108 protein-coding genes, 5 tRNA genes and 2 pseudogenes (2 of these 115 running past the window's edge) are annotated in these 111981 nt (G+C 72.1%); 42 read left to right on the top strand and 73 right to left on the bottom strand.

The features are described 5' to 3' along the window. Positions 1–1107 carry the 3' end of a glycoside hydrolase family 97 catalytic domain-containing protein gene (locus VA596_RS36870; RefSeq protein WP_323333460.1) on the top strand. 1512 nt of this gene lie to the left of the window's left edge, so only the last 1107 of its 2619 coding nucleotides appear in the window; its start codon lies beyond the left edge, outside the window; its stop codon occupies positions 1105–1107. Between the two features lie 230 nt (positions 1108–1337). Here VA596_RS36870 and VA596_RS36875 read toward each other — a convergent pair whose 3' ends face one another. Then, complete coding sequence (locus VA596_RS36875; protein WP_323333462.1) at positions 1338–2117, bottom strand: enoyl-CoA hydratase/isomerase family protein; 780 nt, start codon at positions 2115–2117, stop codon at positions 1338–1340. Positions 2118–2191: 74 nt separating this feature from the next. Here VA596_RS36875 and VA596_RS36880 point away from each other — a divergent pair, with 74 nt between their 5' ends. Next, positions 2192–2977, top strand: a complete 786-nt coding sequence (locus VA596_RS36880; RefSeq protein WP_323333464.1) for an alpha/beta fold hydrolase — start codon at positions 2192–2194, stop codon at positions 2975–2977. Here VA596_RS36880 and VA596_RS36885 read toward each other — a convergent pair. Further along, positions 2974–3993, bottom strand: a complete 1020-nt coding sequence (locus VA596_RS36885) for a helix-turn-helix transcriptional regulator (protein ID WP_323333466.1) — start codon at positions 3991–3993, stop codon at positions 2974–2976. The genes VA596_RS36880 and VA596_RS36885 overlap by 4 nt on opposite strands. 88 nt (positions 3994–4081) lie before the next feature. Between VA596_RS36885 and VA596_RS36890 the strand changes: the two genes are divergently transcribed. Genes VA596_RS36890 through VA596_RS36900 form a run of 3 tightly spaced genes read left to right on the top strand, consistent with a single transcriptional unit; the run spans position 4082 to position 5021 of the window. After that, positions 4082–4501, top strand: a complete 420-nt coding sequence (locus VA596_RS36890) for a cupin domain-containing protein (protein WP_323333468.1) — start codon at positions 4082–4084, stop codon at positions 4499–4501. Next, positions 4498–4623, top strand: coding sequence for a hypothetical protein (locus VA596_RS36895; protein ID WP_323333470.1), 126 nt, complete (start codon positions 4498–4500; stop codon positions 4621–4623). Before VA596_RS36890 ends, VA596_RS36895 begins: the two co-directional genes overlap by 4 nt. Continuing rightward, positions 4620–5021: a DUF1304 domain-containing protein gene (locus VA596_RS36900; protein WP_323333471.1), complete on the top strand. Its 402-nt coding sequence runs from the start codon at positions 4620–4622 to the stop codon at positions 5019–5021. The genes VA596_RS36895 and VA596_RS36900 overlap by 4 nt, the downstream gene beginning before the upstream one ends. Here VA596_RS36900 and VA596_RS36905 read toward each other — a convergent pair. The 8 genes from VA596_RS36905 to ruvC form a co-directional block, all read right to left on the bottom strand. After that, entirely contained in the window at positions 5018–7372 is a 2355-nt protein-coding gene (locus tag VA596_RS36905; RefSeq protein ID WP_323333473.1) for a RelA/SpoT family protein, read from the bottom strand. The two genes, VA596_RS36900 and VA596_RS36905, sit on opposite strands and share 4 nt — an antisense overlap. Before the next feature lie 138 nt (positions 7373–7510). After that, positions 7511–8029 (bottom strand): adenine phosphoribosyltransferase, encoded by a 519-nt coding sequence (locus VA596_RS36910; RefSeq protein ID WP_323333474.1) that lies wholly within the window; start codon positions 8027–8029, stop codon positions 7511–7513. A gap of 1 nt (position 8030) precedes the next feature. After that, positions 8031–9257, bottom strand: a complete 1227-nt coding sequence (secF, locus tag VA596_RS36915) for a protein translocase subunit SecF (RefSeq protein WP_323333476.1) — start codon at positions 9255–9257, stop codon at positions 8031–8033. Position 9258: 1 nt separating this feature from the next. After that, positions 9259–11064, bottom strand: a complete 1806-nt coding sequence (secD, locus tag VA596_RS36920) for a protein translocase subunit SecD (protein ID WP_323333478.1) — start codon at positions 11062–11064, stop codon at positions 9259–9261. Between the two features lie 218 nt (positions 11065–11282). Next, on the bottom strand, positions 11283–11711 hold the full coding sequence (gene yajC, locus VA596_RS36925; protein ID WP_323333479.1) for a preprotein translocase subunit YajC: 429 nt from the start codon (positions 11709–11711) through the stop codon (positions 11283–11285). Between the two features lie 120 nt (positions 11712–11831). Next, positions 11832–12905: a Holliday junction branch migration DNA helicase RuvB gene (gene ruvB / locus VA596_RS36930; protein ID WP_323333480.1), complete on the bottom strand. Its 1074-nt coding sequence runs from the start codon at positions 12903–12905 to the stop codon at positions 11832–11834. 9 nt (positions 12906–12914) lie between these two features. After that, positions 12915–13508 (bottom strand): Holliday junction branch migration protein RuvA, encoded by a 594-nt coding sequence (ruvA, locus tag VA596_RS36935; RefSeq protein ID WP_323333482.1) that lies wholly within the window; start codon positions 13506–13508, stop codon positions 12915–12917. Then, complete coding sequence (gene ruvC, locus VA596_RS36940; RefSeq protein ID WP_323333484.1) at positions 13505–14170, bottom strand: crossover junction endodeoxyribonuclease RuvC; 666 nt, start codon at positions 14168–14170, stop codon at positions 13505–13507. Before ruvC ends, ruvA begins: the two co-directional genes overlap by 4 nt. A gap of 73 nt (positions 14171–14243) precedes the next feature. On the opposite strand from ruvC, the gene VA596_RS36945 reads away from it, so the two are divergent. Further along, entirely contained in the window at positions 14244–14684 is a 441-nt protein-coding gene (locus tag VA596_RS36945) for a cupin domain-containing protein (protein ID WP_323333486.1), read from the top strand. 1 nt (position 14685) lies between these two features. On the opposite strand, the gene VA596_RS36950 is transcribed toward VA596_RS36945, so the two are convergent. From VA596_RS36950 to VA596_RS36970, 5 genes are all read right to left on the bottom strand, one after another. Further along, a complete protein-coding gene (locus VA596_RS36950) occupies positions 14686–15237 on the bottom strand; it encodes a DUF4262 domain-containing protein (RefSeq protein WP_323333488.1) in 552 nt (183 codons plus the stop codon). 274 nt (positions 15238–15511) lie between these two features. Further along, positions 15512–16267, bottom strand: coding sequence for a YebC/PmpR family DNA-binding transcriptional regulator (locus VA596_RS36955; protein WP_323333490.1), 756 nt, complete (start codon positions 16265–16267; stop codon positions 15512–15514). Between the two features lie 41 nt (positions 16268–16308). Then, the gene (pdxT, locus tag VA596_RS36960) at positions 16309–16929 is read right to left on the bottom strand and encodes a pyridoxal 5'-phosphate synthase glutaminase subunit PdxT (RefSeq protein ID WP_323333491.1); all 621 of its coding nucleotides are present in this window, start codon (positions 16927–16929) and stop codon (positions 16309–16311) included. A 174-nt stretch (positions 16930–17103) separates the two neighbouring features. Continuing rightward, positions 17104–17424: an AzlD domain-containing protein gene (locus VA596_RS36965; RefSeq protein ID WP_323333493.1), complete on the bottom strand. Its 321-nt coding sequence runs from the start codon at positions 17422–17424 to the stop codon at positions 17104–17106. After that, complete coding sequence (locus tag VA596_RS36970; protein ID WP_323333495.1) at positions 17424–18122, bottom strand: AzlC family ABC transporter permease; 699 nt, start codon at positions 18120–18122, stop codon at positions 17424–17426. Before VA596_RS36970 ends, VA596_RS36965 begins: the two co-directional genes overlap by 1 nt. A gap of 68 nt (positions 18123–18190) precedes the next feature. On the opposite strand from VA596_RS36970, the gene VA596_RS36975 reads away from it, so the two are divergent. Next, the gene (locus tag VA596_RS36975; protein ID WP_323333497.1) at positions 18191–18754 is read left to right on the top strand and encodes a helix-turn-helix domain-containing protein; all 564 of its coding nucleotides are present in this window, start codon (positions 18191–18193) and stop codon (positions 18752–18754) included. A gap of 4 nt (positions 18755–18758) precedes the next feature. Here the strand turns inward: VA596_RS36975 and pdxS are convergent, their stop codons facing one another. The 3 genes from pdxS to VA596_RS36990 form a co-directional block, all read right to left on the bottom strand. Further along, on the bottom strand, positions 18759–19679 hold the full coding sequence (gene pdxS / locus VA596_RS36980; RefSeq protein ID WP_323333499.1) for a pyridoxal 5'-phosphate synthase lyase subunit PdxS: 921 nt from the start codon (positions 19677–19679) through the stop codon (positions 18759–18761). A gap of 90 nt (positions 19680–19769) precedes the next feature. Continuing rightward, positions 19770–20753 carry an ArsR/SmtB family transcription factor gene (locus tag VA596_RS36985; protein WP_323333501.1) on the bottom strand — a complete coding sequence of 328 codons (984 nt, stop codon included), beginning with the start codon at positions 20751–20753 and terminating at the stop codon, positions 19770–19772. A gap of 29 nt (positions 20754–20782) precedes the next feature. After that, the gene (locus VA596_RS36990; protein ID WP_323333707.1) at positions 20783–22225 is read right to left on the bottom strand and encodes an FAD-binding oxidoreductase; all 1443 of its coding nucleotides are present in this window, start codon (positions 22223–22225) and stop codon (positions 20783–20785) included. A gap of 135 nt (positions 22226–22360) precedes the next feature. Here VA596_RS36990 and VA596_RS36995 point away from each other — a divergent pair, with 135 nt between their 5' ends. After that, positions 22361–24469: an elongation factor G-like protein EF-G2 gene (locus VA596_RS36995; RefSeq protein WP_323333503.1), complete on the top strand. Its 2109-nt coding sequence runs from the start codon at positions 22361–22363 to the stop codon at positions 24467–24469. Positions 24470–24546: 77 nt separating this feature from the next. Here the strand turns inward: VA596_RS36995 and VA596_RS37000 are convergent, their stop codons facing one another. The 13 genes from VA596_RS37000 to VA596_RS37060 all read right to left on the bottom strand — a co-directional run bounded on the left by VA596_RS37000 (position 24547) and on the right by VA596_RS37060 (position 35525). Further along, positions 24547–25059, bottom strand: coding sequence for an XdhC family protein (locus VA596_RS37000; protein ID WP_323333504.1), 513 nt, complete (start codon positions 25057–25059; stop codon positions 24547–24549). 20 nt (positions 25060–25079) lie between these two features. Continuing rightward, entirely contained in the window at positions 25080–25346 is a 267-nt protein-coding gene (locus tag VA596_RS37005; RefSeq protein ID WP_323333505.1) for a hypothetical protein, read from the bottom strand. A gap of 33 nt (positions 25347–25379) precedes the next feature. After that, positions 25380–25637, bottom strand: a complete 258-nt coding sequence (locus VA596_RS37010; RefSeq protein ID WP_323333507.1) for a hypothetical protein — start codon at positions 25635–25637, stop codon at positions 25380–25382. Between the two features lie 4 nt (positions 25638–25641). After that, positions 25642–26124, bottom strand: a complete 483-nt coding sequence (locus VA596_RS37015) for an NUDIX hydrolase (RefSeq protein WP_323333509.1) — start codon at positions 26122–26124, stop codon at positions 25642–25644. Continuing rightward, positions 26121–27266 carry a glycosyltransferase family 4 protein gene (locus VA596_RS37020; protein WP_323333709.1) on the bottom strand — a complete coding sequence of 382 codons (1146 nt, stop codon included), beginning with the start codon at positions 27264–27266 and terminating at the stop codon, positions 26121–26123. The genes VA596_RS37015 and VA596_RS37020 overlap by 4 nt, the downstream gene beginning before the upstream one ends. Before the next feature lie 18 nt (positions 27267–27284). Continuing rightward, positions 27285–28202, bottom strand: a complete 918-nt coding sequence (locus VA596_RS37025; RefSeq protein ID WP_323333511.1) for a phosphatidylinositol mannoside acyltransferase — start codon at positions 28200–28202, stop codon at positions 27285–27287. Next, positions 28199–28825 (bottom strand): phosphatidylinositol phosphate synthase, encoded by a 627-nt coding sequence (gene pgsA / locus VA596_RS37030; RefSeq protein WP_323333514.1) that lies wholly within the window; start codon positions 28823–28825, stop codon positions 28199–28201. The genes VA596_RS37025 and pgsA overlap by 4 nt, the downstream gene beginning before the upstream one ends. Positions 28826–28914: 89 nt before the next feature. Further along, the gene (locus tag VA596_RS37035) at positions 28915–29445 is read right to left on the bottom strand and encodes a MarR family winged helix-turn-helix transcriptional regulator (RefSeq protein ID WP_323333515.1); all 531 of its coding nucleotides are present in this window, start codon (positions 29443–29445) and stop codon (positions 28915–28917) included. Positions 29446–29498: 53 nt separating this feature from the next. Further along, positions 29499–30053 (bottom strand): HIT family protein, encoded by a 555-nt coding sequence (locus VA596_RS37040; RefSeq protein ID WP_323333517.1) that lies wholly within the window; start codon positions 30051–30053, stop codon positions 29499–29501. Beyond that, positions 30050–32077: a threonine--tRNA ligase gene (gene thrS / locus VA596_RS37045; protein WP_323333519.1), complete on the bottom strand. Its 2028-nt coding sequence runs from the start codon at positions 32075–32077 to the stop codon at positions 30050–30052. Before thrS ends, VA596_RS37040 begins: the two co-directional genes overlap by 4 nt. 151 nt (positions 32078–32228) lie before the next feature. After that, positions 32229–32843 carry a malonic semialdehyde reductase gene (locus tag VA596_RS37050; RefSeq protein WP_323333520.1) on the bottom strand — a complete coding sequence of 205 codons (615 nt, stop codon included), beginning with the start codon at positions 32841–32843 and terminating at the stop codon, positions 32229–32231. Between the two features lie 185 nt (positions 32844–33028). Further along, positions 33029–34558 (bottom strand): sugar transferase, encoded by a 1530-nt coding sequence (locus VA596_RS37055; RefSeq protein ID WP_323333521.1) that lies wholly within the window; start codon positions 34556–34558, stop codon positions 33029–33031. A gap of 895 nt (positions 34559–35453) precedes the next feature. After that, positions 35454–35525, bottom strand: a tRNA-Val gene (locus VA596_RS37060). Between the two features lie 394 nt (positions 35526–35919). On the opposite strand from VA596_RS37060, the gene VA596_RS37065 reads away from it, so the two are divergent. From VA596_RS37065 to VA596_RS37080, 4 genes are all read left to right on the top strand, one after another. Further along, positions 35920–36345 (top strand): SsgA family sporulation/cell division regulator, encoded by a 426-nt coding sequence (locus VA596_RS37065; RefSeq protein ID WP_033293569.1) that lies wholly within the window; start codon positions 35920–35922, stop codon positions 36343–36345. A gap of 124 nt (positions 36346–36469) precedes the next feature. Next, positions 36470–36542 (top strand) — tRNA-Gly (locus VA596_RS37070). A gap of 24 nt (positions 36543–36566) precedes the next feature. Beyond that, positions 36567–36637 (top strand) — tRNA-Cys (locus tag VA596_RS37075). Between the two features lies 1 nt (position 36638). Continuing rightward, a tRNA-Val gene (locus VA596_RS37080) sits at positions 36639–36713 on the top strand. A gap of 49 nt (positions 36714–36762) precedes the next feature. Here VA596_RS37080 and VA596_RS37085 read toward each other — a convergent pair. From VA596_RS37085 to VA596_RS37095, 3 genes are all read right to left on the bottom strand, one after another. Further along, positions 36763–37683, bottom strand: coding sequence for an integrase (locus VA596_RS37085; protein ID WP_323333525.1), 921 nt, complete (start codon positions 37681–37683; stop codon positions 36763–36765). Continuing rightward, a complete protein-coding gene (locus VA596_RS37090) occupies positions 37650–37850 on the bottom strand; it encodes a tyrosine-type recombinase/integrase (RefSeq protein ID WP_323333527.1) in 201 nt (66 codons plus the stop codon). Before VA596_RS37090 ends, VA596_RS37085 begins: the two co-directional genes overlap by 34 nt. Positions 37851–37916: 66 nt before the next feature. Continuing rightward, positions 37917–38168 (bottom strand): helix-turn-helix domain-containing protein, encoded by a 252-nt coding sequence (locus VA596_RS37095; protein ID WP_323333529.1) that lies wholly within the window; start codon positions 38166–38168, stop codon positions 37917–37919. Between the two features lie 925 nt (positions 38169–39093). Between VA596_RS37095 and VA596_RS37100 the strand changes: the two genes are divergently transcribed. After that, positions 39094–41883 (top strand): ATP-binding protein, encoded by a 2790-nt coding sequence (locus tag VA596_RS37100; protein ID WP_323333530.1) that lies wholly within the window; start codon positions 39094–39096, stop codon positions 41881–41883. A gap of 21 nt (positions 41884–41904) precedes the next feature. On the opposite strand, the gene VA596_RS37105 is transcribed toward VA596_RS37100, so the two are convergent. Next, positions 41905–42957 (bottom strand): hypothetical protein, encoded by a 1053-nt coding sequence (locus VA596_RS37105; protein WP_323333532.1) that lies wholly within the window; start codon positions 42955–42957, stop codon positions 41905–41907. 344 nt (positions 42958–43301) lie between these two features. On the opposite strand from VA596_RS37105, the gene VA596_RS37110 reads away from it, so the two are divergent. The 4 genes from VA596_RS37110 (at position 43302) to VA596_RS37125 (ending at position 45935) form a co-directional block, all read left to right on the top strand. Beyond that, positions 43302–43784, top strand: coding sequence for a MarR family winged helix-turn-helix transcriptional regulator (locus VA596_RS37110; RefSeq protein ID WP_323333533.1), 483 nt, complete (start codon positions 43302–43304; stop codon positions 43782–43784). Beyond that, on the top strand, positions 43785–44231 hold the full coding sequence (locus VA596_RS37115; protein ID WP_323333535.1) for a hypothetical protein: 447 nt from the start codon (positions 43785–43787) through the stop codon (positions 44229–44231). A 587-nt stretch (positions 44232–44818) separates the two neighbouring features. Beyond that, positions 44819–45121: a hypothetical protein gene (locus tag VA596_RS37120; protein WP_323333711.1), complete on the top strand. Its 303-nt coding sequence runs from the start codon at positions 44819–44821 to the stop codon at positions 45119–45121. A gap of 400 nt (positions 45122–45521) precedes the next feature. After that, a complete protein-coding gene (locus VA596_RS37125) occupies positions 45522–45935 on the top strand; it encodes a nitroreductase/quinone reductase family protein (RefSeq protein ID WP_323333536.1) in 414 nt (137 codons plus the stop codon). Positions 45936–46049: 114 nt separating this feature from the next. Here the strand turns inward: VA596_RS37125 and VA596_RS37130 are convergent, their stop codons facing one another. The 13 genes from VA596_RS37130 to VA596_RS37190 form a co-directional block, all read right to left on the bottom strand. Then, positions 46050–46271, bottom strand: a complete 222-nt coding sequence (locus VA596_RS37130; protein ID WP_323333538.1) for a hypothetical protein — start codon at positions 46269–46271, stop codon at positions 46050–46052. Positions 46272–46388: 117 nt separating this feature from the next. Further along, positions 46389–46655, bottom strand: a complete 267-nt coding sequence (locus VA596_RS37135) for a hypothetical protein (RefSeq protein ID WP_323333539.1) — start codon at positions 46653–46655, stop codon at positions 46389–46391. A gap of 514 nt (positions 46656–47169) precedes the next feature. Further along, positions 47170–47331, bottom strand: a complete 162-nt coding sequence (locus VA596_RS37140; RefSeq protein WP_323333540.1) for a hypothetical protein — start codon at positions 47329–47331, stop codon at positions 47170–47172. Between the two features lie 198 nt (positions 47332–47529). Next, positions 47530–48783 (bottom strand): COG1470 family protein, encoded by a 1254-nt coding sequence (locus VA596_RS37145; RefSeq protein WP_323333541.1) that lies wholly within the window; start codon positions 48781–48783, stop codon positions 47530–47532. A gap of 33 nt (positions 48784–48816) precedes the next feature. Further along, positions 48817–49821: a discoidin domain-containing protein gene (locus VA596_RS37150; protein ID WP_323333544.1), complete on the bottom strand. Its 1005-nt coding sequence runs from the start codon at positions 49819–49821 to the stop codon at positions 48817–48819. Positions 49822–50855: 1034 nt separating this feature from the next. Continuing rightward, positions 50856–51395 (bottom strand): phage tail protein, encoded by a 540-nt coding sequence (locus tag VA596_RS37155; protein ID WP_323333546.1) that lies wholly within the window; start codon positions 51393–51395, stop codon positions 50856–50858. Next, positions 51395–53347 (bottom strand): putative baseplate assembly protein, encoded by a 1953-nt coding sequence (locus VA596_RS37160; RefSeq protein ID WP_323333548.1) that lies wholly within the window; start codon positions 53345–53347, stop codon positions 51395–51397. Before VA596_RS37160 ends, VA596_RS37155 begins: the two co-directional genes overlap by 1 nt. A 2-nt stretch (positions 53348–53349) precedes the next feature. Continuing rightward, positions 53350–53754: a GPW/gp25 family protein gene (locus VA596_RS37165; protein ID WP_323333550.1), complete on the bottom strand. Its 405-nt coding sequence runs from the start codon at positions 53752–53754 to the stop codon at positions 53350–53352. Continuing rightward, on the bottom strand, positions 53754–56063 hold the full coding sequence (locus VA596_RS37170) for a phage baseplate assembly protein V (RefSeq protein ID WP_323333552.1): 2310 nt from the start codon (positions 56061–56063) through the stop codon (positions 53754–53756). The genes VA596_RS37165 and VA596_RS37170 overlap by 1 nt, the downstream gene beginning before the upstream one ends. Beyond that, a complete protein-coding gene (locus VA596_RS37175) occupies positions 56060–56890 on the bottom strand; it encodes a hypothetical protein (protein ID WP_323333554.1) in 831 nt (276 codons plus the stop codon). Before VA596_RS37175 ends, VA596_RS37170 begins: the two co-directional genes overlap by 4 nt. 1 nt (position 56891) lies before the next feature. Continuing rightward, the gene (locus VA596_RS37180; RefSeq protein WP_323333556.1) at positions 56892–57425 is read right to left on the bottom strand and encodes a phage tail protein; all 534 of its coding nucleotides are present in this window, start codon (positions 57423–57425) and stop codon (positions 56892–56894) included. Positions 57426–57456: 31 nt separating this feature from the next. Then, entirely contained in the window at positions 57457–57954 is a 498-nt protein-coding gene (locus tag VA596_RS37185) for a phage tail protein (RefSeq protein ID WP_323333558.1), read from the bottom strand. Positions 57955–57964: 10 nt separating this feature from the next. Further along, entirely contained in the window at positions 57965–59557 is a 1593-nt protein-coding gene (locus VA596_RS37190) for an eCIS core domain-containing protein (protein WP_323333560.1), read from the bottom strand. A 2251-nt stretch (positions 59558–61808) separates the two neighbouring features. Between VA596_RS37190 and VA596_RS37195 the strand changes: the two genes are divergently transcribed. Then, positions 61809–62150 (top strand): hypothetical protein, encoded by a 342-nt coding sequence (locus VA596_RS37195; RefSeq protein ID WP_323333562.1) that lies wholly within the window; start codon positions 61809–61811, stop codon positions 62148–62150. On the opposite strand, the gene VA596_RS37200 is transcribed toward VA596_RS37195, so the two are convergent. The 4 genes from VA596_RS37200 to VA596_RS37215 are packed head-to-tail and all read right to left on the bottom strand — an operon-like array spanning position 62101 to position 64738. Next, a complete protein-coding gene (locus VA596_RS37200; protein WP_323333563.1) occupies positions 62101–62292 on the bottom strand; it encodes a DUF6760 family protein in 192 nt (63 codons plus the stop codon). The two genes, VA596_RS37195 and VA596_RS37200, sit on opposite strands and share 50 nt — an antisense overlap. Then, positions 62289–62690: a phage tail assembly protein gene (locus VA596_RS37205; protein WP_323333565.1), complete on the bottom strand. Its 402-nt coding sequence runs from the start codon at positions 62688–62690 to the stop codon at positions 62289–62291. Before VA596_RS37205 ends, VA596_RS37200 begins: the two co-directional genes overlap by 4 nt. Next, the gene (locus tag VA596_RS37210; protein WP_323333567.1) at positions 62687–63175 is read right to left on the bottom strand and encodes a phage tail protein; all 489 of its coding nucleotides are present in this window, start codon (positions 63173–63175) and stop codon (positions 62687–62689) included. Before VA596_RS37210 ends, VA596_RS37205 begins: the two co-directional genes overlap by 4 nt. 27 nt (positions 63176–63202) lie before the next feature. Further along, a complete protein-coding gene (locus VA596_RS37215; protein WP_323333569.1) occupies positions 63203–64738 on the bottom strand; it encodes a phage tail sheath family protein in 1536 nt (511 codons plus the stop codon). Positions 64739–64923: 185 nt separating this feature from the next. Here VA596_RS37215 and VA596_RS37220 point away from each other — a divergent pair, with 185 nt between their 5' ends. Genes VA596_RS37220 through VA596_RS37235 form a run of 4 tightly spaced genes read left to right on the top strand, consistent with a single transcriptional unit; the run spans position 64924 to position 72755 of the window. Continuing rightward, complete coding sequence (locus tag VA596_RS37220; protein ID WP_323333571.1) at positions 64924–65553, top strand: Pvc16 family protein; 630 nt, start codon at positions 64924–64926, stop codon at positions 65551–65553. Continuing rightward, on the top strand, positions 65550–68237 hold the full coding sequence (locus VA596_RS37225; RefSeq protein ID WP_323333572.1) for a hypothetical protein: 2688 nt from the start codon (positions 65550–65552) through the stop codon (positions 68235–68237). The genes VA596_RS37220 and VA596_RS37225 overlap by 4 nt, the downstream gene beginning before the upstream one ends. 24 nt (positions 68238–68261) lie before the next feature. Further along, a complete protein-coding gene (locus tag VA596_RS37230; RefSeq protein WP_323333574.1) occupies positions 68262–69656 on the top strand; it encodes a hypothetical protein in 1395 nt (464 codons plus the stop codon). A 24-nt stretch (positions 69657–69680) separates the two neighbouring features. Then, positions 69681–72755 carry a DUF7507 domain-containing protein gene (locus tag VA596_RS37235; protein WP_323333576.1) on the top strand — a complete coding sequence of 1025 codons (3075 nt, stop codon included), beginning with the start codon at positions 69681–69683 and terminating at the stop codon, positions 72753–72755. 69 nt (positions 72756–72824) lie between these two features. On the opposite strand, the gene VA596_RS37240 is transcribed toward VA596_RS37235, so the two are convergent. From VA596_RS37240 to VA596_RS37250, 3 genes are all read right to left on the bottom strand, one after another. Further along, positions 72825–75332, bottom strand: coding sequence for an ATP-binding protein (locus VA596_RS37240; RefSeq protein WP_323333578.1), 2508 nt, complete (start codon positions 75330–75332; stop codon positions 72825–72827). 112 nt (positions 75333–75444) lie between these two features. After that, positions 75445–76596, bottom strand: coding sequence for a lytic transglycosylase domain-containing protein (locus VA596_RS37245; RefSeq protein ID WP_323333580.1), 1152 nt, complete (start codon positions 76594–76596; stop codon positions 75445–75447). 137 nt (positions 76597–76733) lie between these two features. After that, a complete protein-coding gene (locus tag VA596_RS37250; RefSeq protein WP_323333582.1) occupies positions 76734–77360 on the bottom strand; it encodes a response regulator transcription factor in 627 nt (208 codons plus the stop codon). A gap of 457 nt (positions 77361–77817) precedes the next feature. On the opposite strand from VA596_RS37250, the gene VA596_RS37255 reads away from it, so the two are divergent. Next, on the top strand, positions 77818–78276 hold the full coding sequence (locus VA596_RS37255) for an ATP-binding protein (protein ID WP_323333584.1): 459 nt from the start codon (positions 77818–77820) through the stop codon (positions 78274–78276). A 62-nt stretch (positions 78277–78338) separates the two neighbouring features. Here the strand turns inward: VA596_RS37255 and VA596_RS37260 are convergent. After that, positions 78339–78660 (bottom strand): annotated as a pseudogene (locus VA596_RS37260) (FAD-dependent monooxygenase); the annotation flags it as partial. Positions 78661–78741: 81 nt separating this feature from the next. Here VA596_RS37260 and VA596_RS37265 point away from each other — a divergent pair. The 7 genes from VA596_RS37265 (at position 78742) to VA596_RS37295 (ending at position 84619) form a co-directional block, all read left to right on the top strand. Then, positions 78742–79431: a response regulator transcription factor gene (locus VA596_RS37265; protein WP_323333586.1), complete on the top strand. Its 690-nt coding sequence runs from the start codon at positions 78742–78744 to the stop codon at positions 79429–79431. Next, a complete protein-coding gene (locus tag VA596_RS37270) occupies positions 79428–80807 on the top strand; it encodes a HAMP domain-containing sensor histidine kinase (protein ID WP_323333588.1) in 1380 nt (459 codons plus the stop codon). The genes VA596_RS37265 and VA596_RS37270 overlap by 4 nt, the downstream gene beginning before the upstream one ends. Positions 80808–80858: 51 nt before the next feature. Next, positions 80859–82250 carry a ferredoxin reductase family protein gene (locus VA596_RS37275; RefSeq protein WP_323333590.1) on the top strand — a complete coding sequence of 464 codons (1392 nt, stop codon included), beginning with the start codon at positions 80859–80861 and terminating at the stop codon, positions 82248–82250. A gap of 13 nt (positions 82251–82263) precedes the next feature. Further along, positions 82264–82701, top strand: a complete 438-nt coding sequence (locus VA596_RS37280) for an FMN-binding protein (protein ID WP_323333592.1) — start codon at positions 82264–82266, stop codon at positions 82699–82701. Between the two features lie 41 nt (positions 82702–82742). After that, positions 82743–83432, top strand: a complete 690-nt coding sequence (locus tag VA596_RS37285; protein ID WP_323333593.1) for an FAD:protein FMN transferase — start codon at positions 82743–82745, stop codon at positions 83430–83432. Between the two features lie 47 nt (positions 83433–83479). Next, the gene (locus VA596_RS37290) at positions 83480–84025 is read left to right on the top strand and encodes a hypothetical protein (protein WP_323333595.1); all 546 of its coding nucleotides are present in this window, start codon (positions 83480–83482) and stop codon (positions 84023–84025) included. Positions 84026–84220: 195 nt separating this feature from the next. Next, positions 84221–84619, top strand: coding sequence for a TOBE domain-containing protein (locus tag VA596_RS37295; protein WP_323333596.1), 399 nt, complete (start codon positions 84221–84223; stop codon positions 84617–84619). A gap of 26 nt (positions 84620–84645) precedes the next feature. Here the strand turns inward: VA596_RS37295 and VA596_RS37300 are convergent, their stop codons facing one another. The 3 genes from VA596_RS37300 to VA596_RS37310 form a co-directional block, all read right to left on the bottom strand. Continuing rightward, a complete protein-coding gene (locus VA596_RS37300) occupies positions 84646–85056 on the bottom strand; it encodes an arsenate reductase ArsC (protein ID WP_323333597.1) in 411 nt (136 codons plus the stop codon). Positions 85057–85120: 64 nt separating this feature from the next. Continuing rightward, on the bottom strand, positions 85121–86188 hold the full coding sequence (arsB, locus tag VA596_RS37305; protein WP_323333599.1) for an ACR3 family arsenite efflux transporter: 1068 nt from the start codon (positions 86186–86188) through the stop codon (positions 85121–85123). After that, entirely contained in the window at positions 86185–86547 is a 363-nt protein-coding gene (locus VA596_RS37310) for a metalloregulator ArsR/SmtB family transcription factor (RefSeq protein ID WP_323333601.1), read from the bottom strand. Before VA596_RS37310 ends, arsB begins: the two co-directional genes overlap by 4 nt. A gap of 95 nt (positions 86548–86642) precedes the next feature. Between VA596_RS37310 and VA596_RS37315 the strand changes: the two are divergent. Continuing rightward, positions 86643–86926 (top strand): annotated as a pseudogene (locus VA596_RS37315) (glyoxalase/bleomycin resistance/dioxygenase family protein); the annotation flags it as partial. A 384-nt stretch (positions 86927–87310) separates the two neighbouring features. On the opposite strand, the gene VA596_RS37320 reads toward VA596_RS37315, so the two are convergent. The 4 genes from VA596_RS37320 to VA596_RS37335 form a co-directional block, all read right to left on the bottom strand. Further along, entirely contained in the window at positions 87311–87475 is a 165-nt protein-coding gene (locus tag VA596_RS37320) for a hypothetical protein (RefSeq protein ID WP_323333602.1), read from the bottom strand. 297 nt (positions 87476–87772) lie between these two features. Beyond that, on the bottom strand, positions 87773–88048 hold the full coding sequence (locus tag VA596_RS37325) for a DUF3040 domain-containing protein (protein ID WP_323333604.1): 276 nt from the start codon (positions 88046–88048) through the stop codon (positions 87773–87775). Positions 88049–88067: 19 nt separating this feature from the next. Then, positions 88068–88826, bottom strand: coding sequence for an aldehyde dehydrogenase family protein (locus VA596_RS37330; RefSeq protein ID WP_323333605.1), 759 nt, complete (start codon positions 88824–88826; stop codon positions 88068–88070). 633 nt (positions 88827–89459) lie between these two features. Next, positions 89460–90071 carry an HSP18 transcriptional regulator gene (locus VA596_RS37335; protein WP_323333606.1) on the bottom strand — a complete coding sequence of 204 codons (612 nt, stop codon included), beginning with the start codon at positions 90069–90071 and terminating at the stop codon, positions 89460–89462. A 101-nt stretch (positions 90072–90172) separates the two neighbouring features. On the opposite strand from VA596_RS37335, the gene VA596_RS37340 reads away from it, so the two are divergent. Then, positions 90173–90613: an Hsp20/alpha crystallin family protein gene (locus VA596_RS37340; protein WP_323333607.1), complete on the top strand. Its 441-nt coding sequence runs from the start codon at positions 90173–90175 to the stop codon at positions 90611–90613. 78 nt (positions 90614–90691) lie between these two features. Further along, complete coding sequence (locus VA596_RS37345) at positions 90692–91009, top strand: DUF6292 family protein (protein ID WP_323333608.1); 318 nt, start codon at positions 90692–90694, stop codon at positions 91007–91009. A gap of 743 nt (positions 91010–91752) precedes the next feature. Here VA596_RS37345 and VA596_RS37350 read toward each other — a convergent pair. Beyond that, positions 91753–92559, bottom strand: a complete 807-nt coding sequence (locus tag VA596_RS37350; RefSeq protein ID WP_323333610.1) for an MBL fold metallo-hydrolase — start codon at positions 92557–92559, stop codon at positions 91753–91755. A 246-nt stretch (positions 92560–92805) separates the two neighbouring features. Here VA596_RS37350 and VA596_RS37355 point away from each other — a divergent pair, with 246 nt between their 5' ends. The 4 genes from VA596_RS37355 to nrfD all read left to right on the top strand — a co-directional run bounded on the left by VA596_RS37355 (position 92806) and on the right by nrfD (position 98786). Beyond that, positions 92806–93282, top strand: coding sequence for a DUF4383 domain-containing protein (locus VA596_RS37355; RefSeq protein WP_323333611.1), 477 nt, complete (start codon positions 92806–92808; stop codon positions 93280–93282). A 160-nt stretch (positions 93283–93442) separates the two neighbouring features. Continuing rightward, positions 93443–96727 carry a formate dehydrogenase gene (fdh, locus tag VA596_RS37360; protein ID WP_323333613.1) on the top strand — a complete coding sequence of 1095 codons (3285 nt, stop codon included), beginning with the start codon at positions 93443–93445 and terminating at the stop codon, positions 96725–96727. Further along, positions 96724–97758, top strand: a complete 1035-nt coding sequence (locus VA596_RS37365) for a 4Fe-4S dicluster domain-containing protein (RefSeq protein WP_323333615.1) — start codon at positions 96724–96726, stop codon at positions 97756–97758. The genes fdh and VA596_RS37365 overlap by 4 nt, the downstream gene beginning before the upstream one ends. Beyond that, positions 97755–98786, top strand: a complete 1032-nt coding sequence (gene nrfD, locus VA596_RS37370) for an NrfD/PsrC family molybdoenzyme membrane anchor subunit (protein WP_323333617.1) — start codon at positions 97755–97757, stop codon at positions 98784–98786. The genes VA596_RS37365 and nrfD overlap by 4 nt, the downstream gene beginning before the upstream one ends. A gap of 22 nt (positions 98787–98808) precedes the next feature. On the opposite strand, the gene VA596_RS37375 is transcribed toward nrfD, so the two are convergent. From VA596_RS37375 to VA596_RS37395, 5 genes are all read right to left on the bottom strand, one after another. Beyond that, on the bottom strand, positions 98809–99294 hold the full coding sequence (locus tag VA596_RS37375) for a hypothetical protein (protein ID WP_323333619.1): 486 nt from the start codon (positions 99292–99294) through the stop codon (positions 98809–98811). After that, positions 99291–99878: a DUF2231 domain-containing protein gene (locus tag VA596_RS37380; protein WP_323333621.1), complete on the bottom strand. Its 588-nt coding sequence runs from the start codon at positions 99876–99878 to the stop codon at positions 99291–99293. Before VA596_RS37380 ends, VA596_RS37375 begins: the two co-directional genes overlap by 4 nt. A gap of 55 nt (positions 99879–99933) precedes the next feature. Further along, complete coding sequence (gene selB / locus VA596_RS37385) at positions 99934–101655, bottom strand: selenocysteine-specific translation elongation factor (RefSeq protein ID WP_323333623.1); 1722 nt, start codon at positions 101653–101655, stop codon at positions 99934–99936. Then, positions 101646–102929, bottom strand: a complete 1284-nt coding sequence (gene selA, locus VA596_RS37390; protein WP_323333625.1) for an L-seryl-tRNA(Sec) selenium transferase — start codon at positions 102927–102929, stop codon at positions 101646–101648. Before selA ends, selB begins: the two co-directional genes overlap by 10 nt. Beyond that, a tRNA-Sec gene (locus VA596_RS37395) sits at positions 102929–103023 on the bottom strand. The genes selA and VA596_RS37395 overlap by 1 nt, the downstream gene beginning before the upstream one ends. A gap of 53 nt (positions 103024–103076) precedes the next feature. Here VA596_RS37395 and selD point away from each other — a divergent pair. Together selD and VA596_RS37405 are read left to right on the top strand one after the other, a co-directional pair. After that, positions 103077–104069, top strand: coding sequence for a selenide, water dikinase SelD (gene selD, locus VA596_RS37400; RefSeq protein WP_323333626.1), 993 nt, complete (start codon positions 103077–103079; stop codon positions 104067–104069). Between the two features lie 83 nt (positions 104070–104152). Next, complete coding sequence (locus tag VA596_RS37405; protein ID WP_323333628.1) at positions 104153–105469, top strand: cation:proton antiporter domain-containing protein; 1317 nt, start codon at positions 104153–104155, stop codon at positions 105467–105469. 159 nt (positions 105470–105628) lie between these two features. On the opposite strand, the gene VA596_RS37410 is transcribed toward VA596_RS37405, so the two are convergent. Next, positions 105629–106177, bottom strand: coding sequence for a type 1 glutamine amidotransferase domain-containing protein (locus VA596_RS37410; protein WP_323333630.1), 549 nt, complete (start codon positions 106175–106177; stop codon positions 105629–105631). A 1-nt stretch (position 106178) separates the two neighbouring features. After that, complete coding sequence (locus VA596_RS37415) at positions 106179–107333, bottom strand: glutathione-independent formaldehyde dehydrogenase (protein ID WP_323333631.1); 1155 nt, start codon at positions 107331–107333, stop codon at positions 106179–106181. A gap of 113 nt (positions 107334–107446) precedes the next feature. Here VA596_RS37415 and VA596_RS37420 point away from each other — a divergent pair, with 113 nt between their 5' ends. Both VA596_RS37420 and VA596_RS37425 read left to right on the top strand, forming a co-directional pair. Next, positions 107447–108397 (top strand): SRPBCC family protein, encoded by a 951-nt coding sequence (locus VA596_RS37420; protein WP_323333633.1) that lies wholly within the window; start codon positions 107447–107449, stop codon positions 108395–108397. Further along, positions 108394–109569, top strand: a complete 1176-nt coding sequence (locus VA596_RS37425; protein ID WP_323333635.1) for a zinc-dependent alcohol dehydrogenase — start codon at positions 108394–108396, stop codon at positions 109567–109569. Before VA596_RS37420 ends, VA596_RS37425 begins: the two co-directional genes overlap by 4 nt. Here the strand turns inward: VA596_RS37425 and VA596_RS37430 are convergent. Continuing rightward, positions 109559–110611, bottom strand: a complete 1053-nt coding sequence (locus VA596_RS37430) for an AraC family transcriptional regulator (protein ID WP_323333637.1) — start codon at positions 110609–110611, stop codon at positions 109559–109561. The genes VA596_RS37425 and VA596_RS37430 overlap by 11 nt on opposite strands. A gap of 140 nt (positions 110612–110751) precedes the next feature. Between VA596_RS37430 and VA596_RS37435 the strand changes: the two genes are divergently transcribed. Further along, positions 110752–111123 carry an STAS domain-containing protein gene (locus tag VA596_RS37435; RefSeq protein WP_323333638.1) on the top strand — a complete coding sequence of 124 codons (372 nt, stop codon included), beginning with the start codon at positions 110752–110754 and terminating at the stop codon, positions 111121–111123. 4 nt (positions 111124–111127) lie between these two features. Here VA596_RS37435 and VA596_RS37440 read toward each other — a convergent pair whose 3' ends face one another. Further along, positions 111128–111981, bottom strand: the 3' portion of a protein-coding gene (locus VA596_RS37440; protein ID WP_323333640.1) for a hypothetical protein. Its footprint extends 271 nt past the window's final position; 854 of the gene's 1125 nt are visible here — the last part of the coding sequence; the start codon falls outside the window, past its right edge — the gene reads right to left on this strand; its stop codon occupies positions 111128–111130.

The raw sequence follows: 111981 nt of genomic DNA on the forward strand, positions 1-111981 counted from the left end.
GTCTGGGACGAGACGCGGCTGCTGTCCGGGCGTCCCGGGCAGGAGGCGGTGTTCGCTAAGCGGTCCGGCGAGCGCTGGTTCGTCGGCGGCATCGAGGCGGGTCCGGCCAAGACCGTCGACGCGCCCCTGGACTTCCTCGGCCACGGGCGCTGGCTCGCCGACACCCTGCGCGACGGCCCGGCGGGCCTGCTGCGCGAGAAGTCGGCGGTCAGCGCGGGTGGACGGCTGAGCGTCCCGGTCGCGAAGAACGGCGGGTTCGTCACGGTCCTCTGCCCCGCGTGGCCGGGCCGCACGACCTGCGACGAGGAGATCCGGCAGGTGCCGGCGACCAGCCTGAGCGTCACCCCGGAGACGGCGGAGGCGACCGCGGGCACGACCGTCGAGGTCAAGGCCACCTTCCGGCTGCCGGCGGGAGCGCCGCTGCTCGACGTCGAACTCGGGCCCGCCGCGCCCGCCGGGTGGACGGTGACCGGACGGCCGGTGTTCCGGCCGGTGCTGTTCGCCGGGCAGCCCGTGTCGGGCACCTGGCGGTTCACCGCCGCCGCGGCGGCCGCCCCGGGCACGACCGACCTGCCGATCGCGGCGACCTACCGGTTCCGCGGCCGGTCCGTCCACGTCGAGGACGCGACCAGCGTGTTCGTCCCGCCGCCGGTGCCGGTGGGGACCGCGCAGGTCAGCGCGCTGCCGTTCCTGGCGTCGTCGAACGGCTGGGGCCCGGTGGAGCGGGACCAGTCCAACGGCGACACCGCCGAGGGTGACGGCCGCCCGCTGACCATCGGCGGCACGGTCTACGCGCACGGCCTGGGCACCAACGCCCCCAGCTCGGTCACGGTCTGGCTCGGCGGCGCGTGCACGGCGTTCTCGGCGGTCACCGGCGTCGACGACGAGGTCACCGAAGAGGCGTCGGTCGGATTCCGCGTCCTCGGCGACGACGGCCGGGTCTTGGCCGAGACCCCCGTCCTGCGCCCGGGCGACGGCGCCCACCCGCTGACGGCGGACGTCACCGGCGTCCGGCGCCTGACCCTGCAGGTCACCGACGGCGGCGACGGCAAGGACTCCGACCACGGAGACTGGGCCGACGCGCAGCTGACCTGCGCGGCACCGTGACGGCAGTCTTCGTGACCGGCATGTCCGGTGTCGGGAAGTCGACAACCCTGGCCGAGCCGGCCCGGACCACGATGGCGAACGCCAGCGGCGCGAAGACCGGGTCGATGCGCAGCCGGCCCATCAGTGCCCGGATCGTGGCGACACGGCGGCGGTCGAGCCGCTGCTGCGGGCGTCGGCGACCGTGGAACTCGACACCCGCGGCCCGCTCCACGAGGTCGTGAACCGGCTCGTCAGCCGAAGGTGAAGTTCGGTGGGCGGCGGGCCAGGAACGCGGCGACGCCCTCCGCGTAGTCCTCGCCGTGCAGGGCCTCGGAGCGGATCTCCTCGACCTCCGCGTCCGAGGTCTCCTGGCCGGCGACGATCTTCTCGATGATCCGGTTCATCCCGCGGACCGACGCCTGCGAGCGCGAGCACAGCGTGCGGACGAACTCCAGCGTCGAGGTCTCCAGGCTCTCGGCCGGGAAGACGTCGTTGAGCAGGCCGATCTCGCGCGCCCGGACCGCCGTGATCAGCTCGCCCGACAGCAGGAAGTACTTCGCGTGCGCCGGGCCGACGAGCGAGACCAGCTGACGGGTCGAGTCGAAGTGGTAGACGATGCCGAGCTTCGCCGGGGTGATGCCGAACCGCGCGCCCTCGGCGGCGAACCGGAAGTCGCAGGCGACCGACACCTGGCAGCCGCCGCCGATGCAGTTGCCCTGGATCATCGCGACCGACGGCTTCCGCATCGACGTCAGCGCGGCCACCGCGCCTTCGACGGCCTTGTCGTAGCTCGCCGCACCGTCGGCGGTGGTGCGCAGCTCGCCGAACTCGCTGATGTCCGCGCCCGCCGAGAAGTGCTTTCCGCCGCCCGCGATCACCAGCACCTTGAGCGCGGGGTCGGCCTCGACCTCGGCCACGACGTCCGGGATCGCCGACCACATGCCGTAGGTGATCGCGTTCATCTTCTCCGGCCGGGCGAAGGTCAGCCGGGCGACTTCGCCGTCGCGCGTCAGCTCGAATCCGTCGGTCATGCCTGGCACATTAGCTTCTCGCCCTGAGCGAAACCCCGGGTGTGTGACGCGGTCGCGGCGCTAGCTTGGGGCCCATGGCGATGATCGAGGTGAACGGGACGACGTTCGGCTACGACGAAGCGGGTGAGGGGCCCGCGGTCGTGCTGCTGCACGCCGCGATCGGCGACCGCAGGATGTGGGAGCCGCAGTTCACCGCGCTCGCCGCCACGCACCGGGTGATCCGCTACGACCGCCGAGGCTTCGGTGAATCGGCCGACGGCCTCGGCGAGTTCGCCCACCACGAGGATCTGCTGGCCCTGCTCGATGCCCGGGGGATCGAGCAGGCCACGCTGGTCGGGGCGTCGATGGGCGGCGCGGTCTCGCTGGACACCGCGCTCGCCGCGCCGGAGCGGGTCACCCGGCTCGTACTCCTCGGGTCCGGCCTCACCGGCCACACCTGGCCGGACCACATGCAGGCGGACATCGCCGAGCTGACCCGCGAGGTCGACCCGGCCGACGTCCGGGCCATGTCCGAGGCCAACATCCGGTACCTGGTCGCGGGTCCCACGCGCGACGTGTCCGTGCTGCCGCCCGAAATGCTCGCGCTGGTCCGGGACATGTGCGAGCAGGTGTACCACCGTCTGGCCACCGCTCCACAGTGGACGGAACGGATCCCGGACACCCGCCACCGGCTGGCCGAGATCACCACACCCGCCCAGGTGGTGATCGGCCTGTCGGACGCACTGGGGCTGGTGGAACTCTCCCAGCACATCGCGAAATCGCTGCCGAACGCCAACCTCGTGGAACTCCCCGACACCGGGCACCTGCCCGCGCTCGAACGCCCGGACGACGTCAACGCGATCCTGCGGAAGGTCCTCTAAGCCAGCAGCTTCGCGGTCAGCTCACCCCGGCTGCGCACCGACACCTTCCCGAACACCGACTTGAGGTGGTCCTGCACGGTGTGCGCCGAGATCGCCAGCCGGGCCGCGATGTCCGATGTGGACCGTCCGGCCAGGACTTCCCGGCAGACGTCCCGCTCCCGGCCGGTCAGGCCGTAGGCCGCGAGCAGCACGCCCAGCAGTTCGGCGCCCGAAGCGCGTTCGATTGTCACGGCCGTCTCGCCGTCGTCGTCCGAGACCAGCCGGCTGGCGTGCAGGAGGATCCAGCCTCCGTGGGCATCACGGACGCGGGCGCGGAACGTGCCCGACGCGGCCGCCCGGGCCCCGACGACCACCGCGCGCACCAGGACGGCGAACCGGCCCGGGGCGATCTCGTCCAGTTCGGCCCGCCATGCCCCGGCCGCCGCCGTGGCCGCCCGCTGGGTGCCGTCCGCGGCGACCACCACGATCGCCGGGTCGGCCCGCTCCCCCGGGCCGCGCGTGCGCGCCGCCACCCGCGTCGCGGCCGCCAACGCCGGGGCGATCGACGTCAGGAACCCGACTTCGCGATCGGTGAACTCACCGCGGCGCACCAGGCCGGCCGCGCCCCAGGACGTGCCGTCGACGCGGAAGACGACACGCAGCTCGTGGCCGAGCCCCAGCGGCCGCCAGACCTCGGCGAAGCGCCCGCTGCGTTCGACGTCGCGGCGGGGCAGGTCGGACAGCCGCGCCGCCGGCACCGGCCGCCGGGCCAGCTCGGCGAAGGTGTGCGGCTGGGCGCCGTCGTACTCGTAGGTCGCCAGCAGCGGCTCGTACTCGCCCGGGATCCGGGCGCGGCCGCTGGTCATCGAGCTGATCACCGCGGTGTCCGGGTCGAGCGACGCCCAGCAGGTCAGCTCGGCCGGCACCACGGCCTCGACCAGGTCGATCGCGGCCGCGTGCAGCTCCGCGACGCCGAGACCCGCCGTCGCGAGCGCGGCGATCTCCCGCCGCGCGCCCTGCGCCCGCCCCTCCCACATGGACGCAGTATGCGCCGGGCGCCCGCCGCCGCGGAATCCCAGGATCCGGGGATGGCCGCCCGGCGGGGGCGTTCCTAGCGTCGGCGGCATGACCACTCACTTCAGCGCCCCGGGCGACGGCCCGGAACTCGACACGAAGGACGCGCGGATCACCGTCAAGGTCGGTGGTGAGCACACCGGCGACGCCTACGAGGTCTTCGAGGTCGACGCGCCGCGCGGACCGGCCGTCCCGCCGCACGCCGAACCGTGGGCGAAGAGCTTCTACGTGCTGCACGGCCGCATCACCGTCTACGTCGACGGCGAGCTGCACGACCTCGGCCCCGGCGCGGCGATCGGCATCCCGGCCGGCGCGGTCAACACGTTCACCGTGCACACGGCGTCGGCGCGGTTCCTCGCGGTGAGCCTGACCGGCGGGATGGGCCGGTTCTTCCGCGACGTCGACCGGAGCGCGGCCGAGGAGATCCCCGAGGTCGCGCTGCGCCACGGCATCGAGCTGGTGGAGCCGTGAACGCCGTCGTGCAGGTCTTCGCCGGGATCGCGGTCCTGGTGCACCTGCTCGCGTTCGCCTGGGAGGTGCTGCTGTTCGAACGGCCCGGGGTGCACCACGGCATCGAGCTGGTGGAGCCGTGAACGCCGTCGCGCAGGTCTTCGCCGGGATCGCGGTCCTGGTGCACCTGCTCGCGTTCGCCTGGGAGGTGCTGCTGTTCGAACGGCCCGGGGTGCACCACGGCATCTTCCGCATCCCGAGCGAGAACCTGCCCGCCACCCGGTTGTGGTCGTTCAACGTCGGCTTCTACAACCTGTTCCTCGCCGCGGGCCCGGTGCTCGGGCTGGTCCTGCTGCACACCGGCAGCACCGCGGCCGGCCGCGTCCTGGTCCTCTACACCTGCGGGTTCATGGCCCTGGCGGGCATCGTGCTCGGTGTGTCGGACCAGCTCGCCCTCAGCCGCCCCCGCGGCTCGGGACGCGGCGGCGCACTCGCCCAGACGCTGCCACCGCTCGCCGCGCTGATCGCGAGCGCGTTTTAGGAAGCCGACGTCACGCGGTAGACGTCGTAGACGCCTTCCACGCCGCGGACCACCTTGAGGACGTGGCCCAGGTGCTTCGGGTCGCCCATCTCGAACGAGAAGCGGCTGACCGCGACCCGGTCGCGGGACGTCGTGACCGAGGCCGACAGGATGTTGACCTTCTCGTCGGCCAGCACCTTCGTGACGTCCGAGAGCAGGCGGTGCCGGTCGAGGGCCTCGACCTGGATGGCCACCAGGAACACCGACGACGCCGAGGGCGCCCACTCGACCTCGACCAGCCGTTCGGGCTGGGACTGCAGGTCACCGGCGTTGGTGCAGTCGGTCCGGTGGACCGAGACACCGCCGCCGCGGGTCACGAAGCCGAGGATCTCGTCGCCCGGCACCGGGGTGCAGCAGCGGGCGAGCTTCGCCCAGACGTCGCTCGCGCCCTTGACCACCACGCCGACGTCGTTGGAGCCGCGGCGCCGGGTGACGGTGGACGGCGTCGCGCGCTCGGCGAGCTCCTCCTCCGCCGCGTCGACCCCGCCGATCAGCGCGACCAGGCGCTGGACGACGTGCTTGGCGCTGGTGTGGCCCTCCCCGACCGCCGCGTACAGCGACGAGATGTCGGCGTGGCGCAGCTCGGTGGCGATCGAGCCCATGGACTCGGCGGAGACGAGCCGCTGGATCGGCAGGCCGACCTTGCGGATCTCCTTGGTGATGGCTTCCTTGCCGCCTTCGATCGCCTCGTCGCGGCGTTCCTTGGCGAACCACTGCCGGATCTTCGCGCGTGCCTTCGGCGAGCCCGCGAACTGCAGCCAGTCGCGGCTCGGGCCGGCGTTCTCCGCCTTCGACGTGAAGATCTCGACGACTTCGCCGTTTTCCAGCTTGCGTTCCAGCGCGACCAGGCGGCCGTTGACGCGGGCGCCGATGCAGCGGTGCCCGACCTCGGTGTGCACGGCGTAGGCGAAGTCGACCGGCGTCGACTCCACCGGCAGCGTGATCACGTCGCCCTTCGGCGTGAACACGAAGATCTCGCGCGCGGCCAGCTCGTAGCGCAGCGACTCGAGGAAGTCGCCCGGGTCCGCCGCCTCCCGCTGCCAGTCGAGGAGCTGGCGCATCCACGCCATCTCGTCGACGTCCACGGCGTTGCCGTTGTGCGTGCCCTTGGTCTCCTTGTACCGCCAGTGCGCGGCGATGCCGTACTCGGCGGTGCGGTGCATCTCGTAGGTGCGGATCTGCACCTCGAGGGGCTTGCCGTCCGGGCCGATCACCGTGGTGTGCAGCGACTGGTAGACGCTGAAGCGCGGCTGCGCGATGTAGTCCTTGAACCGGCCGGGCACCGGCTGCCACAGCGCGTGGACGACACCCATCGCCGCGTAGCAGTCGCGGACGTCCTCGACCAGGATCCGCACGCCGACCAGGTCGTGGATGTCGTCCAGGTCGCGGCCGCGGACGATCATCTTCTGGTGGATCGAGTAGTAGTGCTTGGGCCGTCCCTCGACCTTCGCGGTGATCCGCGACGAGACGAGGTTGCTGGTCAGGTCGGTGATGACCGAGCGCAGGTAGATGTCGCGCGAGGGCGCCCGGTCGGCGACCAGGCGCACGATCTCGTCGTACTTCTTCGGCTGCAGGATGGCGAACGCGAGGTCCTCCAGCTCCCACTTCACCGTGGCCATGCCGAGCCGGTGCGCGAGCGGGGCGAGGACTTCGAGGGTCTCGCGGGCCTTGCGGGCCTGCTTCTCCGGCGGCAGGAAACGCATCGTGCGCATGTTGTGCAGCCGGTCGGCGAGCTTGATGACCAGCACCCGCGGGTCCTTGGCCATCGCGATGACCATCTTGCGGATGGTCTCGGCCTCGGCGGAGGTGCCGAGCTTGACCTTGTCCAGCTTCGTGACGCCGTCGACCAGCTCGGCGACCTTCTCGCCGAAGTCGGCCTTCAGGCTCTCGACGGCGTAGCCGGTGTCCTCGACGGTGTCGTGCAGCAGCGCCGCGACGAGCGTCGTGGTGTCCATGCCCAGCTCGGCGAGGATCGTGGCGACGGCGAGGGGGTGCGTGATGTACGGGTCGCCGGACTTGCGCCGCTGGTTGCGGTGCAGCTCCTCGGCGACGTCGTAGGCGCGCTGCAGCAGCCCCAAGTCGGCGTTGGGGTGCAGCTCGCGGTGGATGACCGCCAGGGGTTCGAGGACCTGCTTGACGGGGGCGGCGCGCTGGGCGGTGATCCGCCGGGCGAGCCGGGCGCGCACCCGCCGGGTGGCGGACGGGTTCGGCGCCGCGCCGTTCGGCTTCGGCGGCGCGGGCTGTGCCGCCGCCTGCCCGTTCTGCGGGGTGCCCTCTTGAGCGGGCACCGCGGCGTCGAGCTCTTGGCTCACCCGCACCTCCTGCTGCTCGTGCGGCCTTCGAACCACCAGGGTAGCCGTTCGGGTTCCCCGCTCTGCCGGGTGCGCCCGTTCAGGGTGATGCCGGGCCGCGGACCAGCGGATTCACCCGATCGCCCGGCGTGGCGACCGTCAGCAGGCCTGCAGGGCGTGGATCTTCCGGTCCCCCAGCACACCACGACCGCCGAGGGCGGCCAGTTCCAGGACGACCGAGACGCTGTCGACGACCGCGCCCGCGTCCTCCAGGAGCTTGGCCGTGGCCGCGACCGTGCCGCCCGTGGCCAGGACGTCGTCGAGGACCGCGATCCGCTGGCCGGAGCGGACCACCCCGGCCGGCAGCTCGACGGTCGCCGTGCCGTACTCCAGCGCGTAGTCGACCCGGCCCGCGACCTGCGGGAGCTTGCCCGGCTTGCGGATCAGCACCACGCCGAGGCCGCGGGCGTACCCGACGGCCGCCGCGAGCAGGAAGCCGCGGGCCTCCACGCCGGCGAGCGCCTCGACACCATCGTCGAGGGTGCTCGCCAGCGCGTCGGTCACGGCCTTGAACGCGCCCGCGTCCGCGAACAGCGGGCTCAGGTCGCGGAACAGCACGCCGGGCTCCGGAAAGTCCGGCACCTCGGCGATCAGGCCGAGGGCCTCTTCCAGTTCCATGTCAGCGCTTCCGCTTCCCGGCCGGCTTGCCCGATGGACGCTGCTTCTGGATCCGGGCGGGCACGCTCGCCGCGGCGGCGTACGCCTTCTCCTTGCGCAGTTCCTTCGCCAGGGCGTCGTCGTCCGAGGCGTCGAAGTCGTCGCCCGCGGCCTTGCGCTCCTGGCTGGCCCGGCGCTGCTGGACCCGCTCGGCCTGCTGCCGGTACTTCGGGTCGCGCATCTTGAAGTCGACCAGCAGCGGCGTCGCCAGCGCGACCGACGACAGGACGCCGACGATCGTGCCCGTGAGCTGCACCAGCGCCAGGTCCTGCAGCGTGCCCGAGCCGAGCAGCAGGTACCCGACGATCAGCAGGCCGAGGATCGGCAGCAGCGCGATGAACGCCGTGTTGAACGACCGCATCAGGGTCTGGTTCAGCGCCAGGTTCGCGGCTTCGCCGAACGTGCGGCGGGTCAGCCCGAGCAGGCCGCGCGTGTTCTCGCGGACCTTGTCGAACACCACCACCGTGTCGTAGAGCGAGAACCCGAGGATCGTCAGGAGGCCGATCACCGTCGCCGGCGTGACCTCGAAACCGACCAGCGAGTACACGCCCGCGGTGACGAAGATGTCGTGCAGCAGCGAAACGAGCGCCGCCGACGCCATCCGGAGGTCGAAGTAGACGGCCAGGAAGATGACCACCGCGACGAGGAACACCAGGAGGGCGATCAGCGCCTTCTGGGAGATCTCGCCACCCCAGGACGCGCTCACCGCGCTGTCACTGATCGCCTGCACGCTCGGCTGCTTGTTGCTGCCGATCGGGCCCACGTCCTGGAACAGCGTCTGCTTGACCTTGGCGACGTCCGCCGCGTCGAGCACCTCGGAGCGGATCTGGATCGTCGACGCGGCGCCCGTGCCGACCTTCTGCGTCTCCGCGGGCTGGTGGCCGAGCGCCTTCTGGAACGACTCCTTGGCCTGGTCCTCGGTGATCACGCCGTGGATGCCGGCGGCCGGCATCTGGATCTGCGTGCCGCCCTCGAACTCGATGCCGAAGTTGAAGCCGCGGAAGATCATCGACGCGAGGCACACCAGCACCAGCACGGAGAAGAAGATGTACCAGCGCTTGCGCTTGCCGACGACGTCGAACGCGCCCGTGCCGACGTAGAGCCGGCGGAAGATGCTGTCCCGCTTGCCGGGTTTCGCCGCGACCTTGGTGTCGCCGTCGGCGTCCCTGCCCAGTTCCTCGACGCCCACGTCAGGCCTCCTTCACGTTCGCGCGGCCGACCGAGGTCGACTTGCGCTGCGAACCCACTTGCTGCACGGCGCCCAGGCCCAGGTACTTCGGGTTGGACAGGAACTTCGACTTCGACGTGGACGCGATCGCGACCAGCGGGTGCGTGACCAGGTAGACGATCACCAGGTCGAGCACGGTGGACATGCCGAGCGTGAACGCGAAGCCCTGCACATCGCCGACCGCGATGATGTACAGGATCGCCGCGGCCAGGAAGCTCACCGCGTCCGAGGCCAGGATGGTGCGCTGGGCGCGGGTCCACCCGCGGGGCACCGCGGACCGGAACGTTCGGCCCTCCCGGATCTCGTCCTTTATTCGTTCGAAGTAGATGACGAACGAGTCCGCCGTGATGCCGATGGCGATGATCAGGCCGGCGATGCCCGCCAGGTCCAGCGTGTAGCCGATCCAGCGCCCGAGCAGCACCAGCACCGCGTACACCAGCGAGAAGGACAACGCCAGCGACAGGATGGTGAGCACGCCGAGCAGCCGGTAGTAGAACAGGCAGTAGATGAAGACCACCAGCAGGCCGATGCCGCCGGCGAGCAGGCCGGCCTGCAGCGAGGCCAGGCCCAGCGTGGCCGACACCGTGGTCGCGTCCGAGGAGGCGAACGACAGCGGCAGCGAGCCGTACTTCAGGATGTCCGAGAGGTCCTTCGCCTCGGACTGCGTGAACTTGCCGGTGATCTGGGTGTTGCCGTCCAGGATCGCGACCTGGATGTTCGGCGCGGACACGACCTGCGTGTCGAGCACGAACGCCGCCTGCTGGTTGGTGTTCTTCGAGGTGAAGTCCGCCCAGATCTTGGTGCCCTCGCTCTTGAAGCTGAGGTTCACCACCCACTGGCCGCGCTGCTGGTCGTAGCCCGAGCTCGAGTCGGCGATCTCGGTGCCCGGCAGGAACTCCGGCTCCAGCAGGTACTTGTACGTGTCGTGGTCACCGCAGGCGACCAGCGGCAGCTTGGGGTCGTCGTTGCCCTCGAGGGGGTCCTTGGCGTTCGGCGCGCAGGTGAGCGACGCCATCGCCTGGGCGACGAGCTCCTGGTTCGGGGTGCCGTCGGCGCCGATCAGCTGCGGGTTCTGCCGGGCGGCCTTCGCGGCCTGGATCTGCTTGGCCGTGTCGGCGTCGACCGAGCCGTCCACCGGGGCCGGCGCCTGGCTCGACGCGGGCGGCGGGGTGCTGCTGCTCGGCGGGGCCGGGGTGGTGCTCGGCGCCTGCGCGGGCGCGGCGGCCGGGGCACCGCCGCCACCGGAGGCCGGCGTGGACGGCGGGGTGCTCGACTTCCCGGCGGTCGGCGTGGCCGACGGGGCGCCCGAGGACGGCGCGCCCGAGGCGGGCGGCGTGCTCGGGGTGCCCGAAGCGGGCGGCGGGGTCGTCTGCGGGGGCACCACCGGCTGCGTCGCGTTCGCGACGACCTTGCGGAAGCCCAGCTTCGCCGTCTTGCCCAGGTTCTTCGCCTGGTCACCCTGCTCGCCGGGGACCGTGATGACGACGTTGTTGCCGTCGAGGAGCACCTCGGTGCCGCTGACGCCGATCCCGTTGACCCGCCGTTCGATGATCTGGCGCGCCTGGTTCAGGGACTCCCGGGTGGGCTGGCCACCGTCCGGGGTACGGGCCGTGAGGGTGACCCGGGTGCCGCCTTGCAGGTCGATGCCCAGCTTCGGGGTCGGCTTGTGGTTGCCGGTGAGGAACACCAGCCCGTACAGCACGATCACGATCAGGGCGAAGAAGGCGAGATAGCGTCCCGGGCGGAGATGCCCGGCCGATGATGCCACGGTGGATCGGTCTCCTCGGACTGGTTACGCAGGCGTAGCGGTGCCCGCCCGGAGGTTTCCGGGCCGGGACTGTGTGCGATTCACTCCCGGGCACGGGTATGACGGCGGACACGCACGCAGCACCGAGACACTACTCGGTGCTGCGTGAGCCCGGCGTTGCGGCCACACCGACTTTCGTCGGAGGTTTCGCGCCCTGCCCAGGGGATGCCGCGAGGGCCTTACTTCTTGCCGTGCTCCAGCGGCGGCGCGACCTGCGCGGTCGTCTGCGGCTCGTCGTCCTTGATGCCGTTGCCCGACTGGATGATCGACTCCTCGGCCGGGGCGTCCGAAGACGTCACCGGGGTGACGACCTCGTCGTCGACGGAGTCTTCGTCGGTCTCGACAACGGGCTCGACCTTCTCGCGGACGGCCAGCCGCAGCCAGGTGGTGACGACGCCCGGGGCGATCTCGATGTCGATCGTGTTGTCACCCGAGGTGTCGGCGACGGTGCCGTAAAGACCGGAAGTGGTCATCACGCGGTCACCGGGCGCCAGGCTGTTCTGCAGGTCCTGCTGCGCCGCCTGCTGCTTCTTCTGCTTGCGCGAGCTCATGATCAGCGGCACCGCGAGGACGAGCACCAGCAGCAGGGGCAGCAATAGACTTTGCATGATTCTCCGTTCGACGGACAACGGGCCCAGCCGAAATGTCCGTTTCTTTGGGTGTGTGCTCCTGTCAAGTGTGCCAGGTACCGGCGCGGAGGCCAGCACCCACCCGCCGGTCCGGCCCGTTCAGTCCTGCTCGAACGACGCCGGTCCGCCCTGGTCCGGGCGCCCCGGGTGGTCGGCGGGCGGCACCAGGCCGAGGTGTTCCCACGCGGTCGCGGTCGCGACCCGGCCACGCGGGGTGCGGGCGAGCATACCGGCGCGCACGAGGTAGGGCTCACACACCTCTTCCACGGTGGTCGGCTCCTCCCCCACGGCCACCGCCAGCGTCGAGATGCCGACCGGCCCGCCGCCGAAGGACTTGGTCAGCGCGGTGAGCACGGCCCGGTCGAGCCGGTCGAGGCCCAGCTCGTCGACGTCGTAGACGGCCAGCGCGGCCCGGGCGATCTCGACGGTCACCTTGCCGTCGGCCCGCACCTCGGCGTAGTCGCGGACGCGCCGCAGCAGCCGGTTCGCGATCCGGGGCGTGCCCCGCGAGCGGCCGGCGACCTCCGCGCTGGCTTCGCGGTCGATCGCGATGTCGAGGATCGTCGCCGCGCGGCGGACGACCAGGTCCAGCTCGGTGTCGGTGTAGAACTCCATCTGGCCGGTGAAGCCGAACCGGTCGCGCAGCGGCCCGGTCAGCGAGCCGGACCGGGTGGTGGCCCCGACCAGCGTGAACGGCGCGATCTCCAGCGGGATGCTCGTGGCGCCGGGGCCCTTGCCGACCACGACGTCGACCCGGAAGTCCTCCATCGCCAGGTAGAGCATCTCCTCGGCCGGGCGGGCGATCCGGTGGATCTCGTCGATGAACAGGACGTCGCCGGGCGCGAGGTTGGACAGCATCGCGGCCAGGTCGCCGGCCCGCTCCAGCGCCGGGCCCGAGGTGATCCGGATGGCCGCGCCCAGCTCGGCCGCGACGATCATCGCCATCGACGTCTTGCCCAGCCCGGGTGGCCCGGAGAACAGCACGTGGTCGGGGGGCACCCCCCGGCGGCGCGCGCTCTCCAGCACCAGCTCCAGCTGCTCGCGCACGCGCGGCTGGCCGATGAACTCGTCGAGCTTCCGGGGCCGGAGCGTGCCCTCGATGTCCCCGTCGCCGGTCTGGGCCCACGCCGAAAGGGCGTCGTCCTCTTCCTCGGTCACGGCCTCATGGTCCATCAAGACGCCCTACCGCTTCCGGCCGAGGGTGGCCAGCGACGCGCGCAGCACGCTGGACGTCGTGTGCCCGTCGCCGTCGGCGAGGACCTTGTCCACGGCCTGCTCGGCCTGCTTCGCCGGGAACCCGAGCCCGGCCAGGGCCTCGACGACCTCCGCGCGCAACGCGCCGGGCGCGCTGACGGCCGGCGCGTCGCCGGAGCCGAGCGCGGTGACCTTGTCGCGCAGTTCCAGGGTGAGCCGCTCGGCGCCCTTGCGGCCGATGCCGGGCACCGAGGTGAGCACGGTGATGTTGCCTTCGACCAGCGCGCCGCGCAGCTTGTCGGGGTCGAGGACGGCGAGGGTGGCCAGCGCGAGCCGCGGCCCGATCCCGGACACCGTCTGCAGCAGGCCGAACAGCTCCCGCGCGTCGGCGTCGGCGAACCCGAACAGGGTCAGCGAGTCCTCACGGACGATGAGCGCGGTGTGCAGCCGGGTCTCCTCGCCGCGGCGCAGGGTGGCCAGGGTCGCCGGGGTGGCCTGCACGGCGAGGCCCACCCCGCCGACCTCGACCACGACGTGGTCCAGGGCGACCGCAAGGACTTCTCCGCGTACCGACGAGATCATCGTGCTGCTCCAGGGTTCTCGACCGCGGGACTCGGCACCGCGGGCTTCTTCACTAGGGGTTGCTTGGGCGGCGGTTTCTTGGCGACGGGCTTGCGGACCGTGGCCTGTTTCGCGGCCGCGGCCAGCCGCGCCTTGTGCGTCCGGGCCATCTCGGCCGCGCGCGCCTCGGCTTCGGCGAGCCGGGCCCGCATCGGCTCCCGCCACAGGTGGCAGATGGCGAGCGCGAGCGCGTCCGCGGCGTCGGCCGGGTGCGGCGCGACCTCGAGGTTGAGCAGGCGCATGACCATGGCCGTGACCTGGGCCTTGTCCGCCCGGCCCGAACCGCTGACCGCCGCCTTCACCTCACTCGGGGTGTGGAACACGACCGGCAGGCCCCGGCGCGCGGCGGCCAGCGCGACGACGCCGCCCGCCTGCGCGGTGCCCATCGCCGTCCGGACGTTGTGCTGCGCGAACACCCGCTCGACGGCGACCGCGGCCGGCTTGTACCGGTCCATCCAGCGCTCGACCTCGTCGGAGATGCCGAGCAGGCGGTGCGCGAGGTCCGCGTCGGGCGGCGTCCGCACGACGTCCACGGCCACGCACCGGACGGCCCGGCCCTTGCCGCCGTCGACCACGCCCAGGCCGCACCTGGTCAGACCGGGGTCGACCCCGAGCACCCGCACGCTTCCGTCCTCCCGCCGCGAACATCAGTTCGAGCCTGAGGCTACTGGGCGCGGCTGCGGCAGGATGGCTGACATGCCGGAGCCATCGGACTTCATCACCCACCTGGGACTTCAGCCGCTGCCGGTGGAGGGCGGGCGGTGGGCGCAGAGCTGGCGCTCGGACACCGGGTCCGCGATCTACTACCTGCTCGTCGCGCCGGAGTTCTCCGCGCCGCACCGGCTGGACCGGGTGGAGGTGTACGCGCACCACGTGGGCGCGGCGGCCGCGATGCTGCTGCTGCACCCGGACGGCTCGGTCGAGCGGCCGGTGCTCGGCACGGACGTCGCGGCCGGGCAGCGACCCCAGGTCGTGGTGCCCGCCGGGACCTGGCAGGCGACCGTCACGCTGGGCGCGTGGAGCCTGCTGGGCACGGTCGTCGTGCCGCCCTACACGGACGACAGCGTGGAGTTCGCGACGGCGGCCGACCTCGCTGCGGAATACCCGTCAGCGGCCGCCGACCTGCGGAAGTTCTGAATCAGGGGCCGTCGACGCCCGGAGTCCAGCTCTCGGGGTCGCCGCTCTCGGTGAGCACCAGCTGCCACCGGTCGAAGCCCTCGGGCGCGTCCGGGTGCCACGGGAACTTGCCCTCCGGCGTGGCGACGATCAGCTGCAGGGCCGGGAAGTCGCCGTCCGGGTAGATGAGGAACGCGGTGCCGAAGTACTCGGGGTAGTGCCCCTTGGCGACCCGCTCGAGGACCACCGGGACGCCGTCGAAGAAGTCGTCGTAGCGGTGACCGACCTCGAAGATCTCCCCGTTGGCGGCGCGGTCGACGTACGCGTCGAGCAGGACCTGGCCCATCTGCTCGGGCAGCCCCACGACGACGGCCTCGGGCACGTTGTGCAGTGCCCACGCGCAGGCGGTGAAGCAGTAGCCGGCGCCCTCGTCGTCGCCGGCGACCGTGACGACGGCGTTCCCGCGTTCCTTCGCCTGCGTCTCGATCCATTCGAGCAGGCGCTGCTCGTCCGCCGTCAGGTCGGCGGTGAGTTCGGCGGATGCGGCGGGCGTCGTCGAGGTCACGGCGCACATTCTGCCTGACGAGCCCGCCGCCGCCCAGTACCCGGGCCCGGAAAGTTGCCGGATCGGGCCGGGATGCGGTGCTGTGCAAGGAAAAAAGAAATGCGCCACGGGTGAGGCCCGTGGCGCATTTCTTTTGCGTTCGTCGTCAGCCGACTTCGGCGAGCACCTCGTCCGAGACGTGGAATGCAACGCCGTGCGTAGACGTTCCCGGGGCCAAGCAGCCCGAAGGCCGCCACTCGGTTCCGTACCCTCGTGGCGGCCTTCCAGACACGCTCGTTCGCCGTCAGCCGACTTCGGCGAGCACCTCGTCCGAGACGTCGAAGTTCGCGTAGACGTTCTGCACGTCGTCGCAGTCCTCGAGCGCGTCGATCAGCTTGAAGACCTTCTTCGCGCCGTCCACGTCCAGGGGGACGCTGACCGTCGGGAGGAACGTCATCTCCGCCGACTCGTACTCGAACCCGGCCTCCTGCAGCGCCTTGCGCACCGGGACCAGGTCGCCGCCCTCCGAAACGATCTCGAAGCTCTCGTCGAGGTCGTTGACCTCCTCGGCGCCCGCGTCGAGGACCGCCATGAGGACGTCGTCCTCCGTGGCGTCCGCCTTCGGCATGATCACGACGCCCTTGCGGTTGAACATGTAGGCGACCGAGCCCGGGTCGGCGAGGGAGCCGCCGTTGCGGGTGAGCGCGGTGCGGACCTCCATCGCGGCCCGGTTCTTGTTGTCGGTGAGGCACTCGATCAGCACCGCCACGCCGTTGGGGCCGTAACCCTCGTACGTGATGTTCTGCCAGTCGGCACCGCCGGCCTCTTCACCGCCGCCGCGCTTGCGGGCCCGCTCGATGTTGTCCTGCGGAACCGAGTTCTTCTTCGCCTTCTGGATGGCGTCGTAGAGCGTGGGGTTGCCGTCCGGGTCGCCACCACCGGTGCCGGTCCGCGCGGCCACCTCGATGTTCTTGATCAACCGAGCGAAGAGCTTGCCGCGCTTCGCGTCGAGGTTGGCCTTCTTGTGCTTCGTGGTGGCCCACTTGGAGTGGCCGCTCATCTCTCCTCCATCTGTTCCGTACCCCGGCCGGGCACCGCGTCTCAGGCTGCCTTGCGCACCAGGTCGACGAACAGCCGGTGCACCCGCACGTCGGGCGTCAGTTCCGGGTGGAACGCGGTCGCCAGCACCGCCCCTTGCCGGACCGCGACGATCCTAGCGGTCTCGTCGCCCAGGCCGGGCACGCCGCTGACCGTGGCCAGCACCTCGACGCCGTCACCGGCCTTCTCGACCCACGGGGCCCGGATGAACACCGCGTGCACGCCGCCGCCCTCGACCCCGGCGAAGTCGAGGTCGGCCTCGAACGAGTCGACCTGCCTGCCGAAGGCGTTGCGCCGGACGACCACGTCGAGCCCGCCGAGCTGCTGCTGGTCCGGCCGCCCGTCGAGGGTCTGGCGCGCCAGCAGGATCATCCCGGCGCACGAGCCGAACGCGGGCAGGCCGCCGGCGATCCGCTCGCGCAGGGGTTCCAGCAGCTCGAACGTCTCGAGCAACCGGGACATCGTGGTCGACTCGCCACCGGGCAGCACCAGACCGTCCACTTCGGACAGCTCAGTGGCCCGGCGCACCGGGATCGCCCGCGCGCCCGCCTCTTCCAGCATCGCGACGTGCTCGCGCACGGCGCCCTGCATGGCGAGCACACCGACGACCGGCTTGGACGACACCCAACCTCCCGAAAGACCCTTCCCACCAGCCTAGACGCTGACCCGCCCCCGCTCACCAGCAGGTCAGCCGCGCCCCGGCCCCGGAACGCCCCAATATGGCGTTGGGTGCACTCGACGCACCGAACGCCACATTGGGTGCGTCTGACGCACACAACGCCACATTGGGGCGCCGGGTCAGGGGACCCCGGCGAGGCGCAGCAGAGCGGCCGTCGCCGCCGCCGCGACGACCACCAGCACGAACGGGGCCCTGCGCCAGGCCAGCACTCCCCCGACCAGGACCCCGGCCGGCCGGGCGAAGCCGGCGAACGAGTGGCCTTCGGTGAACGCGCTGACCGCGACGAGCGCGGCCAGCAGCACGACCGCGCCAAGCACCATCAGCCGTTCCGCCTTCGGCGACAGCTTCACCCGATCGCGCAGCACCGGACCGGCGAGGCGGAAGGCGAAAGTGCCCACGGCCAGCACGACCGTGCCGATGACCAGTTCCGTGCCGTCCATCAGCCGACCTCCTGCTTCTCGGGCTCGGGCTCGCGCGCCGCGACGCCGGCCAGCACGCCCACCAGGGCGAGCAGCACCGGTACCCCGGCGGGCACGAACGGCACGGCCACCAGGGCGATGACCACGCCGAGCAGCACCGGCAGGCGCGCCGCGCGGTCGCGCAGGGTCGGCAGCACCAGGGCCAGCAGGACGGCGGGGAACGCCGCGTCCAGGCCGAACGCGTCGGTGTCGCTGATCGCGCTGCCTGCGGTCGCCCCGACCACCACGCCGATGTTCCAGCAGGTGAACAGGCCGATCCCGCAGGCCCAGTAGGTCGCGCGACGCCGGTGCAGCTCCTCCTGGGCCAGGGCGAACGCGACCGTCTCGTCGCTCATCAGGTGGCTGCCCGCCAGCCGCGCGCCCCACCGCTTGCCCAGGACGTCGCCGATGGCGAACCCGAACGGCAGGTGCCGCGCGTTGACCAGCAGCCCGGCCAGCACCGCGGCGAACGGGTTGCCGCCGGAGGCCACGATCCCGATGAACATGAACTGGGACGCCCCCGCGAAGACCAGCAGGGACATCAGCATCGGCGCCCAGATCGGGAAGCCGGAGCCCACCGCGATCGCGCCGTAGGACACCCCCACGAGACAATCGGCCAAGCAGACCAGGCCGATGTCCCGGGCGAGAGCCCGGTCGAGTGTTCGCCATATCGAACGCATGTGTTCTATGGTGAACACCGGCACCCGTGTTCGTCAAGGCGAACGTACAGACCGATGGAGCGAACGGCATGTCGCAGGAAACCACCGGCGCGCCACTGGAGATCATCGCGGCGTCGCTGCGCCGCGAACGGAACCGCGCGGGCCTGTCCCTGACCGAGGTGGCCCGCCGCGCGGGCCTGGCGAAATCGACGCTCTCGCAGCTGGAGTCCGGCACCGGCAACCCCAGCGTCGAGACGCTCTGGGCCCTCGGCGTCGCGCTCGACGTGCCGTTCTCCCGGCTGGTCGAGCCGGACCGGCCGAAGGTCCGGGTGATCCGCGCGGGCAAGGGCCCCACGGTGTTCGCCGAACACGCCGACTACGCGTGCACGCTGCTGTCGGCGTGTCCCCCCTCGGCCCGGCGGGACATCTACGTGATCCGCGGCGAGCCGGGCACCCCGCGCCGGTCCGACCCGCACATGACCGGCGTGACGGAGCACATCGTGCTGTGCGCCGGCCGCGCCAGGGTGGGCGTGACGGAGGCACCGGAGGAACTGCTCCCCGGCGACTACATCGCCTACCCGGGCGACGTCCCGCACATCTTCGAAGCCCTCGAGCCGGGGACGTACGGCGTCGAGATCTCCGAGTACATCTAGGAGGTCACCAGCCGCGGTCGGCGAGGCGGTGGGGCTCCGGCAGCTCTTCGACGTTGATGCCGACCATGGCCTCACCCAAGCCGCGCGAAACCTTCGCCAGCACGTCCGGGTCGTCGTGGAACGTCGTGGCCTTGACGATCGCCTCGGCGCGCTGGGCCGGGTTGCCGGACTTGAAGATGCCGGAGCCGACGAACACGCCCTCGGCACCGAGCTGCATCATCATCGCCGCGTCGGCGGGGGTGGCGATGCCGCCCGCGGTGAACAGCACCACCGGGAGCTTGCCGGCCTGCGCGACCTCCTTCACCAGCTCGTACGGCGCCTGCAGCTCCTTCGCCGCGACGAACAGCTCGTCCTCCGGCAGCGACGTCAGCTTGCGGATCTCGCCGCGGATCTGGCGCATGTGGGTCGTCGCGTTGGAGACGTCGCCGGTGCCGGCCTCACCCTTCGAGCGGATCATCGCCGCGCCCTCGGTGATCCGGCGCAGGGCCTCGCCGAGGTTGGTCGCGCCGCAGACGAAGGGCACGGTGAACGCCCACTTGTCGATGTGGTTGGCGTAGTCGGCCGGGGTGAGGACCTCGGACTCGTCCACGTAGTCGACGCCGAGGGACTGCAGCACCTGCGCCTCGACGAAGTGGCCGATGCGGGCCTTCGCCATCACCGGGATCGAGACGGCCTCGATGATGCCGTCGATCAGGTCCGGGTCGCTCATCCGCGCGACGCCGCCCTGGGCGCGGATGTCGGCGGGCACGCGCTCCAGCGCCATCACCGCGACCGCGCCGGCGTCTTCGGCGATCTTCGCCTGGTCGGCGGTGACCACGTCCATGATCACGCCGCCCTTGAGCATCTCGGCCATGCCGCGCTTCACCTTGGCGGTGCCGGTGACGGACTGGACGGTGCCACGGGAGGTGGTCTGCTGCTCGGACACGACGGGACCTTTCCACAAGGAGTACGGGGGGTGACGATTCCGAGCGTAGGTCGGCGGTGGACCCTTCAGGCAGGCCAGTACGCGGCTATCTCAGCAGTCCACTTCCGGCACGCCACCGACCAGGACTTCCGCGGCCCGGGTGCGTGCGTAGAGCACGTGACGTCCGGCACGATGCCCGCTGACCAGGCCCGCGGCCTTGAGCACACCCAGGTGCTGCGACACGGCCCCGGCGCTGAGCCGGGTCCGGCGGGCCAGTTCCGAAGTGGACGCCGGCGCGGCCAGCTCGGCCAGCAGCATGGCCCGGCCGCGGCCCACGACGGCGGCCAGCGCGCCCGGCGCCGCCGCCGTGCCGGTCTCCCACAGCGTCGCGATCCCGCGCGGCGGGTACCGCAGCACCGGCTGCCAGCGCGGGTCGGTCTTGGAGAACACCCGCGGCCAGACGAACGCCGAGGGCACCAGCACCAGGCCGCGCCCGTCGAGCGGGACGGCGGCGTGCAGGTGCCGGTGCGCTACCGAGAGCGTGCCGCCCCGCCAGCGGACCATCGGGGTGAGGTCGTTGAACAGCTCGGCGGCGCCGCCGCGGGCCAGCAGCCGCGACCGGTGCAGCACGTCGGCCTCGAGCAGCGCGCGGATCCGGGGCCAGTCGGGCGCCAGCACGAGGTCCCAGTACGCCTCCATCAGCGTCGCGAGCCGCTCGAGGCCCGCCTCCGGGTCGCGGTGGAAGCGGTTCAACGCGGGCGAGCGCGGCACGGCCATCGCGTCCACCTCGCGCCGGACGACGCGGGCCGGCACGTCGCGGAGGTCGGCGAGCTCGTCGGCCAGCTCCGGCAGCGGGGTCGACGGCGTGCCGGCCAGGAAACCCGGGAGGTGCCGGAGCGGCACCAGCTCGCGCAGGAGCGCGATGTCCAGCCCGGCCTCGCCGAGCGCCGCCGTGGCGCGCTTGACCCACGGCAGGTGCAGCGCGTGCTCCCCCGGCTGGTTCAGGACGCGGACGCTCGCCACGATCTCCCACGCGGGTGAGAACGCGAACCGGGTGTGCGCCAGGTCCTCTGTGGAGAATGCCAGGTCGAGCACGCGCTGCCTTCCTGCCGGATCGCCGCAGTCTAGGACGATCCCTTGTGGACAGTCGAGTGGGGCGCCGAAAGTCCTTGCGGGAAAGCGAAAATTCCTCGCGGGTCGTACCTCCGGGCGACCGCCCGCAGCCGCGGGAGGTTCACCCCGTAGTACGCCACGGGCCAGTCCGGCATCTCCGGGTCGAGGTAGTTGACGTACCCCGTGGTGCCGAACTCCGGCCCGAGCCCGTCCCGCACGAGGGCGAGCGAACGCCGGGCCTCGGCCTCGCCGCCGTCCGCGGGCTCGGCGCCGTGCAGGAACTGGAAGCTGGCCAGGGCCTTCCGGTGCGGGAACGGCGTTTCCCGGACGCCCACGCGCGCGATGGCGCCGCCGCCCGAGTCGATGATGGTGTCCACGCCCGGGTCCCGGATCAGCACGTCGACGACCGCGGCCGGGTCCTCCGCCGGTCGCGTGAGCATCCGCGACGTCCCGACGTAGGCCGCGCGGTTCACGACCGCGCCGGGCCGGGAGTCGCGGTCGTCGAAGGACCCCATCGCGGACAGGTGGTCCGTGACCCGGCGGCGCTGCTCGGCCGGCGGCGTGCCGACCCGGCGGATCAGGTCGTCGAGCAGCTCGTTCATCCGGGACTCGGGACCGAGGAACGTGCCGCCGAGGTTGGCGTGGTCGTCCCCGAGTCCCATGCCGGACCACAGCTCGTCCGGCATCGCCGGCTGCCACTCCTGCCACGCGGCGAACAACGCGGCCTGCGTGCCGACCGGGAAGTGCAGGTCGAAGGTGGCGACGTCGGCGATCGGCACCGTCGCGAACGTGAACCCGGTGACGATCCCGAAGTTGCCGCCGCCCCCGCCGCGCAGCGCCCAGAACAGGTCCGGCTCCGCGGCGGCCGAAACCGTGCGCACCCGGGCGTCCGCCGTGACGATCCGCGCGGCCTCCAGGTGGTCGCAGGTCAGCCCGTACTTGCGGTCCAGCACCCCGACGCCGCCGCCGAGCGCGAGGCCGGCGATGCCGACCGTGTCGCAGCTGCCGGCGGGCAGCACCCGCCCGGCCGCGGCGAGCGTGGTGGCGATCGGGCCCAGCAGCGCCCCGGCGCCGATCACCGCGCGCCCGTCCGGCCGGACGGCGACCCCCGAGAACCGGCTGAGGTCGACCACGATCCCGGCGTCCACTGTGGAGTAACCGGGATAGCTGTGGCCGCCGCTGCGCGCCGCGATCGGCAGGTCGTGCCGGGCCGCGAAGGCCACGGCCGCCTGGACGTCCTCGACCCGCGTGGCGCCGACCACGGCCGCGGGCATTCGGTGGTCGTACATCGTGAAATAGCCCTGCTTCGCCTCCGGATAACCCGGATCACCCGGCCGGAACAGCGGTCCGGCCAGCTTCCGGCGGAGCCGCTCCCACTCGTCTCCCGGCGGTCCGCCGGCCAGTCCCGCCACCGGTACGGCCCCCGAAATCCGCAGGAAGGTACGCCTGTTCACCGTCACCGAAGTCCCCCTCGCCCCGCTCCCCCGGGCATTCGGCTGGTCCCGGGACCAGTGCCTTGCCGTGACCAGGGTAACGGGTGTGTGATCGAGGACACATCCCGTACATCAGCCGTTCGCCGAGGAGTCGTGATGGCCGACCGACAAGCCAAGAACGCCGACACCGGGGCCGCCGTCGCTGTGGACGACCCCGCCAAGGTCCGCAACGTGGTGCTCGTCGGCCCGTCCGGCTCGGGGAAGACGACCCTCACCGAGGCCCTGCTCGCCGCGTCCGGCACGGTGTCGCGCGCGGGTTCGGTGGTCGAGGGGACGACGGTGTGCGACCACGACCCGGCGGCGGTCCGCCAGCAGCGCTCGGTCGGCCTTTCGGTGGCCCCGGTGCTGCACCAGGGCCACAAGATCAACCTGATCGACACCCCGGGGTACGCGGACTTCGTCGGGGAGCTGCGGGCCGGGCTGCGGGCGGCCGACGCGGCGCTGTTCGTCGTCTGCGCGGCCGAAGGGGTCGACGCGGCGACCGTCGCGGTGTGGGAGGAATGCGCGGCCGTCGGGATGCCCCGCGCGGTCGTCGTCTCCCGGCTCGATCACCACCGGGCCGACCCGATGGCCGAGATCGCCTCGTGCCAGGCCGCCTTCGGCGCCGGTGTCCTCCCGCTGTACCTGCCCGCGGGCGACGGCCTGGTCGGGCTCATCACCCAGCGGTACTTCGACTACTCCGCCGGGCATCCGCCGAAGCTCGGCGAACCGGACCCGGCCGACCTCGAGCGGCTGGCCGAGGCCCGCAACGAGCTGATCGAAGGGATCATCGCCGAGAGCGAGGACGAGACCCTGATGGAGCGCTACCTCGGCGGCGAGGAGATCGCCGAGGAGACGCTGATCGCCGATCTCGAGACCGCCGTCGCGCGCGGCACGTTCCACCCGGTCATCCCGGTCTGCTCGACCACCGGCCTCGGCCTGGCCGAGGTGCTCGACGGGATCGTCCGGGCCTTCCCCTCCCCGCTCGAGCACCACCCGCCCGACGTCACCACGCCCGAGGGCGATCCGCACGCCGAGCTGACCGCCGACCCCGCGGGCCCCCTCGCCGCGGAGGTCGTCCGGACGGCCGTCGACTCCTACGTCGGCCGGGTTTCCCTCGTCCGGGTGTTTTCCGGGACGCTGCGGCCGGAACGTCCGGTGCACGTGTCCGGGCACGGCCTCGCCGAACGCGGGCACGAGGACCACGACGCCGACGAGCGCGTCGCGCACCTCTACTCCCCGCTCGGCGCGAACCTGCGCGAAGTGCCCTACTGCGTCGCGGGCGACCTCTGCGCGCTGACGAAGGTCGGTTCGGCGGAGACCGGCGACACGGTGTCGTCGCCCGAGGAGCCGTTGCTGATGGAACCCTGGACGATGCCGGAGCCGCTGCTGCCGGTGGCCGTCGTCGCCAAGACCCGCAGTGACGAGGACACGCTGGCCCGCAACCTGTCCCGGCTCGTGGCGGGCGACCCGACGCTGCGGCTGGACCGCAACGCCGAGACCAATCAGCTGGTGCTCTGGTGCATGGGCGAGGCGCACGCGGACGTCGTGCTGTCGCGGCTGCGCGCGGGCGGCGCGGACGTCGACACCGAACCGGTGAAGGTCAGCCTGCGCTCGACGTTCGGCAAGCTCGCCCGGGGCCACGGCCGGCACGTGAAGCAGTCCGGCGGGCACGGCCAGTTCGCCGTCTGCGACATCGAGGTCGAGCCCCTGCCGCGCGGCGGCGGCTTCCAGTTCGTGGACAAGGTCGTCGGCGGCTCGGTGCCGCACCAGTTCATCCCGAGCGTCGAGAAGGGCGTGCGGGCCCAGCTGCAGCGCGGGCTCGGCGACGGGCACCCGGTGGTCGACATCAAGGTGACGCTGGTCGACGGGAAGGCGCACAGCGTCGACTCCTCCGACGCGGCGTTCCAGACGGCCGGCGCGCTGGCCCTGCGGGAAGCCGCGGCGAACGGGCACATCACGATGCTCGAGCCGCTGGAGGAGGTGGCGATCCGGCTGCCGGACGAGCACCTCGGCACGGTGCTCGGCGACCTGTCGTCCCGGCGCGGCCGGGTGCTGGGCACGGAAGCCGGCGACGGCGGCCGGACGGTGATCAAGGCCGAGGTCCCGGCGACCGAGCTGCTGCGCTACCTCATCGACCTGCGCTCGATGACCTCGGGCACGGCGACGTTCAGCCGCCGCCACGCCCGCTTCGAGCCGATGCCGGAAGGAATGGCGGTCCACTAGCCGGGGCTGCCGCGGCCCGGTCGTGAGTGTTTAGGGCGGTTAGAACCGCCCTAAACACTCACGACAAGTCTGGGCCTTCAGAAGTCGAAGCCGCCGGGGCGGTTGTTGCGGTCGGCCAGCAGGCCGGCCAGCGTGGCGATCGCGATCTCCGGCGGGGTCCGCGAGCCGATGTTCAGCCCGACCGGGCGGTGCACCCGGTCGATCTCGGCGTCCGGCACCCCGAGGGCCCGCAGCGCGGCCAGGTGCGGGCCGGGGTGGCGCGGGTTGCCGAGCACCCCGATCCAGCGCGGCTTCTGCTCGAGCGCCAGCTTGAGCACCTCGCCGAGCTCGTGCCGGTGGTGGTCGGTGACGACGACGTCGGCGGAGCCGTCGAGCGGCGGCAGCGTCGTCGCCGCCTCGAACTCGCCGGGCACGTCGGTCGCGCGCGCGGCGTCCGGTTCGAACAGCGCGACGCGGAACCCGAGGTCCCGCGCGAACTTCAGCAGGTACCGCGACACGGGCGAGGCGAAGACGGCGACGAGCGTCCGCACGCCGGAGTCCGGCTCGGCGGCACCGTGGGCGACTTCGCAGGCCTCGGGTTCACCACTCATGCCGCCATTGTCCTCCCGAATCAGCGAATTTCCTCACCCAGCGAGACGCGGAACTGGTACGTGTCCGTCTTGCCCTTGATCAGCACCAGGTACCCGCCGGCCACGCGCAGCACCGTCCGGCCCTGCGGCGACCACGGACGCGGCGGCCGGTGCTGCTTCGCGAGCAGGTACGCCTCGTCCTCCGCGCTCTCGCGGTCGGGATACCGCTCCGCCTCCGCGACCGACCAGCCCCGCGCGTCCCCGGCGCCGCCCTGCTCCTCGATGACCACCCACCAGATCGAACTCATGCCCCTTCCGACGCGCCTGGGCGCGCGAAGGTTTCAGATCTCTTCGCCCAGGGTGAGCCGGAAGTGGAACGTCGAGGTCCGGCCGTCGACGATCACCAGGTAGCCGCCCGCGACCCGCAGGACCCGCCGCGACTTCTCCGACCAGGGGTAGACCGGCTGGTACTCGCGGGCGAGCCGCAGGGCCTCGGCCTCCGCCGTCGCCTGGTCTTCGAACGGAAAAGTGTCCGAAAGGGACCAGCTCCGGCCGTCACCCGACCCGCGCTGCTCCTCGACGACGACCCACCAGCTCACCGCGTCAGACCTCCGGCTCGGCGAATTCGAAGTACTCCGGCAGCGGCGCGGTCCCGGCCAGCCGGAAGTAGCGGACCTTCCGGCGCCGCCGCAGGCGCAGCGTGTCGCGGACGGCGTCGTTGTGGACGCGCCTCGCGATGATCACCCGGTGCTCGGCGTCGGTCAGCTCCTCGGCCAGCTCGGGCAGCAGGCCCGCCCGGTCGACGCGGCTCAGCTCCCGGGTCAGCTCGTTCTCTTCGGTCTCGCGATCGGCCCGCGGCGCCGCCTCGGCGCGTTCGGCCGACGTCCGCAGTGCGGTGTCGCCCAGCACCACGGCGACCGCCCGCGCCACCACCGCGCGGCGGGCCAGCGCCGCGTCGAGGGCCGCCCAGCCCGCGTCCATCCGGACGTGCAGCCGGTCGAGCCGGTTCGCCGTCGCCACCAGGAACAGGCCGCCGAGCACGACGACCACCGCGAGCACCGGCAGCAGCCAGCCGAGCACGCTCACCGGGCGAACTCCCGCTCCGGCGCCGCGACGCGCCGCGGGTCGGCGGCCACGGCCGTCTCGTAGACGCGCAGCACCTGCGTGGCCACGACCGACCAGTCGAACATCGTGACGCGCTCCCCCGCCGCCGCGGCCAGCGACGCCCGGCGCGCGGGGTCGCCCAGCAGCTCGCGCAGGCCGTCGGCCAGCGCGCCCGGGTCGCCGGTCTCGACGAGCATCCCGGCCCGGCCGTCGTCGAGCACGCGGCGGAACGAGTCGAGGCCGCTCGCCAGCACCGGCGTGCCGGCGGCCATCGCCTCGGTGAGGATCATCCCGAAGCTCTCGCCGCCGGTGTTGGGCGCGCAGTAGACGTCGACGCTGCGCAGGGCCTGGGCCTTGACGTGGTCGTCGGCCTGGCCGAGCAGCTCCAGGTGCGGGGCCAGCTCGGGGCCGGCGTCGCGGCGCAGCTGGTCCTCGTCGCCGCGGCCGACGACCACCAGCCGCAGGTCCTCGAACTCCGGCAGGATCCGCCGCAGCGCCTCCAGCAGCACGCCCATGCCCTTGCGGGGCTCGCCGAACCGGCCGACGAACCCGACCGTGCCACCGGCCCGCGGGTAGCCCGGCAACGGCGTCGCGGAGGAGAAGAAGTCGACGTCGACGCCGTTGGGGATCTCGACGGCGTCACCGCCCGCGTGCTCCACCTGGACCCGCCGCGCCAGCGCGGACACGGCGATCCGCGCGGTGATCTTCTCCAGCAATGGCCGCAGCACGGGCTGGAACGCCGAGAGCGTGCGCGACCGGGTCGTCGCGGTGTGGAAGGTGGCGACGATCGGGCCGTCGGCGATGAGCAGCGCCAGCAGGGACAGGCTCGGCGCGGCGGGCTCGTGCAGGTGCAGGACGTCGAAGTCGCCTTCGCGGATCCAGCGGCGCACGCGGGCGTAGGAGACCGGGCCGAACTGGAGGCGGGCGACCGAGCCGTTGTACCGGATCCCCAGCGCCTTGCCGGCCGGGTGCACGAACTCCGGCAGGTCCGCGTCGTCGTCGGCGGGCGCGAGCACGGACACCTGGTGCCCACGCGAGATCAGCGCCTTCGTCAGGTCGATCACGTGCCCCTGGACACCGCCGGGCACGTCGAAGGAGTACGGGCACACGATCCCGATCCGCATCGGCCGCGCGGTCACGGCTCAGCTCGCTTCTTCGAGGCTGCCCGGCTCGGCGGCCTCCATGTCGGCGGGCCAGAACTTCTGCACCATGTGCCAGTCGGCGGGGTGCGCGGCGATGTCGCCGGCGAAGATGTCGGCCAGTGCCTGCGTCGCGGCCGGGACCTCGGCCCGCGCGGTGACGCGGATGCGCGGGTGCAGCCGGACCTGCCAGCCGTCCTCGGTGAACCAGCAGCCCGCCGGGATCAGCGCGGCGCCGGTCGTCGCGGCCAGCCGCGCCGGGCCGCCGGGCATCCGGGCCGGCTCGCCGAAGAACTTCACGGGGATGCCGTTGTCGGTCAGGTCGCGGTCGCCGACCAGGCAGACGGCCTTGTTCTCGCGCAGCCGCTTGAGCAGCACGCGCATCGCGGAGCTGTCGCCGGTCAGCGGGACGATCTCGAACCCGAGCGACTCGCGGTAGGAGGCGAACCGGCGGTAGAGCGACTCGGGCTTCAGGCGCTCGGCGACGGTCGTGAAGCCGCCGAGGTAGTCGGCCAGCCAGACGCCGGCGATGTCCCAGTTGCCGCTGTGCGGCAGGGCCATCACGGCGCCGTTGCCCTCGGCCAGCGCCGCGTCGAGGTTCTCGACGCCGGTGATCGAGGCGGCGACCTTCTTGCTGACCTCACCCTGGTCCATCGACGGCAGCCGGAACGTCTCGTGCCAGTAGCGCGCGTACGAGCGCATCGCGCGGCGGGTCAGCTCGTCCAGCTCGACCGGGTCGGCCTGCGGCACGACGCGGGCGAGGTTCGCGCGCAGCTGGCGCACGCCCCCGCCGTCACGCCGGACGGCGACGTCGGCCCCCAGCGAGAACACGGTGCCGCCGAACCCGGCGGGCAGCCAGCCGGCCAGCCGCCACGCGGCGGCGTACCCGAACTCGCCGATCCTGCCGGACACCTTGCTCATACCGGCTGCTCCCCGGCGGCGGCCTCACGAGCCGCCTTCGCCACGCCGGCGAAGCGCTGCAGCAGCGTGATGACCGACAGCACCGCCAGCAGCCAGAGGGAGATGTCCACGGTCCACGGCACGCCGAGGCCGTGCAGCCCGGTGCCGACCAGCGCGATGATGAGCCGCTCGGCGCGTTCGACGAGACCGCCGTCGACCGGCAGGCCTGAGGCGTCGGCGCGGGCCTTGACGTAGGAGATGACCTGGGCGAGCACCAGGCAGATCAGGGCCGCCGCGGCGGCGGGGTGGTTGTCGTCGACCACGAAGCACCACCAGGCGATGGCGGCGAACAGCGCGCCGTCCACCAGCCTGTCGCAGGTCGCGTCGAGCACCGCGCCGAACGGGGTGCCGTAGCCGCGGGCCCGGGCCATGGCGCCGTCGAGCAGGTCGAGCATGGCGAAGCCCCACACCGTGAAGGTGCCCCACAGCAGGAAGCCGTTGGGGAAGAAGACCAGGGCACAGACGATCGCGCCGGCGGTGCCGAGCACGGTCATCGCGTTCGGGGTCAGCCCGGCGCGGACCAGCGCCTGGCCGATCGGGTCGGTGACGCGGGAAACGGAGGCACGCGCGAAGATATTGAGCATCGGTTCGTCTGAGGCACCTGGCTACGAGGGTCGGGTGGGCGATGGCAGCCTATCCACCCGCCCCGGTGAACCCGACGCGCCGCCCCGGGTCAGCCCGATTTCGGCAGCCGGACGACCTCGCCCGGATACTCGCGTGCTTCTTCGGCGGCCTGCGCCGCGGCACATTTCGGCGAAAGCCGGTTGCGGATCGCGGCGCTGATCTCACCCAGCGCGGTCACCTGCTCCGGCGTCAGCGGGTCGAACAGGCTCTCCCGGACGGCCCCGACGTGCCCGGGCGCCGCCGCTTCGAGGGCGGCGAAGCCTTCCTTCGTCAGGACGGCCCACGCGCCGCGCTTGTCGGTCGGGCAGGCCTCGCGGCGGACCCAGCCGTTGGCCTCCAGCCGCGCGACGGCGTGCGAGAGCCGGCTGCGCGACGCCTGGCGCGCGTCGGCGAGCTCGCTCATCCGCAGGCGGCGGCCGGGTGCCTCCGACAGCGAGACGAGCACCTCGTAGTACGTGTGGGGCATGCCCGAGTCGTGCTGCAGCTGAGCCTCGAGGTGCGCGCTCAGCATGCGGGTGGCCAGGTTGAACTCACGCCAGACGCGCTGTTCGTCGTCGCTGAGCCATCGGGTATCGGACATACCCCCAGCATACCCCTGGTTGAACCCTCAATCAGGGGTTGCCGGTTACGGCTTCACCAGGCGTCGGCCAGCAGGTCGCGGGTCTCGCCGAGCAACTGCGGGAGCACCTTCGTCTGGCCGATGACCGGCATGAAGTTCGCGTCGCCGCCCCAGCGCGGAACCAGGTGCTGGTGCAGGTGCGCGGCGATCCCGGCCCCGGCGATGACCCCCTGGTTGAGCCCGATGTTGAAGCCGTGCGCGCCCGACACCGCGCGGATCACCTTCATCGCGTGCTGGGTGAACTCCGCGACCTCGCGCGTCTCTTCCACCGTCAGCTCGGTGTAGTCCGCGACGTGCCGGTAGGGCACCACCATCAGGTGACCCGGGTTGTACGGGTACAGGTTCAGCACCGCGTACACGGCGTCGCCGCGCGCGACGATCAGGCCGGTCTTGTCGTCGAGCGACGGGATCCGGCAGAACGGGCAGCCGGGCTCCTCGTCGCCGTCCGGCTTGTCCTGGCCCTTGATGTAGGCCATCCGGTGCGGGGTCCAGAGGCGCTGGAACGCGTCCTGGACCCCGATTCCCTGCTGCTCGACGAGTTCGGGACCGTCTTCCGGGGCACCGCTCACCGAACGACCGTCTCCAGCGCCTCGGCCGACGGCGACGCGTTCTCGCGCCGCTCGATCCAGCCGGCGATCGCGGCGACGGCGTCGGCCACCGGCACCCCGTTGATCTGCCCGCCGTCGCGGAAGCGGAACGACACCGCGCCCGCCTCGACGTCCTTCGCACCGGCCAGCAGCATGAAGGGCACCTTCTGCGTGGTGTGCGTGCGGATCTTCTTCTGCATCCGGTCGTCGCTCGCGTCGACCTCGGCGCGGATCCCCTTGGCGCGCAACGCCTTCTCGACGTCCTGGAGGAAGCCCACCTGGTCGGCGGTGATCGGGATGCCGACCACCTGCACCGGCGCCAGCCACGCCGGGAACGCGCCCGCGTAGTGCTCGGTCAGCACGCCGAAGAACCGCTCGATCGAGCCGAACAGCGCGCGGTGGATCATCACCGGCGTCTGGCGGGTGCCGTCCGGCGCCGTGTACTCCAGCTCGAACCGCTTGTTCTGGTTGAAGTCCAGCTGGATGGTCGACATCTGCCAGGTGCGGCCGATGGCGTCCTTGGCCTGCACCGAGATCTTGGGGCCGTAGAAGGCCGCGCCGCCCGGGTCCGGGACCAGCTCGAGGCCGGAGTCGACGGCGGCCTGCCGCAGCGTCTCGGTGGCCTCCTCCCACTCCCAGTCCTCGCCGATGAACTTCTCGGAGTCACCGCGGGTGGACAGCTCGAGGTAGAAGTCCGAGAGGCCGTAGTCGGCCAGCAGGTCCAGCACGAACTTCAGCAGCGACCGGAGCTCGCCCGGCATCTGCTCCTTGGTGCAGTAGATGTGCGAGTCGTCCATCGTCAGGCCGCGCACGCGGGTGAGGCCGTGCACCACGCCCGACTTCTCGTAGCGGTACACCGTGCCGAACTCGAACAGCCGCAGCGGCAGCTCGCGGTAGGACCGCCCGCGCGAGCGGAAGATCAGGTTGTGCATCGGGCAGTTCATGGCCTTGAGGTAGTAGTTCTCCTCGTCGAACTGCACCGGCGGGAACATCGTGTCCGCGTAGTAGGGCAGGTGGCCGGAGGTGTGGAACAGCTCGCCCTTGCTGATGTGCGGGGTGTTCACGAACTCGTAGCCGGCCTCCTCGTGGCGGCGGCGCGAGTAGTTCTCCAGCTCCCGGCGGATGATGCCGCCCTTGGGGTGGAACACCGGCAGGCCGGAGCCGATCTCCTCGGGGAAGGAGAACAGGTCCAGCTCCGCGCCGAGCTTGCGGTGGTCGCGGCGCTCGGCCTCGGCGATGCGCTCCAGGTAGGCGTCCTGCGCCTCGGCCGACTCCCACGCCGTGCCGTAGATCCGCTGCAGCTGCGGGTTCTTCTCGCTCCCCCGCCAGTACGCGGCGGCGACGCGGGTCAGCTTGAACGCGGGGATGAACTTGGTGGTCGGCACGTGCGGACCACGGCAGAGGTCACTCCAGACACGTTCCTTGGTGCGCGGGTCGAGATTGTCGTAGATGGTGAGCTCGCCCTCACCGACCTCCATCACCTCGGAGGTGTCCACTTCGGACTTGAGGTCGACCAGCTCGAGCTTGAACGGCTCGTCGGCCAGTTCCTTCTTCGCCTCGTCCACGGAGTCGAAAACGCGCCGCGAGAACTGCTGGGCGCCCTTCACGATCTGCTTCATGCGCTTTTCGAGCGCCTGAAGGTCTTCCGGGGTGAACGGGGTGTCGACGGCGAAGTCGTAGTAGAAACCGTCCTTCACCGGCGGGCCGATGCCGAGCTTGGCGTCCGGGAACTGCTGCTGCACGGCCTGGGCGAGCACGTGCGCCGCCGAGTGGCGGATGACGCTGCGCCCGTCGTCGGTGTTCGCGGCGACCGGCTCGACCTCGGTGTCCGTTTCCGGCGCCCAGGCGAGGTCGCGCAGCTTGCCCTCGGCGTCGCGCACGACGACGACCGTGTCCGCGCCCTTGGTCGGCAGGCCGGCTTCGCGGACCGCCGCGCCCGCCGTAGTGCCCGCCGGTACCACCACGCGGGAGGCGGCCACGGGGGAAACGGGGGACGGCTGCGACACGATCGGCTCCTCGGACTGCAGTGACAAAGATGACGCCGTCGATGCTAGTCGGCGGCCGCTCCACGCCTCACGCGCGTCCGGGAATGCCGGACGGCCCGCCTCCCGGAACGGAGACGGGCCGCCCGATCGGGGTAGTCAGTTCAGAGGGCTTTCACAGGGTCTCGACGACCTGGTCGAAGTCCAGCCGCGGCAAACGGTCGAACCAGGGGTTCTCGCCGGGCTTGCCGACGTTCACGACGACCAGCGAGCGCAGCGGCTTGCCGTCGAAGAACTCCTTGTCGACACCGGCGGCGTCGAACCCGGTCATCGGGCCGGCGGCCAGCCCGGCGGCGCGGACGCCGATGATGAAGTAGCCGACCTGCAGCAGCGAGTTCAGCTTGGCGAACTCGACGCGGCCGTCCTCGTCCGAGAAGTTGTCCTTCGCGGCCGGGGCGTGCGGGAAGACCTGCGGCAGGTTCTCGTGGAAGTCGACGTCGGCGGCCAGCACGACGGTCAGCGGCGCGGCTTCGGTCTTGTCCCGGTTGCCCGGGGACATGTGCGGGAGCAGGCGGGCCTTCGCCTCGGCGGTGCGGAGCACCAGCGCGCGCAGCGGCTGGGTGTTCATCGACGTCGGGGCCCACTTGACGAGGTCGTAGATCGCGCGGACCTGCTCCTCGGTCACCGGCTCGGAGCTGAAACTGTTGGCGGTGCGGGCCTCGCGGAACAACAGGTTCTGGACGTCCGCGGGGAGCTGGAGTGCCTCGGTCTGCTCGGCAAAGGTGGTCATGGGGCGGGGTTCCTTCCGTGGGTCGGTCTCCCCGTCCAACATGCTTGAGCGTTGAACTATTTCGCTCTCAACCACTTGTCGCGGGTGAAGTGGATCACCAGCCCCCGGAAACGGACACGGCCGCCGACCCCCCGCGGTGGGGTCGGCGGCCGTGGTGCGCAGCGCGCGATGAGAAGCCGGGCCGGTCAGTAGGCGCCCTGACCGCCCATCACCGCGCGGAAGGTCTTCCAGAGGATCACCAGGTCCAGCGCGAGGGACCAGTCCTCCACGTAGCGCAGGTCGAGCCGGATGCTCTCGGCCCAGGTGAGGTCGCTGCGGCCGCTGACCTGCCAGAGCCCGGTCAGGCCCGGCTTGACCAGCAGGCGCCGCCGTGCGTCCGGCGCGTACTGCGCGGTTTCCTCCGGCAGCGGCGGCCGGGGGCCGACGAGCGACATCTTCCCGGAGACGACGTTGAACAACTGCGGCAGCTCGTCGAGCGAATACCGGCGCAGCAAACCACCCACGCGGGTGATACGCGGATCCCGCTTCATCTTGAAAAGCGGACCGGCACCCTCGTTCTCCGCCTCGAGGTTTTTGCGGATCTCGTCGGCGTTCGTCACCATCGTCCGGAACTTCAGCATGGTGAAAACGGCGCCGTCGCGGCCGACGCGGTTCTGGCGGTAAATCACCGGGCCGCGGTCGTTCAGCTTGATGGCGAGCGCGATCACCAGCAGCAGCGGAGACATCATCGTGAGCAGGAACGCCGAGCCGGCGCGGTCCACGACCTCCTTCACCACGCGCCGCCCGCCGGTGAACATCGGCGCGGTGACCCGCAGCAGCGGCATCCCCAGCACCCCGGTGACGTTCAGCCGGGGCCCGGCCACCTCCATCAGCACGGGGGCCACGACCATCTCGGCGCCGGTGCCCTCCATGTCCCAGGCCACGCGCTGCAGGCGCTTCGGGCTCCAGTACTGGTCGGCGGTGATCGCGACGACGCGGTAACCGCCTCGGCGCACGTGCCGGGACAGCTCCTCCAGCCTCCCGACCACCGGGACGCCGTCGATCTCGCCGCTGTCGCGGTCGGCGCCGTGGCCGGTGAACGTGCAGGCCGCCTCGACCCGCCAGCCCACGTGCGCCTCGGAGCGGGTGCGGGCGATCAGGTCGGCGACGGTCTCCGGGCTGCCGGCCGCCATCACCGGCAGCAGGCAGAGTCCCTTGGCGCGCTTGCGGTGCAGCACCTGGCGCAGCAGGTAGCGCTGCGGGAAGGCGACGAGCGCGATCGCCGGGACGACGATGAACACCCAGACCTGCACCTCGAGCGCGCCGAACAGCAGCCCGCCCAGCGCCACCAGGACGGCGGCCGTGATGAAGCCGCGGCCGAGGGTGCGGTACTCCTCCGCGCCCTCACCGAGCACGCGCGGGCTCCACGCCCGGCTGACCGGCAGCGAGACGAACACCGCGAGGATGGTGCCGAAGGCGTGCATGTCGTGCGGAGCCACGCGGTCGATGACGAACGCGCTGATCGCGATCACCAGCAGCGTGACGAACACGTCGCTGCCGATGACCCAGGCTCTGTACCTGGCCTCCCAGGCCGCCGGCAACGCCTTCGGGGACGGAGTGCCGGCCGGTTCGCCGGCCGGGCTCTCGTCCCGCTTGGCGGGTCGCGGGATGGCTTGGAGGTCGATGTGCGGCGGTGGCTGCGCCACCGTGTACGAAGGCCGCACCGACTCTTCCATCAGACCTCCCGGAAACAGGAATCGGAGTTGTAACCGCGGGCACACTGCGTCACCGAGAGTGATTTCGGAGAGTCATCGCAAACTCGGTGGTCGCGCTGGGGCCGCGGAAGCTTCACAAGGCAAGGTATCGGCGACTCTCTCAGCATCGTTACAACGATTTCGAGCCACATGCTGCGCGTCTTCCCCGACAGAAAATCGCCGCAAGATAACAAGATGATGACGATGGGTAATAGCGCGTATCCCCTGAAAAACTACGCAATGTAGCCATAAATCGCGATACCCGCACCCGGGTGGACGCTGCCGGTCCGAACGGCCGAACCCCCGTCGCGATCTACTGTGGACACTTCACGAGGCCGGCGGTCCATTGTGGATCGAACCGGCCCGCGACGAGCCCCCGGTGGCACGCCGGGTGATCAAGTGGTGACGTTCGCCGCCCAGCCGTCACACGTGCTGCTTTCCGTCACACGATCACCCTGCGCGAGCGGACCACGGACTTGCGGCCGCCGAGCCGGTGATCCACTGATCACGCGTCGTAACGGCCCGCTCACGGCGCGGCGGACCGGCCCGATCGCACCGCCGTCGCGTGCCGAGGATCACACCGCCACCTCACAGTCGGCCGGGTTCGACAGAAAGCCACCGGCACGGCGGTTTTCGGAAGAAGTTTCACCGGGCCCGGGTGTCCCCGGGTCCGAAGCTCTGTTGCCACCCATACGGCGGATTCGAAGTGACAGTTCACTCCGGATCGCACGACTACCCGCGCGGGGGATGAAACCCGCCGCAGCCCTCGGTGAAAAGTGACCACACGCTGGGGTTCCGGGATTGTTCCCTGCCGTCGGCCCCAACGAGAAGAGCCCTGCTCGCGCATTCCGCAAGCAGGGCTCTTCCACGATTCCGGTGGGCGATACTGGGATCGAACCAGTGACCTCTTCGGTGTGAACGAAGCGCTCTCCCCCTGAGCTAATCGCCCGCTCGGGGTGTTGGCGACAACTCTACCGCACTACTTCGGAACGCCTGCAAACGGGTGGTCCTGAGCGACCACACTCCGCTTACCGGCGAGTACGGAACGAACAACCCCGAGCTAGCCGGGGTTGTGGCGGCCGGGGGCCGCCCGACACGACGTTCGACATCCGTGCGACGGTGCTACCACGCGGCGATCAAACCGCGCAGTATGGACGGGTGAACCCTCGCGGGGCGCGTTCGTCGTGCTGCGTACCGCCGGGTGAACACGGGCGGCCGACGGGGGCCGATGAGCCCGGACGGGTGATCTGCGGCGCACCCGCGACGGATTCGGCCTCCCGATGCGTCCCAGTGGTGACGCCCTCGGCCAGGCCGGGCCGGGAAGGGAGACGAGGGGTAGGACGATGCGCAACGATCACGTGACGCTCCGCTCGACGGCGGTCTTCGACCTGCTGGCGCCGCGGACGCCCGCGGTTCCGGTGAAGGTGGAGCTGCGCTACGACACACGCGACCCGTACGCGGTCGTCGCCGCCTTCCGCACCGGCCGGGCCGGCTGGGTCGAGTGGGTGTACGCACGCGACCTCCTCGCGGACGGCCTCCTGGCCGACGCGGGCGACGGCGACGTCCGCATCCGCCCGTCCGTCGAGGACCCCGAATCGGTGCTCATCGAGCTGAACTCGCCCTCCGGGCACGCCATGTTCGAGGCGTCCGCCCAGGAGCTGGCCGACTTCCTCGACCGCACCTACGACGTGGTGCTGCCGGGCAACGAGCACCTGTGGGTCGACGTCGACGACGCGCTGACCCACCTCATCCCGCACGATCTGGCCTGATCACGGGCCTGCAACGGCCAAGTGACACCCCGGTGTCACAGCCGTTTCCGGGGTCCGATATGGTTTTTCCACACCACGGCGACGGGGTGAGGCACACAGCCTCGACCTCCTGGAGCCGGGGAGTGCGGATGTAGCGCAGCTGGTAGCGCATCACCTTGCCAAGGTGAGGGTCGCGGGTTCGAATCCCGTCATCCGCTCGGTAGGCTCTCGAGGCCTGGCACGGTGGAGTGGCCGAGAGGCGAGGCAACGGCCTGCAAAGCCGTGTACACGGGTTCGAATCCCGTCTCCACCTCGCGCGATTAGCTCAGCGGGAGAGCGCTTCCCTGACACGGAAGAGGTCACTGGTTCAATCCCAGTATCGCGCACCACCTGAAACTGCAGGTCAGAAGCCCTGTCCCTCCCCGGAGGGGCAGGGCTTCAGTCGTCAGATGGCGACGAAATGGCGACGGCACCCAGCGCCGGTACGGCCCGCCCGGACCGCAGGTGCGGGAACCAGGAAACCAGCTTCGCCCTCTCCCCCGGGTACAGTGACGCCAGCGACCGCAGCCACCGTTCTTCCAGGACGTCCAGGATCTGGTTCACCATCGCGGGCGTCACGTGGTCATAGACCCGGGCGATGCCCTTCATCTTCTGCCCCAGCCGCGCCCGTCGGGCGACCTCCGGGATCCCGTCTTCAGTCAGCCACGTGCTGTGCGTGTGCCTGCCTTCGTGGAAGGTGAACGTCGGCAAGATCGGCGGCCGCCGCTCCCCCGCCCCCGACTCGTCCAGATCGATGCCGTCCCACGCCGGGCGCCAGAACCGGATCCGGAAGTTCGACCGCCGCCAGGGATGACCCTCCGGAGTGGACAGCACGAATGGATCGCGGTGGCTGTCCATCAGCTCCTCGTAGAGCACCGCGATTCCCGGCGGGAGCGCCACGAACCGAGTCCCTGCCGGGGTTTTCGTCCGTCCCTTCTTCGGCCGGGAGTTCCCCCGGCGGGTCGGCGGCCGCTGGCGGCCGTCCGAGTGATGATCATCACTCTTCCGGCCTCCTTTGTAGACCTTCCCGGCAACCTCCTTCAACGGTGACCGGATCTCGATGCCGCGCCGCTCGGAGTCGTACTCGTGCCGCTGTTGCCCGACAAGTTCACCCCATCGGGCGCCGGTATACACGTCCATCAAGCACAGCACGAACCCCGACATCCCGAGTCCCTGCTCGTAAAGACGCATCGCGGCCCGCAACGCCTGAGCCGGCGTGGCCACCAGCCGCTCGGTGTCGAACTCCCCGTTCGTCACCCGAACGCCACTGCACGGGTTTGCAGGGATCATCCGAGCCCGACCAGCGGCCACGCCCGCCACTGCGGCAGCAGCTGGTTGTCCAGGAACGACCGGTACTTCGCGACCGTGTTCAGCTCCAGCCGCGGCGACACCGCCGCCAGCCACTCCTCGGCGAAGTCCTCGAACTTCGTTTCGCCATCGCGGGGGTCGAGCCACAGGTTTCGCCGGATCAGGGCTTCCTGCTCCAATCCCCGGACCCCGGTTCTTCCTGGCCGTAGGCCATCTTCCGCTCCTTCTCTGTTACTCCGCCCGCATCACGCGGCGCGGAAATCCTGGGCAACGTCCGCGACGGACACCCGCCGGCGCGGCGGCTTCACCTCGGTAGCGCCGAGCCGCACGATCTCGGAGACGTCGGCCCGGCCGAGCCGGTAGTCCTTCCCGAACCGGTGATGCGGCAGCACCCCGGCGGCGGCCTGGGCCTTCAAAGTCCTGGGCGACAGCTGAAGCAGCTCCCCGACCTCCTCCGCGGTCAGCAAGGCGTCCGGGTCAGCCGGCGGTTCCGGCACGGTCGCCCGGACCGCCGCCGTGCCCGTGGTCGCACTCGATTTCCATCAGACACTCCATTCTTGTCGTTCATGAATCGAGTCGATCAGGGAGGTGTTCGCCGCAGCACGCGCCTATCAACCCTGACAACACGACCCTCAGTCAATAGGATCTCGAAATAGACTCAAAGAGTCTCGTCCATGAGCGAACCCGACAACACCACCGGATTCCGCGACGCTACTATTCGACGAACAGACATTTCGCACCATCACCAAACGAAAAGTTGAGCAGATGGCCAAGCGGGTCACTGGAGGTCGCCGGATCAAAGTCGCCGTCGGCCAGCCGACCCAGAGCACGAAACAGGAACCGGAGCCAAGTACGAACTGCACGACAACTCAAGACATCCACGCACGGGCTCGACAAAACGGGTACGAAGTAGCCGATCAGGGGTGCATCTCGAGGACAGTGCTTTCCTCCAAAGTAGCGATGGTGTGCAGATTACGGCACACCGACGCTCCTGACTCCGGCAATCAGGCCCATCGGAGACATGTGGTGACCAGCCTCCAAGGTGACAACCACCCTGCGCCGCTCTCCCGTGTGCAGACGACATCGACGATTTGCCGTTCGACCGCATGCTCAACAGGCTAGAAGCCACCACATGTGAGCCGGTCTGGCAGGAACGCCTGTCCGACGCAAACGACGATGCCCGCGCCTTGGCCGGGCGCGCAGCAAGGGTCGAGGGATCGGTGAGTTGACGTAGCGCGCCGCCTACTCGGCGGCAACTGACAACGGTCCGGCCGCCGCTGTGGTCACGAGTCGCGTCGGCGCCGTTGGACTTCGCATTCCGCTACGTCGTTCGTGTGATGCCGGTATCCCGGAACACCACTGGCGTACCTGTGTTCTCGATGCGGGGAACGCCAGCGCTGGGGGGCGGCCGTGGAGAGTGCGGTGTTGGAGCGCGACGTCGAAATCGGGGTTCTGGACTCGTCGTTGCAGGCTCTGGTGGCCGGCCGCAGTGGGGTCGTCGCCGTGGAGGCGGCCGCCGGGCTCGGCAAGACGTCGTTGCTTCGGCACCTGCGAGATGCGGCGCGGGCGGCAGGCTGCGTTGTGCTGTCCGCACGGGGCGCCGAGCTCGAGCGGGATTTCACCTTCGGTGCCGTCCGGCAACTGTTCGGACCGGTGGTGGCCACGGCCGGCGACACGGAGCTGTTCACCGGCGCGGCCGAGCCGGCCGAGCGCCTCTTCACCCCGTCCCTCGACACGGCTGACGCACCCCACTCGCTGTTCCCGCTCCTGAGCGGGTTGCACGGGCTGCTGGTCAACATCACCGCGACCGCACCCGCCGTCGTCCTCGTCGACGACGCCCAGTGGCTGGACCTGCCGTCGTCCCGGTTCCTCGGGTTCCTGACGCGGCGGTTGGACAGCGTCGTGGCCTTGATCGTCATCGCGCGCAGGACCGGCGATGGGGAGCCTGCTCCGATCGACGACGTTCTGGCCGCCGGCGACGTGCGCGTGCTGGAACCGAAGGGCCTCAGCGAGGCCGCCGTCGGTCAGCTGGCCCGGCGGGTGCTCGGCCGGGACGTGGCGGCCGAGCTGCGGGCCGCGTGCCACGCCATCACCTCCGGCAACCCGTTGCTGGTGCGCGAGTTGCTGCGGTTCCTGGGTTCCAGCGACCTCCGACCGGACGCAACGGCGGCGGCTTCCGTCACGGCCGCTGGTCCCGGCGCGTTGCGCCGGCACTTGGTCGCGCGCCTGCGCCGTGAGCCCGCGGAGGTGCGGGCGGTGGTGTCCGCGGTGGCCGTGCTCGGTGACGGCACGGACCTGCAGTGGGTGGCAAGGCAGGCCGGCCTGCCGGTGCCCACGACGGCCGCGGCGGCCGAACGCCTGGTCGGCCACGGCATCTTCGAGCACGACAACCCGCCTGCCTTCGTCCACGCCGTCGTCCGGGACGTGATGCTGTCGCAGCTGCCGCTCGTCGAACGCAGCGCACAGCACGAGCGCGCGGCCGGGGTCCTGACGGAGGCCGGTCGCTCGGCCGAAGGCATCGCCTCCCATCTGCTGAAAACCATCCCCGACAGCAACCCTGCCCGGGTAACCGCCCTCGTGGCGGCGGCGAACGAAGCCAAAGCACAGGGCTCGCCGGACAACGCGGCCGTCTACCTGCGACGGGCCCTGCGCGAACCCCCGCCGCCGGAGCTCCGGTCGGAGGTGAACCGGCTGCTGGGCAACTGCGAGGTCCACCGGCTGGCTCCCGTCGAAGCCGAGGAGCACCTGCGGACGGCGTTGGCCCTGGCGGACACGCCTGGCCAGCGGGTGATGTGCGCCTACAGCCTGGCTCGGCTGCGTAACGCGTGCGGGGCGACGGACGAAGCGATCGAGCTGCTGGCCATGGCCGTCGGTGACCTGCCGCCCGGGGCGCCTGCCGAGGTAGGCGCGGAACTGGAAGCCGAGCTGGTCGGCGTGGCCCGGGCCGACATCGGGTCGCGATCCCGATTGCTCGAGCACCTCGCGTCGTTCCGCCGTCGGCCGGGGCGCTCGCCCGCCGTCGAAAAAGCCCACCTGTCACTGGAATCGATCCTGGCCGGCCCGCCGGCGGCCGAAGCACCAGCGCTGGCCCGGCAAGCACTGGCCGGTGACCGCCTCAGCCCCGACCGGACCGCGATCTGGGCGGCGGTGCAGACCCTCGTCGTCGCCGACCTGCTCGACGAGGCCGAACAGCACCTCGACCGGGCCCTCGGCACCGCGCTCCGGCGCGGCCTGTTGTTCCCGCTCGCCCTCACCCGGGGTTTCCTCGCCCGCGTCGCGTTCCTGCACGGTGACCTCAGGTCGGCGGCCGACCATGTGGCCCGGGGAAGCGCGGGCCTGCCGTCACCCAACTTCGCGGCACCGGTGCTCGACGCGGTCAACACACACCTGCTGATCGAGGCGGGCCGGCCGGACGACGCCGACCGGGTGATCCTCGAGAGCGTGCTCCCGGACGGGGCCGAGCCACGCACGGTCCCGGACCTGTGGCTGCTGGACGCCCGCACCCGGCTGCGAGCCGAGCAGGACAACCCGCGGGCGATGCTGGCCGACGCCCTGACCTGCGCGCGGTGTTACCGGCAGTGGGGCGCGCCGGAGCTGCTGGACGTGCCGTGGCGGCTGCGCGCGGGCGAGGCGCACCGCCGGCTCGGCGACCACGAACGCGCCGGGGCGCTGGTCGCCGAGCAGCTGCGCATCGCCCGGTCGTTCGGCGTCGCCCGGCACGTCGGCACCGCCCTGCGCGGGGCCGCAACCCTTGCCACGGACCTCACCGACGCCCGCCGGCTGCTGACCGAGTCGGTCGAACTGCTGGAGCAGAGCCAGGCCCGGCTGGAACTGGCGAAGGCCCTGACCCAACTGGGCACCCTGCTGATCCACGGCCCGGACCAGCCCGGCGGGCGGACCGTACTGGCCCGGGCCGCCGAGCTGGCCTCGGCGTGCCACGCGACAGCTCTGTCCGACCGGATCGGCCGGGTCACGGGCGACCGGGGCACTCCGCGCCGGGGCGGTGGCCACGGGTTCACCCCGGCGGAACGAGAAGTCGCCGACCTCGCCACGAGCGGCTTGACCAACCGGCAGATCGCCGATCGGCTCCACCTCAGCGCGAAGACCATCGAAGCGCACCTCAGCCGCGCGTACCGCAAGGCGGGCGTGCGCTCCCGGACTCAGCTCGCGGCGCGCCTGGCCGGCGCGGGACGCCCACCCGGTGCCGGGTGAACGCCCACGCGCCAGGGGCCGTCACGGAGCGAAGGACGACTGCTGTCCGGTCTGCGTGCACTTCACCGTGTACTTGAACGGCAGCGTCGTGTCGTCGTAGGTGCCGGTCACGACGTAGGAGTTGCCCACAACCGGCCGCGGCTTGGTGAAGACACCGCACCGCAGTCCCTTGAGGGTGGGGCCGTCGAGGGTGACGTCCCCGATGCCGTTGCCGCCGAGCATCGAGTCCCCGTGGGGGTCCACGACGTTGACGCCATGGGTGGTCCGGGTGACGGCCAGCGTCCCGTCCAGCACCGGGTGGGGCGCGCTCAGGATGTGCGAGCCCCGTGAACCGCCGAGGAAGGTGGTCTTCGGCACCGGCGCGTGGTGGATCTTGTTCGCGATGTCGAGGCCCAGGTAGTCCTGGACCGCGGGCCGGGCGTACTTGACGTAGTTGTCGTAGTCCATCGTCAGCGTGAGGCCGCCGGCGCTGACGTCGAACTCCTCGTACGTGGACGAAACGAACAGGCTCCGCCAGTCGTCGATGACGTGCGTCATCGAGTAGAAGCAGACCGCGAACTGGATCTGGTTGTCCTCGGTCCGCACGTTCGGGCCGATGCTCATGCCGGTGTCCGTGGTGCTCTTGGCGACGTGACTCCACCAGAAGTTCATGAAGTCGGAGACCTTCGGATCCGAGGCGTTGCCGAGCAGGTCGTTCAGCGTCGACCATTCCGCGGCGGCGGCGGGGCCCAGGTAGAGGCTCATGATCGAGCCCATGATGGCCGAGAGGTTGATCGAGCCGCTGTGCGTCGAGTTGTTGACCTGGATGTCCTTGGCCCCGACGATCTCCACGAAGTCGGCGTACTTCGCGATCGCCGAAACCAGCGCGTCGAACCAGCCCTGGGATTTGTAGAGACCCGGGTCGCCGATGTTCAGGCCGTTCTGCTGCGCGAGTCCCTTGGCGGCCGTCTGCACGAACAGGTGGGCCTCACTCGCCGCGCTCACCCAGTCTTCGGGCAGGTCCGAGGAGTCGAACGTCAGGCTGTCGTCGACCGAGGTCAACGTCGCCGGAGTCGCACTCTGCAATGTGAACAATTGATTCCCCTTCGGAATTTTTGCGTTGCCGACATGCACGACGTTATGGCCGTGACCAGCTGAAACACATCAGGGGAATCCCTTCGGCGGCAATCCGAGGGAAACCCCTCCAATGGTAGGTTTCAGGAAAAATCGGAACAGCCCCTGATCCGGCCACGTCGAATCAGCTTGGACGGCACGTCCCCACCGCGACAGCAGACCGTCCGGCATCTTCATGCGAACCGACCACAGCCCGGTCCGCCCTCCTTCTGGGGAAAGCCGGATTCTCCCGCCGGGCGTCGGCCCCGCACTCCGAGTGCCCAGCCCAATTGCCCGGCGAGGCCTCCCTAGGCTATATTCGTTTCATGCCGCAACGAAATGAGTCTGCCGAGCTGGCCCGGGCGGTGATGGACCTGATCGACCAGGGCCACCGCCGCATCTCACGCCGGATCGACCTGACGCGCGTGCGGATCCTCGGCCTGATCGGCGACCAGGCCCCGGTACGGCCCGGCACGATCGCCGCCGAACTCGGGCTCACCGCCTCGGCCACCAGCCGCCACCTCACCGCCCTCGAACAGGCCGGGCAGATCGTCGTCGAACCGGACCCGGACGACCAGCGCACCTTCCTGGTCCGCCCCACCGAAGCCGGCCACGCCGACATCGACGCGACCGTCGAAGCCGGCGCCCGGGTCTTCGCCGAGGTCATCGCCGACTGGCCGGAAGAGGACGTCGCCACCGCGCGACGGCTCATCACCCGCTTGAACGAGGCATGGGCGCGTCGCACCGACCCACCACGACCGACCCCCGGCCCGCGCTGGCGCCGGACCCACCGCATCGAGGAGAGCTAGATGACCACGACCACCACCAACCGCGTGCCCGCCCCCGTCCAGTGGGCGCGAGGACTGCTGGCCCTCGTGGCACTGAGCCACCTCGTGGTGCCGATCGTGATGTTCGCGGCACAGAGCACGCTGCGCGACGAGATCGCCGCCCAGCACCCGGACTTCGGCCCCGGCGAAGTCACCAAGTCGGCCGACGTCGCAGTCACCTCAGGTGCGGCCTTCCACGGTCTGCTGCTCGTGCTCTGCCTGCTGCTCGCCGTCAAGCTCGCAGGCGGACGACCATGGACGCGGAGGCTGACCACGGTGTCCCAGCTGCTGTCGGTCGTGTTCAGCGTGGTCTCGTGGTCGTCCTCGACGATGTTCCACGCCGTCATCCCGGTGGTCGGCGCGCTCCAGATCGCCGCCGTGGTCCTGCTCTGGGCACCGCCGGCCGCGCGGCGGTACTTCACACGCTGACCGCGATGGTGCAGTACGTGACCATCGGAGTCGCCCCAGCGGCGAGAATTTCGGCACGGCACGCTTTCGCGGCGGCGCATCGACGTCGTAACAGCGGAGAACGCCAGAGCGCCATCGGCACCGCGGCACCCGCCGCGGGCCTGAGCCGGCGACAGCTCCCCCGAGACTGCCGCCGGCCCTTCCGCTCGCGTGGTCGGCGCGCGCGTTCCCAGAGCGGCAGGCGGAAGGTCGCGTAGGTGAACTTTGACGGCGGAGTCGAATGGAAGTCGTCCAGGCCTGCCACTGGACGCGGCCGCTTGGTCGTGGACGTCGAAGGTCATCGCCCCGTAACGGCCGTCGAACTGCGGCGCGAACGCCCCCGGATGGCCGGGGGCCGTGCGGTTCGGGGCCACGGCCGGGCCGAGGTCAGCGTCGTTTCAGCGGGCCCGGCCCCCGGAGCAGAAGACCCGGCGGCGCGAGATGATCTTTTCGGCCTCGGGGGTGGCGTGGTCAGCTCGGGCGAAATCGCCGCGGCGGTCGAACTGGCCAAGTCGAACGTCCTGCGGCACTTCGGCACGCGCGAGGAGGAGATCTACCTGCAGCTGACGATGCGGGGCGCACCGTGTCGGTGGCGGTCCTGCGGGTCTGCAAGCAGTGGGCCATCGACACCTGTTCACAGTGGGCCGGCAGTTCACCGCCGCCTGCCGCGAGCCGGCCGGCACGGACGGGCGTCCTTGGTCACGGCGGCCAGCGCGTTCGTCGCGAAACTGTTCCCGCTGACCCGTCCCTCGGCCACGCTGCGGGAGCTGTACGACCGCGAGCCGGAAATCGCCCGGGTGTTCCCGCCGTTCCGGCCGACGCTGCAGCACATGATCGCCGCGACCACCGCCGGACTGGCGGCCATTCACTGACGCACCGCCTGCGCCCTGAGTCTCCTGAGCCCGAGCCCCGCCAAGGTCACGACACCCCCGGGCCACGCCGGCGAGGCCGGTCCTGGTTGTTCACAAACCGGACATCGAGGACGGGTCCTTGTCCGGGACCGGTCCCGGCGGTGATCCGCTAGGAACAGGGAGAGACCGGCCATCCGATGAACCGGCGGCGCAGGAGCGGGAACCGATGTGGTGCAGGGAAGGGAGGCGGTGGTGGTGACGCCGCCGATCCTGGCCGTCCCGGCGGTCGTGGGGTTCGCCGGGCCGCAGCCACGGGCCGCCACGTCGATGGCACCTTCCGGCGAGGGGCACGTGACCGTGCCGGGCGATAGCATGCCGGTCACGTCCACTGGACGGCCGCCGGCAGCAACGAAAGGAAACCATGCCCGATTTCGACGAAGTGAATGCCAAGGTCATCACCGAATTCCGCGCCAACGGCGGCGAACTCGGCGGCCCGTTCGCCGGTGAAACCCTCATTCTGGTGCACCACTTCGGTGCCCGGTCGGGCACCGAGCGTGTCTCCCCGCTGGCCTGCTACGCCGAAGGCGAGCGCCTGTTCGTCTTCGCCAGCAAAGCCGGCTTGCCCGAAAACCCGGCGTGGTACCACAACCTGATGGCCCACCCCGAGGTCACGGCCGAGCTCGGTGACGAGACGTTCCCCGTGCGCGCGGAGGAGATCACGGGCACCGAGCGCGACGAGATCTACGCCAAGAACGTCGAGCAACGACCCCAGTTCGGCGAATACCAGGCCAACGTCACCCGGCTCATCCCGGTCGTCGAACTGGTCCGCCTTTAGTTGTTCAGGAAGAGCACGAGGGAGCGATTGCCGTCAACGCTGATTCCGTCGAGGACGCGGTCCCCGGCACGTTGCCGGGGTGTTCCGGCGCTGGAACGGTCTCGTGCATCTGTTTCACCCGGGCCGGCGCAAGGAGGCCGGCGGGCCGTCCGCGACGACCTGGTCGTAGCCCTTGGTGTGCGATCCTGCGATGATCATCCCCGCCGGCAGGTAGTGGTGGTCGAACCGGAGCCCGCCGAACTCCTCTTCGGACCTCGAAAGCGAGACGTGGTCGAGGTGGTCCACGAAACCGTGCTCTACGGAATCGTCCAGCGACAGCAGATTTTCACCAGCCATCCGGAGCAGCGTCACCACGACGGTCTTGGTCGCGCTGCCGATCCACAGTGGACGAAGGCCTGGTCGCGGCCCCCACACCGGTGGTGACCAGCACGGTGCTGTCCAACCGGCCGGGCGTCAGACCTCGGGCACGTCTCCGATACTCCGGACGTTGCCGAGGATTCGCCCCGCCAGCCCCTGCGGCACAGCGACCTTTCGGTCCCTCGCTGCGCGCAGCAGCAGGCTCAAATCCCGCAGCGCCTGACGACGGCGGCCGCACCCATCGCGCTTGTCCGGCTCGTCGATGCGGCCATCCGGTGGTCCATCACCCGCCATGGTTTCGCCACCTCTCGTCACGGTTCCACACCACGCGGCGCTCATCACCCCGCGAACGAACACGAACAAGTGAACACCGCTTACCGTGCGATCGCATCCCCATCACCGAAGACTTGCGCACGGCCGAAGCCACCGGCCGGCTCGCGGTCGCGTTCGACCCGGTGGACACCAACCCGCAGGGCGGGCGGATCGTCCGGTCGTCGGGCGCAAGGCGGTGGGCATGTACCTCGAGGGCACGCTCGTGGTCGCAGAACCCCGTGGCCTCTGGGCCGTCGAAGGATCACGGCGGCTCAACCACTGGAATTTCGCGATGAACTCCGTGAGCACGGTCGCAGGGATCCGCGGAGCCTCCAGAGCCGCGTAGTGGCCCACTCCCGGGATGCCAGCGTGGGTCAGTCCCGGCGCGACGTGGCGCACGGAGACGGGAACGCGGTCGCCTCCTTCCCGGCTGACCACCAGTACGGGCAGGGTCAGCGGCTCAGCTGCCATCGTGAACCGTGGACGGCACGCGGGGTGCGGACCGGGACGCGCGGCAGCCGTCCGGCCGGGTCCACATCGGACCCGGCCGGCCACCCGCGCCGTGTCAGCCGCGGCCGCCCAGGGTCTTGCGCTTGACGAAACCGATCACGCCGGTGGCGACGAACAACACGACACCCACGACGAGCAGCCAGAACAGCCCCTTGACCACGATCCCGAGCACGGCCAGAACCGCCCAGATCACCAGCAAACCGACCAGCAGTCCCATTTCCACTCCGTTCTCCGCGTCACAACGAACGGAGCGACAGGTACCCCGCGAACGGCCGTTCCACGCGTCCGGCGTCCACAGCGCACTCAGCATCCACTCAGCTACCGCTGCGTCAGCTCCTTTTCGTGCCGCGCTCGGCCTGGTCACCTGACGACACCTCCGGATGAGCCCTGCTCGGCGAGTCAGCCCGGCCTGAGCTCAGGACGCCTGCTGAGCCGTGATCGTCGTGGTCGGGGTGCAGGGACGGTCGGTGTTCGCGCACGTCACCGCCATGGTGATGACCTGGCCGCCACCGGCCGTCACCGAGCCGGCCAGCTCGCGGGAGACCTGCCGGGTCGTGGCGAGGTCGTAGGCGGCGAGCTGGGTGTTGCCCAGGCTGACCCGCACCGAGCCCCGGTCACCCCCGGGGTTGGCCAGCTCCAGGCCGGTCAGGCGGTAGGTGCGCCCGCTGGGGACCACGTAGGAGAACAGCTGCGGCCCGGACACCCCCGGGTACGCCGTGCCGCTGATGGTCAGCCGCGTCGTCGTGGCGGGGACGAGCCGCACCGCCGAAGCGCCCTGCCCGCCGACCCCCGCGGCCGTCGGGGTCGGGGCGGCCGGCGTGATCGAGGGCGCCGACGACGTGGCCGAGACCGTGCTCGACGGTGAAGCCGAGCTGGATGCCGAGGTCGACGTCAACGGGATCGACGGCGACGGCCCGGCCATCGTCTTGGGCGCCGCCCGCAGGAGCGTGGACAGCAGCACCGCGAGCACCATCAGCAGCATGATCAGCAGCGAGAAGATCAGGAACGTCCGGCGCGGCAGCATCGGCCGCTGCCGGAACGTCGCGTCCAGGTCGACCGGGTCGGTCAGCTCGGACAGGACGGTCACCGTGAACGGCCAGGTGCGGTCCGCGCCGCGCCAGAAGTACTTGCGCGGGCGGGCGCGCAGCTTGACGAACGTGGTCGTCCCCGGCCGCAGCACCGGCACCTTCGGCCGGCCGGTGAAGGTGAGCTTGTCGTCGGGGTCGGCGGCCCGCACGTCGACGGAATGTTCGACGTTGCCGAGGTTGTCCAGGGCCAGCGTGTGCTTTCCCCTGCGCGCGCCCGAAGAGTTGACCGGCACCAGTTCCGCGCTGAGCTCGGCGTACTCGGTGACGGTGACCAGGCCCTCCTGGACCACCGAGCCACCGGGGTCCTCGCGGGAGGCGACCTGCACGGCGAACGGGTACTCCCCCGCCAGCACCTCGTGCCCGCGCGGCGGTGAGAAGGTCAGTTCGACGGTGACCTCCTGAGCGGGCATCAGGTTGGCCCGCTCGGGTTTCACCACCGTCCAGTCCCGCGCCTCGCCGAGCACGGCGAAGCGGAACTGGTCCACCACCGCGCCGTTGTTGCGGATCAGCACGTGACACCGCGCGTCACTGCCCGGGTCGACGGTCACCGCCGCGACCCGCAGCACCGCGCCGACGCCCATCCGGTCACCTCCTCGTGTGCTCGCTCCCCGCGCTCACTGGAGCGCGAAGAACTCGATCTCCGACATCGCGACGTCCGGGCTGCTCTGCCCGTCGAAGATCTCCGCCACCTCGATCGTCGCGGAGTTGACCAGGGTCGTGTTCTTCAGCGGCAGCGTCTGCTGGCCCGCCACGTCCTGCGGCAGCAGGTTTTCGGTGACCCCGTTGGAGAGGGTCACCTTGAGGATCGACGGCCGCGCGTTCGCGACGAACGCGTCGTGGGCCCCGGAGTAGAGGATGATGCTGCGCAGCAAGCGGGTCTCACCGAAGGTGAAGGTGATCCGCGGGTGCTTGCGCGAGTCCCACGGTGTGGCCCAGTAGGTGTCGGTGTAGGTGTCGGCGGCCGCGCCGGGCGGGTGGCCGGGGATCATGGTCGTGGACGTGACGGTCACCGGGTGCACCGGCTCGAGCTGCGGGGTGACCTTCCGGTAGAGCGCGGAGATGTTGTCCAGCACGGTGTTGCGCATCGGCGGGTAGAAGGCGTAGCCGAGCCCGAGCACCAGCAGCGCGATCCCGAAGACGACCCGCACCTTCCGGAACGCCGAGTAGGTCAGCCACTTGCGGTGCCCGCCTGTGCCCTTCTGCCCCGGCCGGGTGCCGATCCGGTAGGCCTTCGGGCGCCGCTTCAGCTTCGCGAGCAGCCGCCGCCACCAGACGGGCCGCACGACCGAGGCCCGCTCCAGGGATTCACCGCACCGGCTGCAGAAGTGCCGGCTCGGCACGTTGCCTTCGCCGCAGGCCCCGCAGACGAGATCGCCGAGCTCCAGCCGCCGCGTGGGCTTGGACCGGACGATGGCCCTCGTCTTGATCTGTACCGGCTGTGGTTGAAGTTCGGGCGGTTCCTGGTCGGCGGCGAGCGCCCGGCCGACCACCGGCTGAGCGAGCGCGGCGATGAGCTCGGCCTTCTCGGGCGACACGATGACGGCGACCGGGACGCCGGCGGGCGCTGCCCCGGTGGACGCACCGGCTTTTCCGGGTGGTGGCGGAGGTGCGGCAGCCACCTTCCCCGGCGGAGGCGGTGCGGCTGCACCGGCCACCGCTCCCACGGGCGATGAGGCTCCTCCCGCAGAGGCACCCGCCGACCCCGGAGGAGGCAGCGGTGCACCGGCACTCGCCTTCCCCGGCGGGGGCGGCGGTGCAGCCGGAGCAGCCACTCCCCCACCTGGTGGCGGAGGTGCGGCAGCCACCTTCCCCGGCGGAGGCGGTATGGCCGCACCGGCTCCCGCTCCCGCGGGCGATGAGGCTCCTCCCGCGGAAGCACCCGCCGACCCCGGCGGAAGCAGCGGCGCACCGGCTCCCGGCCCGCCTGCACTCGCCTTCCCCGGTGGGGGCGGCGGTGCAGCCATTCCTCCGCCCGGCGGCGGAGGAGGTGTGGCCGCAGCCTTCCCCGGAGGAAGCGGCGGTGCAGCCGCACCGGCGGCTGGAGCCGCTCCTCCCCCACCCGGCGGCGGAGGCACTGTTGCCGCGGCCTTCCCCGGCGGAGGCGGCGGTGCCACCACAGCCCCGGGCGGCGGTGCGGCAGCGTTTCCCGGCGGAGGCGACGGAACCGCCTTTGTCGCTGGTGGCGGCGCGGCCGATCGACCCGGCGGCGGAGGCGGCGGGGCGGCAACCTTCCCGGGCGGAGGCGGCGGGGGTGGCGCAGCGGCCTTCCCCGGTGGAGGCGGCGGAGGTGGCGGCGGGCCAGCAGCCTTCCCCGGAGGAGGCGGCGAGGGCGGCGCGGCGGCTTTCCCCGGCGGCGGAGGCGGAGGTGGCGAAGCCGCCGGAGCAGCGGGTTCCGAGTCGAACGTCTCCACCCCGGCCGCCACGGCAGCAGGCCGTGCCTCCAGCCGGTACGTCGGCACCCACCCGCGCACCCGTGCCTTCACCCGGCTCCACCACGACGGCCGGGCCTCCGGCACCGGCACCGGTTCCTCCACGATCACGATCTCCGGCTCCACCAGCGCGATCCGGTCGCCGTTCCACTCCAGGAACTGCCCGCAGTCGCCACAGAAGGCCGACGCCTCGTCGTTGTGGTTGCCGCACATCCGGCAGACGATCACGGCTCGATCACCTCCACGCTGTGCAGCACGCCCACGGGTTTCGCGGCCCGGATGACCGCTTCGACGGCCGCCTTCGACGTCGGTGACCTCGGGGCCGGGGTCACGATCACCCGGACCCAGTGTTCGACGTCGGTCGGCGGCTCGGGCCGGGGACGCACCGACCACGACACCCCGCCGCTCTCCTCGATCCGGACCTCGCCGTCCACCACCAGCTCCAGGTGGCGGCGCAGCCCGGCCATCGTGCCGCGCATCCGGTACAGCGCGACCGCCTCGGCGATCACCGCCCGTTGCGCGGCCATCGACCAGTTCTCGTCCAGCAGGACGCCGAACCAGCCCGCCAGCCAGCGGGTGAAATCCTCCGGCGCCAGCAGCGGATCCACGTACGCACCCAGGCAGTCGACCGTGCCGATCACCGGCGCGAGCACCTGGTCGAACCCCTCGGTCCAGCGGACCGCGAACGAGTCGTCGGCGAAGATCGACGGCAGCAGGCCGATCAGCGGGTGCGGGCTGGCCAGCTCGGCGATTCCGGCGCGCATCAGGACTTCTCCACCCGGACCTGGTGGTCGAACGAGAACACCAGTCCGCCCGCGCCGACCGGGACGCGGTCGGCTTCCGAGCCGCGCTCGCCGGTCACCGGGTTGGCGCCGTAGACCCGCACGTCCTCGACGACGTCGACGCCCCGCACCGACTGCAGCAGCGCGAACAGCTCCCCCCGCACGACGCGCCGGCTGAACGGCCAGCCGGTGCGCTCGGGGCCACCGGTCAGCGGGTTGAGGAACGCGTAGAGCTCGGTGAGCGCGCGCTGCCGGATCTCCTCGACGTCCAGGCGGGTCCGCGCCACCAGCCGGGCGACGACGGTGATGCCGCGGTAGCGCGGCGGTTCCACCAGCACCCGGGTGCCGACCAGGCGCATCTCGTCCAGCCGCTCGGCGACGCGCCGGAGCGTGTCCTCCGCGGGCACGAGGTCGGCGAACTCCAGCCGGTGGCCGGTCGCCGACGCCGCCGGCACCACCATCACCTTCACCGCGCCGTGCGGCACGTCGTCCTCCCCCGCGGTCAGGCAGTGGATGCGCGCGACCTCCGGGGCGGCTTCGCGGGCGATCGCTTCGTAGTCCTCCGCGGTGACGGCGCGGCTGCGCGTGCGCAGCATGATCGGCCCGCGCCGCTTGGCCTGTTCCAAGGTCTCCCCGTCGACGCCGCCCTGGGCGGGTTCGAGGTTCTCCACCCCGGCGATGAACGGGATCGACGCGCGCAGCGTGTTGACCGCGCGCACGGCGACGTTGCCCTTGCTGCCACCGCCGCTGTGGTAGCGGCGCATCCGCACGGGCGCGCCGCGCTGCGGGACCGCGCCGTACTGGCGCAGCGTCCCGTCCTCCTGCCGCACGGCCGGCCCGAACTCGACCTCGCCGGACACCGGGTCCAGCAGGTAGTGCCGGTCGTCGGCGGTGCTGGCCGCGAAGTGCTCCACCGGCGTCCACTCGCGCCACGCGCCGTCCTCGCCCACTTCGAGCGACGACGGGTTGCGCCCGGCGAGGACCGGCGTCCGGCTGAGGGAAAACCGCTGCCCCGGAACGCCTTCGGCGAGCCCCAGCTCCTCACCTTCGACGATCTCGCCGTGCATCGCGGGCACGGTCGCCCCGACGGTGCTCGCCACGAGCGTGCGGACCACCGGCGAGGAGCTGTAGGCAGCCTGGCCGGGCAGCGGCTCGACCACCCGCACCCGCAGCCAGGCCGCGCGCTGGTCGCCGATCGCGCTGATCTCGTGCCCGTCGGGCACGTGCACCACGATCCGGCCGGGCCGGTTGAGCCCGCCCGTCTCGTCGGTGCTGACCCGGCACTCGCGCCAGTCCTGCGCCGACCACGCCTCCCACACCAGCGGCGGGTGCTTCGGGTTGACGCCGATGCCTTCGGTCCGCCCGTCGAAGTCCAGCCGCACGGCGCAGCCCGGCACCGGTTCGGCGAACCCGATCAGCAGCGCGTCGCCGAGCTGCGGCGGGTCGGAGAAGGCGGCGAACTCCTGGCTCAGCTCCACCGACGGCGTCAAGTCCTCAGTGGACACCTTGCCCGCGCGCAGCCGCCGCACCGCGCCGAGCCGCGAGGGCACCACGGTCAGGTCGCGCAGGGTGGCGAACACCGTCGGCTCCTCGGTTTCGGTGCGGGTGGTGGAGACCTTGGTGCCGGTGCGCAGCACCATCGGGCTGCGCGCGGGCGCGGTCAGCCAGAAGGTGACGGGCACCGTCGCCGGGGTGGGCGGCAGCATGCGCAGCCCGAGCAGCTCGAGGAACTTGACGTACAGCCGGTCGGGCACCCGGTTGAGCCGGTAGGTGAGCTGCTCGGTCATGAAGGCGAAGGTTTCGATGAGCGTCACGCCGGGGTCGGAGACGTTGTGGTCGGTCCACTCCGGACAGCGGCGCTGCACGAACCGCTTCGCCTCGTCCACCAGGTCCTGGAAGCGGCGGTCGTCGAGGTTCGGTGCGGGCAGGGCCATCGCTAGTCACTCCCGTTCTCGGGGATGGTGTAGAAGGGGAACACCAGGTTGCGGGGATCGTTCTCGCCCTTGACCACGTACGCGATGTCGATGAGCAGCACGCTCTCGTCGTCGGGGTGCGGGAAGACCTGGATGTCGGCGGGCACCACGCGCGGTTCCCAGCGGCGCAGCGACCGGCGCACCTCACCGGCGATGGCCGCCAGCACGTCCGCGCCGGCGCCGCTGAAGACGTAGTCGCGCAGGGGGCAGCCGAACTCCGGGCGGAACGGCCGTTCGCCGGGGTGGGTGCCGAGCACGATCCGCATGGCCTGCTCCAGTTTCGCGGCGCCGCCGGCCATGGCGATCCGGCCGCCGGTGTCGACGTCGAGCGGGAACGACCAGCCGCGGCCGACGAAATCGGTGCGCATCAGATCGGGAGGGGGATGCCGTTGACGGTGACCACCGGCGCGGCGATGTTCAGCGCGGTGGTGGCCTTGAGGGTGAGCATGGCGCCGCCGTCGATCTCGACGGTGCCCGCCGGGCCGGCGGAGACGATGACGACGCCGTCCATCGCGGCCAGCGTCATCTGCGGCAAGGGGGACTTGCTCACGCCCAGCACCGGGTTGCAGGTCAGGCTGACCGCGGCGTTGACCTGGTCCATGGTGAGCGCGACGGCGCCGTTCTGCGTGCCGACGGTGACCGACGACGCCAGCGCCCCGAGCGCGCCGCCGGTGCCCATCGCGGGCGCGCCCGCCCCGCCGCCGCCACCCGAGGAGCCCAGCGCGCCGGACAACGCACCGGTGGCCGCGCCGGCCGCCTCGGCGGCACCCGGTTCGGACCGCAGCAGGTCTTCGGCGACGGTCGCGCCGGGCAGCGGCTCGTCGGTGAACATCAGGCAGTTGCCGGTGCTGGAGACGAAGCCGCGCTGGATGATCTCCCCGACCATGCCCGGGGTCTGCACCGAGCCGCCGACCCCGTCTCCCCCGTCGGCGGACATCGCGCCTTCGGCCGCGCCGACCGCGGCGCCGAGGAGCATCCCGCCGCCGCCCATCATCGGGTTGCCCATCCCGCCGCCGAGCCCGCCGCCGCTGGACAGGCTCAGCGTCTGCGCCGGCGGGGTGCTCAGCTTCCACGTGGTCAGGTTGTTGACCAGGCCGCCGAGCACGTACGGGCGGCGGGGGTCGCCGAACTCGAAGGTGACCATCACCTCGTCGCCGACCTCGGGCAGGAACAGCGCTCCCCCGCGCCGGCCGGCCAGGAACTGCACGGCGGGCGCCCAGTCGGTTTCGAAGTCCGGCGCCAGCCACGGCAGCGTCACCTTGACCCTGGCCTTGCCCAGCGGGTCGAGGGTGTTGCTGACGACGCCGCAGACCACGCCGTCGAGCCGGGGCCGCTGCCGAGTGGCCCGCCCCAGCGAGGTCAGGCCCAGCATCGACCGGTCCTGCCGGCCGTGGGCGGAGAACACCGTGCGGTAGCCGCGGTCCCGGTCGTCGAAGATGTGCTGGGTCCGGGAGACCAGCCACTGGCCGCCGAAGGGCCGCGGCACCCCCCGCACCTCCAGCAGCACGCCGGGCTGGATCATCGGGTCGCCGACGGCCTCGCCCTCGGCCTCGGCGAACGTCGACCCGGCCTCGGTGCCCAGGGCCGCGGCCATGCCCGGCGCCGCGGTGAACTCCTGCTCGCCGGTGCCGAACGGCCGGTCGACGGTGACGCGCGCGGTCGGGCTGGGCGCCGGGCCCAGCGAGGCGAGGTCCAGCCCGCCCAGCACGGCCGCCCCGACGCCGCCGAGCAGGTTCTTCGCACTGCCGGCCGGATCGCCCACCGCCTTCGCGAGCACGGCCGGGTTGTCGGCCTGCTCCGCGACCTGGCCCAGCACCTTCGAGACGACACCGCCGAGCTTGCCGCCGAGACCGCCACCGGCCGGGGAGAACCGGGTGCCCAGCGAGTTCGGTGTGTCGCCGGCGCCGCCCCCGGGGGTGGTGGCCTGCTGGGCGATCGCAACCACCTTCAGCGGATCCCACGCGCGGACCTCGACGTCGGGGGTCAGGTTGCCCGCGGTGACCCGGGGCCGGAAGTCCAGCAGGTCATCGGGGAAGGTGACCGGCTCGGGCGCCGCGGCGACCGGGCGGCTCACCGACGTCGCCGGCCGGAAGTGGAAGACGCCGTCGCTCATCCCGGCCTCGAAGCCAATCTCCGCGGCCCGGTCGAGCAGGAAGTCCCAGTCGGTCTGGTTCACCTGGGCCAGGTAGGGGTGGGTGGTCGTGGTCGCGACCACCCCAGCCGTCGCCAGCCCGGCCTCGGCCGCCAGCTGGGTCGCGACGTCGGAGTCGGTGCTGTTGAGGAAGGTGCGGCTGCGGGTGGCGCGCTGGAGGCGGTGCTCGGCGGTGTACCCGCGCACGACGGTGTGCGCGGTCAGCTCCCGCAGCTGCGCCTCGATCGCGGTCACCTCGCCCACGACGAGCTTGCCGATGTTGTGCACGCCGTCGTCGGTGCCCGAGCCGGTCACCGCGACCACGCTGCCGACGGCGATCCCGGCGTCGTCGAGGGTCCGGCCGTCGTTGTCGAGGAAGGTCAGCTCGAACATCCCCGGCAGCGTGAGGTCGCAGTCGACGACCACGCGGGCCAGCCGCGAAGCCGCGAGCGCGCTCAGCGGGGCGGAATCCACCGTCACGATCGGCCGCACCGTCGGGCGGTTGCGCGACGGCGGCGGTTCCTCGACGGACATCGGGTCGGTCATGGCGTCTCCACGGGGTCCATCTCGGCGGTGCTGGGAAGGAACAGGCGGCGGCCGGGGCCGAGGCGCAGGGGGTCGTCGAGGCCGTTGGCCAGGGCGACGGCCCGCCACGCCTTGGGTGAGCCGTAGGTCCGGTGGGCGATGCGGACCAGGTCGTCGCCCGCGATGACGGTGTGCTGCCCCCGGCCGGGCAGGCCGCCGGAGGTCGGGTTCGTCAGCGGCATCGTCGGGCTGTACTCGCGCAGCTTGAGGTCCACCGTCGCCACGACCGGCGTGCCGGCCGGGGAGATCTGGTCGTAGGTCACGCCGACCTTTTCCAGCGTGACCTGGTGGTTCAGCGCGGTGCCCCACAGCAGGGTCAGCACCGGGAGCCGGAAGTCGACCTTGGCCTCGCCGGAGCTGGCGTCACCGGTGGACTTCGACGCGCTGTCGCTGCTGCCCGAGCCGCCCCGGGTCACCCGCTCGGCCAGGTCCTGGGTCAGCGGCCCGACGAAGTCCCGGGCCAGCTGGCCGATGTTGAGGCTGTCCAGGCGCGGCGTCGAGTCGGCGTAGGGCACGGTCCACGACAGCAGTTTCTGCACGGTGGCCTGGCATTCCTTGCCGTAGAGCTTGAGCTCCGAGAGCTGGATGGTCAGCTTGACGTTCTGGCGGACGCTGTCTTCGGAGGTGCCGGCCAGGTTGGCCGCGCTCTGGGTGGCGGCCGAGCGGTCGACCGACACCTTGCCCGGGTTGAACGGGAAGGTGACGAGGTCGCCGGGCGCGCCGAGGGTCAGCCGGGTGACCTGTTGCAGGGTGCTGGGGGCGGAGGTGGTGATCGGCAGCGGCGCCATGTCACAGGAACCCTTCGTGGACGAGTTCGAGGGTCTCGATGGCGACCTTGCTGTCGAAGGCGTTGAGGGTCGGCCCCACCCACGCCGAGGGCCGCGCCGCCCGCAGGTCCCAGGACGCCACCGGCGCCCCGGCCCGGTCCAGCAGGACGATGTGCGCGGTGCTGCCCGCCGGCGTGGTCGTCCCCGGCTCGCCGTAGAGCTGGGCGGCCTGGTCCTTGAGCCACTTCTGCAGCGCGGCGGAGCTGATCGGGTCCATCGCCCGCTCCAGCTGGATCACCGGGTAGGACAGCCCGCCGGGCAGGATGTGCTCGTAGCCGGCGTTGCCGTGCGCGCGGAACCGGCGCGGGTTCCAGTCCGCGCGCAGGCCCTTGCAGGAGGACCACTGGCCCAGGTCGAGCGTGCCGCCGCCGAGGCCGTCCACCAGCACCTTGAACCGCATGGCCAGGCCGATGGTGACCTTGGCGTTCGACGGGCCCTCGTTGAAGTACGGGATGTAGGGAATGCTCGACTTGACCGGCTGCAACGGGTTCAGCACCGGGCACCTCCTGTCGTGCGCTTGGTGGTGGTCATCGCATGACCTCGTCGCCGAGGAAACCGGTGTGCGCGATCGTCAGGGTTTCGATCGCGACGTGGGACGCCGGGCCGGCTTCGAAGTCCGTGATGGCCCAGCCGCAGGGGAAGAACTGCTTCAGCTCCCAGGAGAGGATCGGCAGGTTGCGCGAGTCGCACATGACGATCGCGCCGCTGAGCGGGGTCACGCTGCGCGAGGTCTCGGCCAGCCACTCCTGCACGGTCTGCGAGTCGAAGCAGGCCGCGCGGCTGAGCTTGACGCGTTCGTACTTCGTGTTGCCGGGGAAGACCCAGCAGCCGTTGCCGGTGCTGCCGGTGCGGTACTCGCAGACGTCCCAGTTGACGCTCAGGCCCGAGACCTTGGACCAGGTGCCGAAGTCGTACGGCCCGTTCATGACGTTGACCACGAAGTGGTGCGAGACGCCCGGCGAAATGCCCAGCAGGTTGGCGGCTTCGTGGTAGGCCAGGTTCTTGGCGAGGTCCTTGAACCCCATGGGCGCTCCTTCACCGTTGGTCCATCAGGCGGCCGGATCGTTCGCGTTGCACCAGCACGTCCCAGCGCAGCCGGCGGTGCAGCCGGTCGTAGAGCTTTCCGCTCAGCTCCTCGATGTCGTCGCTCTCGTCGAGGTCGAGCCACCGGCGCGGCGGGTTCTCCCCCAGGCGTTCGGCGAACTGCCGCTCGTGCTCGGCCTCGGGTGCGGGTTGTTCGGCGACGACCGGCGGACGGCCCGGATCGCCGGGAGGGTCCACATCAGACAGGAACCGGGCGAGACCGTCGGCGGAGGTGAAGTCGACCCGGCGGCCCCCGTCCCGTTCGGCGGCCAGCAGGCCCGCCACCCCACCGGCCGGCGCCTCCGCGGCCAGCTGGGTGGTTTCCTCCTGCGGGCTAGGAGTTTCGGCGGCCGGCTCCGGAGTGGCGGGTGGCCGGAGGTGGTGGAGCGGCACCCCGGGCCCACCGGCGATCCACTGCTCGACGCGCAGGGCTTCCTCTTCGAGCGCCCGCCCGGCAGGCGTGGTCTCGTCGGGCACGCGGTTGTCGAGGAGCCGCTGCTGCACGACGTGGGTGAGTTCGTGGGCCAGCGTGGCCGCCGCGGGCATCCGGTCGAGCGGCCCCCATTCCGCGGGCACGTGCACGACTCCGGCCGTGGTGTAGGCCCGGGCGTGCAACCGCCCGGCGACGGCGGACACCGCCGGGCCACGGCGGACGTCGAGTCCGCCGAGATCCGGCAGTCCGGCTTGGTGCAGCCGGGCGGCCAGGGCGACGGGCACTTTTTCGGCAGTGGTGGGCGGGGCGGTTTCGGTGCTGTGAGCGCTTTCGGTGAGCGTTGTGGGGGCGATCGAGGTGTGGGTGCTGATGCCGCGGGGAGCGTCGTCCGCGTCGGAGCCGCGACGACGGGGAGGGGTGGTGTGCGCCACCGGGTCGGGGTGTCCCGCCGAGTCGAGGTGTACCGCCGAGCTGGGGCGTCCCGCCGAGCCGGGGTGCCCCGCCGAGCCCGGATGTCCCGCCGAGCCGGGATGTCCCGCCAGGCCGAGGTGCCCAGTCGAGCCGGGATGTCCCGCCGAGTCGAGGTGGCTCGCCGCGTCGAAGTGTCCAGCCGGGCTGGGGCGTCCCGCCGAGCCGAGGTGCCCCGCCGAGTCGGGATGTCCCGCCGGGCCGAGGCGTTCCGCCGGGCCGAGGCGTTCCGCCGGACCCGGGCGCCCCGCCGAGTCGTGTCCCGCCGAGTCGAGATGTCCCGCCGGGCTGAGGTGCCCCGCCGAGCCTGAGTACCCGCCCAGGTCTGGTCGGCCGGTGGGGTCGGCCGGGGCGGCGTGCCCGGCCCGGGCGGCCGGGTCGACGTGCGCGGTCCAGGTCGCCGGGCCGGCGTGCCCTGTCCGGGTGACCGGTTCGGGATGGCCGAGGGGATCGAGGTGGCCGGCGGAGCGGGCTCGGCCGGTCCGGGCGGCTGGTTCGGCGTAGTCCGTCGGAGCGGGGCCGGTTGCGTCCGCGTGGCCGCCGGGTTCGAAAGCGTCGGCCGGGCGGAGGTCTTCGGTGGCACCAGCTTCCTGAGCGTACCGGTCCCCCGGGTCGTGCCCGGGCGGGTCGGTGCGCCGGGTCATCCCGGTGAGCGAGGTGCTTTGGCCGGGACGTGCGTCGCCGGCCGGCCCGCGTGAGGTGCTTCCCGCCGGGTCTGGGCCTCCTCTGTGGCTGCCACGCTCGGGGTTTTCCGTGCGGTGGGCGCTTTCGGGTCGCTCCCCGGCGTTACCGGGTCCAGCGCTTTCTTCGCGGAGCCAGGTGCTTCCGATGCGCAGGCCGTCTCCCGGGGAGCTTGTCAAGGATTCCGCCCCCTCGCGCGAAGTGTCGGCTGCCGGCGCGGAGCGGCCGAACAGGCGGCGCAGCAGGCCGGACGCACGGGTCTCCGCGGACGCGGGCGTCAGCGAGATCCCCGTCGCCGGTGGGGATGGGTTCGGCTCGGACCGGTGCCATTGTTCGGTTCGCGCCGGTCCGGTGGCGACGGTTCCGATGCGCGGCCGGTCAACCGGTTCCGGGGCCCGGACGTGCAGCTGCGGGGTGTGAGCCTGATCGGTTTCCCGAGGCTTCCGATCAGCGTCGGGGACGGCCACCTCCGCGATTGGTTCCCCCGAGGCGGAGTCCGGATCGGTATTCCACGCCGGGGCGCCACTCCCGGGCACGAAGTCCGTCGGATTCTGTTGCTCGCTCACGGGTGCCGGGTCTGTCCGGAGCGGCAACTCGCTCTCCGGCACCGGAGGCGTCCACACTGGATGCTCCTCGTCAAGCACTGGCGTCACATGCGGTGACTGCTCGCTGTCCGGCAGCCCACGATCGATTGCCGGATGCCGCAGGTCACCGTCGGACGGCGGAACGGCCGGACGTGAAGGCTCACCGTCGGGCGCCGGAGTCGCGGCGGCCGGCCGTTCATGGCCGGGTGGCGAAGTGATCGTCGCGGCCGGCTGTGGTGCGTCACCGGGTTCCGTGTCTTCCTCCTCTTCGTCCCGTGCCGCGCGCAGGCCACGACGGCGGCTTTCGGCCAGACTGGCCCGACGCCGCGCGGGCGGGTGCGTCACCGATGCTTCGGCGCCGGGCAGCGGAAGCGGCGAGGGCGGGGTCCACGACGTCAGCACGTTCGGCGCCGGTTCGGCCGCCATCCCCAGCAGCCGGTCGCGTTCCAGCGTCATCTCCCGCAGCAGCGCCGGGGTGCGGTGCGGGACGTCCGGCACGCGCGGCTCGGCCACGTACACCGGGTCCGCCGCCGTCAGCGGCGCCACCGGCCGCGCCTCGGCGGACGGGTTCCGGGCGGGCAGGTGGCGCAGCGGGCCCGCGCCTTCCGGATGGCTGCCGGAGGCGGCCGTCCGGCCGGAACTCGGCAGGCGATCGACCCGGGAGTGCCGCAGCTCGGCCGCCGAGCCGCCGGGACGGCCCGTCGCAATCGCGAGCACGGTGCGAGCGGCATCAGCGCGGCCCGCACCACCGGCCGGCGCCGTGGCACCTTCCGCGCTGCCGGCCTCGGCACGACCCACAACACCCGTTTCGACGCCGACTCCACCGCCGGCCACCCCCGGCTCCGCGGCACGCATCACCGGAGCCGAAGGGGCGTCCGCTCCGGCGGTTGCACCACGGTCCGCGACACCGCCCGCCATGGACGCCAGGCCGGGAACCGCATTACGGCCCACGAACCCGGTTTCGGCACCACTGTGTGCCACCGGCTCCGTGTCGGCATCCGCACCGCGGCGCGCGAACCCGGCCCCGCTGCCATCGCTTGCGAAACCGCCCGCCGCCGCACCGGCAGCCTCAGCACGGCCGGCGGAACCACCGCCCGCAAACCGGCCCGCGCCGCCGGCTCCGGACTCGGCACCTTCGCTACTGGCCTGACCCGCAGCAAGCCCGGGCTCGGCCCGGCCGGAACTACCGCTCCCAGCCCGACCCACAACAGGCCCGGACTCAGCTCGGCCGGAACCATCGCTCCCAGCTCGACCCCTAGCAGGCCCGGGCTCGGCCCAGTCGGCACTACCATTCCTAGCCCGACCCCCAGCAGGCTGGGCCTCGGCCCGGCCGGCACCACCACTCCCAGCCCAACTCCTAGCAGGCCCGGACTCGGCCCGGTCGGAACCACCGAGCACAACTCCGGCAACACCTGTCCCCGCCCCAGCACCACTCGTGCCCGCCGTCGAGGGTTCCGCGACGGCGGTGGTCCCGACCGCCGGCCCGGCACCCCACGAGACAGCACCCTCCCCGCCGATCGCGCCGACCGGAACCACAGCGACCGCATCGGGCTCGGCGGCACCCGCCCAGCCGATCGCGGCGGCCGCCGGATCCACACGGCGGTCGCCGGCCGCGCGGAACCGCAGTTCGGTGCCGGCAGAGACCGGCACCGCGCCGGTCTCCTCGGGCACCACCCGGAGCAGGTCGACCACCCGGCCCGCCAGGGTCTCCTCGACCGCGACCCGGCCCCGGTCGGTCAGGTCGGGCTCGACCGCCGCCCACGTGGTCGTCGTGTCGATCGTGAGCGGCGCGGCGGGCGGGATCACCGGCCGCAACGGCGGGACCCGGCGCCACGCCGTGCCGGTGGCCCGCGGCGGCGGGAGCACGTCCACAGTGGACGCCGACCGGCGGGTGCGGCGGCGGAACGGCCAGCTCGGCATCTTCATCCTTCCCAGCCGGCGAAGGCGCCGGTCGTCTCCTGGTCTCCGCTGAGCGCGGTGTTGATCCGTCCGATCTCCTCGATGACCCGGATGCGGCTGCGGTGGTCGAGCTCCAGGATCGAGTCGAACGACCAGTGCAGGTAGTAGGCGATGTACACGATCTCCTGCCACAGCCGGTCGTCCGGCGCGCTCACCCGCCCTCCGGGCCGCCACCGCCGGCGATGTCCACCACGAACCGGTGGCCGCAGCCCGGGCACGTCACGTCGGCCTCGGTGTGGCCGTGCTGGTTGATGCGGCGGTACAGGTCCTGCAGGAACGCCAGGTCCGACGCGAACAGGTGCTCGACGACGAAGCGGTCCACCGGGGCGACCGTGCCGAGCGAGGTCAGCGTCCGGCAGATCAGGTGCACCGACAGGTAAGCCGGGTTCTGCCGCACCTGCGGGTCGGCGTGCGCGGTGAGCTCGTCCTTCGCCGTGGCCAAGCGCATCGCGCCCGTGCGGTGCACCTGGCCGTGCTCGTCGACGTACCCGCGCGGCAACGTGAACGGGTACTCGGTGCGCAACCCGGGCCCCTCCACCGCCGGGGCCGTCATGCGCCGCTGGTCTTGCCGCCCAGGCCGGGCACGAACGTGATCTCGTCGCACACCAGCGTGCAGGTGGCCATCACGATCTCCGTCGCGCCGGCCTTGAGGCCCTGAACGTCCAGTTTGGACGGCCACGCGTTCGTGAGCCGGTAGGTGGCCTTGGTCTGCCCGGCCGCGTCCTGCAGGATCAGCGAACAGCTCTGGCGCGCCTGCGGGTCCGCGGCGATCGCTTTCTGGTGCCAGACCCACAGGGTGGCGTCCTGGTCGACGCCGCGCTTCAGGGTGACGGTCGCGGGCTTGGTCTTGCCGAACTGCTTGGACAGCAGCACGCCGTTGCGGCCCGCGCTCATGTACTCGGCCGGTTCCACTTCGGAGCTGATGCCCGACAGCTCGGAGAACATGATGCTGCCGCTGCTGCCGAAGGCGGTGACGTCGATGACGAACCGGCTCGCGCTGATGACGTCCGGGACGGTGCTGAGGGGCTCGGGAGCCATGGTTGACCTCTTTCCGGGAAGGGTTGACTACTCGTCGAGCGCGGCGCCCTGGGAGAACTGCGAGATGCGGAAGATCACGAACTCGGCCGGTTTCACCGGCGCCACACCGATTTCGACCACGAGGTTGCCTTCGTCCCGGCTTTCCGGCGGGTTGTTCTCCGCGTCGCACTTGACGAAGAACGCCTCCTCCGGCGTCCGGCCCATCAGCGCGCCGCTGCGCCACACCTGCTGCAGGAACGCCCCGACCACACGCTGGACGCTCTCCCAGAGGTAGTGGTCGTTCGGCTCGAACACCACCCAGTTGGTTCCGGCCAGGATCGACTCCTCGATGAAGTTGAACAGCCGGCGCACGTTGAGGTACCGCCACTCCGGGTCGCTCGAGAGCGTGCGCGCGCCCCAGATCCGGATGCCCTGGGCCGGGAACGAGCGCAGGCAGTTGACCCCGAGCGGGTTGAGCAGCTCCTGCTCGCCCTTGGTGATCGCCGTCTGCAGCGCGACCGCGCCGCGCACGACCTCGTTGGCCGGGGCCTTGTGCACCCCGCGGGCCTGGTCGCTGCGTGCCCACACGCCGGCGACGTGCCCGCTCGGCGGCAGCGTGACCTTGCCGCCCTGGGTGGGGTCCATGGTCTGCACCCACGGCCAGTAGAGCGTCGCGTACTTCGAGTCGTAGCCGGCGAACTCGGTGCGCCAGCGGATGAGCTGCTGGGCGTTGAGGCCTGGCGGCGGGTCGAGGATGGCCACCCGGTCCGACATCAGCTCGCAGTGGGCGATCATCGCCAGCTGCACGCTCTTGACCTCGTCCTCGGACAGCAGCCCGCGCTGGTGGGCCGACATCAGGTCGGGCACCGCGACCATGGTGATCTCGTCGATGGCCTCGAAACTGCTGATCCCGGTGCGCGAGCCGGTGTCGCCGACGTAGCTTTCGGAGCCGACGCGGGCGGGCACCGTCAGGGTGCCGCCGCGCAGCTCGACGGTGGCGCCCTTCTTGGGCACGGCGACCACCGGGCGCTGCGGGTCCTCGAGCGCGACGAGCTTGGAGCGCTTCGCCACCACGGTGGCGACGTTGGCCGAGCCGCGCCGCGTGGTCAGGTTGTCGAAGGTCTCCTCGACCTTGCCGTCCTTGCGCACTTCGAGCTTGAAGGTGTCCTCACCGGGCTGCGACGCCTCCGACACGACGACGCTGAGCCCCGTCGCCTCGCCGCCGGCGAGCGCCCGCAGCTCCAGGGCGGGCACGGAGTCGTCGGACTCGGCGGGGATCGCGGCGCGGGCGTAGGTTTCCTGCGTCTGCTCGCCGTCGTCGGGGTCCGGCAGGCGGAGCACGAACGCCGAACCGCCACCGTTGAGGAAGAAGCCGTAGATCGAGTGCGCCAGGTAGGTCCCTTCGACGAAGCCGCCGAAGATCCGGGTGTACTGCGTCCAGTTGGTGACCAGCGTCGGCTCGGACAGCGGGCCCTTTTCGGCGAACCCGACGAAGCCGGCGACCGAGGTGCCGACCCCTTCGATCGGCCGCGAGCCCGACGAGACTTCCTCGACGTACACGCCGGGTGACAGGTAGGTCGGCATCGCATCTCCCTGCTGGGTAGGACCATTGAGCGCTTCGAAGCCTCGCAGCGGAGCGCCCCGGTCCGAGGGCGGCGAAGGGCCGTCGCGCGGACACCCCGGCCGGCCCCCGGGGGCCACGGCGACGGCCTCCGGGACGTCCCGCGACGGCACCCGGCGGCCGCGGCGGGCGGCCGAGACTGGTCGGCGTGCTGCACGATGTGGACTCCGCCCTGCGGACCTGGCTGTTCGCGGAACTGCCCGCGGAGGTGGAGATCGCGTTCGAGGCGCCCGGCGCGGTCACCACCCGCCGGGGCCGTCCGGTGCTCGGGCTGTTCCTCTACGAGATCGGCGAGGAGCTCGACGGCCAGGCCGGGACCGGGATCCGGCTGCGGGGACCGGACGGGCGGGTCACGGGCACCGTGCTGCCGGTCCGGCGCTACCGCCTGACCTACCTCGTGACGGCGTGGGCGGCCACGGTGGCCGCCGAACACGAACTGCTCGGCGCGGTGCTGGCCGCGCACGCCGGGCGCCCGGCCCTCGAACCGGACCTGCTGGCCGGGCGGCTCGGGGTGCCGGCCGAACCCCTGCCGGTCCGGCTGGGCCGGCACCGGGCCGGTGGTGCGGAGCACGACCTGTGGCACGCGCTCGGCGTGCCGCTGCGCACCGCGCTGGACCTGACCGTCACCGCCCCGGTCGTGCCGGCCCGGCTCGAGGACCCGGCGCCGCCGGTGCGCGCCGTGGCGCTGGGCGTGGCCGACGAGCCGCGCGCGGCCGGGCCCCGCTGGACCCGCACGTCCCGCCCCGCCCCCGAACCCGACACAGGAGAGCGACGATGACCGCACCCGCCCCGTCGGACTGCGCCTGGCTGCGCAGCAACCCGGCGTCCATCCCGGCCGGCACGCCCAGCTCGTTCGCGAAGCTGCTGGCCGCCGGCGACGGCTGGCACCAGCTCTACCAGGAATGGCTGGTGGGCACGACCAACGGCGCCCCCAACGCCGCCCGCGTGGACACCGCCCAGATCGGGGTGGACGAGCTGGTGCGCTGGTTCGCCCAGCTCGTCGCGGCCGGGGACGGCGCGCAGAGCGACGCCGTCCCGGCCGTCGAGCTGAGCAAGCTGAGCCGGGGCGAGCAGGCCATCGCCAAGGTGCTCAAGCAGGCGCCCAGCAACAAGGACAAGTTCGAGTGCTTCCAGCGCGGCTACAGCGACGGCTTCGTCGCCGACATCACGGCCGTGCGGGCCGCGCTCAAGGCCCGGGTCGAGCAGTTGCGTGCCACGAAGGACGCGAACGGCCACGCGCTTTCGGCCAAGGAGGCGAAAGCGCTGGCTGGCAAGGAGACCCAGCGGCTCACGCTGGCCAACGCCGCCCGCACGCAGGTCGACGGCAAGGAAGCGGGGCTGGACGTCAACGTCGGGCTGCTGGTGCAGGTGCAGATCGAGAAGTACCAGTCCGGCACGCTGCTGCTCGTCGACAAGGCGCTCCAGGAGCTGCAGGAAACCAAGTGGGACGACGAAGAGGGCAAGTTCAAGGACAAGGCGATCAAGGACCTGGGCGCGGCCACCACGGTCGTGCTCACCGCCTCCGCCGCCCTCAAGGTGTTCAGCCGGGACGTCGTCAAGATGAGCCCGGAGGACCGCGCGAAGCCGGAGACCGAAGCCGCCCTGTTCGACCTGATGATCGCGTTCACCGAGGCGGTGGGAAAGCAGGGCCGGGCGATGACCAGCGCGGGCGAGCAGGTCGCCGCCTGGGCCCGCTGGGCGACCAAGACCCTGCTCAAGGAGAACTTCAACACCATCTACCCGAAGCTGGGCGGGGCGCTGCTCCTGCTGCGCACCGGCGTTTCCGTGGCGCAGGTGACCCTGGACTTCTTCCCGCCGTTCAACGCCATCGGCACCGCGCTGGGGGTGGCCGACCAGGCCCTGGAGTTCGGCCTGACCGAGCTGGTCGTGTGGCGGGACAAGCAGAGCCTGGGGATCCAGCAGCAGTACGCGGGCCAGGAGTTCGTCACGCCGTGGGAGGAGCTCAGCGTCGCGGCCAAGGCGGTTTCCGGCTTCTCCGAAGGCAAGCAGCTGCTGTGGGACAACCTGAAGAAGTACACCGAAGACCTGCCGGCCGAGGCGGTCAAGAAGGTGGCTTCGATGAGCGTGGACGGCCTCGCCAAGGTCACCGACATCTCCCCGGAGCGGCAGTACCAGCTCAAGGCCGGCGCCGACGGCGTCATCGGCGCCCTCAACAGCAACAAGGAGAAGATCCTGAGCCTAGGCGGGGTCGAGGCGACCCTCACGGTGACGGGCGTGATCGCCAAGGCCGCCGGGGACGCCGCGGGCCCGCTCGGGGCGGTGCTCGCGCTGGCCGAGACGGGCATGGACGTCATCGACTTCCTCGCCGACCAGAACAAGGTGGCGCGGAACAAGGCCGGCTTCACCGACGAGGACGTCGCGGCGATCCGCCGGTTGATGGCCGACAAGGAGCACAACCCGTACCACACCGCGTTCACCTCCGGTGAGCTGCAGCTGGACCCCAAGACCGATCCGGGGTTCATCACGGGCACGGTCGCGGGCACCCGGATCAAGATCACCCTGGGCGCGAACCCGGGTGTCGTCAACGCCGACCCGGCCATGCTGCTCGGGCGGCTCCGGGGGTTCACCGTCGACAGCGTCGGTGAGGAGCTCGTCCACGACGGCCGCGTGTTCCTGCCCGACTGGTCACGGCTGCAGCTCACGGCCGACCAGCACCCGAAGTACCACCTCTCGGTGCCGGTGCGGTTCATGATGGGCCGGATCGCGCACCCGGGCACCGCGGAGCTGACCTACGACATGCAGGGGATGTTCAGCACCGTGACGAAGGTGACCGGCGAGTTCCCGGCCGACCCGATCCAGGCCAAGCTGGCCAACGCCCAGGACGCGCTCGCCAACGGCACCGCGGCCGACGTGATGGCGGTCATCACCGACGACGACCTGGCGGCGAAGTTCACCGCCGGCACCCCGGTCACCGCCGACGGCGAGAAGTACACGATCAGCGGCGGCATCACCGGCACCGAGCGCGACACCGCCGCGGGCCTCATCCGGTTCCGCGTCGCCGGGCGCTCCGCCGACCGGCGGCCCCACGAGCTGACCCTGCAGTTCCGGGTGGACGGCCGGCTCGAAGTGCTCGAAGCCGTACCGGAACCCGACCCGCTGGAGACCCTGGCGGCCGACGCCGGCGCGGTCCTGAGCACCGACAGCCTGGAGAACCGCCTGTCCGGCCTCACCCTCGGGTTCACCGCGGGCGGCGCGACCGGGCAGTACACCCTCGACGCGGTGAAGGGCGCCGTGCGCAAGAACGGCGGCATCGAACTGGTGATGACGGCGATCGCGGGCAGCTCGGCCAAGGCCACCGTGACGGTGTTCTGCCTGCCGGGCGACGCCCCCGAGGTCACCGCGGCCGACCCCTCCCCCGCCGAAGAGCGCAAGGCGGCGAACCGGGCCAGGTTCGTCGCGGGCTCCGCGAGAAAAGTCGACCTGACGGCCCTCTCCCACTAGCCGACGCACGTCAACGGAGGCACCATGACCAGCACCGAAGAAGCCGTCGCGGACGACCCGGCCGTCCTTCCCCCGGACCTGTCCGAAGCGGCCGCCACCGCGCTGCGCGAACAGCCCACCTTCGCCGCCCTGCTCGACCCGAGCGACACCACGTGGACCGAAGAGGGGCCCGGCCGGTACGCCGTGCTCGTGGCCCCGGACGTGGCGGGGGTGCTCGACGCCGCGGCCGGCCGCTTCGTCCCGGACGACCCCGAGCAGGTGCGCCTGCTGCTGGCCGAGCGGATGGCCGCCACGGTCGGCGAGACCCCGGTGGCCGGCGGCGCCGGCGACCGGGTCGTCGACTGGACCACCCTGCGGATCACCGACGAGGCGGGCGGCGTGCTGACCGCGACGGCCAATACCGTGGCCGACGCGGCCGACGGCGACGCCGTCCACGCCGTGCAGCTGTCGATCGACCTGGCGCTGCAGCCGGCGGTGGTCACCGAGCAGCTCGTCGCCGGCGGCGCGTTCGAGGCGGCGCTGGACGAGGCCATCGAGGTGCGGGAGGCACAGGCCGCGGAGGCCGAAGCAGCGGTCGCCGAAGAGGCCCCCGCTGTGGAAGCCGCTCCGGCCGTCGACGCGGCGTACCTCGGCGGGTACTACGGCGAATCGGCCTTTCCGTTCGACGGCAACAACTTCGTCTTCGACTGGACCACCTGGACCCACGACCAGACCACCCCCGACGGCACCGTCGGCTTCACCGCCCACGTCACCGCCACCGACGGCACCACCCACGACACCTACGCCTGGTTCGACCCCGCCGTCGGCATCAGCATCGTCCGCGCCGAACCCCTCGCCGGTGCCGAAGCCCTCGCCGGTGCCGAAGAGGCGGCCCCGGCCATCGACGCCGCCTACCTCGGCGGGTACTACGGCACTTCTTCCTTTCCCTTCGACGGCAACAACTTCGTCTTCGACTGGACCACCTGGACCCACGACCAGACCACCCCCGACGGCACCGTCGGCTTCACCGCCCGAGCCACCGCCACCGACGGCACCACCCACGACACCTACGCCTGGTTCGACCCCGCCGTCGGCATCAGCATCGTCCGCGCCGAAGCCCTCGCCGGGGCCGCGACACCGGCCGCCGACGAGCCGGTGGCGGACCCGCGTGCGGAGTTCGAGTCGCTCACGGGGCAGCTGCGCGACCGGTGGCGGTCGGCGGGCAACCGGCTCGAGGAGCTGAACGGCAAGGCCTACGACGTGCACGGCTGGGTCGAGGGCGAGCCCGGCTGCGAGCTGGTCCACCAGAGCTTCGACGGCGAGTGCCACCTGGCCGAGCTGGGTGCGCACACCGACGGCGACGCCCGGCCGGTCACCGTCCTGCTCCGGATCCGCGACGCGGAGACGGTCTGGGTGGACCGCGAAGACGACCGGTACTGAGCCCGCGCAAGCGAAGGAGTGGCCGTGAACCGGCTGTGGAAGCTGCTCGCCGTCCTGCCGCTGCTGGCGGCGGGCACCCTGTTCGCGATCCCGGCGGTCGCGTCGCCCACCGGGCCGGCGCCGGTCACCCTCGAGTCCCCGGTGTCCTACCGGGACGCCGTCTACGGCGACTTCCTACACGTGGGCAACAGCGTCTTGCGCTGCCCGGCGGCGGGCGAGGACACCCGGGGCGGTGGCACGGCGGCGGACTGCGCCGCGATCACCGCGGGCGGCACGACCCAGGGCCCGGCCGGGTACAACAACGGCTACGCGATGCGCCTGGCTGACGTGGACGACGACGCGGCCACCTTCGACTCGACGCGGGCGACGCTGACCGTGCCGGCCGGGGCCACCGTCGCCTACGCCCAGCTGACGTGGGGCGGCCATACCGGCGGGTTCTTCTCCTCACTGCTGCCCAACTGCTCGGTTCCGGTGCTGGGCAGCGCTTCCCTCCCGCCGGCGCCCGCGGCGCCGGGTCCGCGCCAGCAGCAGGTGCGCCTGGCTGTCGGCGACCGGCCCTCGGCGCCGGTGCCGCTGGTCGCCGGGCACTACCGCGCGAGCAACGGCGTGCTCGACTACGCCGAGATGTACTCGGACTGGTCGGACGTCACGCCACTGTTCGGCGCCGTCCCGACGGGCCGGCCGACCACCGTGACGGTGGGCAACGTGTGGGCGCCCAGCGGGATCGGCTGCGCCGGCGGCTGGTCGCTGACGGTGGTGTTCGGCTTTCCCGGGCCACAGCCGGACTACCCGGCGCCACGCGCGGTCGCGGTCTACAACGACCACCTGCGCGCCGGCCCGCTGCGGGCGGAGAGCCTGACCGCGGCCCTGCTCGGCGGGCACGCGTCCACCGCCGGGGTGCGGATGGCCGTCACCGCCTTCGACGGCGACCGCGGGCTGGGCGAGGAACGGTTGTCGGTCAACGACGTGGACGTCGTCGAGCCCTGCGCGCAACGCTCCACAGTGGACTTCTTCGGCTCCTGCGCGCAAGGCGCCGTGGATCCGATCGATCCCACGCGCGGGGCGGTGGCGAACAACCTGAGCGTGGACGCCAAAAGCTTCGCCCCGGGTGGGCTGCAGGACGGGCAGGCCGCGGCGGTGGTACGGGTCTCGCCGAGCACCGACGTCACCACCGTCGCGGAGCTGGTCGTCAGCCAGGCGATCCGGCCGCAGCTGGCCGTTTCCGTGCAGGGCCAGCAGACGCCGGTGCGCCAAGGCGACGTGGCGCCCTTCTCCGTCGCGGTGACCAACACCGGCGACGCCGGCCTGACCGGCCTGCGCGTCACCGACAACGCCGGCGCTCCCACTCAGCCCGGCGAGTCGTGCGCCGCGCCACCGAGCGCCGTTCTGCCGCCGGGGGCGAGCGTCACGCTGAGCTGCACCCGGGTGGCGCGGCAGGACCCGCTGCACGAGGAGGTCACGGCAACCGCCGACTACCTGAGCGCCGTCCCCGCCGGCACCGCGCGCTCGGTGAGCGCGACCGCCGCCGCCGACACCGCGGTGATCCACTCCGACATCGGCGTCACCCGCGTGGCCGACCGGCTGGTGGTCCGCGACGGGCAGCCGGTGACCTTCACCGTGACCGTCACGAACAACACCCCCGACAACACCCTGCAGACGTTGCGCTACAACGATTCCACTGCCGGAGACTGCGCGGACCGGCCGCTGGACGACCTCGGGCCCGGGCAGCACGTGACCTTCCCGTGCAAGGTGGCCGCGGTGCACGAAAGCTTCACCAGCTACGGCGTGCTGCAGGGCACCGACCGCACCGGCACGGCGTTCCCGCCGGTCAGCACGCAGCAGGCGGCCGTGGTGGTGATCCACCCGCAGCTTTCCGTGACCGGAACCCTGAGCCCGGACACCGTGTACCGCGGGTCTCCGGTGACGGCGAGCTTCACCGTCACCAACACCGGCACCCAGCCGCAGGAACGGCTCACCGGGGTCACCGTCACCGATCCGGCGCTGCCCGGCTGCGCCCCCGAACCGGTGCCCGTGCTGGACGCGGGCATGGCCGTCACCCTGACCTGCGAAGCGCGTCCGACCGCGACAGCGTCCACCGCCGCGAAGGCGACCGGCACCGACGAGACGGGCGCGCCGGTGACCGCCGAGACCACGGCGTCCGTGACGGTGCTCGAACCGCCGCTGACCGTGGAGCGCACGGCGGACCGGACCACCGTGCGCGCCGGCAGCCCGGTGACGCTGACCTACCGGCTGCACAACACCGGCACCACCGACCCCCTGTCTTCGGTGACGCTGACCGACCCGGCGGCGCCGGACTGCGCGCCGCCGCAGCCGATCGGCACTCTCGCGGCGGGCGCCACCGCGACCTTCGACTGCGCCGTGACCCCCGCCGCGTCGGTGGACAGCGTGCCCGTCGCCACGGCGAAGGACCCGCAGGACCGGCCGATGTCGGTGACCACGGATCCCCTGCCGCTGACCGTGCTCAACCCGGCGCTGATGATCGGGGTGTCCGCCGGATCGCCGCAGGCCGCAGCCGGCGCGGACGTCGAGTTCACCGTCGCGGTCCGCAACACCGGCGACGTGGCGCTGGCCTTGGCGGTGACCAACGACCTGGCGAGCGCCTGCGACTTCACCGTGGACGAGCCCGACGGCCTCGCCGCGGGTGCGGCCCGGACGCGCCAGTGCACCGTCCGGGCGGCGTCGGCGGGCAGCCTGCGCGACACGGCGAGCTTCACGGCGAGCCCGGTCGCGGCGGCGCACGACACCGGTGCTCCGCTCACCGGCCAGGCCCAGGCGACGGTGCCGGTCACCGGCGCGGCCGGCGACGGCACCTCGGCCACGGGTACTCCGGGGAGCGGGACGGCGGACCAGCCGGGCACCAGCGGCACGGCCACGTCCGGCACCCGCACGGGGGTTCCGGGCCCGGAAAGCGCGGGCACGGTCCCCGGCGGGGGCACCGGCAAGGAGGGCCCGGGCACGCCGGGCAAGCTGGCCTACACGGGCGTGTCGGTCGGCCCGCTGATCATCCTGGGCACGGGCGCGCTCCTCGCCGGCGGCGTGCTGCTGGGCGTGGCCCGGCGGCGGTCCCGCGGCCGCTGACAGAAGTCCGTGAAGGCCACCTTGAGGGACTCTGGGTCCCTCAAGGTGGCCTTCACGGACTTCGGGCGCTCAGCTGGGCGGGACCTCGCGGGCCGGCAGGACCGTGCTCGCCCAGACCGCGATCTGCGCCCGCCGGCCGAACTCCAGCTTGCTCAGGATGTGCTCCACGTGGGACTCCGCGGTGCGCAACGCGATCACCAGCGTCGCCGCGATCTCCTTGTTGCTCAACCCCTTGGCGATCAGCAGCGCCACCTCCAGTTCGCGCGGGGTCAACGGGTTCGCCGCGGGCGGGCGTTCGCGCGGCGAAGGCACTGCGACCTCGGGTGGCGGGCCGGCCAGCACCTCGTCCACGGTCGAGCGCAGCCCGGTCGCGTAGTGCCGCTGGTAGGTCTCCTCGCCGAGGTCCGCGCGCACGACCGCCGCGTACCGCAGGTGCGGGACGTGCACGTGGCGAAGCCCGCTCAACGCGCACCCCGTCGCCCGCCGGGCCGCCTCCGCCGCGCCGAACGCGACCGCCGCCGCCACCGGGTCGCCGCGCTCGGCCCACGTCCAGGCGTAGGTTTCCAGGGCCATCGCGGTGAGCACCTTGTCTCCCCGGGCGGCGCGCACCCCCAGCGCCGAACGCAGGCTGCGCGCGGCCACCTCGTGGTCGCGGTGCTTCCACCGGTCCAGCCCGTGGCACCAGAGCCACCAGGCGTGCGAGGTCGGCGACCGCCTCGGTTCGGGCTGGACCGCCCCGGACGCGACCGCGCGCGCCCCGGCCGGATCGCCCCCGAAGCAACGAGCCATGGTCAGCTGGGCGAAGGCGAGCTGCTCGGCGGCGGTGTCGCCGAGCTCCCGGTGCCGGTCCACGGCTTCGGCCAGCAGCTTGGCGCCGTGGGCGAAGTGACCGGCGAACACCCGCGCGAGCCCGCTGTACTGGACGGCCAGCGCCCGGCTCGGGGCGTCCCCGAGCTCTTCCGCCAGTGTCCGGCACTCGCGCAGCAGCCGGCCGGCCGTGGTCCGGTCGCCCTGGACGAGTGCCGCCCAGCCCGCCGCGGCCAGCGCGCGGGCCCGGACCACGGTCCGGCCGGGGGCGTTGACCAGCGCCCGGTCGAGCCAGCGCCGCGCCTCTCCCAGCGTCGCCCACGCCCGCCGGTGGTCGCACAGCGCGATCACCATCTCCAGCGCGGCCTGCCCGCCGTCGTCGTCGGCCAGGCTGAACTCCAGCGCGGCGCGCAGGTTCCCGCCCTCCAGCTGGAACAGGGCGGAGATCCGGCTCTGGTCGCTGCTCATCCACTCCGAGCCGGCCCGCCGGGCCAGCGCGCGGAACCAGTCGCGGTGCCGGCGCAGTACCCCGGCCCGGTCCCCGCTCTCGGCCAGCCGGTCCTGGCCGTAGTGCCGGATGGTCTCCAGCAGGCGGTAGCGCACCTGGCCGTCGTCGGTGTCCGCGCGGACCACGACCGACTTCTCGACCAGCCCGGTCACCAGGTCGTCGACGTCGTCCGCGGGAAAACCCTCGCCGCACACCGCGGCCGCGGCGGCCAGGTCGAACCCGCCGGAGAACACCGAGAGCCGGGCCCAGACCGTGCGTTCGGCCTCCGAGCACAGCGCGAAACTCCAGTCGATCAACGCCCGGAGCGTGCGCTGACGGGGCAGCGCGAGCCGGTTTCCCTTGGTGAGCAGACGGAAGCGGTCGTCGAGCCGGTCCAGGATCTGCCCGGCCGACAGCGCCCCGAGGCGCGCCGCCGCCAGCTCGATCGCGAGCGGGATGCCGTCGAGGCGGCGGCAGAGCCGGGTGACCGTCTCGTAGTTGGCGTCGGTGACCTCGAAGCCGGGCCGGATCGCCGCGGCACGGGCCGCGAACAGGCTGACCGCGTCGAACCGGCCGGATTCGGCCGCGCGGGCGGGACGGCCCGGCGCCGGCACGCCCAGCGGGGCGACTTCGTGGATGTGCTCCCCCAGGATGCCCAGCGGCTGCCTGCTGGTGCACAGCACGCGGACGCCCTCACCGTGCCGCAGCAGCGCGCCGGCCAGCTTCGCGCTCTGGTCCAGCAGGTGCTCGCAGTTGTCCAGCACCAGCAGCACGGACCGGTCGGCGAGGAAGCGCCGCAGCCCCGGGCCCAGCCCGCGCCGCGGGTCGTGTTCGATGCCGAACAGGGCGGCCAGCTGTTCCTCGACCGACTCGGCGACCCCCAGGTCGCCGAGCTCGAGCAGCCACACGCCGTCGGAGAAATCGTCCTGCACCGAAGCCGCCACCCGGAGCGCCAGCCGGGTCTTCCCGACCCCGCCGGCGCCGGTGAGGGTGAGCAGCCGCGTCCGGGACAGCAGTGTCGCCACTTCGGTCAGTTCGGTGCGCCGGCCGACGAAGCTGCTCACCTCCGTCGGCAGGTTGCCGGGGTGGCCCTGGTCCGCGTCCGGTTCGGGAACGGAAGGGAGGTCGTAGCGCGGGTGCCAGTCCCGCTCGCGGCTGCCCGGCGCCCACATCCGGGGCGCGCCGCGGCCCTTGCTGTGGAGGTGCGCGCCGTGCTCGGGTCCGTGTCCGGTTTGCCGGATCGCGGCACCGTTCCCGTCTCTGCCCGTGTTGGTTTCCTGCACGCTGGTTATAACGACGAAAGGACGAACATGGACGGCCCATTCGGCGTAAACTTTGCGTGACAAAACACCTTTCTCTCCAGCATCCGGGTGAACAGGATCCCCCGTTCGGCCGTCAGCCGGCCGGCGGGCACTCTCCCCCGGCCGGCTGCCCGGTCCCGCCACCCAGGAGACCGCCCAGCAGGCCCCCGAGGGCCCCGGTGACCGTCGTGACGGTGCACGTGAGCAACCCGGTCACCGGATCGAGCACCGGCACCGCGGACACCGGGGGCGGCGGGGCCGAGGTCGTGGGCGGGGCCGGGCGAGTCCCGGAGGTGGGCGGCGGAGCGGGCACGGACGTCGGCGGAACCGGTGGGGTGCCCGGCGGCGGCACGGGTGGCGGGACCGCGGCGGGCCCCGGAGCCGTCGCCGGAGGCAGGAGCACCGGCGCGCCCTGCGGGGCCGCCGCGGCGGCGAACCGCGGGTCCGGCGCCACCGCGACCGCCCCTTGGTAAACCAGCATCCAGGACCGCACCTGGCTCAGGTAGGCGGCCGAATGGTTGTAGCTCAGCACGGCCGAGTCCAGCCCGGCCGCCGAGCGCAGGTCGCGTCCGCCCGCGCAGAGGTACCGCCCGCTCGCCTCGGCCGCGTCGGCCACGTTCTCCGGATCGGCCCGGCCGTCCCCGTTGCCGTCGGCGGCCCAGCGCCGCCAGGTGGACGGGATGAACTGCATCGGGCCCACGGCCCGGTCCCACGCGGCGTTCCCGTCGAGCACACCGCCGTCGGTGTCGGCGATGGCCGCCGTGCCGGCCCGGCCGTCGAGCACCGGGCCGAGGATCGGGCTCAAGGCCGTGCCCGCGGCGTCGACCCGGCCGTCCCGGGCGTGCCCCGACTCCACCTTGCCGATCGCGGCGAGGAGCGCGACCGGCAGCCCGCACGCCGGGGTGTCGGCCGCGAGCCGGGCCGCCGCCCGCTGGTAGGCCGCCAGCACGAGGCCCGGAATGCCCGCCGTGGCACCGGAACCCGCGGGCAGCCCCGGTACCTGCGGTCCGGCGGCCAGCGGAATCGGGACACCGGCGAAGGAGGGAAGCGGGAACTGCGGCACGGTGCCGCCGTCCACGCCGTAGGGCTCGGTGGTGCCGGGTGCCACCGGCACGGCGTCGGGCGCCGGCCGCGGCTCGACGTGCGCGTCCGGCACCGGGGTGGCGTCACCGGACCCCGCGCTCAACGCGGTGGCGGCCAAGAGGAGCACGGCGGCCAGGTGGGTGGTGCCCGCCGGGAGACGCACTCGGGACGGCCTGCTCGCTCGGGACATCTGCGGTCCTTCCGGAAGGGGTGGCGCTTCGAGTGGACCACCGGCGACGGGCCGGCGAGCGGTCCCGGCGGGAAACCGGCCCCCGTGGCGGCCCGGGCTGCCCCCAAGGGTCAGATCAGGCCGCCCTCGAGGGCAAAAGCGATGGCGTGCGCGCGGTTGCGCAGCTGGAAGCGGTTGAGCACGTCGTGGGTGACCCGCTTGATCGTCCGCTCCGAGTAGGCGAGCTTCTCCGCGATTTCCTTGACCTCGAAGCCCTGGGCGACGAGACGCAGCACCTCGGTCTCGCGGTCGGTCAGCCCGGTCAGCCCCATCCCGCGGGGCGCGAGCACCTGGTTCTGCAGCCGGGCCACCTGGTCGAACAGCCGGCCGACCATGCGCGGCGAAAGCACCCCGCCGCTCCCGGCGACCTGCGTCACGGCGGCGACCAGCCGTTCGGGGGTGGCCTCCGCGCGGGGCACCACCCCGCCCGCACCGGCGCCGATGCAGGCGATGAGCGCGGGATCGTCGATCTCGGCGGGCACCAGCAGCACCCGGCCGTGCCCGGTGCTCGCCTCCCGCACCAGGACCAGCAGCGCGTCGGTCACCGCGTCCCCCACCACGATGGTCACCGTTCCCGCGGGTGCGCCCGCGGCCCGGTCCACCAGCAACACCTCCGGCCGGGGCCGCAGCTGCCCGGCCACCCCCGACACCAGGATGGGGTCGAATCCCTTGACCAGCACCGGTATCCGCTCCGACATCTCGCTCCCTCAGATCGCCGGCAGTGCCCCCACGCGCACCGCCGTGGCCGACGACGGGTACGACTCTGGCACCGGCGGCGCCGCGGCCGGCACGGGGAAAACCCCGAAAGATCTTCTTGTGGCCGTCCGGCACCACGGACACCCCTCGGGGCATCCCCCGATGCCGCGTCCGGCCGGCCCGGATCCCAAGGCACTACGCCGGACATTTTCCAACGGTGACGCGCGATTCCAGGTCAACTCTCCCCACCGCCTCCGGCCAACCCGATGCGCTCCCACGTCGTCGCTCGCATACGTGGCTTCGGTGTCCACAGTGGACACTGGTGGACGTCACCCGGGCTCTTCCTCTTCGCCGGCGGCCTTCGCGTGGTGGTGCTCGTGGTCGCTCACCGCAGCATGCCGGCCCACCAGGGTGGCCGAGGTGTGAATCGCGGCCGAATGGGGCAACAAGGACTGGTAGGTGACGTCGAACAAGGACTGGGGCGAACCACCGATGACGGCCGACTACGCCGAGCGCACCTGGGATCAGGTCGAGGTGAAGATCCTGAACGTGGCCGATGACCTGGCCGAGCTGAGCCGGGTGCGAGCCTGGGCCCGCAGAGCGTTGCTAGACATCCCCTCACGGGACGTAATCGACATGATCATGGTGCTGGACGAGCTGGTGTCCAACGCCCTGCTCCACGGCACTCCACCCCGGCAGGTGCGGCTGAAGCGCCGGGAGGGGTGGTTGCGGATCGAGGTCGACGACTCCTGTGTGGACGAAGCCTGTCCTCGCCCGCCGTCGGAGACCGGTGGCCGCGGCCTGGCGCTGATCGAGTCGTGCGCGATGGTGTGGGGCCAGCTGCAGCACGAGACCGGCAAGACAGTGTGGGCCGAGCTGACCTCGGTTCAGTATCCGCAAGGCGCAGTCGTGGAATAGGCCTTGACGCCGGAGCGACGCCAAGCCCCGCCCAGCCCAGGCGTATCCCGGGCCGCCGAGGGTCACCGACGGCACCGGGTTCGAACCCGATGCGCCTTCACAGCGTTGACGCGACGGGCGAACATCGGAGCACGCTCTGGCCGGAACCCGACGCCGATCAGGTACACCGCAAGAATCCGGAGAAACGGCAGCCACCTCACGACGTCGAGCAGCGGGGCGAACGCCCCCGGCAGGCAACGCCGCCGCAGCGACCGCGTCCTGGACCGCGAGCCCGATGCCCCTACCGCCGACCGGAGACATCGCGTGCGCAGCGTCACCCATGCACAGCAACCCGTCCACAAGCCATCGGCGCAGCATGCCGAGCCGCACATCGAGGTGGTGGACAGCGCCTCGGTCGCCGGCCAACCGATTGCCCGCTGAGCGGTCCGGCAGGCCTCGGCCGTCACGCACAGGCATGATGGCGCCATGCCCCACCGTGTCCTGCTCGCCGACGACGACCGCGCCATCCGGGAGTCGCTCGTGCGTGCCCTCGACCTCGAGGGCTACCACGTCACGGAGGTGACCGACGGCGTCTCCGCGCTGGCCACGGCGCGGAAGGACGACTTCGACGTGCTGATCCTCGACGTCATGATGCCCGGCGTCGACGGCCTCGGCGTCTGCCGTGTCCTGCGCGCCGAAGGCGATCAGACCCCGATCCTCATGCTCACCGCGCGGGTCGAAACCGCCGACCGCGTCGCCGGACTCGACGCCGGCGCCGACGACTACCTGCCCAAGCCCTTCGAACTCGACGAACTCCTCGCCCGCCTGCGCGCCCTGCTGCGCCGCACCACCGCCGACGCCGGGACCGCGCCCCCGCGGACGCTGCGCCTCGGCGAACTCGCCGTCGACCCCGCGGCCCGGCGCGTCTGGTGGCGCGGCACCGAGATCAGCCTGTCCAAAACCGAGTTCGACCTGCTGGAACTGCTGGTGCGCAACGCCGGGATCGTCCTCGACCGCACCACGATCTACCAGCGGATCTGGGGCTACGAATTCGGCTCCGAGTCCAAGAATCTCGCCGTCTACATCGGCTACCTGCGCCGCAAGCTCGACCAAGCCGGCGCGACCGAACTGATCCACACCGTGCGCGGCGTCGGCTACGCGGTGCGCCCGGCGTGAACCTGCGCAGCAAGCTCGCGATCGCCTTCGCGGGCGTCGGCGCGGCCGCGGCGATCCTGGTCGGCGTCTTCAGCTACCAGGCCGCGTCCGAGCGGATCAGCGCGGAACTCGACCGCTCGCTGCTGACGACGTCGGCCGAGGTCGCGGCCGGCGCGACCCAGGTGCTCGCGCCGAGCCCGGTCACCCGCGGGCCCGATGACGACGACCACGACGAAGCCCAGCCCATGGTCGCCCAGGCGATCGCCCCGGACGGCACCGTCCGGCCCGTCGGCGGCCGGGCCGTCCGCCTCGCCGTCGGCGACGACGACCGCGCGCTGGCCGCGGCCGGTGCCTTCGGAGACCGCCGCTACCAGGACTTCACCGCCCCGCCGGACGACTACCGGGTCATCACCGTGGCCCTCGGCGGCGGCCGCGGGGCGCTGCAGCTCGGCATCGACGTCGACGAATCCCGCAACGTGCTCAACGCCCTGGCCGCCCGCATCACCGGCGTCAGCGCGATCGTCCTGGTCGCCGCGGCGCTGGCCGGCTGGCTGCTGGCCCGGCAGATCACCCGCCGGCTGGTCCGGCTCACCCAGGCGACCGAGCAGGTCAGCGACGGCCGCCTCGACGGCGTCGCGGTCCCGGCCGGTGGCCGCGACGAGGTCGGGCGGCTCGCGACGTCGTTCGACCGGATGCTCGGCCGGCTCGCCGACGCCCGAGCCGACCAGGAACGTCTGGTCCAGGACGCCGCGCACGAGCTGCGGACGCCGTTGACCAGCCTGCGCACGAACGCCAGCGTCCTGCGCCGCTTCGCCGAGCTCGCCCCCGACGCCCGGGCCCGGCTGCTCGACGACGTCGACGGCGAAGCCCGCGAGCTGACCCACCTCATCGACGAGCTGGTCGAGCTGGCGACCCGGCAGTACGAGACCGAGGAACCCGCCCCGCTCGCGCTGAGCGCGGTCGCCGAGCGGTCCGCCGACCGCGTCCGGCGGCGGACGGGCCGCGCCATCACCGTCGAGGCCGACGCCACCAGGCTCACCGGCCAGGCGAAGGCCCTCGAACGCGCGGTGTCCAACTTGCTGGAGAACGCCGTGAAGTTCGCCCCCGAAGGAGCGATCGACGTCGTGGTGCGCGACGGCCGGGTGCAGGTGCTCGATCGCGGTCCCGGCATCGGCGAGGACGACGCGGCGCGGGTGTTCGACCGGTTCCACCGGGCCGACGGCGCGCGCGGCCTGCCCGGCTCCGGTCTCGGCCTGGCGATCGTCCGCGAGATCGCGCTGGCCCACGGCGGCGGCGTGTTCGCCGAGCCGCGCCCCGGTGGCGGAGCGGTGGTCGGGTTCACCGTCGCGGCCGAGCTTCTCTTACCGGATTCTCACCCTCGTCACGTCGACGGCTAACCGCGCGCCGGAAGGGTGGTCCCCACGGATCACCCCATGCAGGAGCGCCCGATGACCACCACCCTCGCCCCACCCGGCAGCGCCCTCCGGCGTCCGGTCCGGGTGTGGTGGCGGGACGCCGCCGGCCTGGTCACCTGGCTGAGCGTGCTGTTCGTGGTCGCGCTGTGGGTGTCCGGACGGGGCCTGCAGGACCTCGGCCCGGACTTCTTCACCTCGGCCGGGCGGCTGACCGGCCTGGTGTCGGCGGATCTCCTGCTGCTGCAGGTGTTGCTGATGGCGCGGATCCCGTGGGTGGAGCGCAGCTACGGTCAGGACGAGCTGGCCCGGCGGCACCGGCTGATCGGGTTCACCTCGATCACCTTGCTGGCCGCGCACATCGTGCTGATCAGCCTCGGCTACGCCGCCACCGACCGCTCCGGCCTCGTCGGCGAGGTCTGGACGCTCGTGACCACCTACGCGGGCATGCTCCTGGCCACGGCGGGGACGGTCGCGCTGGTCATGGTCGCGGTGACGTCGGTGCGCGCGTCCCGCCGCCGGCTGCGCTACGAGTCCCGGCACCTGCTGCACCTCTACGCCTATCTCGGCGCCGGGCTCGCGCTGCCGCACCAGCTGTGGACCGGCGCCGACTTCACCGCCTCCCCGGTGGCGACCGTGTTCTGGTGGAGTGCCTACGCGGCCGCCGCGGGCGCCGTGCTGGTGTTCCGGCTCGGCCGGCCGATCTGGCTCAACGCGCGCCACCACCTCGTCGTCGAGCAGGTCGTGCGCGAGGCCCCTGGCGTCGTCTCGGTGTACCTGCGCGGCCGCCACCTGGACCGCCTTCCCCTGGCCGCGGGGCAGTTCTTCGTCTGGCGGTTCCTCGACGGACCGGGCTGGACCCGCGGCAAGCCGTTCTCCCTCTCCGCCGCGCCGGACGTCACCGGCGACCGGCTCCGGATCACGGCCAAGGACCTCGGACCGGGCAGCCGCAGACCGGCGCGGCTGCGGCCGGGCACCCGCGCCCTGTTCGAAGGCCCGTACGGCCGGCTCACCGGAACCGTCCGCAAAGGACCCAAGCTGGCGATGTTCGCCTCCGGCATCGGGATCACGCCGCTGCGCGCGCTGCTCGCCGAACTGCCCTACCTCCCCGGGGAAGCCGTGCTGTTCCACCGGGCCGGGCGGCACGCCGATCTGCTGTTCCGGCGTGAGCTGGACGAACTCGCCGCCCACCGCGGCCTCCGGATCCACTACCTGCTCGGCCGCCGCTCCCGCGACCGCGCGTCGTGGCTCCCCGAGAACTACGCCCGCGTCCCCGATGAGCAGGTGCTGCGCCACCTCGTCCCCGACATCGCCGAGCACGACGTCTACGTCTGCGGCCCGGACGCCTGGACCGCGGCGGTCCTCGACACGGCCCGCCGCGCCGGCGTCCCCGCCGACCGCGTCCACTCCGAACGATTCGGCTGGTAGGAAAGGACTTCCGATGCGCAGGATCGCCATCACCTTCGCCGCGACCGTCTCGGTCGTGGTACTGCTGTTCAGCTACCGCACCAGCACCGATGCGACCCCGGCCGCCGCCGGCCGCCCCCTCGGCACCCAGCCGACCCGCACCACCAGCCCCGCCGCACCCGCGCCGACCGGAAGCGGCGGCACCTTCACCGGCGAGGCCGCCGACACCCGCTACGGCCCGGTCCAGGTGCAGATCACCGTGGCCGGTGGCAAGATCACCGACGCCCAAGCCGTCCAGTACCCCCAGGAGAGCGGCCGCGACGTCCGGATCAACGCCGCCGCCGTGCCCGAGCTGAACCAGGAGACGCTGCAGGCCCAGAGCGCGCAGATCGACACCGTCAGCGGCGCCACCTACACCTCCGAGGGCTACCAGCAGTCCCTGCAGTCCGCGATCGACGCGGCCCACAGGTGAGCACCGCGCCCCGGCCACGCCGGTCCTGGACCCGGCCCCTCATGGGCACCCAGGTCAGCCTCCACCTGCGCGGGCACCGCGTGGACACCGACCCGGCGGTAGAGCCAGCCGTTGCCGCGGTGTTCGGGCACCTGCGCGCCGCCGACGAACTGTTCAGCACCTACCGGCCCGGCAGCCAGGTCTCCGCCCTGCGCCGTGACGAACTCCCCCGCGGCCAGTGGCACCCATGGCTCACCGAAGTCGTTGCGCTGTGTGAAGAAGCCCGCGAACGCACCGACGGCTACTTCGACCCGTGGCGCCTGCCCGGCGGCTTCGACCCCTCCGGGCTCGTGAAGGGCTGGGCCGTCGAGAACGCCGCCACCCACCTGTCCCGGCTGTGCGGTTACGACCACTACCTCAACGCCGGCGGCGACATCACCGCCGCCACGTTCACCCGTCCGTGGCGGGTCGGCGTCGAAGACCCGACCGACCCAGCTTCCTTCCTCGCCGTCCTCGAACTGCGCACCGGCGGCCTCGCGACGTCCGGCACCGCCGCTCGCGGCGACCACATCGTCGACCCGCACACCGGCCGCCACACCAGCAACCTGCTGTCGGTCACGGTCACCGGCCCGACGCTGCTGTGGGCCGACGTCTTCGCCACCGCGGCGTTCGCCCGCGGCGGCAACGTCACCCGCTGGGTGTCCGCCCTCGCGCCCGGCTACGAAGTCGCGGCCCTCGCCCGCGCTCCGTGAGCCCGTCCCGTCCCAGCTTCCGCCACCCGCACTCCACAAAGGACACCATGACCACCGTCAACGGCCTGCCCGCCCACATCCTGCTCGTGCACGCCATCGTCGTCCTGCTCCCGCTGGCCGCCCTGCTGCTGGTGCTGAGCGCGCTCTGGCCGGCCGCCCGCGGCAAGCTCGCGGGCCCGAACGCGATCCTGGCCGTCCTGGTCGTGGTCCTGGTCCCGATCACCACCGACGCCGGCGAATGGCTCGAACGGCGCGTCGCCTCGACCCCGGCCGTGCGCACCCACACCGAACTCGGCGACACCGCACTGTGGGTCGCGATCCCGGTCGCCGTCCTGGCGCTGCTGGTGTGGTGGCGCCGCCGCGAAAGCCTCGCGTCGCAGGCGGCCGACACGGACTCGAGCGCCGTCACCACCCGCCGCCGGACCTTTCTCGCCCCGGCCTCGACCGCGGTGACCGTGGTGCTGTCGGTACTGGTGGTCGTGGCGGCTGGAGCCGCGTTCTACGACGTCTACCGCATCGGCGACTCCGGCGCGCAGGCCAGCTGGCAGGGCCGGTTCAGCGCCACGACCAGCCCCCGCGGCCAGGATCACTGAGCAGGCGCCGGCGGCGTGATCCGGAGCAGCAGCCTTCTGGCCGCGCCGCCTCGCCGGCGTCAGGAGTGCAGCACGTGGCCGGCGTGACGAGCGCCGCGCTGTCCGTGCATCCGGCTCTCTGCTGGAGGAAAGCGACCAGGCGGTCACGCTGGACCGACTCCGGCGTCGCGGGCGCTGAACACTTATGCTCCCGGAGTGCCGCAGTACCGGATTTCCGAGGCAGCGAGACTGCTGGGCGTCAGCGACGACACGATCCGCCGTCACGTCGAAGCCGGGGGCCTCAGCGCCGTCAAGGATCGGGTCAACCGGTACGTGATCGACGGTGAAGAACTGGCCGAGTTCGCTCGCCGGCAGGGCGAAACCGCTCCTGACCCGACCTCCGTCGGGCGTTCCGCCCGCAACCGCCTGGTCGGGCTGGTCACCTCGATCGTCGTCGACAAGGTCATGGCCCAAGTCGAGATCCAGTGCGGACAGGACCGCGTGGTCTCGCTGATGAGCGCCGAAGCGGTGAAGGATCTCGGTCTCGAGCCGGGGTCGTTGGCCATCGCGGTGATCAAAGCGACCACGGTGATCGTCGAAACTCCGAACGCGTGATCAGCCCGCGCTGCGGGCCGAGAGCCTCAGGCGGTGGCGGGGACCAGCTCGGCGAGCAGTGCCCGGACACGGCGATCGATCTCGTCGCGGATCGGGCGGACCTGCTCGACCGGGAGGCCGGCGGGGTCGTCGAGCTGCCAGTCGAGGTAGCGCTTGCCGGGGAAGATCGGGCAGGCGTCGCCGCAGCCCATGCTGATCACGACATCGGCGGCCTGCACCGCCTCGGTGGTCAGCGGCTTCGGGAACTCCTGCGACAGGTCCAGGCCCAGCTCGGCCATCACCGCGGACACGGCCGGGTTGACGGAGCCGGCGGGCGCCGAGCCGGCCGACCGGACGAGCACCGCGCCTTGGGCGTGGTGGTGCAGCAGGGCCGCGGCCATCTGGGACCGGCCGGCGTTGTGCACGCAGACGAACAGCACTTCCGGGGTGGTGGACACGCTGGCTCCCTGGTTCTTCGCGGTGGCTTCCCGCCGTTGCCCTCCGGGCGGTCTTCTGGCGTGGTCATGACATTTCTTCCACGCGGTCGTGAGGCGAGGAGACGAACCGTCGGCGCAGAGCCAGCGAGACGTAGACCAGCGCGACGAGCACCGGCACTTCGATCAACGGGCCGACGACCCCGGCCAGCGCCTGCCCGCTCGCCGCCCCGAACGTCGCGATGGCCACGGCGATGGCGAGTTCGAAGTTGTTGCCCGCGGCGGTGAACGCCAGCGTCGTCGTCCGCTCGTACGACAGGCCCACGGCCTTGCCGAACGCGTACGAACCGGCCCACATCAGTCCGAAGTAGACCAGCAACGGCACCGCGATCCGGACCACGTCCAGCGGCCGGGCAGTGATCTGATCTCCTTGCAGCGCAAAGAGAATCACAATAGTGAACAGCAGCCCGAACAAGGCGGCCGGCCCGATCTTCGGCAGGAACCTCGACTCGTACCAAGCCCGGCCGCCAGCGCGTTCGCCAAGCCGGCGGGTCAGGTAGCCGGCCACCAGGGGGATGCCGAGGAAGATCAGCACGCTCTGGGCGATCTGCCACCCGGACACGGCGAGGCCGGCTTGCGGGAGGCCGAGCCAGCCGGGCAGGACCGAGAGGTAGAACCAGCCGAGCACGCCGAAGGCCAGCACCTGGAACACCGAGTTCAGCGCGACCAGCACGGCAGCGGCTTCGCGGTCACCGCAGGCGAGGTCGTTCCAGATGATCACCATGGCGATGCAGCGGGCGAGGCCGACGATGATCAGCCCCGTCCGATACTCCGGCAGGTCCGGCAGCAGCAGCCACGCCAGCGCGAACATCAGCGCCGGGCCGATCAGCCAGTTCAGCACCAGCGACGGCCACAGCAGCCGGCGGTCCCGGGTGACCGTGCCGAGCCGGTCGTAGCGGACCTTCGCCAGCACCGGGTACATCATCACCAGCAGCCCGAGCGCGATCGGCAGCGAGATCCCGTCCACCTGCACTGCGGACAGGCCGGTGTTCAGGCCGGGAATCCAGCGGCCCGCGAGCAGTCCGGTGACCATCGCGGCCGCGATCCACACGGGCAGGAACCGGTCCAAGGTGGACAGTCGTCCGGCGACGGTCATGCCGGGACGACGGCGTCACCGGGGACCAGGACGGCCGAGAGCCGGGCCAGGACTTCGGGGTGGACGCGGTAGTACACCCAGGTGCCGCGACGTTCGCCGGTGATCAGGCCGGATTCCCGCAGCACCTTGAGGTGGTGGGAGATGGTCGGGCCGGTCAGGTCGAACGCGTCGGTCAGGTCGCACACGCACGCTTCGCCGCCGGTGTGGGAGGCGATCAGCGACAGCAGGCGCAGCCGGACCGGGTCGGCCATGGCCTTGAACAGCTTCGACAACTCCACGGACTGCGGTTCGGTCAGCGGCTCGCGGGCCAGCGGCGAGCAGCAGGTGTCCGTCTCGACGAGCGGGAGCTGTTTCGACATGCGTCTATGTTGACATATGTCTATCTAGAGAGCAATCCAAGTCGCATCACTGCTTCGACGAACATCGACTTCTACTCGAAGCTGTTCGGCACCGAGCCGGCCAGGCGACCGTCATGGACCACCTCGGCGTCGAGGTCGAGTCCACCGACCAGGTCAGCGAAGCCGGCAAGCGGCTGACGGGCGGGGGCATGGCGACGCTGACCGAGGACGACACCACCTGTTGCCACGCGGTCCAGGACAAGGTCTGGGTGCACGGTCCCGGTCAGGAACCGTGGGAGGTCTACACGGTGAAGGGCGACTCCCGACGTTCGGCACCGACAGCGCCGCACTCGCCACCCCGGCCCGCCGAGACGCCCGGTTCACCGTCGCGCGGCCCTGACCAAGCCCGTTGGCGCAGCGGTCCAGCCTCGGCACAACGCGGCCTACTGGGCGATGACGTGGTGGAAGGCAGGATGGATCGGGACTGTGCAGCGTCGACGGTGAGCCAGCGGGGCTCAGCAGCTGGACCGCGGATCGGTGGCCGGGCGGAATCCGGCGCAGGCTGCTCGGCACGCCCGGCTCGGGCGCAGCGCTCGGCTTGGACACAGCACTCGCCTTGGTGATGGCCGGGAGCCGTCGTCGAGCCGGCCTGGCCGTTCGGCGGCTGCGTTGCTGCCCACCTCGCGATCCGCCCGCAGCTCGGCCACCGGACACGGCGGCGCCTCGTCGAGACGGGAATTCCCCGTCCTGGGCGGAGAAAGCCCGGTTGAAGTCCGCGCACGCGTCAGCGTTCGTCCTCGACGTGCAGGGCCGCCCGCTCCGGTCCGGCATCCGCGACCCCTTCGCCGGGTTCGGTGTCGGTCGGAGGGCCGTCACCCTCGACCGGCTCCACTGGGATCGCCTCCCTGGACGACACCCCGGCGTCCGGATCTTCCCGTTGCCAGGCCACGGAGTCGAGGCCGCCGTGTCCGGGAGGCCCGATCGAGCTCGAGCCGCTCCCGTTGTTCCGAACCAGCGGCCGATTCCGGGCCGGCGCCGGCCACCACCTCCACCGCCGGGCCGGGGTCCCGGGGCTTCCCCGCGCCGGCCCGGAGAAATCCCGCCCGCACGACGAAGCGAGCACACCCGAGGCCCGCACCCGGCACACCACCGAGGTTTCCCGCGATCACGGCGACGGGCGGTGGCGGCGGTGAGAGCGCGGTACCGACCACGGGCCCAGCCTGGTGGCCGGAGGTCGCCCTGCGCTTCAGGTCGTCTTCCGGCGGCGGCCGTTCCGGACGCGGTGCACCTGCACCATGGCCGCGACGCAGACCAGTCCCCAGAACACCGGCCAGCCGTCGGCCGCGAAGATGCCCACGGCGATCATCAGCACCACGGTCACGTCGGCGAGGAGCACGATCACGCGCCACTGCCGGGACCTGTCTTGCCTGTCGGCCGGGAAACCGGCGAGGAACCCGGGATCCTCGGCGCGCAGATCCTGCTCGATCTGCCGCAGGACCCGGCGATCACGCTCCGGCAACATTCGATCAACTCCTTCGACGTCAGAACGGGGTTTGCGCTGGGTGCGCCGGATCGTGACCCACGGGATCCGGGTGGACTCCCCGAGGTTCACGGTCGCTGCGAAACGGCCGTCCCCGCTCGGCGGAGATCTCCTTGGCGAACGCCGGCCGCCCGACGATGTGGGTGAGGTGCCCGGCCTGGCGTCGATTGATCACCGGGCCGAGGTCGACGTCACCAGAGGCTGCCACGAGGTGGCGGCCCACCGCCATGCAGATCTGGCCCTGGTGGGCGAAGCTGCCGAACGCGCCGGCCGCTGCCGCGGCCGGGACGCCGGCGTCGCCGAGGACCACGAACGCGTTGCTCCCGCCCAGTTCGGACACGAACTTCTTGAAGCGCCTGCCGACGGCCTTCGACAGCGACCGGCCGACCGGGGTCGATCCGGTGAACGGGACTCGGCGCGCGAGACTCGTCCGGCCGGGCTGGGCGGTCTGCAGCGGGGTGCCCCACGGGCGTCCCGGCCGGGCGACGGCCTGGAGCAGCTGAACCTCTTCCAGGGCGAGGTCGACGTCGAGCCGGGCCGGCGCGCGGGTCTTGCCGGCTTCGCGGGTCTTCGCCCAGGCACGTCCGGCTTCCGCCGCGCGCGCCGCCGAGCGGGAAAGGGTGTCCGCGTCCGCCGTAACGACCTCGCCGAGCGCGTCACCCGTCGCCGGTCCAGTGGCCTTCAGGCCCGGCTCGGCCGTGGTCCACGTGCCGGTGAAGGTCGTCCCGGCCCACCGCGCGGTCTCGTCGAGCAGTCCCACTCGTGTTCCCTTCCTCGGCGCCTTGGCGGCTACCCGGGTTCGACCGGCGGAAACGTTCCGGAAGAACGTTGTTTTGCCGGGTGGGACGCGGGTATGCGCAGTTCGGCGGCCCCGGGTCCACGCGTCCGGAAAGGTTCCGGTGTCGTCGAAGCGGCCGGTTCCGGGACCGGCTGCGTCCACTTCGGACACCCCCGAGATGGATTCGCGGGCCGGCGGCTGCGTGGCGCTGAACGTGGTGGCCCCGGCCATCGCCGCGCCGAAACCCCGCAATCCGAGTCACGCCGAGGCGGCCTTCGCGGCGCGCGTGTGCCGACCTCGGCCGGCCCGGACAACCAGACCTGCTGCGCGAGCTGGGTGCGGCCCCGATCGACCACCACCGCGACGACCCCGTCTCGGTCGCACCCGAGCAGACCGGCGGTGCCGGGGTGGACGCGGGGCTCGACCTCGTGGGCGGCGAGAACCTCGTCAAGAGCTGCGCCGCGACCCGCGCTGACCCGAGAGCGCCATCCAGGAGGTCCGGCCGCTCGATCAGGTCTGCCGCACGGCCACCCTCGCAGGTGTACGAGCGCTGCCGCCGGCTCGTCCGCATCCGGGCCCGGAAACACGTGAAGTCGTGGGTCGTACCCGCGGCGGTCACCGAATGCGGTCGTGGCGCTGCCCGACCGCGTTGCGGCGCAGCCGGGCGGTGTGCTCGCCCACGGTACCGAGCCGATCGGCCAGATCCGGGTGATCACGCGCCAGGTGCGCGCGAACCGCGGCCAGGGGCGGCAGAAGGTTGGTCACGTCGTTGTCGCCCAGAGCCGCGACGAGGCGATCGACGGTCTCGCGGGCCGCTCCGTCGAAGCCTTCCAGGGCACTGATCCGGCCGGCCAGTTGCCGCAGCACCGACGCGTTGCGCCGGGCCCATTCCGCGACCGCGCGATCACCCGCTCGCCGGTCGCGCTCGGCGTGGACCCGTGCTTCCCCGGTCTCCTCCCCCGTCGCCGATGGCTGCAGCCGGAGGAACCGGCGTTCCGCAGCCTGCCGGCTCGCCACGCCCAGAACCGGAGCGAGGGAAGTCCAGCTGGCACCGCTGTCCCGCGCAGCCGCGATCAGTTCCGGCTCCCACGCGCCGAGCTGGTCGCGCGCGGACCGCAGGGTCAGCAGCGCGGCCAGAATCCGATCGGACGGCACCGCGCCACCCCGGGCCGCGAGGACCACGTCCCGCACGCTCCGCATCGCCTCGACCGGGTCCACGTCCGTCATGTGTCATCCCATCGACGACCTGAGTCTTGTCATCCTTTGGATGACATGTTAAAACGGTGGAGCGTGTTGACACCAGTCGACGACCCCAGGAGGTGGAACCCATGTTGATGCGCACCGACCCGTTCCGTGAGCTGGACCGGTTCGCCCAGCAGGTGCTGGGCGCCGCAACCCCCGGAACCTGGTCCAAGCCGGCCGCGATGCCGATGGACGCCTACCGCGCCGACGACGAGTTCGTCGTCTGCTTCGATCTGCCCGGCGTCTCCCCCGGCGCCATCGAGCTCGACATCGAACGCAACGTCCTCACCGTCAAGGCCGAACGCCGGCCCGCGCCCGGCGGTGACGTGCAGATGCAGGTCTCCGAACGACCGCTGGGCGTGTTCTCCCGCCAGCTGTTCCTCGGCGACACCCTCGACACCGACCGCATCGCCGCCGACTACGAAGCCGGGGTGCTGACGTTGCGCATCCCGATCGCGGAGAAGGCCAAGCCGCGCCGCATCGACATCGCCGGCACCCAGGCCGACCGGAAGGAGATCCGGGCCTGACAGCCCGCGCGCCGCGCAGGACCGGCCCACGCCGAACCGGTCCTGCGCGGTGGCCTGCGCCGGAAAGGCACGCCCACCGTGACCGCAGCACTGCCCATCCCCGCTCTCACCGCACTCCGGGAATATCTCGCCGGCGTCACGCACGCCCTCGGCATCGGCCTGGAATCCTGCACCGTCGACCACGACAGTCTGGTTTCGGTGTACGTCGCCCTCGAAGAACGCCTGCCCGGCCACCCTGGCTGTGACACCGCCCTGCTGTGGAACGAAGAGCACGGCTGGGCCGCAGCCATCGAAACGGGATCCGGCAAGGATCTCGTCGCCGCGTTGCGCGAAGACCACCACGACATCGGGCCGTGCTGCGCCACGCGGCACGCGACTGAAGAGGTATCACCGTGACGCACTGCGTGCGGCACCACGAGGCAGCGGCGATCGGCATCACGCTCCTCCGTCGGGACGGTGGCGCCCGGACCCTCGTCCGGAGGACCGAACACGTCGTCGGCGGCCCAGGCAAGGTGGTGCCGGAAGTGGCGCAAACACTGCTGTTGCCCTCCCGCGACACCGAATCACCGGCCCGGCCGGCCGACACGGCACGCGCACACCGGCCGGAGACAAACCGTCCTGGCGCGGCCGGCATCGCCGCCGCCGAACCGCTGATCCTGGTCCAGGACATCGAAGACCTGCCGGACACCAGCGAGGTCACCGCCGAGAGGCGGAGCGGGGCCTCATCGCCGGCCGGACCTGCGGGCGAACGTGCCCGGCCTCACCTTCAGCGGGCTTTCGCGCCAGGACCGCTGCCGACCTCGGTTGCCCGCGCGCGATCTCCGGGCCGACTCGGTCGTCGCATCGACCCCGTGAGTCCGACCGTTCGGATCGGGGCGCACGGACCGGTCGAAACGGAGCCAGGACCTCGTCCACGGCTGCGCGCACCGGACGCAGAGGGCGGCACCGGCCGGCGACCTTGCCGGTTCTGACGGCTCAGGGACATTCGAAGCTGCCGGTTCGCCCGCGCGAACCGGCCGGTGTCGCGGTGGGCAGAGCCTGAGGTCGGCCCGCGCGGGGCACCTCTTCCGCGCCGAGTGCCGGCTACAAGGGAAAGAGGCTCGTCATCGTGCCCGCCGGCCAGTCGTGCGTCGAAGTCCTCACAATGGCAACGATTCACCGTGCTGCAGCAGGCAGACCTCCGTCGGCGGCTTCCGCTCACGGACCTCCTGCAGGAAACTCGACACCGGCGAATGGAAAAGCCCGTAGTCGTCGAAGTGCACCGGCACCGCCCGCCGCGGCTCCAGCAGGTTCAGCAGATCGACCCCGCCCCGGTGGTCGAGGGTGACCAGGACGCCGAAAGCCCGCGTCCCCCCGAGGTGCACCACCGCCAAGTCCAGCTCCGGGAACCGCGCACGGATCTCACCGAGCTCGTCGTGCAGCACGGTGTCGCCGCTGAGGTAGATCCGCAGGACGTCCGACTCCGGCGTGGCGCGATACTCCAGCACGCTGCCCATCACCGGCGGCAGTACCCGGTTCAGCACGCCGGGACCGTGCCGCGCCGGCACGGACGTCACCGTCAGCCGCGCGTCACCGTCGGCGAACGACTCGGCCCGCCACATGGCCAGTGGAAGCGGGGCGTGAAACCCCTTGCGCTGCAACCACCCGGCCGCATGAGCGGTGGTGACGATCGGGACGTCCCGAGGCAGTTCCCGAGCGGCGATCCGGTCGAAGTGGTCACCGTGCAGGTGCGACAGCACCACGGCCGTCAACGGCGGCAGATCGGCCGGCTGCAGCGCCGGTTCGGTGCGCCGCCGGGAAAACAACCCCTGGCCGAAGTAGGACCACTGCCCGCGGTGCAGGAAGTTGGGGTCGGTGAGCAGGGTGAACGGCCCCAAGCGCAGGACCACCGTCGCCGTGCCGACGAAGGTGAGCGAGTCACCCGAGGTGACGTCGAGATGTGCCATCCGCGCCTCCTTTCCGTGAGGATTCCGGCTACCCCGGCGCGCCGGAGGTAACCACGCCACCGAGCCGGCGTCCCAGCGCGTTCCCGGCGGTCCGGAAGACCCGGTGCCGCCGCCGACCGACCGGGCTTCCGGCCGCATCCGGCGGTTATGCCCTCGAACACCGGGTATGTCGCGGGCTGCAGAGCCGAAGAGACCGTACGGACCACCACCGGAGACGTACGGTCGCCTCACTCGGAGAGGAACACCGTGTCAACAGGCACCCGCACCACCCGACGCACCGCCGGTCAGACGGCCGCGACCATCGTCGGGGCCGTCTTCCTCCTGGTCGGCGTCCTGGGCTTCGTCCCCGGGATCACCACCGACTACGACCAGCTCAGCTTCGCCGGCCACAACTCCATGGCGATGCTGCTCGGCGTCTTCATGGTCTCGATCCTGCACAACATCGTCCACCTCGCCTTCGGCGTCGCCGGCCTGGCCGCGGCCCGCACCCCGCGCGGCGCCCACCTGTACCTCATCGTGGGCGGGATCGTGTACCTGGTCCTCTGGATCTACGGGCTGCTGATCGACCACGGCAGCGACGCCAACTTCGTCCCGGTCAACACCGCCGACAACTGGCTGCACCTCGGCCTCGGCGTCGGCATGATCGCCCTCGGCCTGCTCACCGCCCGCGCCTCGCGCCACGTCACGACGCCGGGCAGCGCCCGCGAGCCGGGACTCGGCTGACCACGGGCTCACGGCGGCAGGCGTGGTTCACGACGGCCGCGCCTGTCGCCCGATCCAGTGAAATCGTGTCGTGCTTCCCGAAGGCGGCCCTGTCACCGCAGGCCGTTCCGGGTTTACCCTCGCCGGATCCGGGTAGCCGCGAGCCGTCGAGGAGGTGTGCATGGGACCACGCAGGTGGCTCGAGCTCTGGCCGGTCTACCGCCAGCTGACCGGCTCCGACCCGCTCGGGCGGGGCAAGGCGGCCGAGTCGCCGAAGTCCGAGGCCCTGGTCCCCCGCACCGCGAGCGCCGACCGGGTCGCCCGGTCGGTCTGCCCCTACTGCGCCGTCGGCTGCGGCCAGCAGGTGTTCGTCAAGGACGAGAAGGTCGTCCAGATCGAAGGCGACCCGCACAGCCCCATCTCCCGCGGCCGGCTCTGCCCCAAGGGCTCGGCCAGCAAGCAGCTGGTCACCGGGCCGCAGCGCGAGCAGAAGGTCCGCTACCGCGCCCCCTACGCCACCGAATGGACCGACCTCGACCTCGGCACCGCGATGGACATGGTCGCCGACCGGGTGCTCGCGGCCCGCCGCAAGGGCTGGCAGGACACCGACGAGCACGGCGCGCCCCTGCGGCGCACCCTCGGACTGGCCAGCCTCGGCGGCGCGACCCTGGACAACGAAGAGAACTACCTGATCAAAAAGCTCTTCACCGCGCTGGGTGCGATCCAGATCGAGAACCAGGCCCGTATTTGACACTCCGCCACGGTTCCCGGTCTGGGAGCCTCCTTCGGTCGCGGCGGGGCGACGGATTACCAACAGGACCTGCAGAACGCCGACTGCGTCGTCATCATGGGCTCGAACATGGCCGAGGCGCACCCGGTCGGGTTCCAGTGGGTGATGGAGGCCAAGGCACGCGGGGCCGAGGTGTTCCACATCGACCCGCGGTTCACCCGGACGAGCGCACTCGCCGACGCCCACGTGCCCGTGCGCGCCGGCACCGACATCGCGTTCCTCGGCGGGGTGATCAACCACATCCTGAGCAACGACCTGGACTTCCGGGAGTACGTGGTCGCCTACACCAACGCCTCCTTCCTGGTGAGCGAGGAGTACCAGGACACCGAGGACCTCGACGGCCTGTTCAGCGGCTACGACGAGGCCACGGCCGCCTACGACCCGGCAACCTGGCGCTACGAAGGCACCCGGCCGCGGGACACCGGCGGACACGGCAAGGAGACGTCCTCGTCGGACCAGCACGGCTCCGGCGGACCGGTGATCGAAGGCGGGAGTGAGGAGATCGCCGCCGACCCGACTCTGCAGCACCCGCGATGCGTCTTCCAGATCCTCAAGCGCCACTTCGCCCGCTACACCCCGGAGATGGTCGAGGCGACCTGCGGGACGCCGAAGGAGCTGTTCCGGCGGGTGTGCGACGCGTGGGCGTCGAACTCCGGACGCGAGCGGACCGCCGCGCTGGTCTACAGCGTGGGCTGGACGCAGCACAGCGTCGGCGCCCAGTACATCCGGGCCGGCTCGATCATCCAGCTGCTGCTGGGCAACATCGGCCGCCCCGGCGGCGGGGTCTTCGCGCTGCGCGGGCACGCCAGCATCCAGGGCTCGACCGACATCCCGACGCTGTTCAACCTGCTGCCCGGCTACCTGCCGATGCCGACGCCCGCGCACACGACCCTGGACGAGTACCTCGGCACCGTCCGCGGCGACAAGCAGAAGGGCTTCTGGCGCAACGCCGACGCCTACACCGTGTCGCTGCTGAAGGAGTACTGGGGCGACAAGGCCACCGCGGACAACGACTTCTGCTTCGGCTACCTGCCCCGGATCACCGGCGACCACGGCACCTACCGGACCGTGATGGACATGGTCGACGGCAAGGTGTCCGGCTACTTCCTGCTCGGCCAGAACCCCGCCGTCGGCTCGGCGCACGGCAAGCTGCAACGCCTCGGCATGGCCAACCTCGACTGGCTCGTCGTCCGCGACCTGGTGATGATCGAAAGCGCCACGTTCTGGAAGGACGCGCCGGAGATCGAGACCGGCGAGATCGTCACCGAGGAGTGCCGCACCGAAGTGTTCTTCTTCCCCGCCGCCTCGCACGTCGAGAAGGAAGGGACGTTCACCCAGACCCAGCGGATGCTGCAGTGGCGCGAGAAGGCCGTCGAACCGGCCGGCGACCAGCGATCGGACCTCTGGTTCTTCCACCACCTCGGCCGGCTGGTCCGCGAGCGGCTGGCCGGCTCGGAAGACGACCGCGACCGCCCGGTGCTCGACCTCGCCTGGGATTACGCCACGCACGGCGGCGAGCCGTCGGCCGACGACGTCCTGCGGCGGATCAACGGCCACGACCTGAAGACCGGCAAGGAGCTTTCGGGCTACCCGGACCTCAAGGCCGACGGCAGCACGTCGTGCGGTTGCTGGATCTACAGCGGCGTCTACGCCGACGGCGTCAACCAGGCCGCCCGCCGCAGGTCGCGGTTCGAGCAGGACCTCTACGCGCGGGAGTGGGGCTGGGTCTGGCCGCTCAACCGGCGCGTCCTCTACAACCGCGCTTCGGCCGATCCGGCCGGACGGCCGTGGAGCGAACGCAAGGCCCTGGTGTGGTGGGACGCCGAGCACGGTGAGTGGACCGGGCACGACGTCCCCGACTTCGAGAAGCACAAGCCGCCGGACCACGTGCCGCCCGAAGGCGCCGTCGGCCCGGAAGCGCTGCGCGGCGACGACCCGTTCATCATGCAGTCGGACGGCAAGGCGTGGCTGTTCGCCCCGAGCGGGCTGGCCGACGGCCCGCTGCCGACGCACTACGAACCGCACGAGTCGCCGTTCCGCAACCCGTTCTCCACGCAGCAGGCCAACCCGACGCGCAAGGTCTACGGCCGCCGGGACAACCCGTCGCACCCGTCACCGCCCGAGCCGCACGGCGAGGTGTTCCCGTTCGTGTTCACCGCCGCACGGCTGACCGAGCACCACACCGCCGGCGGGATGAGCCGGACCCTGCCCTACCTCTCCGAGCTGCAGCCCGAGCTGTTCGTAGAGGTCTCCCCCGAGCTGGCGAAGCTGCGCGGGCTGGCGCACCTGGGCTGGGCGCACGTCGTCACCGCACGTGCCGCCGTCGAGGCCAGGGTCGTGGTGACCGACCGGATGGCGCCGCTGCGGGTGCAGGACCGGGTCGTGCACCAGGTCTGGATGCCCTACCACTGGGGCGGCTCGGGCCTCGTCGGCCGCGACGTCGTCAACGACCTGTTCGGCGTGGCGCTGGACCCGAACGTGTTCATCCAGGAGAGCAAGGTCGCCACCTGCGACGTCCGTCCGGGACGGCGTCCCCGCGGCGCGGCGCTCCTGGCGCTGCTCGCGGAGTACCGCGACCGGGCGGGCATCACGCCGGAAACGGGTACCCGGGTGGCCACGGCCCTCGGTACCGAGCACGTCGAACCCGGGCACGCGAGCACGGAGGAACGACCATGAGCACCGAGAACCGGCTTTCCGGACCGCTGGACGACGTCGCCGGCGAGGCCGGGCACACCGGCCACCCGCCGCGCGTCGGCTTCTTCACCGACACGTCGATCTGCATCGGCTGCAAGGCCTGCGAGGTGGCGTGCAAGGAGTGGAACAACGTCCCCGAAGACGGGCTCGACCTGCTCGGGATGTCGTTCGACAACACCGGCGCGCTCGGCGCGAACTCCTGGCGGCACGTCGCCTTCATCGAGCAGGACCGCCCGCTGGGCGACCAGTCCCCCGGCCTGGCGGGGTTGCCGACCGGGCCGTCCGCGCTCGCCGGGACCACCGAATCGGTCGCCTCGGCGCTGCACGACTCCCCGCGCGGCGGCGGGGAACTGGGCACCGCGCCGCTGGACCGCCGCGCCGTGGAAGACCTCGGGATGCCGTCGTTCGACCTGCCGGGCGCGAAGACCGGTGCCGAGGGCCGGACCGACTTCCGCTGGCTGATGGCCTCGGACGTCTGCAAGCACTGCACGCACGCGGGGTGCCTCGACGTCTGCCCGACCGGCGCGCTGTTCCGCACCGAGTTCGGCTCGGTCGTGGTGCAGCAGGACATCTGCAACGGCTGCGGCTACTGCGTTTCCGGCTGCCCGTACGGCGTCATCGACCGCCGCCCCGGCGACGGCCGCGCCCAGAAGTGCACCCTGTGCTACGACCGGCTGGGCGACGGCCTGGAACCCGCGTGCGCCAAGGCCTGCCCGACCGACTCGATCCAGTTCGGCGAGCTGGACGAGCTGCGCGAGCGGGCCGCCCGCCGCGTCGAAGACCTGCACGAACGCGGCGTCCCCGAGGCCCGGCTCTACGGTCACGACCCCGCCGACGGCGTCGGCGGCAACGGCGCGTTCTTCCTCCTGCTGGACGAGCCCGAGGTCTACGGGCTGCCACCCGACCCGGTGGTGCCCACCCGGGAGCTGCCGGCGATGTGGAAGTACGCCGGGATGGCGGCGTCGGCGATGCTCGCGGCCGCGGTCACGGCCTTCGCGGGGCGACGCCGATGAGCGACTCGCCGCCGCGTGAACCCCGCAGCGACGCCCAGGCCGGCGACCGGAACGCGAAGACGTTCGGCCGCAGGCGGCGGGGCGGCGGCGGTACCCGGGAAGAGCTGATGGTCCCGCGCGCGGAGTTCCGGTCCTACTACGGCAGGCCCGTGCTCAAGCCGCCGGTGTGGGAGTGGAAGGTGCCGGCGTACCTGTTCACCGGCGGGCTCTCGGCGGGTGCCGCCCTGCTGGCCGCGGGTGCGGACCTGACCGGCCGGCCCGCCCTGCGCCGGGTGGGGCGCACGGGTTCGCTCGCCGCCCTGCTCGCCAGCGTGTACCTGCTCGTGGCGGACCTCGGCCGGCCGGCGCGGTTCCACCACATGCTGCGCGTCGCGAAGCCGACGTCCCCGATGAGCGTCGGGACCTGGATCCTGAGCGCCTACGGGCCGGGAGTCGGCGTCGCCGCGCTGTCCGAAGTGCTGCCCGCCGGGCTCGGCCGGACGTGGCCGGGCCGGCTCCTGCGCGCGTCGGCGCGGCCCGCGGGGCTCGCGTCGGCGCTCTTCGCCCCGGCCGTCGCGTCGTACACGGCGGTACTGCTGTCCCAGACCGCGGTGCCGGCCTGGCACGAAGCCCATCCGCACCTGCCGTTCGTCTTCACCGGCTCGGCGGCCGCGAGTTCGGGTGGCTTCGCGATGGCCCTGGTCCCGGTGGCGGAGGCCGGCCCGGCGCGGGCTCTCGCCGTCATGGGTGCGACCGCGGAACTCGTCGCCTCGAAGGTCCTGGAGAAGCAGCTCGGCCTGGCCGCGGAGGCCTACACGACCGGCAAGGCGCACCGGCTGCGGACGTGGTCGGAACGGCTGACCGCGGCGGGTCTGCTGGGCACGCTCGTGGCCGGGCGCCGCAGCCGCGCGGTGGCTGCCGCCGCCGGAGCCGCGTTGTTCGCGGGCAGCGCACTTCAGCGGTTCGGCGTCTTCGAGGCCGGCGTGGAGTCCACAAAGGACCCCAAGTACGTCGTCGTCCCCCAGCGGGAGCGCCGCGGCCGCCGCTGACGACTTCCGTGCGCCCCATCGATCACGCATCCGCGGGAAAAGCCCGGGCCCCGGCTTCCCGCCGGAACGGTTCCAGGGTCTGCCGCTGACGGGCGGCCCGGGTGAGCAGCTCGTCGAAATCCGTGCCGGGCAGCCGCTCGCGCAACCCGGCCAGCTCGCCCAGCGTGTGCCACAGGATCTTCTTGGATTCGATGCCCATCGCGAGCATCTCCAGCTCCAGGAAACGGCTCAGCGGCGAGTACGACAGCCACCGGCCGTTGCGCTTGAGCCGGCCGAGCCGTTCCCCGGCGGCGGCCAGCAGAACCTTGGCCGGGTTGGCGCGGACCCCGAGCGCCCGCATGATCCCCTCGTAGGTCCGCACGTCCTGCGCCATCGCGTCCGCTGTCCCCGTCAGCGCCGCACCGAGTTCGGTGCCCTTGTTGCCGTCCCGGGCCCGGGCCGCGAGCGCGCGGACACCGACCGCGAGCGCCTGCTGGTCACGCAGGTAGATCGCCAGGAAGTCGGTCATCGCGGCACGTCTTCCCCCGCGGACTGCCAGCGGAAGACGCCGGCACCCTGGGCGTAGGCCAGGTGACCGCCCAGCGCGCCACCGACGCCGAGCACGGCAAGCCCGACGACGTTCAAGAGCTTTCCCGCCGCCGTCGCGCCTCGCGTCCGGGCGCTGTATGAGGTCACGAAGACCCCGGCGGCGAGGGCGTTGGCCGCGGCGTGGACGACCCCGACGCGACGCTGACGGGTGTCCAGTTCGCTGTAGTCGGCCCAGCCGAGGACAGCGGCCGCGGGCGTGGCGAGCAGTCCGGCGGCCACGAGCCGGCGGGCAGCGGGTTCGCTTCCGGGCAGCAGATCCAGCAACGACGAGCACGTCCAAGCCCCGATCGGCAGCGTGACCGCGAGCGGGTGGAGGGGGTGCCCGACGTCGCGACCGCGCAGCTTCCGTCCCGCCGGGCCGCCGAAGAGCCGCCGCAACGGCTTCGCCACGGATTCGGCGGGCCCGTCCAGGACGCGTGCCCGTTCGACCGCCGCGAGCAGCCGGTGCGGCGCGGCCGCCCGGCCTCGCTCCGCCGTACCGCGGGTGTTCTCGTTGTCCGTCATCACACCCGGCTACCCACACCGGCACCGGACAACCCCGGATCTCCGAGGCCCTCGATCACCCGCCGGTGACCCGCCGGGTCCCGTCGGTGAGCCGCTCGATGAAGCCCGCGTCGTCCAGGTGCTCCAGCAGCGGGATCATCACCCGGCGCGTGCTGTCCAGCGCTTGCCGGGCTTCCGACACCGTGAACGGTCGTTCCAGCGCGGCCAGCAGCTCCGCCGCACGAGGCAGGGCGTCCGGGCCGAGCACGACGCCGTCGGCGAGCGCACTCAGCCGACCCACCCGGACGGCCGCAGCGAGCTCCCGCTTGCCCAGGCCCAGTTCGCGCAGCTCGTCCGCTTCGGGCGCACGGAACGGCTGCTCGGCGAAGCGTTTCGCGAGCACGGCGACCGCGTGCTCGACCTCGGCGGTCAGCCCGGCACCGGGGCGCCGGACGAGCCCGCCGTCCGCGACCAGCCCTTCGCTCAGGACGGCCGGGACGAGGTCCGCGGCGGGCAGGCCGAGCCGCTGCCGGAGGACGTCGATCGGCATTCCCGCCGCGATCGGGTGCTCTCGTGACCAGTCGGCCACCACCGTCGGCACTTGGCCGCGCAGGGACGCGAGGTGTGCCGGGTCGGCGTGCCAGTCGCCGAGGCGCTCGCCCACCTCCGGGAGTCCGAGCGCGTGAAAGTCGTTGTGGCGCAAGAAACCCTCGCGTCGCAGAAGGTCCCGGCCCGGTTCCGGAGTGGTCAGCTCCTCGCCCCGGGCCCGCCCGGCACCACGTCGGGCCAGCGACGGCGGGCGGACGTCGAGGACGTCGAACCCGGCCGGGATCCGGTGCTCACCGGGGTCGCGCAGCAGGCCCCGGTCCCCCATCCGCAGCGGCAACGGCGTCGCGAGCAGCAGCCGCGCGGTGTCCGGCCCCAGCGGCCGGACCCGGACCGGCACAGCCGTGGAACCCACGTGCAGCACGAGGTGGCGGTGCAGCTCGGCCGCGCCGCGCAGCCGGACGTCGAGTTCGGCCGTCGTGCGCCACGCGCCAGGCGTCAGCAAGGCGTCGCCGCGCTCGGCCTGATCCCGCGCCACGCCGCGCAGGTTGACCGCGACCCGGGCCACGGCGGAGACGCTCTCGTGCGGTTCGCCGAGGGCCTGCAGCCCGCGGACCTGGACGCGGGTCTCGCCGAGGACCAGCTCGTCGCCGACGAGGAGGGTCCCCGCGCCCAGCGTCCCGGTGACGACCGTGCCCGCACCTTTGATCGTGAAGGCGCGGTCTATCCAGAGCCGCACGTCCGCGTCCGGATCCGGTTCCGGCAGGCGACCGGCCAGTTCGGCCAGGTGAACGCGCACTTCGTCGAGTCCGGTCGTGCTCCCGGTGCTCACCGCGGGCACCTTCCCGAGCGACGTCGCGGCGATCTCGGCCAGCGCCGCCCCGGTCGCCGCGGCTGGGTCCGCGCGGTCGGCCTTGGTCACGACCAGCAGACCGTGTTCGACGCCGAACGCGTCGAGGGCAGCCAGGTGCTCGGCCGACTGCGGCATCCAGCCCTCGTCGGCCGCGACCACGAACAGCGCGGCCGGCACCGGCCCGATCCCGGCCAGCATGTTCGGCACAAACCGCTGGTGGCCCGGGACGTCCACGAAGGCGATCTCCTCGCCGCCGAGGCGCGTCCACGCGAAGCCGAGGTCGAGAGTCAGGCCGCGCCGGCGTTCCTCGGCCCACCGGTCCGGTTCCATCCCGGTGAGGCGCCGGATCAGCGTGGACTTCCCGTGGTCGACGTGCCCGGCCGTAGCGATCACCTGCATCGGCGGACGGCCTCCCTCAGCGCCGGGTCGTCGGCCGGGCGGACCGTCCGCAGGTCGAGCAGGCACCGGTCGCGCACGATCCGGCCGACGACCGGGGGCTCGCCCAGCCGCAACGCCGTCGCGTACCGGGCGGGCAGGGCGACCGCCGCGCTCGGCAGGTCGACGCCGGGAGCGCCCCCGCCGCCAACGACCGCCGTGGACGGCACCGCCTCGGCGTCGATTCCGGCGGACCGCAACGACGTCGCCAGCGCTTCCGCCCGGGTCCGGAGTTCGCCGAGGTCGGCGTCCAGGGCGGCGCGCACCGGTGGTTCCGGTCCGCGCAGGGTGGCTTCGAGCGCGGCCAGTGTCAGCTTGTCGACACGCAACGCCCGGGCCGCGGGATGCCGTCGCAGACGTTCGATCACGGCGGTGTCGCCGAACAGCAGCCCGGCCTGCGGACCGCCGAACAGCTTGTCCCCGCTCGCCGTCACGACGGTCGCGCCGCCGGCCAGCGCGGTCGTGACGTCCGGTTCGCCCGGCAGCAACGGGTGCGGGGCGAGGAGGCCGGATCCGACGTCTGCGACCACCGGCACGCCGAGACCGGCCAGCTCGGCGATCGACGCTTCGGCCGTGAAGCCGGTGACGCGGTAGTTCGACGGGTGGACTTTCAGCACGAAGCCGGTGTCCGGGCCGATCGCCGCCGCGTAGTCGCCGACGGTGGTCCGGTTGGTGGTGCCGACTTCGCGCAGCCGCGCGCCGGTCGAGGCGAGCAGGTCCGGGATGCGGAAACCGTCGCCGATCTCGACCAGCTCACCGCGGCCGACCACGATTTCCTTGCCCTGCGCCAAAGCCAGCGCGCACAGCAGCAGGGCAGCCGCGTTGTTGTTGACCACGTGGACGGCGCTCGGGACCGCGTCCGCCAGCGCGGCCAGCGCGCTACGGCCACGTTTCGCCCGTTCACCGGTCTCGAGGTCGAACTCGACGTCGGTGGTGCCGCCCGCGGCGACGACGGCGTCCAGCGCGGCCGGCGACAGCGGCGCCCGGCCGAGGTTGGTGTGGACGAGGACGCCGGTCGCGTTGAGCACCGGCCGCAGCGACGACACGGTCACCGGTAGCCGGGCCAGAACCTCGTCGACGACCTCGCCAGGCTCGATCTCACCGGCGCGCGCTCGCTGCTGGGCGGCCACGACCAGCGCTTTCACCAGGTCACGGCCGAGTGTCTCGGCGGCCTTCGCGACGGGTGGTTCGGCGAGGACGGTGTCGGTGCGCGGGATCGCCCGCCGCGGGTCAGCCATGGCGGAGGCGGACGGGAATCGAACCCGCCAGCGGCAGGACCTGCCGCTCAACGGTTTTGAAGACCGCGCCGGCCACCAGGCCGGGTACGCCTCCTCGGGGCATCCCGCCATCCTGCCAAGGTCCCGCCACCCGCGCATGATGAACCCATGAGCGTCCGGCTGACCCAGTACGCCCACGGTGGCGGCTGCGCGTGCAAGATCCCGCCCGGCGAGCTGGAGGACGTCGTCCGCGGCCTCACCGGCACCACGCCCGCGCACCCCGCCGGCGCACTGCTGGTCGGCCTGGACGACGGTGACGACGCGGCCGCGGTCCGGATCGACGGCGGTGTCGCACTGATCCTGACCACGGACTTCTTCACCCCGGTCGTCGACGACCCGTACGACTGGGGCCGCATCGCCGCGGTGAACGCGCTGTCCGACGTCTACGCCATGGGCGGCACACCCGTGGTCGCGGTGAACCTGCTCGGCTGGCCACGCGACGTCCTGCCGTTCGAGCTGGCCGCCGAGGTGCTGCGCGGCGGCCTGGACGTCTGCGGCAAGGCGGGCTGTCACCTCGCGGGCGGGCACAGCGTCGACGACCCCGAGCCCAAGTACGGCTTGGCGGTCACCGGCACCGCGGACCCGGACCGGTTGCTGCGCAACGACGCCGGCCGCGCGGGTGTCCCGCTGACGCTGACCAAGCCGCTCGGGATCGGCGTGCTGAACTCGCGTCACAAGGCCACCGGCGAACGGTTCGAGCAGGCGATCGCCACGATGACCACGCTGAACCTCGACGCGTCGCGGGCCGCGCTCGCCGCCGGGGTCACCTGCGCAACCGACGTCACCGGCTTCGGGCTACTGGGCCACCTGCACAAGCTCGCCCGCGCGAGCGGCGTCACGGCCCGGATCGACCCGGCCGCCGTGCCCTACCTCGACGGCGCCCGCGAGGCGCTGCGCGACGGCTACGTCAGCGGCGGGACCCGGCGCAACCTCGACTGGGTGCGCCCGCACGCCGACCTGTCCCGGATCTCCGAGGACGAGGCGCTGCTGCTGGCGGACGCCCAGACCTCCGGCGGCCTGCTCGTCGCGGGCGAGCTGCCCGGCCACCCGGTGATCGGCGAACTGGTCGCCCGCGGCGAGCACACCATCGTCGCGGGCTGAGCGGCACACCGGAGTTTGTGCCCCGGTCCGCCGGGTAACCCGCGAGCCGGTGTCCACGGCAGAGCAGCAGGTGTCCGGTGTCCATGTTGACCGTCCTCTTCGGTGTCGCCGGGCTGCTCGCGCTGGCCGCGGCGGTCCTGCCGAAACTGGTCGCCGAACGGCCGTTTTCGACCCCGCTGATCATGCTGATCGCCGGCGTCGGGCTCGGCCTGCTCCCTCTTCCGGAGCCCTACGGCAACGGGTGGGCCGACCCCGCCGCCCACCTGACCGGCGTCGAATCGTTCGCCCAGCTGGGCATCCTCGTCTCTCTCGCCGGGGCCGGGCTGTCGGTCGACCGCCCCTTCGGCCTCCGCCGCTGGGCGTCGGCCTGGCGGCTGCTCGGCATCACGATGCCGGTGATGATCGCCGTCGTCGCCCTGCTCGGCTGGTGGTGGCTGGCCCTGACCCCCGCCGTCGCGATCCTGCTGGGCGCGGTACTGGCCCCGACCGATCCGGTGCTCGCCGGCGAGGTCGGCGTCCCCTCCCCCGACGCGCACCCGGAGCAGGCCCGCGACAACGAGATCCGCTCCACCCTCACCATCGAAGCCGGCCTGAACGACGGGCTCACCATGCCCTTCGTGCTGCTGGCTCTGGCACTCGCCGGGGAGCGGCCGGAGCTGGACGTCCGGTGGGTCCTCGTGGACCTGCTGCTGCCGGTGCTCATCGGTGTCCTGGCAGGACTGGGCGCCGGGCGGCTGCTGGGGTGGGCGATGTTCCGCACGTCGTCGTCCCGGTTCCGGCTGGCCGACTACGCCGACGGTCTCGTGCTGGTCGCGCTGGCGTTCCTCCCGTACGCGGTCGCGGAACTCGTGCACGGCAACGGGTTCGTGGCCGTCTTCGTCGCCGCCGTCGCGGTGCGCACCGAAGAGCGGTCCCACGACTACCACGAGGTGCTGCACTCCTTCGGCCGCCAGCTGGAACGGCTGTTCGTCGCGATCGCCCTGCTCGGTCTCGGCCTGGCCCTCGGGGACGGGCTGCTGCGCGGCTTCTCCGTGGTGGAACTGCTGGTGGCGGGCGTCGCGGTGCTGGTCGTCCGGCCGGTGATCGGCTGGTTGTCGCTGCTCGGTTCCTCGGCCGGGCCCCACGCCTCGGGCGCGATCGCGTTCTTCGGCGTGCGCGGGATCGGCACGATCTTCTACCTCGCCTACGCCCTCGACCGCTTCCCGGTGCCCGGCCAGGACGTGCTGTGGCGGGTCGGTGCCCTCGCCGTCGCCCTGTCGGTCCTGGTGCACGGCGTGCTCGCCGAGCCCGCGATCCGCCGGATCGAAGCCCTCGGCGGCCACCTGCCGACCAGCGGCGACCCCGGCGGGCTGACCGGCGTACGCCGCGACCCGGCGGCCCGGAAGCCCGGCGCCGGGTGACGCGGAACGGGGCGGCGGACTGCGGAGGCGGGTTTCGGTGACCGAGGGACGACCCGGGACCGTCACCACGGCCCGGCACCCGGGCGTTCCGGAACGCCCGGGTGGGTGACCCGTTGACGTGGCTGCCGCTCACGACGCAGGCCCAGCGCGGCCGGCGGTCTACGAGCCCCGGGCGAACTCCGCCACGATGCGCTCGCAGAAGGCCGGCAGGTCGTCGGGCGATCGGCTCGTCGTGATGTTGCCGTCGGTCACGACCTCCTCGTCGACCACCTCGGCCCCGGCGTTGCGCAGGTCGGTGCGCACGCTGGGCCACGACGTCAGCCGGCGCCCCCGCGCGACGTCCGCCTCGACGAAGTTCCACGGGCTGTGGCAGATCGAGGCGACCGGCTTGCCCGACTCGACGAAGTCCCGGACGAACCGCACCGCGGCGGGTTCCATGCGCAGCTTGTCCGGGTTCACCGTCCCGCCCGGCAGCAGCAGCGCCTCGTAGTCGCCGACCGACACGTCGCCGACCAGCTTGTCCACCTTGAAGGTGCCGGCGTCCTCGAGGTCGTTGTTGCGGGCCTGGATCTCGCCCTCGGCGATGGAGACCACGGTGGTGGCGGCGCCGGCGTCGTCCAGCGCTTGCCGCGGCCGTTCCAGCTCGACTCGTTCGACCCCGTCGGCCGCGAGGATGGCGATCCGGCGTCCGCTCAGCTCTCCGGACATGTCAGGCCCCCGCCATCGCCGGGTGCAGGACGACCTTCGTCCAGCCGTCGTCCCGGTTGTCGAAGTGCTCGTACGCCTCCGGCGCGCGGTCGAGGGGCAGCTCGTGGCTGACGATGAACGACGGTTCGGCCTTGCCCGCGGCGATCAGGTCGCGCAGCTGCCGGTTGTACTTCTTGACCGGCGCCTGGCCGCTGCCCACGTGCTGGCCCTTGAACCAGAACGTGCCGTAGTCGAAGGCGAGCTTGCCCTGCTTCGCCAGCTCGTCCTCGGACCCGGGGTCCTGCGGCACGAAGACGCCGACATTGCCGATCTTCCCGGTGAAGCGGACCGAGGCGACCAACCGGTTCATCGTCAGGTTGGCCTGCTCCCGGCCGTCGGGCTCGTGCGCCTGGTAGCCGACGCATTCGCAGCCGTTGTCCGCGCCCAGCCCCATCGTCTCGTCCAGCACGGCCTGCACGGGGTCGACCTTCGAGTCGTCGATGGCGATCGCGCCGATCGATTCCGCCAGCCGCAGCCGGTCGGCGTGCCGGTCGACGACCATCACCTTGCTCGCGCCCCGGATGGTCGCCGAGAGGGCGGCCATCAGCCCGACCGGGCCCGCGCCGTAGACGACCGTCTGGTCGCCGGGCCGCACGCCGGCCAGCTCGGTGGCGTGGTAGCCCGTCGGGAAGATGTCGGCGAGCATCACGTAGTCCGTCTGGCGCTGCTCGGCGTCCTCGCCCAGCCGCAGGCAGTTGAAGTCGCCCCAGGGCACGCGCAACAGCTCGGCCTGCCCGCCGGCGTACGGGCCCATGTCGGCGAAGCCGTACGCGGCACCGGCCAGCTTCGGCTCGGGCTGGGCGGTCAGGCAGTAGTTCGTCAGCTGACGCTCGCAGTTCTTGCAGTGCCCGCAAGCGATGTTGAACGGCAGGACGACCCAGTCGCCTTCCCGGACCTTGTCGACCCCGGCGCCGGCTTCGACCACCTGCCCCAGGTTCTCGTGCCCGAACCAGCGGCCGGTCTCGAAGTCGGTCCGGCCCTCGTACATGTGCAGGTCCGAACCGCAGATGTTCGCCGAGGTGATCCGCACCAGGACGTCGGTCGGCCGCTCGATCCGCGCGTCCGGCACGTCCTTCACACTGACCTGCCGCGGCCCTTCGTACACCACTGCTTTCACGATTGCCTCCTTGCGCCGGGTGTCCCCTCGGCGCCCGGATTTCCGCCGGGAATCCCGCTAAACCACACCGCCTCAGCTGGATTAGGTGGATTCCCGAGGGGTAGCCGCCGTCGATGGCAGAACGGACGAAGAAGGAAAAGGTGCGACGGCAGGGCCGGCGGCTCGGCTGGCTGAGCCTGGGCCTCGGCGTGGCCCAGCTGGCGGCCCCGCACGCCGTACGCCGGATCAGCGGCGTCGACGACTCCGCGACGTCGCGGGCCGTGGTGCCGGTTGTCGGGATGCGGGAACTGGTCCACGCGGCCGGGCTCCTGACCGGCCGGCGGAAGGGCGTCTGGGCGTGGACCCGGGTCGCGGGCGACGCGATGGACCTGACCGCGCTCGGCCTGGCCCTCGCCCACCGCGGCGGGCACCGCCGGCGGCGGCTCGCCGGGGTCACCGGCGCCGTCGCCGGGATCACGGCACTGGACCTGCTGACCGCCGTGCAGGCCACTCGAATGGATGACACACGCAAAGGAGATCCCGTGGAACTGACCGCAGCAACCACCATTCGCAAACCCGCGCCGGACGTCTTCGCGTTCTGGCGCGACCTGGAGAACCTTCCGGCGTTCATGGCGCACCTCGAGCGGATCCGCGCCACCGGTGACCGGACGAGCCGCTGGTCGGCCAGTGCCCCGTTCGGCCAGAACGTCGAGTGGGACGCGGAAATCACCGAGGAGACGGCGGGCGCCCTGATCGCGTGGCGCTCGACCGGGAAGGCCGACGTGCCGAACTCCGGCACCGTCCGGTTCGCGCCCGCACCCGACGGGGAGAGCACCGAGGTGCACGTCGCCCTGACCTACGAGATCCCCGGCGGCGCGGTCGGCAAGGTGGTCGCCCAGTACTTCGGCGAGGAACCGCACCAGCAGCTCGACGACGACCTGCGCCGGCTCAAGCAGGTCCTGGAGACCGGCGAGGTCGTCCGGTCCGACGGCGCCCCCTGGGGCAAGCGGGCCCGCAGGGAGTTCCCGCAACGTCCGGCACAGCCGCTGTCGGACGCCGAGCTCGAGAAGGGAGCGGACGCATGAGGGCCAACACCTGGGCGGGCCGCAACAAGGTCGAGGTCCGCGACGTCCCGGACCCGAAGATCCTGAACCACCGCGACGCGATCGTCCGGATCACCTCCACCGCCATCTGCGGCTCGGACCTGCACCTGGTCGACGGGTACATCCCGACCATGCAGGACGGTGACATCCTGGGGCACGAGTTCATGGGCGAAGTGCTCGAGGTCGGCTCGGGCGTCGACCCGGGGCGGCTGCGCGTCGGCGACCGGGTCGTCGTGCCGTTCCCGATCGCCTGCGGCGCGTGCGCCGCCTGCGCCGCGGAGCTGTACTCCTGCTGCGAGAACTCCAACCCCAACGCCGGGATCGCGGAGAAGATGTTCGGTCACCCGACCGCCGGGATCTTCGGCTATTCACACCTGACCGGGGGCTTCGCCGGCGGCCAGGCGCAGTACGCGCGGGTGCCGTTCGCCGACGTCGGCCCGATCAGGATCGAGTCGGACCTGACCGACGAGCAGGTGCTGTTCCTGTCCGACATCCTGCCCACCGGGTACATGGGCGCCGAGATGTGCGACATCCGCTCCAGCGACGTCGTCGCGGTCTGGGGCGCCGGCCCGGTCGGCCAGTTCGCCATGGACAGCGCCCGGCTGCTGGGCGCGGCGAAGGTCATCGCCATCGACAAGGAGCCGTACCGGCTGGAACTGGCGGAACGGGCGGGCCACATCCCGGTGAACTTCGAGGAGGCCGACGTCCGGTCCCGGCTGCTGGAGCTGACCGGTGGCCGCGGCCCCGACAAGTGCATCGACGCCGTCGGGCTGGAAGCCACCCACGGCAGCGCGCACGTTGCGGCCTACGACCGGATCAAGCAGGCCGTGCGCTCGGAGACCGACCGGCCGCACGTACTGCGCCAGGCGATCATGGCGTGCCGGAGCGGTGGCGTGGTCTCGGTGATCGGCGTCTACGGCGGCCTGCTGGACAAGTTTCCCGCCGGAGCGTGGATGAACCGGTCGCTGACCCTGCGGACCGGGCAGTGCCACGTGCAGCGCTACATGGAACCGTTGCTGCGGCACATCGAACGCGGCGAGCTGGATCCGACCCGGATCATCTCCCACACCCTTCCGCTGGAGCAGGCCGACCGCGGTTTCGAGCTGTTCAAGAACAAGCAGGACAACTGCGAGAAGGTCGTCCTCAAACCCTGACCCGGCACGCCGCATCCGGCCACCGGCGAGCCCGGTGGCCGGATGCGGCCGCGTGGCGGCCGTGCAGGGTTTCCGAGGGCAGGACGCCGAACTTGCGGCGGTAGGCGGTCGCGAACCGGCCGGCGTGCAGGAAGCCCCAGCGTGCCGCGACCGCGGCGATGGTCGTGCCGGCGGGGTCGGCCGCCGCGAGCTCGCCCTGCACCCGCGTCAGGCGGACATCCCGCAGGTAGGCCATCGGCGGCAGCCCGAACCACCGCTGGAACCCCTCCTGCAGTGACCGGACGCTGACGGCTGCTTCACGGGCCAGGGTGCCCGAAGTCCACGGCCGGCCCGGGTCGTCTTCGATCAGCTCGACGGCCCGGCGCAGCGCCCGGGGCGGGGCCAGGGCCGCCGGGGCGTGCAGGTGGTCGCTGTAGTTGTTCGGCTGGGCCAGCAGCAGACCGGTGATCACCAGGCTCTGCAGGTGCGTGGCCGCCGCGGGGTGGTGCGTGATCCCGCCCGGCCGGTCCGCCTCACGCTCCAGCAGGGCCAGCACCTCGAGCCACGACCGCGCCGCCGGCGTCCCGAGATCCATCGTGGTGGTGAAGCGCAGCCGCTCGCCCAGCGGCCGCCCGAGCTGCCGCCGCAGCTCCAGTTCCAGCTCGTGCCGGTCGATCATCAGGCAGAGCTGGGCACACGCGGCTTCCCACCGCAGATCGGCCGGGTGGCCCGGCATGAACACGGCGGCCCGGCCAGGTCCGGCGAACACCGGTTCCCCGGAGCCGCAGCGCTGCTCGCACCGGCCGGCGACCGGGATGTTGACGTGGTAGTCACCGGCGTCGACCGTGCCGAGCCGGACCGCACTCCCGTAACGCAGGTAGCCCGCGGTCACCGCGCCCACCCGGACCGCGTTGAGCCGCATGTCCAAGCCGATCGCACGATCCAGCACCTCGAGCCGATGCGGCAGGTACGTCCGGGTCACCGCCTCGTGCGCTTCGTCGACGTCCCTCGCGCGAGCGACCGGATGCCCGGGCAGCAGCTCCGTCCGCGGCAAGCCCGTCACCCGCGGAACAGTAACCGGTCCGGTCGCGCTCACGCCAACGCGGGTACTGGACGGAGTGCCGCGCGAACCGGCTGTACGGGAGCAGCGCCGGGCGCTTCACTGGGAGGGCCGGCGCAACTACCGCAGGGAGAAAAGGGCAAGTGACGGACCAAGACCTGCCGACGAGGCAGCCGGTACTGGTCGAGCCGCTGGACCACCTCAGGCCGGGTGCCCGGTTGCTGCGTCCACGCGGCCGGTTCCACGCGCGGACCGGGATCGAGCTGATGACCCTCATCGACGGGCAGCGAGCACAGGCCCTCGACCTCCTGATCCTCGACCTGACCGAACCGGCCGCCTTCGGGCCGGTGGCCCTCCAGATCGTCGTGCAGATCGCGACGGACCTGCGCCGGGCCGGGGTCGGGTTGCGGCTGGTCGGCTCGGAGCAGGCCATCGGCTCGCCCTTGACCGTGGCAGGTGTGCGTTCCCTGTTCACGCTGCACGCCACCGTCGGCGAAGCCCTCACCGCCCGGTGACCGCTCAGTCGTCACCGCCGTTTTCCCCTTCGCCGGCACGCTCGCGGTTGCGCTCCTGCCGCTCCCGCTCACGCCGGCCGTAGGTCGCCCGGCGGACGCGTTCCTCGTCTTCGACGCTCGAACCCACCGCCCCGGCGACGATGCCCACCGAAGTCGCGAGCCACACCAGCTTGAGGTACGACGCCGGCCCGGCCGGGTGGCCCAGGACCTGTCCCAGGTAGACGCCTTCGACCAGGACGATCGACGCCCCCAGCGCCAGGGCGAACAGGATGGCGTACATGCAGGCGACACCGATCGACAGCGTCAACGCGGTCGAGGCGTTGTACAGCAGGGCCTTCCGCCGGTCGAGGTGCCCGGACGGCGAGTCCCACAGGTGGTTGTGCACCATCAGCCAGCCCGCCATGACCACGATCGCCAGTACCGTGATCCCGGCCAGCCGCAGGTCGGGAAGCGCTTCCGCGAGCTTCCAGAACGAAGTCGTGATGATGCCGTACGCGGCGGTGGCCGCCGCGGCCGCGGTGGCCCCGGCGAGGTGGGGCACCAGCCGCCACGGGCGGTTGTCCCGGATCATCCCGGCGAGCAGCCGCGCCCGGCCCCGCGCACCCACCAGGGCCAGGTGCTGGTCGGCGGAGCCGCGGCCGTGGATGTGCCGCGTCGGCGTCACGACGTCCCGCAGCCGGTCGAGGATCCCCTTCGGGGGGTCGGCCTCCTTCGCCGAGCGGCGCGCCACCAGGTGCCGGACCAGGTGGACGATCAGCCGTGACACCCGGCCGCGCAGGCGCAACGCACCGAGCGCGGGCAGCGACACCATCGCCACCCCGTGGTCGGCGTTGTAGTCCGACGCGATCGGCACCGTCC

The sequence above is a fragment of the Amycolatopsis heterodermiae genome (assembly GCF_034929455.1).
GTDB classification, from domain to species: Bacteria; Actinomycetota; Actinomycetes; order Mycobacteriales; family Pseudonocardiaceae; genus Amycolatopsis; species Amycolatopsis heterodermiae.

Excerpts from the sequence above, each read along its gene's own strand:
- VA596_RS36875 (WP_323333462.1), bottom strand. The coding sequence starts at position 2,117 with ATGACCGACGGATTCGAGCTGACGCGCGACGGCGAAGTCGCCCGGCTG.
- VA596_RS36880 (WP_323333464.1), top strand. The coding sequence starts at position 2,192 with ATGGCGATGATCGAGGTGAACGGGACGACGTTCGGCTACGACGAAGCG.
- VA596_RS36885 (WP_323333466.1), bottom strand. The coding sequence starts at position 3,993 with ATGTGGGAGGGGCGGGCGCAGGGCGCGCGGCGGGAGATCGCCGCGCTC.
- VA596_RS36890 (WP_323333468.1), top strand. The coding sequence starts at position 4,082 with ATGACCACTCACTTCAGCGCCCCGGGCGACGGCCCGGAACTCGACACG.
- VA596_RS36910 (WP_323333474.1), bottom strand. The coding sequence starts at position 8,029 with ATGGAACTGGAAGAGGCCCTCGGCCTGATCGCCGAGGTGCCGGACTTT.
- yajC (WP_323333479.1), bottom strand. The coding sequence starts at position 11,711 with ATGCAAAGTCTATTGCTGCCCCTGCTGCTGGTGCTCGTCCTCGCGGTG.
- ruvB (WP_323333480.1), bottom strand. The coding sequence starts at position 12,905 with ATGGACCATGAGGCCGTGACCGAGGAAGAGGACGACGCCCTTTCGGCG.
- ruvA (WP_323333482.1), bottom strand. The coding sequence starts at position 13,508 with ATGATCTCGTCGGTACGCGGAGAAGTCCTTGCGGTCGCCCTGGACCAC.
- VA596_RS36945 (WP_323333486.1), top strand. The coding sequence starts at position 14,244 with ATGCCGGAGCCATCGGACTTCATCACCCACCTGGGACTTCAGCCGCTG.
- VA596_RS36950 (WP_323333488.1), bottom strand. The coding sequence starts at position 15,237 with ATGTGCGCCGTGACCTCGACGACGCCCGCCGCATCCGCCGAACTCACC.
- VA596_RS36955 (WP_323333490.1), bottom strand. The coding sequence starts at position 16,267 with ATGAGCGGCCACTCCAAGTGGGCCACCACGAAGCACAAGAAGGCCAAC.
- VA596_RS36965 (WP_323333493.1), bottom strand. The coding sequence starts at position 17,424 with ATGGACGGCACGGAACTGGTCATCGGCACGGTCGTGCTGGCCGTGGGC.
- VA596_RS36970 (WP_323333495.1), bottom strand. The coding sequence starts at position 18,122 with ATGCGTTCGATATGGCGAACACTCGACCGGGCTCTCGCCCGGGACATC.
- VA596_RS36975 (WP_323333497.1), top strand. The coding sequence starts at position 18,191 with ATGTCGCAGGAAACCACCGGCGCGCCACTGGAGATCATCGCGGCGTCG.
- VA596_RS36995 (WP_323333503.1), top strand. The coding sequence starts at position 22,361 with ATGGCCGACCGACAAGCCAAGAACGCCGACACCGGGGCCGCCGTCGCT.
- VA596_RS37000 (WP_323333504.1), bottom strand. The coding sequence starts at position 25,059 with ATGAGTGGTGAACCCGAGGCCTGCGAAGTCGCCCACGGTGCCGCCGAG.
- VA596_RS37005 (WP_323333505.1), bottom strand. The coding sequence starts at position 25,346 with ATGAGTTCGATCTGGTGGGTGGTCATCGAGGAGCAGGGCGGCGCCGGG.
- VA596_RS37020 (WP_323333709.1), bottom strand. The coding sequence starts at position 27,266 with ATGCGGATCGGGATCGTGTGCCCGTACTCCTTCGACGTGCCCGGCGGT.
- VA596_RS37025 (WP_323333511.1), bottom strand. The coding sequence starts at position 28,202 with ATGAGCAAGGTGTCCGGCAGGATCGGCGAGTTCGGGTACGCCGCCGCG.
- pgsA (WP_323333514.1), bottom strand. The coding sequence starts at position 28,825 with ATGCTCAATATCTTCGCGCGTGCCTCCGTTTCCCGCGTCACCGACCCG.
- VA596_RS37035 (WP_323333515.1), bottom strand. The coding sequence starts at position 29,445 with ATGTCCGATACCCGATGGCTCAGCGACGACGAACAGCGCGTCTGGCGT.
- VA596_RS37050 (WP_323333520.1), bottom strand. The coding sequence starts at position 32,843 with ATGACCACCTTTGCCGAGCAGACCGAGGCACTCCAGCTCCCCGCGGAC.
- VA596_RS37055 (WP_323333521.1), bottom strand. The coding sequence starts at position 34,558 with ATGGAAGAGTCGGTGCGGCCTTCGTACACGGTGGCGCAGCCACCGCCG.
- VA596_RS37065 (WP_033293569.1), top strand. The coding sequence starts at position 35,920 with ATGCGCAACGATCACGTGACGCTCCGCTCGACGGCGGTCTTCGACCTG.
- VA596_RS37110 (WP_323333533.1), top strand. The coding sequence starts at position 43,302 with ATGCCGCAACGAAATGAGTCTGCCGAGCTGGCCCGGGCGGTGATGGAC.
- VA596_RS37115 (WP_323333535.1), top strand. The coding sequence starts at position 43,785 with ATGACCACGACCACCACCAACCGCGTGCCCGCCCCCGTCCAGTGGGCG.
- VA596_RS37120 (WP_323333711.1), top strand. The coding sequence starts at position 44,819 with ATGCGGGGCGCACCGTGTCGGTGGCGGTCCTGCGGGTCTGCAAGCAGT.
- VA596_RS37125 (WP_323333536.1), top strand. The coding sequence starts at position 45,522 with ATGCCCGATTTCGACGAAGTGAATGCCAAGGTCATCACCGAATTCCGC.
- VA596_RS37130 (WP_323333538.1), bottom strand. The coding sequence starts at position 46,271 with ATGGCTGGTGAAAATCTGCTGTCGCTGGACGATTCCGTAGAGCACGGT.
- VA596_RS37140 (WP_323333540.1), bottom strand. The coding sequence starts at position 47,331 with ATGGGACTGCTGGTCGGTTTGCTGGTGATCTGGGCGGTTCTGGCCGTG.
- VA596_RS37145 (WP_323333541.1), bottom strand. The coding sequence starts at position 48,783 with ATGGGCGTCGGCGCGGTGCTGCGGGTCGCGGCGGTGACCGTCGACCCG.
- VA596_RS37155 (WP_323333546.1), bottom strand. The coding sequence starts at position 51,395 with ATGCGCGCCGGAATCGCCGAGCTGGCCAGCCCGCACCCGCTGATCGGC.
- VA596_RS37160 (WP_323333548.1), bottom strand. The coding sequence starts at position 53,347 with ATGGCCCTGCCCGCACCGAACCTCGACGACCGCCGCTTCCAGGACCTG.
- VA596_RS37165 (WP_323333550.1), bottom strand. The coding sequence starts at position 53,754 with ATGCGCACCGATTTCGTCGGCCGCGGCTGGTCGTTCCCGCTCGACGTC.
- VA596_RS37170 (WP_323333552.1), bottom strand. The coding sequence starts at position 56,063 with ATGACCGACCCGATGTCCGTCGAGGAACCGCCGCCGTCGCGCAACCGC.
- VA596_RS37175 (WP_323333554.1), bottom strand. The coding sequence starts at position 56,890 with ATGGCGCCGCTGCCGATCACCACCTCCGCCCCCAGCACCCTGCAACAG.
- VA596_RS37185 (WP_323333558.1), bottom strand. The coding sequence starts at position 57,954 with ATGGGGTTCAAGGACCTCGCCAAGAACCTGGCCTACCACGAAGCCGCC.
- VA596_RS37190 (WP_323333560.1), bottom strand. The coding sequence starts at position 59,557 with ATGACCCGGCGCACCGACCCGCCCGGGCACGACCCGGGGGACCGGTAC.
- VA596_RS37205 (WP_323333565.1), bottom strand. The coding sequence starts at position 62,690 with ATGACGGCCCCGGCGGTGGAGGGGCCCGGGTTGCGCACCGAGTACCCG.
- VA596_RS37210 (WP_323333567.1), bottom strand. The coding sequence starts at position 63,175 with ATGGCTCCCGAGCCCCTCAGCACCGTCCCGGACGTCATCAGCGCGAGC.
- VA596_RS37215 (WP_323333569.1), bottom strand. The coding sequence starts at position 64,738 with ATGCCGACCTACCTGTCACCCGGCGTGTACGTCGAGGAAGTCTCGTCG.
- VA596_RS37225 (WP_323333572.1), top strand. The coding sequence starts at position 65,550 with ATGACCGCACCCGCCCCGTCGGACTGCGCCTGGCTGCGCAGCAACCCG.
- VA596_RS37230 (WP_323333574.1), top strand. The coding sequence starts at position 68,262 with ATGACCAGCACCGAAGAAGCCGTCGCGGACGACCCGGCCGTCCTTCCC.
- VA596_RS37250 (WP_323333582.1), bottom strand. The coding sequence starts at position 77,360 with ATGTCGGAGCGGATACCGGTGCTGGTCAAGGGATTCGACCCCATCCTG.
- VA596_RS37265 (WP_323333586.1), top strand. The coding sequence starts at position 78,742 with ATGCCCCACCGTGTCCTGCTCGCCGACGACGACCGCGCCATCCGGGAG.
- VA596_RS37275 (WP_323333590.1), top strand. The coding sequence starts at position 80,859 with ATGACCACCACCCTCGCCCCACCCGGCAGCGCCCTCCGGCGTCCGGTC.
- VA596_RS37280 (WP_323333592.1), top strand. The coding sequence starts at position 82,264 with ATGCGCAGGATCGCCATCACCTTCGCCGCGACCGTCTCGGTCGTGGTA.
- VA596_RS37285 (WP_323333593.1), top strand. The coding sequence starts at position 82,743 with ATGGGCACCCAGGTCAGCCTCCACCTGCGCGGGCACCGCGTGGACACC.
- VA596_RS37290 (WP_323333595.1), top strand. The coding sequence starts at position 83,480 with ATGACCACCGTCAACGGCCTGCCCGCCCACATCCTGCTCGTGCACGCC.
- arsB (WP_323333599.1), bottom strand. The coding sequence starts at position 86,188 with ATGACCGTCGCCGGACGACTGTCCACCTTGGACCGGTTCCTGCCCGTG.
- VA596_RS37310 (WP_323333601.1), bottom strand. The coding sequence starts at position 86,547 with ATGTCGAAACAGCTCCCGCTCGTCGAGACGGACACCTGCTGCTCGCCG.
- VA596_RS37325 (WP_323333604.1), bottom strand. The coding sequence starts at position 88,048 with ATGTTGCCGGAGCGTGATCGCCGGGTCCTGCGGCAGATCGAGCAGGAT.
- VA596_RS37335 (WP_323333606.1), bottom strand. The coding sequence starts at position 90,071 with ATGACGGACGTGGACCCGGTCGAGGCGATGCGGAGCGTGCGGGACGTG.
- VA596_RS37340 (WP_323333607.1), top strand. The coding sequence starts at position 90,173 with ATGTTGATGCGCACCGACCCGTTCCGTGAGCTGGACCGGTTCGCCCAG.
- VA596_RS37350 (WP_323333610.1), bottom strand. The coding sequence starts at position 92,559 with ATGGCACATCTCGACGTCACCTCGGGTGACTCGCTCACCTTCGTCGGC.
- VA596_RS37365 (WP_323333615.1), top strand. The coding sequence starts at position 96,724 with ATGAGCACCGAGAACCGGCTTTCCGGACCGCTGGACGACGTCGCCGGC.
- nrfD (WP_323333617.1), top strand. The coding sequence starts at position 97,755 with ATGAGCGACTCGCCGCCGCGTGAACCCCGCAGCGACGCCCAGGCCGGC.
- VA596_RS37375 (WP_323333619.1), bottom strand. The coding sequence starts at position 99,294 with ATGACCGACTTCCTGGCGATCTACCTGCGTGACCAGCAGGCGCTCGCG.
- VA596_RS37380 (WP_323333621.1), bottom strand. The coding sequence starts at position 99,878 with ATGACGGACAACGAGAACACCCGCGGTACGGCGGAGCGAGGCCGGGCG.
- selB (WP_323333623.1), bottom strand. The coding sequence starts at position 101,655 with ATGCAGGTGATCGCTACGGCCGGGCACGTCGACCACGGGAAGTCCACG.
- selA (WP_323333625.1), bottom strand. The coding sequence starts at position 102,929 with ATGGCTGACCCGCGGCGGGCGATCCCGCGCACCGACACCGTCCTCGCC.
- selD (WP_323333626.1), top strand. The coding sequence starts at position 103,077 with ATGAGCGTCCGGCTGACCCAGTACGCCCACGGTGGCGGCTGCGCGTGC.
- VA596_RS37405 (WP_323333628.1), top strand. The coding sequence starts at position 104,153 with ATGTTGACCGTCCTCTTCGGTGTCGCCGGGCTGCTCGCGCTGGCCGCG.
- VA596_RS37410 (WP_323333630.1), bottom strand. The coding sequence starts at position 106,177 with ATGTCCGGAGAGCTGAGCGGACGCCGGATCGCCATCCTCGCGGCCGAC.
- VA596_RS37420 (WP_323333633.1), top strand. The coding sequence starts at position 107,447 with ATGGCAGAACGGACGAAGAAGGAAAAGGTGCGACGGCAGGGCCGGCGG.
- VA596_RS37425 (WP_323333635.1), top strand. The coding sequence starts at position 108,394 with ATGAGGGCCAACACCTGGGCGGGCCGCAACAAGGTCGAGGTCCGCGAC.